Below are 112,825 nucleotides of genomic sequence, written 5' to 3'. Positions count from 1 at the left end.
CGGGCCGTGGTTTTCAACGCTCAGCGTAAAGACACCCACCTGCGACAGGCCGACATCCACCGCAATGGGCAGCGTCGGGTCGCCATAGGTCAGCGCATTGCCCAGCAGGTTGGACAACAACTGCCCCACCCGTGGCACGTCGCATGTCACCGCATCGACGCCTGTCACCTCCAGCTTGATCTCCCGCTCGGGATGGGCCGTGTGCAATTCGGCCACCACCTGCCGGATCTCGGCCTCCAGCACCTGCCCTTCCGTCATCTTCAGGCCAATCCCGCCGCCCAACCGATGCCGGGCGAAATCCAGCACATTCGTGATCAGCAGCGACATACGCTGCACGCTGCCCTGCGTCAGCGTCAGGACCTCTTGCCCCTTCTCGCTCAGCGGCTCCTTCGACAACATCCGCATCGCCACCGAGATCGAGGTCAGCGGATTGCGCAGATCATGGCCCAGGACGGCAATGAACTGCTCCCGCAAAACGCCCTCCCGTTCCGAGATCGACAACCGCGTTTCCGCCTCGGCCCGCGCCTTGGCAAGCTCTCGCTCGAAGGCGCGCCGGGCATCGGCATAAAGGAACGCGAACCGCGTCACCTGCGCGGCCTCCGCCCCCCCCTCTCGGCGCTCAGCAAGACCGGGACCTTGACACCATCGCGCGTGACAAGATCAAGGCTCGCCCCCTCCACCTGCCCCTTCAGCGTCAGAAGCGGCACGATACTGGTCTCGAACACGATCCGGCTGGCCTTGGTGAAATGCTGCGCCAGCGGCGTTCCCACCACCTCTGGCGCGCTGATGCCCAGCCATTGCGCGAACCTGTCGTTCACGGGCACGATGGTGCCCTTGTGGTCAACCGTCAGCAAACCACAGGGGGCGCGTGCCGCCTGTGCCGTCGCATCGGCGGTCGTCACTTGATGAAGTCCCGGATGGCGACGATCACTTCACCCGGCGCGGTCAGGTTGGGGCAATGGCCGGTCGCCTCCAGCTTCACCAAGGTGCTGTTGCCGATCTTCTAGTGCACGTAATCTCCTACTTGCTCTGCGGCGATGATGTCATCGCGCCATTGCAGGATCAGCGTCTTCGCCGTGATCTTCGGCAGATCGTCGCGGTTATCCGACATAAACGTTGTCCGCGCAAAGCCCTGCGCAATATTCGGGTCCAGCCTGCAAATGCTTTCGGCCAGCTCCTGCCCATGCTGCGGCCTGTCGGGGTTGCCCACAATCGCCGGCGCCATGGAGGCCGACCATGCCAGCGGGTTCTCCTCCAGCGAGGCCAGAAGATCCTCGATATCCTCGGCGCTGAAGCCCCCCTGGTAATCCGTGTCGTCGATATAGCGTGGCGAGGGGCCGACCATCACAAGGGTGGTGGACATCTCGGGTCGCGCCACATGGGCCAGGGCGCCGATCATGGCACTCACCGAGTGCCCCACAAGAATGCCGTCGCGCACGCCCAGTTCTTCCCCGATCTCCACGATATCGGCAGCATACCCGTTCAGCGTCGCGTATTTGTCGGGGTCATAGGTGCTGGCGTCCGATCCGCCCGCGCCCACATGGTCAAAGGCGATAACCTTGTGGGTGTCCTCGAAATGCGGGGCGACGTGGCGCCACATGGATTGGTCACAGCCAAACCCATGGGCAAACAGCATCGGCCGTGCGCCCGCCCCCTTGGTTGTCACGTTGTGGCGTAGGACTGCACTCATTCAGGCTCTCGTGGAACACCGCTAAAGCGGGCAAGTATCGCGCCTGACAGGGCGGGTCAGATTCCCGCCGAATCGTGTACAGCATACCGGTGAGCAGCCTCGCATCGTCAGTGCGGGGGGGGCCGGTGAAACCGGAAAAAGGCAGGCACCTGCGCGCCTGCTTTTTCGCTCAATGTGATCCGTAGGGCCTGCTTACGGTCGGTAGCAGATCCGCCCTTTGTCAGCCTCGTAACAGATCTCGCCACCGCCGCCACCGGTGTTGCCGCCACCCGCCTGCGGGCAGGTGTTGCCGTTGCGGATGCCGATGTTGCCGCCGCCGGTGCGGATCAGGCTGAACGTGCCATCCCCGTCCCGCCCGCTGAAATGCGCGCCACAGCCCAGGCGGGGCAGCACGATGCGGTAAGGGCCAAGGGACCGCGTGGCGTGCCGCGAAACACTGGGGGAAACTACCCATATGGATGCGGTACCGGGATGCAGGATCGCCCAAGGCAGGATCGCTATGGGCAGGCCCGCAAGGCAGCACTGCCCGCCTTGAGCGGGTTGACAAAAGGTAAATTTATTTCAAAATTCGTTTTATTTCAGATGGTTAGTGGTTTGCTCAAGCTTGAGCAGCCCTGCACAGCTAGTCCTGCTCGGGCACCAAAATCTCGCGCTTGCCGACGTGGTTGGCCGAGGATACGAGGCTGTTTTCCTCCATCTGCTCCACCAAACGCGCGGCCTTGTTATACCCGATCCCCAGCTTCCGCTGGATGTAGGAGGTGGAGCATTTCCGGTCCTTCACCACGATCGCCACAGCCTGATCATAAAGCGCATCCTCACCGCCCGTATTGCCGCCCGTATTCAGGCCCAGCACCGCGTCGATATCGCTTTCCCGGTCATCATCTGGCCCTTCCAGCACGCTGGAAGCGTAATCCGGCGGCCCGAAGCTTTTCAGGTGGCGGACGATTTCCTCGACCTCTTCATCGGAACAGAACGGCCCATGCACGCGGGTGATCTTCGCCCCACCCGCCATGTAAAGCATGTCGCCCATGCCCAGCAGTTGTTCGGCCCCCATCTCTCCAAGAATGGTCCGCGAGTCGACCTTGGACGTCACGTGGAAAGAGATCCGCGTCGGGAAGTTCGCCTTGATCGTGCCGGTGATCACGTCCACCGACGGCCGCTGCGTGGCCATGATGATGTGGATACCCGAAGCCCGTGCCATCTGCGCCAGCCGCTGGATGCAAGCCTCGATCTCCTTGCCCGCGACCATCATCAGGTCGGCCATCTCGTCGACGATGACGACGATGTAGGGCATCTTCTCGGGCATGTACTCTTCGGTCTCGAACACGGGATCACCGGTCTCGTCATCGAAGCCGGTCTGGAACGTGCGCGAGAACATCTCGCCCTTGTCCAGCGCATCTTTCACGCGGGAATTGTAGCCGTCGATATTGCGCACGCCCATCTTGGACATCTTGCGATACCGCTCTTCCATCTCGCCGACGGTCCATTTCAGCGCCACAACCGCCTTCTTCGGGTCCGTCACGACGGGCGACAAAAGGTGCGGGATGCCGTCATAGACGGAAAGTTCCAGCATCTTCGGATCGATCATGATCATCCGGCAGTCTTCCGGCTTTAACTTGTAGAGAAGAGACAGGATCATCGTGTTGATCGCCACGGACTTACCCGAACCGGTCGTCCCCGCGATCAGCAGGTGAGGCATCTTGGCGAGGTTCGCGATGATGGGATCACCGCCGATGTCCTTGCCAAGGGCCAAGGGCAGCTTGTGCGACCCGTCGCCGAAATCGCGGTGGCTCAACATCTCGCGCAGGACCACCATCTCGCGGTTCTGGTTGGGCAGTTCGATCCCGATGACCGTGCGCCCAGGCACGGTGGACACACGGGCGGACAGAGCGGACATGGACCGCGCGATATCGTCGGCCAGACCGATCACGCGGGAGGCTTTCAGGCCGGGCGCAGGCTCCAGCTCGTACATCGTGACAACGGGGCCGGGACGGACCGAGACGATTTCACCCTTCACGCCGTAGTCATCCAGCACGTTTTCCAGCATCCGGGCATTGGCTTCCAACGCCTCATCGGACAGGTGGTGACGCTCGATCGTCGTGGGGTTGGTCAGCAGGGTCAGGGGCGGGAATTCATAGGGTTCCGGCTCGGACAGGGGCAGCGAGGGCTGGCTGTCGGCCTTTGCCTGCCGCGATTGCGCGTGGGGCTTGCGGTTTGGCTGCTGCACGACGGTGCGTTCAACCCTCGGCTGGAGGGCTGGGGCTGCAACTGGGGCCGAAGTGGGCTCCGGCTCGGGGCGATGCAATTCAACGGGTTCGACTTCTGCCATCGGTGCCTCTGGGGGGGCTTGCACGGGCGGCGCGGTCAGGGGCGGTTCGATCCGGTTCAGGCCTGGCACGCGCGACGGCGTTCCGGGCGTCACGCGGGCGCGCGCGGCGATGTCGGCAATGGTGTTTCCTGTCGGCGTGACCTCTGCCGGGTGACGGCGCGCACGGATCGCGTCCGAGATCCGGGACCGCACACGGTCCTGGCCCACCGGCTGTTCGTGCAGGTCTTCCACCAACATCGGGTCCGCCTCGGGCAGAGGTGCTTCCAAGGGCGGCTCGGCGTCCCGGCGCAGGCCGGGCATCCGGGAAAACAGGCCCTGCTGCGCGGGGGCGACGGCGGCGGGCGCGGGGGCAAAGGGGTCCATCGGGGCGTCTTCGGGGGCCGCGGCGCGTCGCACGCGGGGCTCTGCGGTGGTGGAAAAGGAGGGATCGACAGCTAGGGTCGCGGCTTGCGCCGCAAGCGCCTGCCGACGCGCAAGCCTGCGGTCCTGCAACGCCGCAGCCGTGGCCCCGGCCCCGCGCGCCAGGCTTTGCATCGTGGTCATCACGGCAGAGCCCGTGGCGATCATGCCAACCAGAAGGAACCGAAGCGTCAGGCCCAATTCCCGCTGGGTCACGCCTAGCACGAACAGCACCATCACGGCGGTCAACACAAAGGCCAGGAACGCCGCAATCTTGATGCCGACCTGCGGCGCCATCGGCAGCGCGCTCAACACGGCCCCAAGGATCGTGTCACCGAACAGGCCACCGGCCCCGAAGGAATGCGACCATCCCGCAGGCGGCACATGGCTGGCGGCATAGATCGACGCCAAGGCGATCGCGATGGGCAGGAACAACACCCGGCCCAAGGCGCGTTCTTGCCCACTATGCAGGATAAACCGCACGCCCCACGCAATACTGGCGAGGGGCAAGACCCACGCGGCAAACCCCATGATCATCATCATCACGGCAGCAATCGAGGCGCCGCCACGGCCCAACAGGTTTTCCGGCGCGGCATCGGTCGCAGCCATCCAGTTGGGATCCTCGGGCACGTAACTCCAGAGCATCGCGGCCAATGCCACGCCCAGACCCACAAGAGCCATACCGCACATCTCTCGGCCACGCTTGGCCAGGATTGCATGCATATGTCCGTCCAACAGCGGCTCTCGCTGGCGGGTCTGATAGGCCATTATTTCGCCTCCTCAATCATACAGCGTCTTGCGGAGCAGTTTCAGCCCCCGACGCATTTCTTCTTTTTCAGCAACCATCGCGACGCGGATCTTGTCGTGGCCGGGGGTCACCCCGTCCACTTCGCGCGCAAGGTATGATCCGGGCAGCACTTTCACGCCCGTCTCTTGCCACAGCTTGACCGTGGCCTGTTCTGCATCTTGCACCGGCAACCACAGGAAGAACCCGGCTTCGGGGCCTTTGTAGCCCTGCACATCACCAAGGATGTCATCGGCGATCTTGTATTTCACGCGGTAGAGGTTGCGGTTGTCGATCACGTGATCTTCGTCGGTCCACACGGCCTCGGCCACGGCTTGCAGGGGCATGGGCAGGGGCGCGCCGGCATAGGCGCGAAGCTGTTTCATCCGCGCGATATTCTGCGGACCAGAGGCGCAGAAGCCACTGCGCAGACCGGGAAGGTTGGACCGTTTGGAGAGCGAGTGGAACACCATCACCCGCTCTGGGTCGACGCCCATCTTTTGGGCCACTTGCAAGGCACCGGGCGGGGGCGTGTCGCGGTAGATCTCGGAATAGCACTCATCGGCGAAAATCTTGAAATCATACTGTTCGGCAAGGGTGATCAGCGCTTCCCAATAGGCCTCGGACGCCACAGCGCCCTGCGGGTTCGCGGGCGAACAGATGTAGGCAATCGCCGTACGCTCCAGGATATCCGGGTCCAGGCCATGGAAATCAGGCAAGTCGCCCGTGGCCTCGGTCGCGGGCAGGTAAATGGGCTCGGCGCCGACTGAAAGCGCGGCCACGGCGTAGACCTGATAGAAGGGATTGGGCGTCAGAACGACGGGCTGTTGGCCGTTCTTACGCTCGGGGCAGAGCGCCATGCAGGCGTTGTAGAGGCCTTCACGGGTGCCATTCAGCGCAAGGATCTGCGTCGCCGGATCAACATCGGCGTTGTAACGCCGCCCAAGCCACGCGGCCTGCGCACTGCGCAGGGCGAGACTGCCGTCGTTTTCGGGATATTTGCCGAAGCCGTGAAGGTTCTGGGCCAAAACCTCTGCAATCCACGGGGGGAAGGCGTGGCGGGGCTCTCCGATGGTCATGGCGATAGGGTCGCCGCCGGGCGACAGCCCGTCCAACAACGTCCGCAAACGCGGAAACGCATATTCTGGGAGGTTCGAAAACCGCTCCGGAAAAACCATTACTGCCTCATTTTCAGGGTCATTTGCGCCCCGTTAGCAATGATGATAGCGAACGACAGGGCGCTGGTCCAGAAAAAGAGCCGCAATTCCAGAGGGGTGTGCCAACGGGTGTGTCTGTTAGGCCAAACTCGCCTCTGCCGCCTTGGCCAGACGCAGCAACCTTGCGTCATCGCCGGGCGGGCACATCAACATGATCCCCGTCGACGGCACGCCGGTGGGCAGGGTGACGGCGCAGACACCCATCAGGTTGCCGACACGGGTATTGCGCAGGGTCAGCAGATTTTCGGTCACGAAATAATCATCATCAGAGTCCAGCCGCGCCACGTTCGGTGGCAGGTTCGCCGCGGACGGAATCAGGATCGCATCATAGCCTGCGGTCGCCTTGTAGTAGTCCTGCCGCAGCACTCGCAGGCGCTGCCAGAGGGCCACGAAATCGGCGGCAAGCACATCCGCGCCTTGGCGGAACCGGTCGCGGATGCGGTGGAACATCTTGTCCGGCGCGGCCTCGATCACCTTGCCCCACGTTCCGTAAGCCTCGGCCGTATAGAGCGACAGCGTTGTTCGCATCGCCTCATCAACGGCGGGCAGGTTGATCGTCTCGACCCGCGCACCGGCATTGGCAAGCCGTTCCACCGCCGATTGGAACGCGGAACCGGGGCCGTCACGTACGTCACTGGCGTAGGGGTCGAGGATGGCGAAGCGGCTGCCCTGAAGGCTGGTTTCGCGCAGGTCGGGGGCCTTGGTGTTGCCCATGACGGCAAAGAGTTCGGCGCAGTCTTCTACCGTGCGGCACAGCGGGCCGACGGTGTCGAAGCTCTCGGCCAGCGGCACGACGCCTTGCAACGACAAGGCACCGTGTGTGGGCTTGAAGCCCACAAGGTCGTTCCACGCCGAGGGCAAGCGGATGGACCCCCCGGTATCTGACCCGATGCCCGCCGCAGCCATCCCGTAAGCCACGGACGTCGCCGCGCCAGAGGACGATCCGCCGGGGGCAAGTTCAGGGTCATTTGCGTTGGGCGGCGTGGCTGTAGACGGGTTCACGCCCAGTCCAGAGAACGCCAGTTCCGTCATGTGTGTCTTGCCCAGACAGACAAGGCCCGCGCGGGTGGCATTGGCCAGAACCACCGCGTCTTGCGTCGGCACGCGGCCCTCCAGCAGCATCGATCCTGCCTCGGTCTTCACCCCGGCGGTATCATAGAGGTCCTTCCAACTGATCGGCACGCCGTCCAGCAACCCGCGCCGAACGCCTTGCTTGGCGCGGTCGTGGGCGGCGATGGCCTCAGCCAGTGCGCGATCCCGGGTCATGCGGGCATAGATACGAGGGCCGTAGTCGCTGGCCGCGACAGCGTCCAGATAGCCCTCGGTCAGGGCGACCGGGTCCACGTCGCCTGCGCCAATCGCGCGTCCAAGCTCACTTGCACTTTTGCCTCGCCAATCCATCTTGTCGTCCCCTGTTTGCCCGACCCAGTCTATCTGAAAAAACGCTAACGACGACGCGCCACATGGACAATCCCCAAGCGCGCGCCATAGTTCAGCCCATGAAAAAGTGTGATGCAGATATTCTTATTGTTGGCGGGGGGTTAAACGGTCCCTGTCTTGCGTTGGCCTGTGCGCAGGCGGGCCTGTCCAGCGTGGTTCTGGACGCCTTGCCCGAGGCGACCCGCGAAGATGTGGACTTTGACGGCCGCGCCTATGCGCTGGCCTTGGCCTCGGTTCGGATGCTGGAGGCCTTGGGGATCTGGGACGAGGTCGCCGAGCATGCGCAACCCATGCTGGAGATCAAGGCCTCGGACGGGCGCGCGGGCGAAGGCGCGGCGCCGTTTTTCTTGCATTTCGATCATGCAGAGATCGAGGAAGGCCCGATGGGGCACATGTTGGAAGACCGCTTTCTGCGCCGTGCCCTGATGGCCGCGATGGCGGCCAATCCGCGCGTCACCCATCGTGCGGGTGCGCGGGTGATTTCTCAGGAGATCAATGGAGTGGCCTCTGTGACGCTGGAGGGCGGAGAGGTCCTGCGCGGCCGCCTGCTGGTCGGCGCTGACGGCAAGAAATCCGGCGTGGCGGAGCGCGCGGGCATCAAGCGAATGGGGTGGGACTATGGGCAGACAGCCCTGGTTTGCGCCGTCACGCACGAATTGCCCCACAACGGCATCGCACATCAGTTTTTCATGCCGGGGGGACCGCTGGCGATCTTGCCGTTACCGGGCAACAGATCGTCCATCGTCTGGTCGGAAAAGGAGCCTCGGGCCAGTGCCTTGGCAGCTGCCAGTGACACCGAGTTCCTAGAGGCGCTGCGCCCCGCGTTCGGAGACTTTCTGGGCGACATTTCCCTTTCGGGTCAGCGATATAGCTACCCCCTGACCCTTTCGCTTGCGCAGTCATTCGTGGCCGAGAAGCTGGCCCTTGTGGGCGATGCGGCCCACGGCGTTCACCCGATTGCGGGCCAGGGTCTGAACCTTGGGCTGCGCGATGTCAGCGCGCTGGCCGAAACCCTCGCCGATGCCAAACGGCGCGGAGAGGACTTTGCCCGGCGCGATGTGCTGGGCCGCTATCAGCAGTGGCGGCGGTTCGACACGGCCGGGCTGGCCGTTGCGACCGACAGCGTCAACAGGCTGTTCTCGAACGACAATCCAGCAATTCGTGCGGTCCGCGATATCGGTATGGGGGCAATCGGCGCCGTGCCCGGCCTGCGCCGGAAGTTCATCCGCGAGGCCGCTGGCCTGACCGGTGATCTGCCGCGTCTGATGCGGGGCCGCGGGCTGTAGCCCAGTCTTGGGCACGAGTGCGCCCGGTGCGGAACACGTTCCATCTGGCACCTTAAGGAATTCCTCACCTTGGTTTTCTTTGCGACCCGGGTAGATTGGTGCGACCCCAAAAACCGGAGCGGCAAGATGACTGGACCAAAACTGATCTCGATGATCCTGTTCGGAACGCTTGCTTGGATGTTCGGGTTCCTGTTCACCGTCGGCCTGAGCGGCGCGTCCGGGGGCCTTTTGGCTGGCGTTATCGTGGCGGGGCTAAGCTGCACGTTCATCTGGTTCGCCAGCTGCGGCCGCCATGCCTTTGCGCGGGGGTTTCTGAGCCTTGGCGCCGTGTTCATCATCGTCCCCGTCGCAGGCATGGTCGGGTTCGGAGAGCAAGTGGCCGAAACCTCCGTCGCCGCGTTGCAAAGTGGCGAAGGGCTGACCGACGAAGAGGCAAGCGCGCTGTTCCTGTCTTCAATCATGGCCGGTGCCGGGTTGATCTTCGGCATCATCGTGGGGCTGGTGCTGGTGCTGATCGGCGGATTGATGCACCGCCGCACGGTGCCGACGCCTGATCTCGCACCATGAAAGCGCCCAATGGGCCGCTGATCCTGATCGTTTTTTGCGGGCTCATCCTGGCCCTGTGCTGGATCGTGATAACCACCCTCACCACACCGACCCGCGCCATCGCCAGCGGCGTTGCCCTTGCGGCAACGGCGGGGGTGTTCATCTGGTTCGCCGCCAGCAACCGCTTCGCGATAGCGCGCGGGGTGATCGCATTGGGAGCGACGGCCGTTGCCGCCCCCCTGGCCACAATTCAGGCCGCCACGAATGACTTCCTGTTTTCGGCATTCGCAAACGAGAACCCAACTCCGATCTGGCTTGAGGAATTCGACGAGGTCATGGCGCTTGGATGGACCATGTCAGGCGCAGGCGCCGTCATCGGCTTGATCCTGATCATCGTGGGCGGAGTGATGCACCGCGCGCCACGTTAGTCCAGCTTGCGGGCTTCTTCTTCCAACATGATCGGAATGCCGCCCCGGATCGGATAGGCGAGGTGGGCGGCTTTGGAAATCAGCTCTTGCTTGGCCTTGTCGTAGGTCAGGGGGGCCTGCGTCATGGGGCAGACCAGCGCTTCAAGCATGCGGCGGTCGATGGGGGTCTTTGCGCCCTGCTCCTCCCCCGATCCTGGGTCTTGCTCGGGCGGTATCGTGCTCATTGCATCCGCTCTTCGTCCGAGCCTGCGGCCAGCGCGAATTCAAGCAAAGTCACCAGCGTCTCGCGCCGGGTGGAAAGCGACGGAGCCTCCAAAAGGGCCTGCTTTTCCTCGGGATCGAAAGGGCAAAGCATTGACAGGGAGTTGATCAGCAACTCATCCTCGGCATCTTTCAGGCTGTCCCAATCGGTGGACAGGTCCTGCGCCTCGAAATAGCGGTTCAGAAGGTCGAGGAACCTGTCGCGGTCAAAGGCCTTGTCCGTCTCGGTCGGGCCGAGGTCCGCGTTGAACCCCTCCCACGACACATCACAGCGGCGGTAGGGCGCGAAGCCCGAAACCTCTCCGCTGATCCGGAACCGGGACATGCCCGCCAGCGTGACCATGTAGCGCCCATCCTCGGTTTCCGAGAACTGGGTCAGACGCCCGGCACAACCGATGTGGTGCAACTTCTGCTCGCCCGAGCCGGGCGCTTCAAAGGGTTGCACCATCCCGATGAGACGATGGGACGTCTTCATCGTATCCTCGATCATCTGGAGATAGCGCGGTTCGAAGATATGCAGCGGCAAGCGTGCGCGGGGCAGCAGCAGCGCCCCGGGCAGCGGGAAGATCGGGATCGTTCCCGGAAGGTCAGAGTGTTTCATCATGGGCATGAAGTAGGCTGATCCTTGCCTCAGGCAAATATCATCGAGCTGAGTCTACGCCGACCGTTCAGGGCAATGGGATCCTGCGGCGGCAGCGCGTCGAAAATGGTGAAAAGCTGGGTCTTGGCGGCCTCATCATTCCAGTTGCGATCACGACGGAACAGTTCCAGCAAATGGTCCACGGCTTGCTCGACCTCACCGGCGGCATGGAGCGCCTGGGCCAGATCAAACCGCGCGGCTTGGTCGTCCGGGTTGGCGTCGACGGCGGCTTGCAGCTCGGCCAAAGGGCCTGCCGTCTCGGCCTGGCGGGCCAGCGCGATCTGTGCGCGGACGGCTTCCAGTTCGGGCGCGTTGAAGATCTTGTCCGGCGCGGTGGACAGCAATTGCTCGGCCTCATCGACCTGCCCCATGGCAAGATGCGCGCGCGCAAGGCCTGCGGTAGCAACCACATTCTCGGGCTCTTCGCCAAGGATCGCCGCGAAGGTCTGGGCGGCGTCATCATGCGCGCCCTCGGTCAGCATCTCCTCGGCCGCCTCAAGCGCTTCACCAAGGCCGCCGTCTTCCTTCGACATCGCGGCAAGCTTGGACACGAATTCCTTGATCTGGCTTTCCGGGACCGCGCCCTGGAAGCCATCAACGGGCTGGCCTTCATGAAAGGCATAGACCGTAGGGATCGACTGCACGCGAAGCTGCGCGGCAATCTGTTGGTTTTCGTCGACGTTGATCTTCACCATCCGCACCTTGCCCTTGGCGGCGATCACGGCCTCTTCCAACTGCGGCCCAAGGACCTTGCAGGGGCCGCACCAGGGGGCCCAGAAATCGACGATCACGGGGACCTGTTGGCTGGCCTCCACCACGTCGGCCATGAAGGTGGCGTCGGTGACGTCCTTGATCAGATCGGTGGGGGTCGCTTCAGGGGATTGGCCAAGTTCGAGCATCGTGCGGCTCCGTCAATTACAGATGTTGATCTCTATATGCGTGGCGAAGGGGCGTTCGCCAAGGGGCGATTGGTTAATTGTCGCGCGGGTTGACCCCAAAACCGGGTCCCACTTTTCGTCCCGCGCCTAGAGGTCGAATGTTGCAAAGACTGGCGCATGATCGGACGGTTTCTCCCATCCGCGGACGTGGCGGGCGATGCGAGAGGAATGCGCCGCGTTGGAAATATCCGGCGTGGCCCAGATGTGGTCGAGGCGGCGGCCCTTGTCGGCATTGTCCCAATCGGGCGAGCGATAGGACCACCAGCTGAACAATTTTCCTTCGGGGATGTCGGCGCGGGTGACATCGACCCAAGCGCCCGCGTCCTGGACCTCGGCCATGTGGTCGACCTCGATCGGCGTGTGGGAAACGACCTTGAGCAGTTTCTTGTGGTCCCAGACGTCATCCTCGCGCGGGGCGATGTTCAGATCACCCACAAGGATGGATTTCGCGGGTTTGTCAGCATGGGCCCAGTCCCGCATATCGGTGAGATAGTCGAGCTTCTGGCCGAACTTGATGTTCTTTTCGCGGTTCGGCTCGTCCCCGCCGGCGGGGACGTAGAAGTTGTGGATGGTCACGCCATTCTCCAGCCGCCCGGCGATGTGGCGAGCGTGATCGAGGCCCGCGAATTCGTGCGAGCCTGCGTCCACCATCGGGATCTTCGAATAGATCGCGACGCCGTTATAGCCCTTCTGCCCGCGCGCCACGACGTGGGTGTAGCCCAATGCGGCGAATACGTCCGAGGGCATCTTGTCGACCGGGCTTTTGCATTCCTGAAGGCAAAGAACGTCTGGCGCTTCCTCGGTCATCAGTTGCGCCACGAGGGTCTGCCGCAGGCGGACAGAGTTGATGTTCCAGGTGGCGAGGGTGAAGGGCATGGGAAGGCTCCGGCTATCAGGGAGGGGCAGGATAGGGGTGTCGCGGGCGGTGTCCAGAGCTGCCGCAGCGCTTGCGTCGAAGCGGTCCCCAAAAGATGCATTTTCAGGGAACAAAGATAGGTAGGGCGGTGCGTTGACCTTTGGCGCGCGCGGCTGCGTCAGGGGGTGAAAGCGGCCAGGGCTGCAAGCAGGGCGGCATCGAAGGCGGCGGGGTCCTCGATCATCGGGATATGACCCACGTCCGACAGCACGGCAAGCGTACTGTTCGGGATAAGGGCGTGCAGGTTTTCGCCCTGGGACAGCGGGGTCGTCGTATCCTCGGCCCCCCAGATGATCGCGGTCGGAAGATCGAGCGCGGCGTAGGCGGTACTGTCTGCGGAAGGCAGGTCGGTGGGCGGCACCAGCAGGGTAGGTAGCCAGATGGCGAGCGCCTCGGTCGCGCCGTCGAGGGTGCTGGGTTGGGCCAGGACCTCAAGCACGTCATCCGTTGCGGCTTCCTTGCGGTAGAGGAAGGCTTGCAGCAGGCGGCGAGAGGCCAACGGGTTGGTGACGGTGGCAGAAATTAGGGTCTCGCGCAGCCAGACCGGGCGCAGGAGCGCGGGAAGTTGTGTGGCCGCAGGGGCCAGCGGCAGGGCGCCGTTGATGATGGTAAGCGACGCGAACGCGGTGGGGTCTTGCATGACCGCCTCCACCGCCGCACCTGCGCCGAAGGAGTGGGCGACGATGTGGGGCGTAATCCCCGCGGCCTGCGTGAACGCCAGGATACGGGCGGCGGACGCTGCGCGGCCATAGTCGCCAACGGGGTCACGGTCCGAGTAGCCCATCGGCGGCAGGTCGATGGCGACGGCGCGGTAGCCCTGTTCGGCCAACACGTCCAATGTGTGGCGCCAACTGCCGGACCAACCGACAGAGCCATGGATCAGCAGGACCGGAGGGCCGTCCACCGGCCCGCGTTCGATCGCGAAGATGCCTTGTAGCGCCGTGGGCACCAGCCGACCGTCCGGAGGGGCGGCGTCGGCGGCCGCCTCGACTTCACGCAGGTCAGCGGCAAGGCGAAACCCGCCCAAGCACAGAGCGACAAGGAGGCAGAGACCGAGAAGTGTTCTGAGGACAAAGCCCATGGGAGCCATTGTGCCGCTGTCGCGATCCAATGCAAGCTTGCCCGTGAAGGAGCCGCCCATGCCCGCACTAATCCGCGAAAATCGCAACTTCCGCCTTCTGATGTCCGGCGCGGGCCTTTCGAACCTGTCCGATGGCATTGGCGTCTTGGCCTTTCCCTGGATGGCCACGTTGATCACCACGGATCCGCGCGCTTTGGCAGCTGTCGCCTTCGCCACGCGGCTGCCCTGGTTCTTGTGGTCGCTGCCCGTGGGTGTCTGGACCGACCGCGCAGATCGCCAGCGCATGATGGTCCGTGCGGACCTTGCGAGGATGGCATTGGCCATGGCGGTGGTGGCGTTGATCATGGCCGGTCCCCGCGACGGAGGGCATGTGGCGTGGATGATCGGCGGACTGGCGGCGCTGGCCTTCCTGATGGGCACAGCCGAGGTCTTCCGCGACAACGCCGCGCAAACCGCCCTTCCCAGCGTTGTGCCCAAGGAGCGGCTGGAAGAGGCCAACGGCCAGATCTGGTCGGTCGAGCAGGTCATGGGTCAGTTCGTCGGGCCGCCACTGGCCGGGTTCCTGATTGCCGTCGCAGTGCCTGCGCCTTTCCTGTTCGAGGCCATGGGCTTTGCGCTGGCCGCCTTTGCTGTCTGGGCCATCGCCTTTCCGGCGCGGGGCGTTCTTGCGGACCGCATGGGGTTCTGGACCGAGATGCGCGCGGGGTGGACATGGATTCGCAAACATCGCGTGATCTTGCAACTGGCGCTCATCCTGGGCGGACTTAACGCCGCGCACATGGCAGGGTTCACGGTCCTGGTACTCTATGCGCAGGAAGTGCTGGGACTGGGGGCCGTGGGCTTTGGCATGTTGCTGACGGCGGGCGCGGCCGGAGGCGTGGCGGGCGGGTTGCTTTGCCCCTGGATCGCCGCCCGCCTTGGGTCTTCACGCAGTCTGTGGGTGGCGTTGGCCTGTATGCCGCTACCGTTCCTTGGCTTCTATTTCACCAGCACTGTCTGGGTCGCGGCAAGCCTGTTGTTCCTCGAGACTTTCGTGGCGGTCCTGTGGAATGTCGTCACCGTCTCATTCCGACAGCGGGCCATCCCCGATGCGCTTCTTGGCCGGGTGAACGCCATCTATCGCTTCTTTGGCTGGGGCATGATGCCGCTTGGCGCGTTGGCAGGCGGCTGGATCATGGCTGCGGCAGAGCCATCCTTGGGCCGAGAAGACGCGTTACGGCTGGTCTTCCTGCTGTGCGCCGGCCTGTTTGTCGCATTGTTTGTTTATGGTTTGGCACGGCTGAGGCTTCCGAAGGCGGCGGCGAAATAGGGCCGAGCGGTCCCTGCACTGATCGTGTGGCATGCCGCCCGCATGGTGCCAACCGATCCCGGCCACGAACCATGAAGCGGTCTATTCGGAAAAAAGAACGCCCGGCACGAGGGCCGGGCAAAGTCACAACAGGGAGGTTGTAGGCATAGGCTTACATCGCGCCGGTGACGGTGAACTTGATCCACGTCAAGTTGTGACTGATTGGCCAAAAAAAAGCCCGGACACGAGGTCCGGGCCAGTCAACAGGGAGGATGTGCCGTTGCCCGAGGGAGGTTGGGCGCCCCGGCACGGGGGATTATTTTCAGTCAACGCCGGACTGATCGATTCGGTTCCATCGCCTAGGCCACCAATCTGTAGCCTCCGGATTCGGTCACAAGGAGGCGGGCATTTGACGGATCTGGTTCGATTTTCTGGCGCAAGCGGTAAATGTGCGTTTCCAGCGTGTGGGTCGTGACACCTGCATTGTAGCCCCAAACCTCGTGAAGCAGCACATCGCGGGCCACCACGCCATCTTGCGCGCGGTAGAGGAACTTGAGGATGTTGGTCTCTTTCTCGGTCAGGCGGATCTTCCGCTCGTCCTCGGTGATCAGCATCTTCATGGCGGGCTTGAAGGTATACGGCCCCAGTTGGAACACGGCGTCTTCACTCTGCTCATGCTGGCGCAGTTGTGCGCGGATGCGGGCCAGAAGCACCGGGAAACGGAAGGGCTTGGTGACGTAATCATTGGCGCCAGCGTCGAGGCCAAGGATCGTGTCGGCGTCGCTGTCGTGCCCCGTGAGCATCAGAACAGGGCATTTCACGCCTTGTTTGCGCATCAGGCGGCACAATTCGCGGCCGTCGGTGTCAGGCAGGCCCACGTCGAGGATCACCAGATCGTAGATGCCTTCCTTGGCGCGTTCCATCGCCTGGGCACCATTGGCGGCCTCGTACACATCGAAGTCTTCGGTCATGACCAACTGCTCGGACAGCGCTTCGCGCAGGTCGTCTTCGTCATCGACCAGAAGGATTTTCTTGAGGTTTGCCATGATGCGGGCTCCCGTCGTTTGCGTTCCGTTATGACGACATGACGCGCCAGTGCCGGGTTTGTCCATGGATGTAACCATGCCTCACAGGCCTGTGTGAGGGCGTGAGGAAATGTTTCAGTTCCGGCGGCGGGCGGGCTATGTGAGAAGCATGAGCCTTTTGCCATCCATCTCCGACCTCGTGGCCCGCGCCCGCAGTGACCTGCGGGTCGGCCTGCCTGTGGTCTTGGTTCAAGACGGTATGGGCTTGGTGGTTATGGCCAGTGAAACGGCAGGCGACGCCAGGCTGGAGGCCTTGCGCGCGTTAGGTCCCGTGGTTGCCGCCGTCACCGGATGGCGGGCCGAAACCCTGAAGATCCGCGTCTACGATGGCGACATCGCGCGGATCGCGATGCCTGCGGATGCCGGGGCGCGATGGTTGGCTGAACTGGCCGACCCGGCCAGCGATCTGGGCGCCCCGCTGCGCGGCCCGTTCAAGGAAGAGCGCGGCGGCGATGCCACGCTCTATCGCATTGGCCTTGACCTTGCGAAGTCCGCGCAACTTCTCCCCGCGATCGCTGGGGTCAAGGTGACGACCTGGCCCGAAGGGCTTACGGTGCTGCCCGCAAGGCAAGCCGCGCAGGACCTGGCGGGGTCTGCCCCCCTTTCCCCCGTGGCCGCCGCCCGCCTTCCCATGGCGCTGGCTGGCGCGGGCCGATTGCACATCTTCCGCCCCGACAATGCCGAGATCGAGCATTACGCCGTCGAAATAGGCCGTCCCGACCGCGCCAAGCCCGTGCTTGCGCGTTTGCATTCGGCGTGCTTCACCGGCGATGTGCTGGGGTCACTGAAATGCGACTGCGGCCCGCAGCTTCACACCGCCCTGTCCGAGATGGGCAAGGCGGGCGAAGGCGTGTTGCTTTACCTTAACCAGGAGGGGCGCGGGATCGGTCTGGCCAACAAGATGCGCGCCTATGCCCTGCAGGATCAGGGCTTCGACACGGTGGAGGCCAACCACCGCCTTGGGTTCGAGGATGATGAGCGCGATTTCCGCATCGGCGCCGACCTGCTCCGTCGCATGGGGTTCGGCGCGGTGCGACTGATGACCAACAATCCCCGCAAGGTCGCGATGATGGACGCCGAGGGGATCGACGTGGTCGACCGCGTGCCCCTGATTATCGACGCAAATCGGCACAATGCCGACTACCTTGACGTGAAACGTGAAAAATCGGGGCATCTGCTATAGGCTCACGGCCACGACATGGCGCAACCAACCGGGAGGACCCCATGCCCAAAGGCTATATCATCGCGACGATACGCGCCCATGACATGGACGGGATGATGCGTTTCGCAGAGGCCTCTGCCCCCGTTGTGGCCGAATTCGGCGGCCGCGTTCTGGTGCGCGATCTCTCGCCCGAGGTGCGCGAGGGCGACCGTCAGGGGATGTCGATTGTCGTTGAATTCGACGACGTAGAGACCGCGCGAAGGTTCTACGACTCCCAAGGTTACACGGATGCCAAGGCGATTCGGCAGGCCGCGGCAGATACAGATCTACGGATCGTGGAAGGTCTCTGAGCGCGCGCCATGTCCCCTGAAGATATCGTTCTGACCCCTTCCGGCCTGCGCTTCTGGGGCGCGCGGCTGCCCTTCACCGTGGGGCGCGGCGGCGTGGTCCACGACAAGCGTGAAGGCGACGGCGCGACCCCCGTGGGCGTGCATCGTATCGTCGGGTGCCTCTACCGCGCCGACCGCGGCCCGAAGCCCTGCGACTGGGCGGTGCCAATCGGCCCCCATGACCTCTGGTCTGATGACGCGCGTTTGGACGACTACAACCTGATGGTGCGCCGCCCCTACGATGGCTCTGCCGAGCGGTTGGCGAGGGGTGACCCGCTGTATGACATCGTACTGATCACCGACTGGAACTGGCCCGATGCGCAGCCCGGAAAGGGCTCTGCCATCTTTATCCATCAATGGCGCGGACCGGGCCGGTCGACCGAGGGCTGCGTCGGCGTCAGCCCAAGGCACTTGCGCTGGATTGTCCCCCGCATCGGCACCGGAACCCGCCTGATCGTGCCAAGCACCCTGGCGTAGACTGGGCCAAGGCCCGATCTACGGAGCGACCCGTTCCCCGAAGATGGCCGAGCCGACGCGGATGTGGGTGGCGCCCTGGGCGATGGCCGTCTCGAAATCGGAGGACATGCCCATCGACAGACCCTTCAGCCCATTGCGCGCGGCGATCTTGGCCAGCAGCGCGAAATGCAGCGACGGCTCGTCTTCCACTGGCGGAATGCACATGAGCCCCAGCAGCGGCAGATCCATCGCACGCGCCTGCGCGATGAAGGCGTCGGCCTCGGACGGGAGGCAGCCTGCCTTCTGCGGCTCTTCGCCGGTGTTCACCTGAATGAACAGGTCGGGGCAACTGCCCCGCTCCTGCGCCAGATCGGCAAGGCGTTTGGCAAGCTTGGGGCGATCCACGGTGTGGATCGTTGAGAACATCTCCACCGCTTGGCGGGCCTTGTTGGTTTGCAAGGGGCCGATCAGATGCAGGTCGATGCCGTCGAATTGTTCCTGAAAGGCAGGCCAGCGGCCCTGGGCCTCCTGCACGCGATTCTCGCCGAAGATGCGGTGGCCCTCGGACAGGACGGCCTCCACGCGTTCGGGCAGCTGCACTTTGGAAACAGCAATCAGGGTGATGTCGCTGGCATCGCGGCCATGGGCCTGCGCAGCAGCGGAGATACGGGAGGTGATGTCAGACAAAGCCATGGTGCAGGTTCACCAAAAGAAAAGAGCGGGCACAAGGCCCGCTCTTCCCAAATCAGACTAATCCGGTTGGATTAGAAGGACATGGACAGACCCAAGGACCAGGTCGACGAGGTCCCGAGAGTTGCTGTCGAAGCGTTCACAGCGGTGACTTCGCTGGAGCCGTAGCCCAGGTGTGCGTTCAGACCGCCACCCAGGTCGTAGGCTGCTGCCAGACCGAAACCGTTGGTGTCGGCAACTGCTGCGCCCGCATCCCAGTCAAACTGACCGTAGTTGGCGTGCAGGGTGATGGCGTCGAATGCGTAGGAAGCACCGAAAGCGGTGTGCGTGCCGTCGCCGTTCACAACAAACGTCGAGATCTGGGAGTAGTTGATGCCTGCGGAGAGACCGGAGTCCAGAGCAACCGTTGCAGACACACCCATGATGGTGAGGTCCTGGGCGCCAGCAGTTGCGGCGTCGTAGTCAGCAGTGGTCTGGTAACCAGCACCGATGGTGTAGGAACCGCCGCCGAAAGTACCGGCGTAGGATGCACCGATGCCGTAGATGGCGTCGCCGGTGAGGCCGTCAGCAGTGGTCAGAGCTGCCTGACCGAAAGGACCAGCTGCGCCGCTGTTTGCATCGTCATCCATCTCGATGGAGCCGGTGATCGTGAAGCCGGAGACGGAGTAACGGTAGGACAGGATCTGCCCATCATACACGCCGTCGAGGCCGGAGTTGCCGGAGTAACCAGCGTGCCCGGTCTCGTTGTCCGCGATGGAACCACCGGAACCGATGTTGACTTCCTGCATGCCAGCGTCGAAGCCGCCGTCGGTGTCACCCAGCGTCAGCGTACCGAAGTCGCCGGAGACGAAGACTGCAACGCCTGCGTCGTCAGTGTTGGAGCCACCAGCGTTTTCGTCCAGGTCAACGCCTGCGCCGAAGGTGATGCCGCCGTCGGTTTCACCGGAGAGGGTGAAGCGAACGTCGATGTCCTGCATGAATTGTGTGATGGTCGTGCCGGAGCCGCCACGGACACCCATTTCTGCATAGCCGCTGATCGCGACGTCTGCCGCTGCAATACCAGCGGTCGCTACGAGCGCCGTGGATGCGAAGAGAACCTTTTTCATGGTTTTTCCCTTGTGTTCACTTGAAAAGACTAACCCCAAAGCGGAACGCCCGCATTGGGTATGCATGGTGTTTCGCCTTTCACCCCTCTGATTGCAACAATGGCTCAGACGCGCCGGAAAGGTTCGCACCCGCGTGGTGCAGACTTGTCACAGTCCTGCAATTGGACAAGCGGCGACCCCGGGCAATAAATCAAAGGTTATTGGGGTTTATGCAGGTTTACAGCCTCTCAACCCGCCTTGAGCGCGGGGTAAGACCGGGTCCGGTAAAGACGCCTGGCCCCTGCGCGACTCGGCATGGATGCAAGGCGAATCGAAGCGCCCAAAGTACGGACCGCCCTGCTGGTCGGTTCACGCTGTATATAAGAAGTGTCCCGTGCGACGTGCCCACAGGGACCGCTGACGCGGGCTGCGCGGCGCGGTCAAAGCGCCCCTTGCCGCATGCAGGGCGCTTCTATAAAACTTCCGCAACGAATTGGGCGGGACCGGTGAAGATGTTGAAACGATGTGCAAACTTTCTGGGCCTTGCCTTGATGATCGGGGCGCTGGCCGCCTGTAACGGTTTTGCCAACAACCGCGAGGCTGCCAACGCGGCGCTTGAGGAGCAAGGTTTGCTTCTGGCTTCCGACCGCGAAACGATCTGGGATCTGTTCGGCAACACGGATGACCCTTCGGTCACGGTCGAGGTCAATCGCTATCTCTGGCGCGCCTCGCTGGAGATCCTCGACTTCATGCCGCTGGAAGTGGCGGACCCGTTCACCGGCATTCTGGTGTTCGGCTATGCGACGCCTCCGGGGGGCAATCGCGCCTACCGCGCGACCGTCTACGTCAGCGACCCCGCGCTGGAGGCCCGCAGCCTGCGCGTCGCCCTGCACGGGCGCGGCGGCAGTGCCGTCAGCCGCGAGACCGCGCGCCAGGTGGAAGACGCCATCCTGACCCGCGCGCGGCAGCTACGGGTTGCCGACGGCAATCTCTAGACCTACCCCACGTGACCGCTTAACAACACGCCGGGCCATTCAGCCCGGCGTTTTCATGTTCTACCCGTCCAAGGAATACCCAGATGTCCCGTTACGACCCCTCCGAGATCGAGAAGAAGTGGCAAAAGGCCTGGGCAGACGCCGGGACCTTCACGGCCACGATGGAGGGCGACCGCCCCAAGTATTACGTGTTGGAGATGTTCCCCTACCCCAGTGGGCGCATCCACATCGGCCACGTACGCAACTACACGATGGGCGACGTCATCGCGCGCTACAAGAAGGCGATGGGGCACAACGTTCTGCATCCGATGGGCTTCGACGCCTTTGGTCTGGCTGCCGAGAACGCTGCGATGGACCGCGGCATTCACCCCAAGGACTGGACCTACAAGAACATGGACGACATGCGCGACCAGATGCGCCCGCTGGGGTTCAGCATCGATTGGTCGCGTGATCTGGCGACCTGCGATCCGGAATACTACGGCCAGCAGCAGGCGCTGTTCCTCGACATGATGAAAGCCGGGTTGATCGACCGCAAGAATGCCGTCGTGAACTGGGACCCGGTCGACATGACTGTTCTGGCCAATGAGCAGGTGGAGGACGGCAAGGGCTGGCGATCCGGCGCAGAGGTCGAGCGTAAGGAGCTGACTCAGTGGTTCTTCAAGATCTCTGACTACTCCAATGAATTGCTGGAGGCGCTGGACGGCTTGGATAACTGGCCCGCCAAGGTCAAGCTGATGCAGGCCAACTGGATCGGCAAATCGCGCGGGCTTCAGTTTGCCTTTGGCCTGATAGAGCCGTTGGGCGGCCATGACCGGATCGAGGTCTATACCACACGTCCTGACACGCTGTTGGGGGCAAGCTTTGTCGGCATCTCCCCGGATCACCCGATTGCAAAGCAGTTGGAAGCGGAGCGCGAGGACATCGCCGCCTTCTGTGCCGAATGTCGCAAGGGCGGCACTACGGCCGCCGAGGTTGAGACGGCCGAGAAGATGGGCATGGATACCGGCCTGCGCGTGCGACATCCGTTCGACACGGCGGCGCAACTGCCGGTCTACATCGCCAACTTCATCCTGATGGACTACGGAACAGGTGCGATCTTCGGCTGCCCCGCCCATGACGAGCGGGATCTGGAATTCGCCCGCAAGTACGAGTTGCCCGTCGTCTCTACCTATGTGCCGGTGAATGACGAAGGCCACATTCTGCCCGAAGACGGCGGCGATGCCTATGTGCCGCCCAAGCCCGACCCGGTTCGTTACACACGTGGCTTTGCTGGTGAGGAAGTGCAATCCGGCAATGACGCCATCGACGCCGCCGTTGCCTTCTGCGAGGCCGAAGGCGTGGGCCAGGGCGTCACCAAGTTCCGCTTGCGCGATTGGGGTCTGTCACGGCAACGGTATTGGGGCTGCCCGATCCCGGTCGTTCATTGCGACGCTTGCGGCGTCGTGCCCGAGAAGAAAGAGAACCTGCCCATCGAGCTGCCCTACGATGTCACCTTCGACGTCCCCGGCAACCCGCTGGACCGCCACCCAACGTGGCGCAACACCCCCTGCCCCGCCTGTGGCAAGCCCGCCCTGCGCGAAACCGACACGATGGACACCTTCGTTGACTCCAGCTGGTACTACGCCCGCTTCACGGCCCCCCATGCCAAGACGCCGACCTCCAAGGCCGAGGCCGAATACTGGATGAACGTCGACCAATACATCGGCGGGATCGAGCACGCGATCCTGCACCTGCTCTATTCCCGCTTCTTCGCCCGCGCGATGCACATCACCGGGCACCTGCCTGCAAAAGCGATCGAGCCCTTCGACGCGCTGTTTACCCAAGGCATGGTCACCCACGCGATCTACAAGACGACCGACGACGCGGGCCGCCCCGTCTACCACTACCCCGAAACGGTGGAGCTGCGCGACGGTGGTGGGTTCCTCGAAGATGGAACGCAGGTCGAGATCATCCCCTCAGCCAAGATGTCGAAGTCCAAGAACAACGTCGTGGACCCGGTGGAGATCATCAAACAATACGGCGCGGACACCGCCCGCTGGTTCGTGCTGTCCGATTCGCCGCCTGAGCGGGACGTGGAATGGACGGCGAGCGGCGCGGAAGCCGCTTACAAGCACTTGGGCCGGGTCTGGTCCCTGTGCGACCGGATCGCCGCCATGGACAAATCCGGCGGTGAGGGTGATGATGAATTGCTGCGCGAGATGCACAAAACCATCCGCGACGTGACGCTCGGCGTCGAAAGCTTCGGCTTCAACGCGGCCATCGCCAAGCTTTACGCCTTCACCAACACGCTCAACAAATCCAAGGCGTCCCACGCCGCACAGCGCGAAGCGATCATGGTGCTGGCGCAGCTGATGTCGCCGATGACCCCGCACCTGTCCGAAGACATCTGGGCGCACCAAAGCGGCGAGGGCCTGATCGCCAACGCCCCCTGGCCGCAAGCTGATGAGGCGATGCTGGTGGAGTCCACTGTCACGCTGCCGATCCAGATCAACGGCAAACGCAAGTCCGAGATCACGGTCGCCAAAGACGCCAGCAAGGAAGAGGTTGAAAAGATCGCGCTTGCAGACGACGCTGTGGTCAAGGCGCTTGATGGGGCCGCGCCGAAGAAGCTGATCGTTGTCCCGGGACGGATCGTGAATGTCGTTATCTAGACTTGGACTATCAAGCCGACGAGCCTTTCTGCTGTCGCTCAGCGCGCTGCCCTTGGCGGCGTGCAACTTCCAGCCCGTCTATGGGCCCGGCGGCAGCGGAGAGATCATCCGGAACCAGATTCGCGTGGCAGACCCGGCCTCGCGGTTGGAATTCGAATTGGTCGCCCGTCTGGAAGACCGCCTCGGCACCGGGTCCAACTACATGCTGGACTACGTGATCGACCGAACCACGCGAAACCTCGCCATTGACGAGGACGCCGTGATCAACCGGATCAACCTTGTCGGCACCCTAACCTTCACGGTGCGCGAGGCTGGAACAGGTCGCACCGTTCAGACCGGAGAGGTGTCGACGTTCACCTCCTATGCCACGACAGAATCGCCTGTGGCCACGGAATCCGCCCGCCGCGATGCCGAAGACCGCCTTGCGATAGCGCTGGCCGATCAAGTGGTCACGCGGCTGATCGCGGGGGCCGCGTCTTGGTCCTGATCGCCCGCCGCCCATGAAACTCTCGACCCGCGATGCGAACGCCTATTTCAAGCGCCCCGACACATCGGCCGCCGGGTGCCTGATCTTCGGCGATGACGCCATGCGCGTGGCGTTGAAGCGGCAGGACCTTATGGCCGCACTTCTGGGGGCAAACGCCGAGGAAGAGATGCGCCTGACCCGCATGACCGGCGCAGACCTGCGGTCCGACAGCGCGGGGCTACTGGACGCCGTGAAGGCCGTGGGCTTCTTTCCCGGCCCCCGCGCGGTTCTGGTGGAAGGCGCGACCGATGGCCTTTCCAAGGTGTTCACCACCGCATTCGACGAATGGCAGCAAGGCGATGCCCAGATCATCGCCACCGCCGGGCGGCTGACGGCAAAATCCGCCCTCCGCAAAGTGTTCGAGGGCAACAAGCTGGCCTATGCCGCCGCGATCTACGACGACCCGCCGGGCCGCGCCGAGATCGAGGAGATGCTGAAAGCGGCCCAGATCACCGACGCCGACCGCGAAGCGATGGTGGATCTGGAGGCGCTGGCGCGCTCCATTGGCCCCGGCGATTTTCGGCAGATGATCGACAAGCTGGGGCTCTACAAGCGCGGCGATGCCACCCCGGTCATGCCCGCCGATATCGAAGCCGTAGCCCCCCTGACGCGCGAGGCCGAGCTGGATGACATTCTCCACGCCACCGCAGAAGCCGAGACCGGCGCCATCGGCCCGATCCTCATGCGCCTGAAGCAACAGGGGACAACACCCGTCTCGCTCTGCATCGCCGCGCTGCGCCACTTCCGTGCGTTGCATGCCGCCGCGATACACCCCAACGGCCCCGCCGCCGGGCTGCAAGCGATGCGCCCGCCCGTGTTCGGCCCCCGTCGCGACCGCATGGCACGACAAGCGGGTCGCTGGGGACAGGGCGCGCTGGAGACAGCGCTGTCACTGCTGGTGGAAACGGATCTGACCCTGCGCTCGGCCAGTACGGCCCCGCAGATGGCGGTGATGGAACGAACATTGATCAGGTTGGCAATGCTGCCTGGACGAGGGAAACGATAATGAGCGACTATGTGGTGATCGGCGGCGCGCGGTCGCGCGCGATGCGGGTTTTGTGGATGCTGGAAGAGCTGGGGCAACCCTATTCCGTTGTGAATGCGATGCCCGGCAGCGACGAGGTGCGCGCCTACAACCCCACCGGCAAAGTGCCCGCACTGGTGGAAGATGGCGTCGTGATCCCCGATTCGGTGGCGATCATGACGTATCTGGCCGACAAGCACGGGGCCCTCACCGCGAAGGCGGGCTCCATGGCGCGCGCGCAGCAGGATGCCTTTGTGAATGCTCTGAATGATGAGATCGACGCTGTTCTCTGGGCCGCCGCGCGGCATTCATTCATCCTGCCCGAAGAACAGCGCGTGGCCGGCGTGAAGGACTCGCTGCGGTGGGAGTTTGGGCGCAACCAGCACGCGATCGCGGAGCGGATGGATCCCGAGGAGCCCTTTGTCATGGGATCCGAGATGTCGCTGGCCGATATCCTGTTGTCCCATTGCATGGGATGGGCGGGCAGCGCAAAGTTCGAGGTCACCAATGAAAGGCTCTTGGCGCACAATGCCATGATGCGCGCGCGTCCAGCGTTCAAGCGGGCTTTGGCGGCCGGGAGTTGATTGTTTTCTGCGCTCCCGCACTTCGGGCACCTTGAGCGCGTTCCCCGGCTGAAGCCCGGTCTACGGGTGGTACATCCCCGCGTAACGCCCGGCCCAACGGCCCGTGGCGAGGCAAGCGTTGATCAGGTAGCCGCCCGTGGGCGCCTCCCAATCCAGCATCTCTCCGGCGACGAACATGCCGGGGATGGCTTCCAACATCAGACCCTGGGTGACAGAGGACTGCGGGACACCGCCTGCGGTGGAGATCGCCTCGTCGATCGGGCGGGGGCCTTGGTGTTTCACCGGAAGCGCCTTTATCAACGCGGCAAGGGCGGCGGGATCTTCTGGCAGGGGGCGGGCGAACTCCTGCAACAGCGCGCGTTTGAGCGGGTCGAGCCCAAGGCCCGTCAGCGCCTTGGTCAAGGTCTGTTTCCTGGGGCGCTTGCGAAGGCGACTGACAAGGCCTTCCACGGGGCGGTCCGGCAACAGATCGAAGGCCAGATCCCCGCCGTCACGCACGGCGGCCGACACGGCGTAGATACCACCACCCTCCAGGCCCCGGTGCGAGATGACGGCCTCGCCCCGGTGGCGCGTACCGCCTGCGATCAGGGCAATGTTCTTGAGGGGTGTGCCAAAGTGCGGGGCCATATGCTCGGACCATGCCACCGTGAACCCCATGTTGGAGGGCTTGAACGGGGCCAGCTCGACGCCCTTGTCGGCAAGGATATCAGCCCAGGCACCATCGGAACCCAACCGCGACCAGCTGGCGCCGCCAAGGGCGAGGACGGTAACGTTGGGGGCAAGGGTTTGCGGCCCGTCGGGCGTATCAAACGTCAGCGCGTCGCCGTCAAAACCGGTCCAGCGCCAGCGTAGATGCATGGTCGCGTCGAGCCGTTGCAGCCACGCGCGCAGGAGCGGCGAGGCCTTCATCGCCTTGGGGAAGACGCGGCCCGTTGTGCCCGTGAAGACAGGCTGACCGAGATCTTCTGCGAAGGCCATAACCTCCACCGGATCAAGCTGCGCGATCATCGGATAGAGCCAATCGGCGGCACTGCCGTAGGCGCGAATGAACGTCTCCAACGGCTCATCCTTGGTGAGGTTGAGGCCGGATTTTCCCGCCATCAGTAACTTGCGGCCCGCCGAGGGCTTGCCCTCGATGATCGTGACGGTGCGGCCCGCGTTGGCCAGGCTCTCGGCGGCCATGAGGCCTGCAGGGCCGGAGCCGATGACGAGGGCGTCAATGGATGTATTGGGCATGTGGTGTGCAATTGGGGGCCAGCCCCCAAACCCCCGGAGTGGTAAAGGCAAGATGAAAAGGAGGCGGAGCGCCTAGGGGATCATGGACTTTATGCCATGGAGATTTTCGGGTGTGCCCGCAAGGGACGCTTCTGTGAGAGCGCGGGCGGAGGTGAGCAGGCTTTCGGGCGCGCAGATACGGTCAACGAGGCCGAAGGAAAGCGCCTCCTCGGCGGAGAGTTTCTCGGCGGCCAGAAGGATCAGTTTCGCACGGGCCGGGCCGATAAGCGTCGAGAGGCGCGCGGGATCGGAGGGTTGCGGCAGGAAGCCCAGTTTGGCGACGGGGTAGAAGAATTTCGCGCTCGGCACGCAAAGGCGGAGATCGCAGGCCAGCGCCATGCCGAACGCGCCCCCTGCCAGCGTGCCATTAAGCGCGGCAATGGTCACGCACGGCAGGGCGGCGAGGGCACCGGAGACCTGTTCCCAAAGCGGCGACGTGGCGAGGCCTGCGTGGGCTTCCTCCAGATCCGCTCCGGCGGAAAAGACCTTGGCGCCAGCACCCGTGAGGATCAGGGCGCGCGCGGATTGGCTATCCGAGAAGACGTCGCGCAGGTCCGTCAACATGGCCGTCGTCAAGGAATTGGCCTTGTCGGGACGGTTGAGGGTGACGATCCGCAGGCCGTCTTTGTCATGGACGTCGATCATGACGGGCTGCCTCCTGTTGCGCATTGGCTCATGCGAGGCCGACCGCTGCGCGAATAGCTTCATCTCGCAACGAGATGTCTCCGCCGAGGTATGGATCGGCGGCCTCGGTACACATCCAGGCCAGCGTCTTTGCGGGCCACTCGGGCGGGATGTGATCAGACCATTCCAACTGCGCCACCGGGTTCATGCCCGTGGCCTTGATCTCCACCTGCATCTGCGTCGCCACAGTGCCGGGCGACAGGCCCAAAGCGCGGATGCCACGATCGCCCATCTCCTTGTGCAGCGACCGCGTCAACATCAAGGCCGCCGCCTTGGAGGCGCAGTAGTGTGACCAGCCTTCCAACGGGTTCGTCGCCGCGCCCGACGAAATACCGATGATCGTGCCGCCTTGGGTCATATGTGGCAAAGCCGCGCGGATGCCGTTGAACGTGCCCTTCAGGTTGATGTCGATGACCTGCCCCCAGGCACCCGGATCGGTGTCCTCGATCCGGGCCACGGGCTCGATCACGCCGGCGTTGTTGATCACCACGTCAAGCGCGCCGAAGGTCTCCACGGCGGCGCGGAACGCGGCCTCGACCTCCCAGTAGCGGGCCACGTCGCAGGGCACGGCCAAGGCATTCTCGCCGATCTCTCCGGTCAATTCCGCAATCGCATCGCGGGAGCGCGCCAGAAGCACCACCTTCGCGCCAAGACTTGCGAATTCGCGTGCCGCAGCCGCGCCGATGCCTCGGCTTGCCCCGGTAATCGCGACTACTTTTCCCTCTACCACATGCGCCATGTCGCTTTCCCCTTTCGCATCCGCTTAGTTGCGCGGAACGTAGCGCCCCCAATCGGCGGCGACCAGCCATATCCGGCGATCCTTACTTGACGCCCGGCGCGCGGCCATTGATCATTCGGGCTTTACACCCTTGTTTGCTGGAGCAACCCCTCCGATGAAACGACTTTGTTACACGCTTTCCTCCCTCGCCCTTGCCGCTGCCTCGCCCGCGATGGCCGAAACTGTGGCCACCGAATTATGGGCCGAGTGGCAGGCGCAGGCCGAGGCCGCAGGCCAGACCGTCACTGCCGAAGTGACTGAAACCGACAACGGTTTGACGTTGTCCAATTTCACCACGGTCTATGAGGACGAGGCCGTCAGCACACGCGGGACCATTGACGAAATCGTGTTGGTCGAAAATTCCGATGGCACGGTCAGCGTCACCTACTCTGACCTCTACACCATGACCTTCACCTTCGAGATCGACCCCGGCGATCCGCCCGCCAATATCGAGGTGCTCTTGCGCCATGAGAACCTGGAAATGACGATCTCGGGCGATGCGGGCGCGCGGAGCTATGCTTATACTGCTGACCGCATCACCGTCACCGAGGGAGAGCTTTGGGGCGGCGATGGACCACCGCCCACGATCGAACTGGATATGGTGATGACCGACATCGCCACCACCTACAACGTGATGGGCACCGACCCCGCGACGCAGCGCTTCACCTCGGAAGGGTCCGTGGGGGGGCTTACCATGGTGATGGAGATCCTCCCGCCGCCGCCCGAAGAGGGGGAATTCAAGGCCGGGCTGGTCATCGGGCCGATGCAAGCGACCAGCGAAGGCACCTTGCTGTCACTGACCAACATGAACCAGCTGGAAGGCACCCTTCCCGAAGGCTTCGAGCTTTCGGGGTCCACGGCCTACGCCTCCATGGGTCTTGAGATGCAGTTCGAGGCCCCCGGAGAAGGTTTCGCCGCGATCTATTCCAACGAGGGTGGCGCCATCGGTGCATCGATTTCGTCCGAGGCGATCAGCTATGACATCGCCGCGTCCGGCGCGCGCGCTACCATCACCGGGACCGAGATCCCGGTGCCCGTTGAAATCTCTGTCGGGTCCAGTGAGTTGGTGCTGTCCGTGCCCATGGCCGCGAGCGACACCCCACAAGACATGGGAATGCGCCTTGGCATTCAAGACCTTATGGTGGGAGAGTCCGTTCTGGGCATGATCGACCCGGGACAGGCCCTGCCCCGTGATCCGGCCAGCTTGTTGTTCGACGCCACGGGACAGGTGCAATTGTTCGTCGACCTGATGGGCCTTGACCCCGAAACAATGACCGGTCCGCCGGGCGAATTGCGCGCCATTACGGTCAACGAGTTGAACCTGTCGGTAGGCGGGGCAGAGCTTTCGGGCACCGCCGATTTCAGCTTCGCGCCTAACCAGTTGATCCCGATGCCCGTCGGCTCTGCCGATCTGCAACTGTCAGGCGGCAACGCGCTGATGGAGGCCTTGGTCGCAGGCGGCGTCGTGCCACCCGCCCAAAGCGGCATGGTGATGGGTATGGCGAACGTCTTCGCCCGCCCCGGCGCCACGCCCGATACGCTGGAGACGACGGTGGAATTCGGCGCCGATGGCACGATCACCGCGAACGGCGTGCCACTGCAGTAATCCCTGTATCAAACGTCACTTTGAACGGCCCGGGGCACGTGCTTCGGGCCGTTTTGCTTGCAAGCCCCCGGTTGCGGCTCTACCTCCCAAGCAACCCCGAGAGGATGCCCATGACCGACACGCCCCTGCCAAACCTTGCCCATGCCCTTCTGGAGGCCGCCACCCGCGCGGGCGCCGACGCCGCCGATGCGCTTGTGGTGGACGGAACCTCTGTCAGCATTGGCGTGCTGAACGGCGCGTTGGAGCAGGCCGAACGATCCGAGGGCATCGACATGGGCCTGCGGGTTCTGGTGGGCAAAAGGCAGGCTTGCGTGTCGGCCTCGGATACCTCCGCCGCGACAATCACCGAAATGGCCGAGCGCGCCGTCGCCATGGCGCGACTTGCCCCGGAAGACCCCTACGCGGGCCTTGCCGAGACGGACCAGCTAAGCGCCGTGCGCGATGGCGCGGCGCTGGACATGAACGATGCGGGCGCGGATCCCTCCCCGGCCACATTGGAGGCGATGGCGCTGGAGGCCGAGGCCGCAGCCCTTGCCGTCGACGGCGTGGCGCAAGTGTCGGACGCAGGCGCGGGCTTTTCCCGGCGGCAGATCTTCCTTGCGGCCAGCAACGGTTTCGCAGGCGGCTATGAGCGTACGGACCACAGCGTCCATTGCATCGCGATCACCGGAGAAGGCGCCGCGATGGAGCGGGACTATTTCGGTGACGGCCGCAACCATGCGGGCGACCTTATGTCCCCCGCCGAGGTCGGGCGCATTGCGGCCGAACGCACCGTGGCCCGCGCGGGCGCGAAGAAACCGCCCACCGGCGCGTTTCCGGTGATGTTCGATGAGCGGGTGGCAGGCGGGCTGATCGGCCACCTTCTGGCCGCCTCCAACGGCACGGCGATTGCACGCGGCGCATCCTGGGCCCGGGACCTTTTGGGCGAGCAGGTGCTGCCCAAGGGCCTTTCGCTGATCGAAGAACCCCACCGCCCGCGCACCTCTGCCAGCCGTCCGTTCGACGCCGAGGGGCTGGCCACGATGGAGCGCCTGATCGTATCGGACGGCATCTTGACCGGCTGGACGCTGGACCTTGCCACGGCCCGCAAACTGGGCCTGACCTCTACCGCTTCGGCCACCCGCAGCACGGGGGCACCTCCGTCTCCGTCGGTCGGAAACGTGCGGCTGACGCCGGGCACTTTGACCCGTGAGGCGCTGTTGCAAGACATGGGGACGGGCCTGCTGATCACTTCGCTAATCGGGTCATCGATCAACGCGACCACGGGCGATTACTCTCGTGGGGCATCGGGCTTCTGGGTCGAGAACGGCGAAATCGCCTATCCGGTCAACGAATGCACGGTCGCGGGGAACCTGCGCGACATGTTGCGGGGCCTGACCCCCGCCAATGACGGGCGCGCGCACCTCAGCCGCGTAGTGCCGTCGCTGCTGGTCGAGGGGCTGACGATTGCCGGGGCCTGAAGAAGACCTGAAGCTGCTGATCGACGCCGCCCTGCGCGCCGGCGAGATCGCGAAGCAGCACTTCGGAACTGACCTTAAGGTCTACGACAAGGGCGTGGACGACCCTGTGACCGTCGCCGACATCGCCATCGACGCGATGCTGCACGACACCCTGCGCGCGGCGCGGCCAGACTACGGCTGGCTGTCGGAAGAGACAGAAGACACCGACGTGCGCCTGTCCCATGAGCATGTGTTCATCTGCGATCCGATTGACGGCACCCGCGCGTTCATCGAAGGCGGCAAGAGTTTCTCTCATTCCCTCTCCGTGGTGCGGGACGGAGCCGTCACCGCAGCTGCCGTGTTCCTGCCGATGCACGACAAGATGTATGCCGCCCACCTGGGGGGTGGGAGCACGCTGAACAACTCTCCGGTCCGCGTCACACAGACCACGACCTTGGCCGACGCCACGGCGCTGACCACCAAGGGCAACATGCAGCCGAGCCATTGGCACGGTGACGTGCCGGTCATCGGCAGAGCCTACCGCCCGTCACTGGCTTACCGGATGTCCCTGGTGGGCGAAGGCCGGTTCGACGCGATGATGACCTTCCGCCCGACATGGGAATGGGACATCGCAGCCGGCGCGTTGATCATCGCGGAAGCAGGCGGCGTGGTGACAGACGGCTTCGGGCGTCCGTTGCAATTCAACGGTCCAAGCGCGCAGGTGGACGGGGTGTTGGCGGCATCTGGGGACGTGCATGCACAGCTGTTGGAGCGGCGCGTGCCCCCTCCGCACTAGCGGCCTGACACCCGAAAAACCACGATGTTCAGGGGGCCCGTGGCCAAGATCCGGCTGGCGGAAAAATCTTCCTCTTCAGCCGAGGCATTGGTGTGGGCAGAAGCGCCCGTAGGCGCAGTTGCAAACACAACGACAATCAAAAGCGAGGCCAGGAGAGAAGGGGATTTTGAAAAGGGCATGGCAGCTATGGGAGTCTTTGGAAAATGGGGTGGCGAAATCTTTCGATCGTCAGTTGTGCTTGCCCTTGAACACTACCGTTTGCCTGCCACCCGCGCGAGTAAGGGTCTCCTTACATCACAACGGAAACCCCGCTTGACGCCCACACCGGGCAAGCGCACTACGCGCCCACATGCCTGCGACCTTCAAAACCGGTTCCCACTTCCAAGCGGCATGCTGTAAGGGTGCCCTCGACATCCAGATTCAGGAGATCCCCATGCCCCAACGCCTGCACCTCGTCTTCGGCGGAGAGCTCAAAGACCCCTCGAAGACGGAGTTCGAGAACCCCGAGGACATCCACGTCGTCGGCATGTTCCCCGATTATCAATCCGCCTACGACGCGTGGAAATCCGAAGCGCAGCGCACGGTGGACAACGCCCACATGCGCTACTTCATCGCCCATATTCACCGCCTGCGGGACGAGGCGACAGAAGCCTCTCCGACGGAAGAACTGGGTAGCTAAGCCACCATGGCGCGATCCTTCCTCCTTGGCCTTTATCTGGCGTGGTCGGCACGGGGCGCGCGACGCTTCGCCGAGCGTAAGCTGCAAGAGCGGCTGGCCGAGGGTAAAGAAGACGGCGACCGGCTGGACGAGCGTCGCGGCATCGCAAGAGTGCCGCGCCCCGAGGGGCCGCTGATCTGGTTCCATGCAGCCTCCGTCGGGGAATCGCTGGCGGTGCTGGAACTGATCCGCCGCCTGCTGGACGAGCGCGATGACCTGCATGTGCTGGTCACGACAGGCACCGTGACCTCTGGGGCCGTCATGGCCGAGCGTCTGCCGGAACGCGCGATCCACCATTATGTGCCGCTCGACACCAAGCCCTTCGTCACCGCCTTTCTGGACCACTGGAAGCCCGATGTGGCGATCTGGACGGAAAGTGAGCTGTGGCCGACGCTGGTGGTTGAAACCCACGCCCGCGACATCCCGATGCTGCTGCTGAACGCGCGCATGTCCAAGGCCAGTCACGACAAGTGGCGCTTCGCGAAAGGCATGGCCCGCAGCCTGCTGGAGCGGTTCCAGACCGCGCTGGTGCAGGACAACCTGACGATGGTCTACTTGCGGCGTCTGGGGATGCCGATGGATCGGATGAAGGTCATGGGGACCCTGAAGGAAGGCGCCGCCGCCCTGCCGTGCGACGAAAACGACCGTACCGAGATGGCCGCCAAGCTGGCCGGAAGGCCAGTGTGGCTTGCCGCCTCCACCCATGACGGCGAAGAAAAGATGGTGCTGCAAGCCCATCGGATGGCGATGCGCTCGTCACCGCGCTTGCTGCTCATCCTCGCGCCCCGCCACCCGCAGCGCGGCGATGAGATCGCCGCCCTGTTGAAGGCCGACGGCCTGCGCCATACCCGCCGCTCTGCCGATGAGCTGCCCATGGACGAAGCGCCTGTCTACCTTGCCGACACCATGGGCGAGATGGGCCTGTGGTATCGCCTTGCGCCGATCAGTTTCGTGGGCGGCAGCCTTGTGGCCATCGGCGGGCACAACCCGTTTGAACCCGCAGCCCTCGGCTCAGCCATTCTGCACGGGCCCTATGTCACCAACTTCGTCGACATCTACGACCGTCTGCGGGACGGCGGCGCGGCGCGCATGGTGTCGTCGCCTGACAAGCTGGCGGGGCAGGTGTCGCGGCTTCTCAACCCTGACGAGGCGGCCACCATGGCGGCGGCCGCGTGGCAAGTGATCTCGGACGGGGCGGATGTGACAGATCGCGCCTTGGCGCTGATCATCGACACGCTGGAAGCGCACGAAACCTCGCCCAAAGGCCTTGGGGCGGAGACACGCTGATGCGCGCACCGGGCTTCTGGCACGAGCCTTCGGGCGTTCTGTCGGGGCTTTTGTCGCCTTTCGGTGCGCTCTATGCGGCAGGCACGGCGCGGCGGTTGCGGAGGGGCGCGCGCGCAAGCGTCGGCGTCCCGGTCATTTGCATTGGCAATATCAACGCGGGCGGGACAGGCAAGACCCCTACGGCGATCGCCGTCGCGCAAAGGCTGGCGGATCGCGGCGTCGCGGCCCATGCCGTCACGCGCGGCTACGGCGGAAAGCTTGAGGGGCCAATCCGCGTCGATGAGCGCGCGCATACCGCAAATGATGTCGGGGACGAAGCGTTGCTACTGGCCGCCTTCCTGCCAACATGGGTGTCAGCGGACAGGTTGGCCGGGGCGCAAGCCGCCGTCGCGGCCGGGGCCGAGTGCCTGATCCTTGACGATGGGTTCCAGAACCCCGCGTTGGCCTACGACCTGTCCGTCATCGTTGTCGATGCTTGGCGCGGCTTCGGCAATGGATACGTGATCCCCGCAGGCCCCCTGCGAGAGCCGATTGACGTCGGCCTGGGGCGCGCCGACATGGTCCTGAGCATCGGGCCGGATGTTGCACAACAGCGTTTCAAGAAAGCATGGGGCGCCCGCGTCACCCTGCCCCATCTGACCGGCGCGTTAGAGCCCCTGCCGACGGGGCTGCCCCTGGATGGGCTTCCTGTTCTGGCCTTTGCAGGCATCGGCCACCCGGAAAAGTTCTTTCAGACCCTCCGCAGCCTTGGCGCGGATCTGCATGCCACCCACGCCTTGGCCGATCACCAGCCGCTTAGCGATACGTTGATGACCCGCCTCCTGCGCGAAGCGTACCAGCGCGGCGCCCAAGTCGTGACGACCGAGAAAGACGCCGTGCGCCTTTCGCCCGAGTTCCGGGCCCAGGTGATGACCGTTCCCGTCCGCCTGCAGGTGGATGACTGGAGCCCGCTGGACGCGGCGCTGGATCGGATCTTGGCCACCGCCTGACACGGCCACACCGCCAAGGCACTTGGCGACGCCCCAAAGGCCGCAGCACGAAGCACCCCGCACCACAAACAGGCGCGGGGCGCAGGCGTTAGCCCGCAGCTTCGATGGCGGCGTCCAGAAGTCCGCTCAGTTCCGTGTAGTTCATGTTGCCGTGCAACTCATCGTTCAGCACAAGGGCGGGCGTGCCGGGGATCTCGTGGATCTCCATCTGCGCCTCGTAGTTGGCGATCATCGCCTGAGCCATTGCGGCATCGGTCATGCAAGCGTCCAACTCTTCATTCGAAAGGCCCGCTGTCCGCCCGATGCGCTTGAGGTTGTCGGCGATCTCTGCGGGTGATCCTTGGGTCCATTCGCTTTGCTGCGCATAGATCAGGTCCACGATACCGAAGTAGCGCAGCGGCCCGCCGCAGCGTGCAACCATGCCCGCCCAAAGACCGTAGCGGTCAAAATATACCTCACGGTAGATGAAGTTGATCAGGCCCGGCTCGATGTAGTCCCGCTCCAGCTCTGGCAGAACATTGGTGTGGAACGTGCGGCAATGGGGGCAAGTGAAGCTGGCGTATTCGATCAGGGTCACACCGCTGTCGGGGTTGCCCTTCGACATCTCGGCCACGTCGGGCAGGTCGGTCACCTCTTGCGCATTGGCCGCCGTGAACGGCGTCAACGGCGCTTCCGTCTGGAAGCGTAGACCTCCTCGGCCATTCCAGACCAGGTAGGCGCCCGCGCCCAGGACGCCCGTGGCGCCGCCTAACAACATGGCTCTGCGATCCATGAGAATTCTCCTTAACGATTTGACTGCATTACTATATTCCCGGCCAGCTTTCGCAAGGCATCGCGCAACACGGGATCATCGATCTGATCAAGACCTTGGGTGGCCTTTTCCAGGCGCGCTGGGTCTGGGGTGGCTTTGGCTTTCGGCTTGGCGGCAGTGAACGCCACTTGCCCCTCGGCAAACCCCATGGGGGCGGTCTGCGTCACCTGCACGTCCTTGATCGCCGAATAGCCGTAGCAGGCGTTGACACGAGTGATGATCGCCTCGCGGCTCATCTCCAACAACGGGGCCTTCGCCCCTGTGGTCAGCAACACCAGCGTGCCGCCGAAGCCGCGCCCGAATTTCACCTTCACCGGCACCGCCATTTCCGCGATGTCCGGCCCGACGATTTCGGGCCAGTGGGTCAACAGCTTGGTTTCGGCAAAGCCGCGCTTTTCGGCGGGCGTTTTCAACTCAGGCCCCACCAGCGTCACGGCACGCTCAAACCCCCGCCTGCGGCGCGGGTTTTGCTGGGGCGTCTTTGTCGGCCGTGATGATTGCCGTGAGGCCATGGGTTGAACCTTTCTCTTTGCGCACTCTATGCCTTCACACGGTGCTAACCAATAACAAGCGACACAGGATGGGTAACGGGTGCGTGAAGATCAGATAGGGCGCGCATTGTTGGACTGGTATGACGCGCACGCGCGGGATTTGCCATGGCGGGTTCCCCCGCAATCGGGCGAAAACGCCGATCCCTATCGGATCTGGCTTAGCGAAATCATGTTGCAGCAGACCACCGTGGTGACAGTGAAGGCCTATTTCGAGCGGTTCACCGCGCGCTGGCCCACTGTCCACGCCCTTGCGGCGGAAGAAGATGCAGAGGTGATGGGCGAATGGGCCGGCCTTGGCTACTACGCACGGGCCCGTAACCTTCTGAAATGCGCCCGCGCCGTGGTGGCCGAGCATGGTGGTCAGTTTCCGCAGACAGAGGCGCAGTTGCTGACCCTGCCCGGCGTTGGCCCTTATACCGCTGCGGCCGTCGCCTCGATTGCGTTCCAACAGCCCGCCGCCGTCATGGACGGCAATATCGAGCGTGTCATGGCCCGCCTTTTCGCCGTGGACGACCCGTTGCCCGGCAGCAAACCAGCCCTCAAAGAGCACGCCACGCGGCTGACGCCAATGGCGCGTTCCGGCGATCACGCCCAGGCGCTGATGGACCTTGGCGCCACGATCTGCACCCCGAAATCACCCGCCTGCGGGATTTGCCCGCTAATGCGGGCCTGCGCCGCGCGCAAGGCGGGCATCGCGGCGGAATTGCCCAGGAAAGCGCCGAAAAAGCCCAAGCCCACACGGCAGGGCTACGTCTATGTCGCGCGCCGCGCCGATGGCGCGATCTTGCTGGAAACGCGGGCCGAAAAAGGCCTGCTGGGGGGCATGTTGGCCTTTCCCACCAGCGACTGGTCCCAGACCCCGACAGAAGCGCCGCCCTTTGCGGCAGACTGGCACGATCCCGGCCTTGAGGTCCGCCACACCTTCACCCATTTCCATCTACGCCTTGCCCTGCGTCTGGCCGAGGCCACCTTGGACACGTCGCCGCAGCGGGGCGAATTCATGCCCCGCGCCCTATTCAAGCCGTCCTCCCTGCCTACTCTGATGCGCAAAGCCTACAACCTGAGTGAGACGAGAGATGATTCCGGCTGAAACCGTCGCCAAGCTCCACCGCGCGCTGCCATTCTGGGCAAGCCTTCTGTTGATCCCCCTAATCGTCTTCGTGGCGACTCAGGGCGGTTGGTGGCTGGTGATCGTCCCGCTGTCGACATGGTGGCTGTTTGCGATCCTCGATCAAATTGCGGGGTTGGAGTTGGAGAATGCGGACCTGACGACCTCCGAAGATCAGTTGTTCTGGTATCGTGCCATCACGCTTTTGTGGCCACCGTTGCAGTTCGCCACGCTTTTCTGGGTGATTTACTATGCGACCCGCGCCGATCACCTGAGCGGCGGAGAGTTGGCTGGCATCGCCTTCGGCCTTGGCGTCGCGGGCGGCACCATTGGTATCAACTACGCCCACGAGTTGATGCACCAGAAGTCCAGGCTTGAACGTTGGTTGGGCGATCTGTTGTTGGCCAGTGTCCTCTACAGCCACTTCCGGTCCGAGCATCTGTTGGTCCATCACCGCTATGTCGGCACCGGCCGCGACCCGGTGACGGCGCGCTATAACGAGGGCTTTCACCGCTTCTTCCCCCGCGTGTTGCGGCAATCCTACCGATCGTCCTGGGAGGCCGAGAAAGCCATGCTCGCGCGCAAGGGCCTGCCCGCTTGGGACGGTGCCAACCCGTTCTGGCGCTACATCGCCCTGCAAGCGGCCTTCGTCGCGCTGGCATTTCTGATCGGCGGCTGGGTCGGCGTGGCGCTTTTCGTGGGGCAGGCCTTTACCGCCGTCTGGCAGCTGGAGCTGACAAACTACATCGAGCACTACGGGCTGACCCGCAAACATCTGGGCGGTGGGAAATATGAACACGTCCAGCCAAGGCATTCCTGGAACGCGGCCCACAAGGCCTCGAACTGGTTGCTGATCAACCTGCAACGGCACTCGGACCATCACTACAAGCCGGACCGGCGGTTTCCGCTATTGCAGAACTATACCGAGGCCGATGCGCCGCAGTTCCCCTACGGCTATCCGGTCATGACCGCCGCTGCGATGATCCCGCCCCTATGGAAGCGGGTGATGAACCCGCGCGTGAGGCGGTGGCGGGCGATGTATTATCCGGAGATCACCGAGTGGAAGGCCTATAACAAGCTGACCCATCCGACGCCGCGCTGACCGGGTCTCCCCCAGCTTGCGCAGGGCGACCAGCCGGGGGATTTCATCCCCCGGACCCCCTGAAAGTTTTTTTGGCAAGATGAAGGAGGGTCCAGCTGCGAGGAGAGGGCTTGGCCCTCGAGGAGGGGCTTGGCAGCGAAGCGCGTCAGCGCTGGAGGGCGGGGGTCTGGTCGATGTGGCTGTTGTTCTCGGCTGCCGTCACCAAAAAATCGGCAACATCAGCGCGATTGATCAACCCATTGCGCCAGGTCTCTTTCTCCACCAGCACCTTGTAGGCATTGGATTTGCGGTTGTCCGACAGGATGCCGGGGCGCGCGATGGTCCAGTCCAGGTCGCTGTCACGGATCAGTTGCTCTTGCAGATCCTTGTCCGCATAGGCGCCGCCCAGAATGGCCTTTTGGGTCAGGCGCTCAGGAGTGGAGAGTTTGTCCTTGCTGTCGCCCGCACCGAACCCCGTCACGGTGATCAGGCGTTTGATACCTGCGTCCTCCATCGCCGCGATCAGGGTGCGGGTCGCATCGGAAAACAACGTCGTGGCTTTCAGCACGCGCATATCCTTCGGCACGCCGAGGGTAAGGATCACCGCATCCACCCCCTCAATGACATTTGCCACATCGGTGGCATTGGTGGCGTCGCCGTCCAGCGCGGTAAGGCCATCGCCGGAGATATCTTGCGCCGTGATATGGCGCGACAGGGCGCGCACCTCATGGCCGCGCTCCAACGCCTCTTCCACAACCTTCCGGCCAATGCCGCGGCTTGCGCCGATCACTGCGAATTTCATAGGCAGCACCTCCTGTCCCTTATAGATAGGCGCGCGAGCGCGGCATCCAACGGGGATATTCAACTCTGTCCCTGTCAAAGCCGACGCAGAAAAAACCCGCCGACATGATGTCGACGGGCAAAGTTGGCCCGCGCGGCCTTAAGTGGTCACATGCGCGGGCGGCAAGGTTCTGGTCCAGACGCAGCGCGCAAGACGCGCACTACGCAAGGAATCTATTGAATTGATCGGGGGTCTTACTCGGACATTTCCGCGCGGATCTGCTGGCGCAGCACGTCGATCGAGACGTTCTTGCCGTCACGTTTGAAGGCCCAATAGGTCCAGCCGTTGCACGAAGGCGCACCCTCCAGCTCGGCCCCGACCTTGTGGATCGAGCCCTTTACGTCATCGGCAATCAACGTGCCGTCCGCGCGGACCTTGGCCAGCTGACCTCTTGGGCTGGTCAGCATCTCGCCAGGGCGCAGCAGGCCACGCTCCACGAGTTGGCCGAAGGGCACGCGCGGCTCAGCACGTTTCGGGGTTGTGACGGCGATGGCGGATTTGTCGAACTTGCGCACACGGGCAAGCCTGCGTTCTGCGACCTCGCGGTAGGCGGCCTCCCGCTCGATCCCGATGTATTCGCGGCCCAAGGCCTTGGCGACGGCGCCGGTGGTTCCCGTGCCGAAGAACGGATCCAACACCACGTCGCCGGGATTGGTGGAGCCGACCAACACACGATGCAGCAATGATTCGGGCTTCTGCGTCGGATGCGCCTTGTCGCCCTTGTCGTCCTTCAGACGTTCGCCGCCATTGCAGATCGGCAGAACCCAGTCCGAGCGCATCTGGATGCCCTCGTTCAACTCTTTCAGGGCCTCGTAGTTGAAGGTGTACTTCGATCCCTCGTCCTTGGAGGCCCAGATCATCGTCTCGTGGGCGTTGGTGAAGCGCTTGCCACGGAAGTTGGGCATCGGGTTGGACTTGCGCCAGACCACGTCGTTGAGGATCCAGTAGCCCTGGGTCTGCAACTCGGCGCCGACACGGAAGATGTTGTGGTAGCTGCCAATTACCCAGATTGCGCCACCGGGCTTCAGCAGGCGTTTCGCTGCCGCAAGCCATGCGCGGGTGAAAGCGTCATAGGCCTTGAAGCTGTCGAACTGGTCCCAGTCGTTGTCGACGGCATCGACAAGGCTGTTGTTGGGGCGATGCAGATCGCCCTTCAGCTGCAAATTATAGGGGGGGTCTGCGAAGATCAGATCGACCGACGCCTCCGGCAAGCCGTTCATCACTTCGATGCAGTCACCGGCAAGAATAGTGTTCAAGGGCAGCGCTTGCGCCGCCTTCTCTTTGGTTTTTGTTGTCATTGTCCGCCTCGCAAAGGCGCCTCTTTTGGGCGCTCATTTCTTCTAGAGGACAAAATCCACGATCATGGGATTCCGGTCAATTTACTTCGAATCCAACCGATACGATTTTATCCACACAATATCTTGCGGATGGGCGCAAAACTGCGGCGATGATGTTGGGTGACCCCTAGATGATGTAGGCCAGCCGTGTGTTTTGCCGTGCCGTACCCCATGTTCGTGTCCCAACCGTAACCGGGATGCATCACGGCAAGCTCTTTCATCAAGGCATCGCGCCGTACTTTGGCCACAATTGAGGCCGCCGCGATGGAAACCGCCCGCCCGTCGCCCTTCACGACGCAACTCGCGGGGCAGGGCAGGCCCGGCGGAATCGCGTTTCCGTCGATCAGCGCATGGGTCGGAGGCGCATTCAGCCCGTTGATCGCACGGGTCATGGCAAGGAAGGTGGCTTGGCGAATGTTCAGCGCGTCGATCTCTTCGACCGAAGCCCACCCAAGCGAGACATCGGCGACGCAGAGGATCTGAACCGCCAACGCCTCACGCCGCGCCTCGGTCAGTTTCTTGGAATCGTTCAGGCCCGGCGGCACACGTTCGGGGTCCAGCACCACCGCACAGGCCGTGACCGGCCCGGCCCAAGGGCCGCGTCCTACTTCATCTACGCCAGCGACGCTGCCGCCAAGGGCGCGCTCCATCTCAAAATCCGGTCCCATAGGCTCGGTTTGCGGCAAAGAAAAAGGCGGCGCAACCGGATGGTGACGCCGCCTCGCTCTTGCTGCTCGATTATTCTCGGATGACTTAGCCGCGCACCCAGCCGTTGTTGGCAAGGCAGCGCCCACCGTAGATCGTGCGCTGGCCGCGGTCGGTCCAGACATGGCGCAGGCAGCTTTGCGGCAGCAGATGTGCGTTCTGCGCGTGTTGCTGCATGCAACGATAGCGGTAGCCACGATATTGCCCGTTGTTGTCATGGCCCTGAATTAAGCAGCGCTGCGGTGCCACGCGGTGCACGGGTTGGGGGCGGGGGCGAACAGGCGCGCCTGCTTGGGGGTGACGCCCGTCGCGGCCAACCTGGCTCAACCCATAAAGCAGCAGCAACCCGCCGAAGATGGCGGCAGCCTCCGCGCCCTGGTTGTTGCGATGACCGTTGGCAGCCGCCGGAGACGCCGTTGCAGTGATACCCGTCAGGGCCAGAGTGACGGCCAACATCCCGGCTGTCATGGATTTGGAGAGGTGGCGAAGCATCATTGTGTTCCCTTGTATGGCTTGGCTTGAGGTGTCGTGGGGTTTTGGATTGGGCGCACTCATTCGGCGCTTGTGGAATCACATTCCCCCCTCTGTCGCGCGCCATGCAATGACGCCTCGCCGCTATTGGATACCGTCAGGATCGCTATCGAATAACGCTTGCGGAATCAGGGATGGTGTGGGCGCGTCGGGGCCTCTGCGAGGGATCGCATCTCGAACACGTAGCATCCCTCATGCTGCTCGGCTTCGGTGGAATAATCGGTGTCCCAATCCAGGCACCGAAGGGTCACGACCCACCCCTCCGGGATCTGCGGAGAGATCACGCCAACATAGGACGGACCGGGCATTGCCACCCGATAGGGCAACGCATCGCCGGACCATTGGTCTGGCTGCGTCCCCAAGCGGCGCATAATGGCATCATATGAGGCATCCGCCGTCCCCGCATCGCTATGCGTGTAGGACGCGCGCGTCGGCGGCGCGACGGCGTGGAAGGGCAGATCACTGAATAATAGCGGCCCAACCGTGTTGCTGAGACCGGCGGCCGTAAAGGCGGCGGCGTCAAAGGACCGTAACGCAGTTTCGGCGGCAGCGATTGGGGCGAGGGCGACGCTCAAGGCGACACCCAAGAGGGCGGATAAGGGTTTGGTCATGAAATCAGCTCACTCGAAATGGGATGCGGGCTGAAAAGAGCCCTTGATGGTTTAATGTGTCGTACCGGCCGGAATTGCCGTTGTGTCACCCTCCCTCGGCCCAAGCTTGCAAGGCAAAAACGCCCGCGCGCTATCGGATAACAGGCCCCGTGCCGCGCCCCCGATATTGAATGACAGCGCGCCTCTGCCCCATAGACGGTCTTGAAGCTGCCCCCTTTCAGCAAACCGAAACGAGCAAAACCGATGAAACGATTCTTGAAACCCCTCCTCGGCGCTTTGGCGCTGAGCCTTCTGGCCGCGCAGGCCCATGCCGCTTGTTATGCGGACTATCGCGCAAGGATGGATAACCCTTTGCGTCTGCACTACGGTGTGATTGAAGTGCCCCAAAGTGCATGTTCGGTCAGTGCCGCATCTTCCTATGTCGCTGGCCGTCTTGCCGCCCAAGGCTGGACGTTGGTGAATGTGAGCTCGGTGTTTGACGACTCCGGCCTCGCATCAAGGAGATCGGATGCCGGACAATACTACCTCCGTTTCTGACACACGGATCGCGTCCACACGCGTCGTACAATTGGGCATTCTGGCGGTCGTCGCGGTTCTTGTGACGTCCGCCGTTTTGCTATTCGTGAACCTGCCCGACGCCGATGCCTTCAACGAGGCCGTCGTCCAGGTGTTCGAGGTCAACGACGTTCGCAACCCCGACGCCATCCGCATGCTGGAGGTCCTGGCGCAATCCGGCACCACCTTCTCCAAGGTGCTGGCCAGCTACCGCGCGGTGATCTTCGTGCTGATGATCTTTGCCACCGCCCTGTTGGTCGCCTGTCTGGTGTTCCTGATCACGATCATCACGCTCAACCGCCGCATGGGCGAGATCGAGCGTCAGGGCATTCAGGTCTCGTCCCTGATCCTGTCGCGCGAAGAGCGTGTGGTGCTGATCAACAACCTGGAATTCAAGCTGACCGATGCGGCGATGGAAACACTGTCCGTGCTGGCGGAAGCGCGGCTGGACGATGACATCCTGACCGGCGCGCAGATCGAGGCGATGGTATCCGGCAAGCTGGAATCCGATGTGGATGAGGCGGCAGGAGCCACGCGCATCAAGCGCCTGCGCGACACGCTCGGCAACCAGATGGTGTCCGAGCTGTTGGTGAAGAACATCGCCCGGCGCGGCTATATTCTGGCGATCGACAAAGACGTCATCAAGATGATGTAGGCGATGGCAAACGCGCCCTACCCAAACCTGCATCCGGACCTTTGGGCGCTTGCGCGCGACATGGCCAAGGACCCTGATCCCGTACCCGAACACCTGCGCCCGATAGCGGCGATGCGCAGCGCGGTCGCCACGATGGAGGCGACCCTGCCGCCGCTAGCGCCTGACATTTTGACCGAAGATTGGACGTTGGAGGTGAACGGTCGCGCCGTTGCCCTGCGCAGCTATGGGACAGCGCATTCGCGGCCTGAAGCGATGCTCTATATACATGGCGGCGGTTGGAGCCTTGGGTCATTGCGCGGCCACGATCATGTCTGCGCGGACATCGCCCGTGATACGGGCCTGCGGGTGGTCAGCATCGACTATGCCCTCGCGCCCGAGTTCCCCTATCCGACGGCCCTTACCGAATGCGTCGCAGCGGCGCGTTACCTCGTGTCGGGGGCATCGCCCTTGCACGACATCCCAACCCTTTGGCTTGGTGGGGACAGCGCGGGCGGCAATCTTGCCCTCGGCACGGCCCTGAAGACCGGAAGGGCGGCGGGCCTGTTCCTGATCTACCCGGCAACAGATCCGACGTGCAGCGCGGCCTCTTACGACACCCATGCCAACGCGCCCTACCTGACGCGCGCGTTGATGCATCGATGCTGGCGCGACTACCTGGGCGGCGCCGTGCCCGACGCCTACGCCGCGCCTGTCACGGCAGACCTGAGCGCCCTGCCCCAAGCGGTCATTCTGACGGCGGCGATCGATCCGCTCCTCGGGGACGGCGAAGCGCTTGCCACCAGTTTGCGCAGCGCGTCCATCCCCGTCTGGTTTGAGCAAGCCGAAGGGTTGATCCATGGCTTCATCCGCTGGCGCGACCGCTGCCCCGCTGCTGCCGAAGCCTTTTCCCGCGCGACGAGGGCCCTCGCCCGGGCCGTCGACCCGTCATAGAAAAAGCGGGATGGCCGCTTCCTCCATCCCGCTTCCAAATTTCAAACGTCCTGACCTGCGTGCAGTATCAGCAGTAGGGCGCACCGCGACCCGCACCCGGTGCGTCGGTCCCGAGAGAGCCGTTGTCCGCATCGGTGATGCCGGTGGAATAGCCACCGCTGCCACGCCCGCAACCGGCCTGGTCGGTCCACGAGCCGTTGTCGCTATCCGTGCCTTGCGCCTGCGCGCCCGTGGGGATCAGGGCCGCGCCAACGCCTGCGGCACCCATGACACCCAGAACCGTCCGGCGGCTCGTGGGGTGGTCGGTGGTGATTTCCGCGTCGGTCAGGGTCTTCTTCTTGTCATCACTGGACATTTTTCAAATTCCTAAATGGGTCTGGCTACATAAATGAATCATCTGACCGATCCACCCACACCAGTCAACGGAGGTGATCCCGTCCCTGCAAACGCGATTGAACACAGCGCGCACCCGTGGTCAGATTGCGACACCAAGAATTCAAGCACATGCCCCATCAACTGGACGCCATATGACCGAGACCTTCAGCTTCGACTGGGCCATTTCGCCCGAAACCCCCGACACCTTCTTCGCCGAGTATTTCGAGAAGAAGCCGATGCTGATCAAGCGGGGCCAGCCCGGGTATTTCTCGGATCTGCTAAGCTACGACGACATCGACCGCGTCGTCTCGACCATGGGTCTGCATGTGCCCGAGATCAACGTGACCCGTGCCGATGGCAACATCACACCCACCGATTTTGCCTACGAGACAGGGCAAGTGGACCCGGTCCGCGTGAACCAGCTGCATGCAGACGGCGCCACCGTGATACTCTCGGGCCTGCACGAACGCCTGCCGGCCTTGGCGCGCTACTGTCGCGCGATGGAGGCGGCGATGTCGGCCCGCGTGCAAACCAACATCTACATGACGCCTCCGGGCAATCAGGGCTTCAACCCCCATTATGACGGCCACGACGTGTTGGTTTTGCAGGTTGCTGGCACCAAGGAATGGCGCATCTACGGCACGCCCGTGGAACTGCCCCTGCCCGATCAGGCGTTCGAACGCGGCATGGACGTGGGCGAAGAGGTGCAGCGCTTCGTGCTGGAGCCGGGTGACGCCGTCTACATTCCGCGCGGCATGGCGCACGATGCCGTCGCAACCGACGAGACGTCGCTGCACATCACGACCGGCCTGATGTTCCGCACCTGGGCCGATGCCTTGGCCGAAGCCGTCATCGCCAAGGCTCACCGGGAACCCGCCATGCGCCGCGCCCTGCCCCCCGGCTACGCCAACTACGGCGCGGACCTGGACGCGTATGACGCGACCTTCGCCGAAGTGGTGGCTATGGTCGGCGACGCCCATGTGGGCAAGCTGCTGTCGGGGTTCCGGGAAGAGTTCCTGACCGCCCGTGTGCCCCGCGTCGAAGGGCAGATGGCGCAGCTGGCCAAGCTCGACGGCCTGACGATGGACAGTCGCGTCGGCGCCCATCCCCACATCGTCTTCGGAATCCATGATGTCCCCGATGAGGATCAAGTTTGCCTCGCGGCCCAGGGGGCCGAGATCATCCTGCCCGCCCACGCGAAAGACGCGATGGAATATTGCATCACCACGGGCGATTTCCGGCTGGGGGATATGGGCGGCGACCTCGACGACGCAGGCAAGATGGTGCTGGTCAAACGCTTCGTGCGCGAAGGGCTGATGCGGGTATTGTGACGGCGCGCCCCGGGCTTCAGCCCGGGACCACCACCACCGCCAAACTCACCACGCGCCGGGGCAAGTGCCTTGGTGGCAATTGATCACTTCTTCCAGCATACCCGGATGGGCCTGATCGAACACGAACCCGGGGCAGGCGTTTTCGGTCAGGACGTAGCCGCCGTTCACAACCCGAAAGAAGAACAACGCATCAGACACATCCCGCGCCGCGCCGCACCAGGCGGCGACGCAGGTCACGTCGACCGTCACGGGGATGTCGCGAGAAGCGTCGAAATCGCTGCCGGTGAAGAACTCTCCCTCGAACCGCGCCGGTTGCGTGTAGCCCACCATCTGGTTGATGTCCCCGCCCTGGGCCACGGCGCCCTGGGGCGGATTGCTTGGCCCGGTCAGACGCAAGGACCCCACACCAATCACGTAATCCGCAGGGCTTTGGGCGGCGGCGGTATAGGCCCCGGCCACGGTGGGCACGGCACAGGACAGGGCCGCAGCAGGCCCGGCGGCGATGATCGCAAACAGGAAAGCGAGGGGGCGCATCATAGGGCAAACTCCTTGAGAACTGCCTTGTAGATAGCGCGTTTGAACGGGACGATCACAGTCAGGATTTCCCGCTTTGTCATCCATCGCCACGCGCTGAACTCCACATCCTTGTGGTTCAGGTTGATGACACTGTCAGGCGCGTCCAACCGGAAATGCACCCACATCTGGGTTTGGCCGCGGTACTTTTCCTTCCACCGCATCGGCAATTCATCGGGGAAATCATAGGCCAGCCAATCGGCGGTCTGCTGCACGAAGGTCACGTGGTCGCGTCCTACGCCTGTCTCTTCCTCCAACTCTCGGTAAGCGGCGGCCAAAGGATCTTCGCCCTCGTCGATCCCACCCTGTGGCATCTGCCATGCGGGCGTATCCATATTTGCCCGTTGCCCGGCAAAGATACGCCCGTCCGCGTTGGTCAAGACGACCCCCACGCACGGGCGATAAGGTAAGGGGTCTGACACCTTAGTTCGGACCCAAGGCGCCAAGACCCGTCAGGATATCAATGGCATAGGCCAGTTGATAATCCTCGTTGCGAAGGGCGGCTGTGGCCTCTGCGGCCTCCCGCTCTTCCTGCAACTGCTGCAACTGGTCTTCCGTCAGGCTGGAGTTCTCGATCGCGCCGCGCAGTCCGGCCTCGGTGCGGGCGGGACGGCCGTCTTCGTCCTCCTCCACCTCGATCGGATCACGCTGTTCCACGATGATATCGGGGGCCACGCCAAGCGCCTGGATCGAGCGTCCCGACGGGGTGTAGTAAAGCGACGTGGTCAGGCGCATCGCGCCGTCCCCGGCCAGCGGCATCACCGACTGAACCGAACCTTTGCCGAACGAGTTAGTGCCCACGATCACCGCGCGGCGGTGGTCTTGCAGCGCACCAGCCACGATCTCGGATGCCGAGGCAGAGCCGCCGTTGATCAGCACCACCATCGGCAGGCCGTCGATCATATCACCCGGCGTGGCGTTGTAGCGCTCGCCATCCTGCGGCTCGCGGCCCCGGGTAGAGACGATCTCGCCTTGCTCCAGGAAGGCATCGGACACACGGATTGCCTGGGTCAGCAAGCCACCGGGGTTGTTGCGCAGGTCCAGCACGACGCCATTCAAATTCTCCAGCCCGCCGACCTCTTCGATCAGCTCCAGCAGACCGTCGCGCAGGTTGGGGTAAGTCTGGTCGCTGAAGGTCGAGACACGCAGGACGGCGGTGTTGCCTTCCAGCCGCGCACGCACGGCGGTCAACTGGATCCGGTCACGCGTGATCGTCAGATCAAAGGGCTGCTCCTCCCCTTCGCGGACGATGGTGATGACGATATCGCTGCCCACCGGCCCGCGCATCAGGTCAACGGCTTGCTCAAGGGTCAGGCCCAGAAGCGCCTCGCCGTCGACGGCGGTGATGAAGTCCCCGGCCTCGACACCTGCTTCCATGGCGGGCGTGTCGTCCATCGGCGTGATGACGCGCACGAATCCGTCTTCCTGCGTCACCTCGATGCCCAAACCGCCGAATTCGCCGCGGGTCTGCACCTGCATGTCCTCGAAATCGCTGGCAGAGATGTACGACGAATGCGGATCGAGCGAGATCAGCATGCCGTTGATCGCCGCCTCGATCAGTTCCGCCTCGTCCACTTCCTCGACGTAGTTCTGGCGAATGCGCTCGAAGATATCGCCAAACAGATCCAGCTGCTCATAGACCGAGGCGTTACGCTCGGCCTCCTGTGCCAGCAACGGGCCCGCGACCTGAGTGCTCAACAGCACCCCACCCGCAATGCCGCCCACGGCGGCCATCATCAGTTTCTTCATCGAACGTCGTCCTCTGTTTGCCATCGCGGAAGCCTATTGTGCAGCGAACCATTCCATCGGGTTCACCGGGCTCCCGCCTTGTCTGAGTTCCATATAAAGCGTTTCCGTCAGCGCGACACCACCGCCAAGCGCATCGGATACGATCAATTCCTCGTCGATTTCGCCCTCTGCGTCCGGCATGAGGCCTAACGGTGCACCTGAGGGAACCAATTCTCCGGCGGTCACGAACAGATCGCCCGCCCCTGCCAGAATAAGAAGATAGTAGCCCTGCGGCTCAAGGATAATGACATTTCCGTAATCCAGAAGCGGCCCTGCATAGCGGACCGAGGCGGGCCATGGGGCCACCAACAGGGCATTTTGCGGCACTGCCAGTAGCGCTCCGGGGCGTGAGATGCCGGCCGCGTCAAACTCGTTGAAGCCCCGCACCACCGAGCCAAGGGCGGGCAGCGGCAAACTCCCGCGGGCGCTTGCGAAGTCCCGGATCGTATCGACGGCGGGCGCGGGCGTCTCGGCCAGCATCGCGGCGAAACTGCCAAGGCTGTCGACGCTCTCCAGGATCCGCGCCATGGCGTCGGGGTCTTGCGCGAAGCGCTCGGGCAAATCCACCCGGTCGGCAATGGCCTGGCTCAACGCGGACCGTGCGTCCTGCACACCCACAAGCGCGGCCTCCAACTGCCCCATGGCGCCGTCTTGCAGGGCGCGCAACACGGCCAGTTCTTCAAGCTGCTCGCGCAAGGCGCGCGCTTCGCGTGCCACAGCAGGCGTGACATCGGCCACGATCATCCCCAGCCGCGCGGTCCCAAGCGGCCCCTCAGGATGCAACAGCGTTGCGGGCGCGGGCGCCTCCTCGATCCGCTGCAAGACCCCCAACAGCCGCGCCAACCGTTCCCGCTCCGCATCGAAGACCAACAGGATCGTGCGTTCGCGCAGGGCTGCGTCGCGAATGCCTGCGCGCAAGGCGTCCAGCCCATGTTCATAGGCGCGCACCGTCTCGGTCAACGCCTCGACCCGGTCGCGCGCGCCATCGGCGTCGCGCAATCCCGCCGCCGCGTCCTCCAGCATCCGGCTTGCTTCCCGTGCCGTCATCGCGGGATCACCCTGCGCCGCCACAGGGACCGCTGCGAGGAGGGGAAGCGCTGAAAGCGCTGCCCCGAGGAGATGCGCGCAAAGCTTTCTCACGAAATCAAACTCTTGCCCGTCATTTCTGCCGGTTGCTCCAACCCCATCAGTTGCAACAGGCTTGGCGCCAGATCCGCCAATCGCCCATCGCGCAAGTGCGCGCCTTCGGGCCCGCCCACCAGGATCACCGGCACCGGGTTCGTCGTATGGGCCGTGTGTGGCCCGCCCGTCACAGGGTCCACCATCGTCTCGCAATTCCCGTGGTCTGCACAGACGATCATCGCCCCGCCCACCTCTTGCAACGCTGCAACAGCCTGCCCAAGCCCCGCATCCACGGCCTCGCATGCTGCCATCGCCGCCGCAAGATCACCGGTGTGCCCCACCATGTCGGGGTTCGCGTAGTTCACGACGATCAGGTCATACTGCTCGCGGATGGCGGCGAACAATAACTCCGTCACTTGCCCCGCACTCATTTCGGGCTGCATGTCGTATGTCGCCACATCGGGCGATTTCGGCATCTGCCGATCTTCGCCTTTTTCCGGCACCTCGACGCCGCCGTTCAGGAAGAACGTCACATGGGGATACTTCTCTGTCTCGGCCACGCGGAACTGCCGCAGGCCCGCTTTTGCGACCCATTCCCCCAGCGTATTCACGATCTTCTGCTTCGGGAACACCGTCGTCATGTATTCATCATGGGCCGTGGAGTAATCGACCATCCCCAACTTTGCCGCAAACTCCGGCCTGCCAGCCACGTCAAACCCGTCAAAGTCGGGATCGCCCAACGCCGCGAGGATCTCTCGCGCCCGGTCCGCCCGGTAGTTCAGCATGAAGATGCCGTCCCCATCGCGCATCCCCTTGTAGTCGCCCACAACGGTCGGGGGGATGAATTCATCGGTCTTGTCCGCGTTGTAAGCCGCAGCCACGGCGGCCAGAGCATCCTCTGCCCGGTCCCCCTCACCGCGCACCATCGCGCCGTAAGCGCGCGCGACACGGTCCCAGCGGTTGTCACGATCCAACGCGAAGTAGCGCCCGCAGACGGTTGCGATCTTCGCCCCCTCCGGCAGCGCCAACCCGCGCAGGAACCCATCGGCAGATTTCGGCGCCACGTCGCGCCCATCCGTGATCGCGTGGACCGCCACGGGCACGCCGTGGTCCACCAGAACCGCCACTGCCGCCTCCAGATGGCTCAGTTGCGAGTGTACGCCACCATCGCTTACCAGACCCATCAGATGCGCCGTCCCGCCTGACGCGCGCAGGGCCTCGGCGAAGGCCACCAGCGCTGGCCGCTCAGAAAATTCCCCGGCGGCGATGGAATCGTTGATCTCCACCAGATCCATCTTCACCACGCGGCCCGCGCCAATATTGGTGTGGCCGACCTCGGAATTGCCCATCTGTCCTTCGGGCAGCCCCACGTCGCGTCCGTGGGTCAGCAGCTTCGCATGGGGGCATGTGGCCATCAATTCGTCCATCACCGGCGTCGCAGCCAGCAACGGCGCGTTATCCGCTTGCGTCTGCCCTATGCCCCAGCCATCCAGAATGCATAAGACGACGGGGCGCGGCTGATCAGTCATTGGTGAGAACTCCTTTACCACTTCCGTTCTATGGAGGGCGCATCCGCGCTGCAAGCGCCCGCTGGTTCGCTTGCCGGTGACAGGCAGACGCGCGCGCGGTATGACGGACGAGATGCAAGCCAGAAGGGCGCAGATGACCGGGGACATGGGGGCAATCGATCAGGCCGAGGCGACGGACGTGGCACAGGGCCCATCCGGCAACCTGCTGACGTCGCAAGCCGACCGCAACAATTGGCGCGCATGGCTCGCCCATGCCTGCGACGATGGGGGCGAGACACCTCAAGCCATTCTTGCCCGCCACCCCCGCGCGAACGCCCTGCAAGATGGGTTCTCCATTGGCGCGTACCTGGCGCACAACACGGACGTGGCAGGTGCCGTGGATACCCCCGCCGAGGCGGCATTCCATTACCTTGAATTCGGCATCGCCGAGGGGCGCAACGGCACCCCAACGCGGTGGAGCCCGGATTTCGTCGCGCATACCCTGGGCCACTCCCTGCCCCCCCATTTGACCGCCCCGCAGGCGGCGGCGGAACTGATCGCCCGTGGCGTTCCAGCGGCCGAAGTGATGCTGGACGAGCGTGACCTTTGGCTGCTCCTTGGCCTGCATGGTCCCGCGCTGGCCGATATCTTCCACCATGAGACGTATTTTGCCGCCCTTGATGCGGCGGGGATGGACCTTCCCGCGCCCGATCGCATTTCTTGCATCCGCCACTTTGTGGCCGTGGGGCTGGACGCGGGCATCCCGGCCCACCCCGACCATCAGCTGGATGAGGCATTCTACGCCGCCACGCTGGCCGAGCTGTCTCTCGACGGTCCCGCCACGCCCCTCCACTGGGCGCGCATCGGCCTGCGGGCCAACGCCCATGCCAATGCGCGGGCGGCGGCCCGGGCGATCTTCCACGTGGCTTTGCCACCGGACATCACCGCGACCTCCGGGGCGCATCTTGCCCGGATGCTTCTGCATCCGATGGCGTTGGTGGAAAGCCTCGACCTTACCAATTCTGTCTTGCGCAGTTTTGCCATCGATCTGGCGCGCGCGCGGCGTCAGCGCGGCGATATCGGCACCGCCGAGGCGGTTCTGGCCCATATCCTGCAAATCGTCCCTGATGATCCCCGCGCCGCCGTTGACATGGCCGAGCTGATCCACGGCACCCGGCAAGTCACCCGTGAGATCGCCCTGCGCGCAGTCGCGCCGCCGGATTTCGACAACGGCGAAAACCGCGTGATGCTGGCGAAACTCCATCTGGATCAAGGCGATTACGACGCCGCGCTGACCTGCGCCAGCACGCTGCCTGTGGCGGCCCTTGGCGATGTGGCGATCACCACCAAGGTTCGCGCCCTCGCACGGACGATCATCGAAAGCCTCTTCAGGAAGCTCAATAAGCAGCTCACCACCCGCCCTGTGGCCGAAGTGCAGGACCTGCTGACCCGTGCCCTCGCCCTTTATGCACCGACCCCGGACCTGCTTGAACGCGCCGGGCCGATCCGGCGTGTGGCAATCCTTGCCAACGACGACCTCTATCAATGCAAGCTTTACCGGGCCGATCAGAAGGCAGATCAACTTCGCGCCCAAGGGCTGGACGTTACCACCTTTCTGCAAAGCAAGGACGTCGCCGCGCTCAGGGCGCAACTGCCACAGTTTGACGCCGTGATTTTCCAGCGCACCCCTGCCCTGCCCGATATTGCCGATGTCATGATCGACGCCGCCAAACAGGGCCTGGCGACATTCTTCGACATTGATGACCTGATTTTCGACGCGGCCCTCTTTCCGCCCCAGTTGGAGACCTACGCAGGTCAGATCACCGCCCAGACCCACGCATCCCTCGCCTGTGGCGTCCCCTTTTTCGCGGCCGCCGCGCGGCTTTGCGGCGCGGGCATCGCCTCTACCGAGCCGATCCGCGAAGCCTTGGCGCCGCTGACCATCACGGGCACGGCCTTCACCCATCGCAATGCCCTTGGCCTTGCCCACCACGTCGCCATGAAAGCCGCGAAGCGTCCAAAGACAGACAAACTGGTGCTGTTCTACGGCTCAGGCACGAAAGCCCATAAGGCCGAGTTTTCTGACATCCTGGAACCGGCGCTCGCGCGCGTTCTCAAGGAGCGCCCCGGGCAGGTCGAAATCCGCCTGATGGGCGAATTTCCCGATCTTTCACACCTGTCGCCCGATGATGTGACCCTGATGCCGCCGGTCTGGGATTTCGAATGCTACATGGCCGAGCTGTCGCAAGCCGATATCGCGCTTTCGGTCCTTGCGCGGTCCCCCGCGACCGACGCCAAGTCCGAGATCAAGTGGATGGAACCCGCGATGTTTGCGATCCCCGCCGTCGTCAGCGCCTCGCCGGTGATGGACGGCGTGATCGACAACGGCGCGACGGGCATCACGGCCACCGATATCGAGTCCTTCGCCTCCGCGCTCCTGAACCTCATCGATGATGAGCCCCTGCGCCTGTCCATCGGCCATGCCGCCAAGGCGCAGGTCTTGCGGGACTATGCCCTGCCCGCCATGGGCGCAGCGCTGGTTCAAAACATGCAGGCCAGTCGCCCCGCGCCCAAGCCCAAGCTGCTGGTCGTCAACGTCTTCTATCCACCGCAAGCCCTCGGCGGGGCGACACGGGTCGTTGCCGACAATGTCTCTCATCTGCGGGAACACTATGGCGATGAGTTCGAGGTTGATATCCTCACCACACTTGACGGTGGCAAGACCGCCCATGAGGTCCAAGCCGTCAGCCATTCAGGCACGCGGATCTGGGCGATTACCAATGACGCGGCGGTGCCCGATCACACCATGCGCGACCCTGTCATGGATACGCGGTTCGAGACGTTGTTGGATCGCATCGCGCCCGATATCGTCCATGTTCATTGCATCCAACGCCTTGGCGCGGGGATCGTCGACGCCTGCCGGAAGCGCAGCATTCCCTATGTGCTGACACTCCATGACGGCTGGTGGGTCTCTTCGCGTCAATTCATCATCGACCCCTACGGCGCGCCCTGTGTCCATGATTTCAACGCCGCACCTCTGACGGAACGCGTGCACATCGCGCGCCGCTGCATCACCGACGCCGCCGCCGCCCTTGCCGTGTCCGAGCCTTTTGCCCAACTGCACCGCGATGCGGGGTTGCCCAACGTACAGGCGCTGTCGAATGGCGTTTCAGACCTGCCCAAGCGCCTTGACCAGCCCGCGCCAGACGGTCGCGTGCGCCTGGGCCTGATCGGCGGCGCGTCCCGGCACAAGGGTTATGACATCCTGCGTGCGGCCCTGACGGCGCGGGCGTTCGAGAACATCGATCTGATCGTATCAGATCACGCCCTGCCCCCGGGGGCAAAGGTCCATGAGGTCTGGAACACGACCCCCGTCCTGCGCATTCCCCGGCAACCCCAAGCCCAGATCGGCGCGCTTTACGGGCGCTTCGATGTGCTTATGGCGCCTTCGGTCTGGCCCGAAAGCTTCGGACTTGTCACGCGCGAGGCCTTGGCCTTGGGGTTGTGGGTTGTGGCTTCCGATCGCGGTGCCATTGGTGCGGATATCGTGGAGGGGGAAAACGGCCATATCGTTCCAGTCGATGACCATCGCGCCCTGACGCAGGTTCTGTCCCTGATCGATGCGGACCCGGCACGCTATACCCAAGCCCCGTCCCACCGCGCAACGCTGCACACGGCGGCCGCCCAGGGTGATGCGCTGGCCGCCCTTTACAAGGACATTCTGGGCCGTGCCTAGAAGATGAAATCGTTCGGGTCGAGGTCGGTCAGCAGAACATTCTGTAGAAGGATCGAGTTTCCGTTGCCCGTATCGATAACCACGTGGTTCCCCTGCTGGACCGCGCCTTGCATCACATCGGTGTAAGAGTTCATCGTCGACAGGTCAGTGAAGACCAGTTTCTCGGCGTTATTCGTGGCCTCGAAATCGACGATCACGTCGTTGCCGTGCCCATCTTCGAACAAGAAGCGATCCGCGTTGAAGTTTCCCTCCATCGTGTCGTCACCGGTGCCGCCGATGAGGGTGTCGAACCCGCCCCCGCCGATGATGTAATCGTCGCCGGCACCGCCGTCGGCATAGTCGGCTTGATAGCCTGCGCGGATCAGGTCGTTACCGTTGCCGCCATAGATCGTGTCGTCGTGGTTTGCGCCGAAAAGCCGGTCATTGCCATCGCCACCGCTAATGAAATCATTGGCGTTTCCACCACGCACGACGTCGTTGCCACCCTCGCCGTAGAGCGTGTCATCGCTGTTGTCGCCCAGAATGATATCGCGCTCATCGCCGCCGTAGATCAGGTCCTGGCCCTGTCCGCCGCGAATGGTATCGACCCCGGCTCCGCCATAGATCGTGTCCGGCTGATTGCCGCCCCAGATCTCATCGCGGCCATCGCCGCCAAATATCAGGTCTTCGTGATCGCCACCGTGGGCATAGTCCCAGCCAAGCCCCAGAATGATGGTGTCCTGACCAAGCCCGCCCGTCACCGCGTCGTCGCCACTTCCGGCATCGATGTAATCGTTGCCCGCGAAGGTCTCGACCGTGTCGTTGCCCTCGCCGGTGTTGTACGCGTCGTCAATCGCAGTGCCAGCGATCAGGTCGTCTCCACCATTGCCCCCGTAGGACGCGAAATCCGGCACGCGGTTCGCGGTTTTCAGGATCGCGGCCTGGATCTGTCCGAAACTCAGCGTCTGCCCATCGCGTGAGAAAAGCTCCAGCGTCTCACCGCGCCAGCTCAGGATCGCGCCTTGGGCCGTAGCCGTGTAGCCGATCTGTGCCGCGTTGTAGAGCATTGGCCAAGCCGACAGATCCAGACGGTCCAGCCCGGCCTGAAAATCGTGGATCTCGTCATGGGTGAAATCGGAGCGCAAAACGAACAGGTCCGCCCCGTCACCCCCATGCAACGTATCGACACCCAAACCGTCTTCCAACAGGTCATCGCCCGCGCCGCCAACGATGCTGTCATTGCCTGCGCCACCGATCAGGATGTCATTCTTCGTTCCGCCCGTGATCGTTCCGCCCGCGTGCGAGACCTGGATGATATCCCCGTGGTTTGAAACATCGACAGTGATCTCGGTCACGCCGCCCTCGGCCTCGGAGGCAACAAAAAGATGCAGGGTGCCGCTCTCGAAATGCGCCGCCATGGACGCGATGTTCTGCAACCCCGGATCGCCACTGACAATGCCCAGAAGCTGCAAGCGCCCGTTCGGCATCAGCACGAACAGCGTGACGCCGTCATCCCCCCCGCCCGAAATCACGTAGGTTCGGCCATCGGCCTCCACGACCTCGAGGCTTTGCACATTGCCAAAGTGCGTGTCTGCCGTGTCGATGATGTGATCGGTGTCCACAAGACTGCCGTCCTGGGCCAGTTCCATGACCGTGATCGCGCCCGATTGCCCCAGGCCGTCGCCGGGGGCCGAGGCCACCAGGATGAAGCTGCGCCCCCCCATCTCTACAAGCTTCATGTCGGTGGGGGTCATGATGCCCAAGCCCTCGTTCACGCCGGCGTTGCCGGTGTTGAGCAAGGTGTTGCCGTCCAGCCTGTAGACGGACACGCCCTTTTCGGTCTCGCTGACGCTGATGACGTAATCGTTGTTGAGAACCCTGGTCGAGTCGATCGCCATGATGCCCGAGGCGTAGGTCTTGTTTGTATCCGCCATCTGCATGGTCTGCGAAAGTGAACCGTTGGTGTCGATCTCGTAGGCGCGGATCATGCCGGTGCTGATATCGGACATGAACAGGGTCTGGGGGTCGGCTTGGCTCAACCCCTGCACCCGGGACATCTGCGCCGACAGGCCAATCAACTGCATCGCGGGCCCAAGGGTCCCGTTGGCGTTCATGTCGTAGACGTGCAAGTCGTCCTCGCCCGACCCCGCCACCGCGATCGCCATCGCGCCATTCACCTCGATAAGGGACATTTCGCGCAGCACGCCGTCGGCCCACGTGCTGTCGTAAAGCGCCGTGTCCAGAATGCTGACCGAGCCGTTGGGGTTCAGCTCATAAGCCGTCAGGCCCCCGTTCTGCCCGGTGCTGGTATAAAGGACGGATGTCCCGTTCTGAACCGTCACCATCAAATCGGTGATTCCGACATCAAGGGCCAATTGCCCGGTGTCGAACTGCCCATTGATCACCATCTGAACCATCTTACGCCCACTTTCCACATCGCTCGTTGGGACAATGCCCTCTCTTGCGGCGCGAAGTTCGTGCGTGTTTATGGCGGACCCGTGGCGAATAGATCGAAACCCGAACGTCCGGTTAACGATTGGCTGGGGCGGCGGGCCTAGGTGCCCATGTTCTCGTTATGCAGCTCGATCGCTTCATCCAGATCGTCAAAATAGCGCAGGTTGCCCTTTTCCAGGACCAGTGCGGCATCGCAATATTCGCGCAATTCACCCAGGTTGTGATTCACCATGATCGCGCCCGAACGTTCCATCCGGGCCGAAAACAGCTGTTTCGATTTCTGTCGGAAGGCGGCGTCACCGGCGGCTGTCACCTCATCCACCAGGTAGGTGTCGAACTCGATTCCCATCGACAACCCGAAGGTCAGCCGCGACCGCATGCCCGAAGAATAGGTGCGGACCGGCATGTTGAAATGGTCCCCCAATTCGGCAAATCCACGCACGAAATCCGTCAACTCTCCGGTGTCGACACCGTAGACTCGTGCGATGAACCGCGTGTTCTGCGCGCCGGTCAGCTCCGGGTGGAACGAGCCCGCAAACCCGACCGGCCAAGAGATGGAGCCGTCCGAAATCACCCGCCCATGATCGGCATCCATATTACCCGCGATGATCTGCATCAGGGTCGATTTCCCGGCCCCGTTGCGCCCCAGAAGCGCAAGGGACTTGCCCGTCGGCAAGGTCAGGTTGAGGTTGTCGATGACGATGCGCCGCTGGCCGCCGAGGCGAAAGCTTTTGGTCAGGTTCTCGAACCGGATCATCGGAAGCGCTACCGTCGGTCGCGGATCGAGTAGAAGACCAGCGCCAGGATCGACCAGCCCAACACAAGGAACAGGGTGGCGAGGCCCAGGATCACCTCGCGGCGCGGAAATTGCGCCAGTTCGGGGAAGGTGGGTTGGATGAACACCGCCAGGTAACGGCTTTGGCGCGTGGTGTTGGTGCGCGCCAGATCCAGCGCGGTCAGCGCCGCACGATAGCTTTCCTCGGCGAATTCGCGATCCACGACGAAGCCTTCGAATTCGGCGATCAGGGTCGGATAGTCTTCGCCGCCGACCTGCGCGTCGGCTTGGGTGAAGTTCTCCCGCTCCCGCGCGATCCGGTCGCGGATCACGTCAATGCGCTGCGCCGATTGGCGCAGGCGGGGGTCGTTGGGGTTGGCGGTGTTTTCGCCCAACAGATCATTCTCGATCAGCGCTTCGGCCAACTGCTGTTGCAGATTATTGAGGACCCCCATCCGACCTTGCAGGTCACTTTCAGGGTCCACGATCTGCGTCCGCGTGCGGAACGCTGTCAGTGCCTCGCGCGCCTCTCGCAGGCGGATCAGCGCGGCGGCCAGATCCTGCTCGGCGAAGCGCATCGCGTCGTCGCGCGCCGTCGCGTTGAGCGCGTTCACAAGGTTCTGGCTTTCCTCGATGATCGCCTGCGCGATGGTCCGCGCCATCTCGGGATCGAACGCCAGCACGCGCAGTTCCATCAACCCCGAGGATTGGCTATAGCTGATCCGGACGATGCGCTGCCAATGGTCTACCAACCCTTCGATCGTAGTGTCCGGGTCGAGGGAGAAGATCGGGTCAATATCATGGGGGGCCGAGTAATGGCCCACCAGATCGAGCCGTTCATTCAGGCGCAGTACCAGTTCCTGGCTGACGATGTATTCAAACAGGATGTCCGCATCCGCCTGCCCGCCGCCGCCCCCGCTCGTGAACGCCGCAAGCCCCCCCAGCACATCCGTCGCCGCCCCAGATTCGTTTTGCCGGACCGTGAACCCGGTCGTGGAGGCGTATTGATCGACGGCCACCGCGTAAAGATAGGTGGCCACCGCCCCGATGGGCGCAAGCACCAGCAACACGAAGGAGATCACGATCCCCCAGTGCCGCCACCGCATCGTCGCGCGCCCCGCCGGCACGGTGTTCACCCGGATCCGCCGCTTTGCCCCGGCAGGGGCATCCGGTGTTTTCGCCTCGTCAGTCAATGGTTTGGCAATCCTCAGGTGATCTAATCGGGCACAACGTCTGCATGCCGTTGCTGGCCCGTTGCTGGAATATCATTCGTCATACATACTTGGAGAGTTTTAAGAAAGCATGATGGACCCTGCCCCCGTGGCCAACCTCACCACCCTCTCGCCCCCGGCAGGCCGTGCCCGGACCCGCGCGACCAGCTTCGCCTCGGGCCGCGCGGTCATCGCGTTGATGCTGCGTGAGATGTCGACGCGCTATGGCCGCTCTCCCGGTGGGTACATTTGGGCGGTGGTCGAGCCTGTGGGCGCGCTACTGGTGATGTCTTTCGTCTTTTCCCTGCTGATCCGCAGCCCCAGCTTGGGCAATTCGTTCCTGCTGTTCTACACCACCGGCTATCTGCCGTTCCTTCTTTATAGCCTCACGATGGCCACGGTGATGAACGCGCTCAACTTTTCCAAGCCGCTGCTGATGTATCCTGCCGTCACCTGGATCGACGCGATCCTTGCGCGGTTCATCCTGAACACGCTGACAAGCGTGGCGGTCAGCTGCGTCGTCCTTTTCGGCATTCTGGAATTTACCGACACGTCAGCGGTGCTAGAGTTCCGCTACATGGTCTCTGCCATGGCCCTCGCGGCGCTTCTGGGCCTTGGCCATGGCACGTTGAACTGCGCACTTCTGGGGCTTTTCCCGGTCTACGGGCAAATCTGGGGCATCGCATCGCGCCCCCTGCTGATCGGCGCGGGCGTGTTTTTTCTGTATGAGGATCTTTCACCCACCATCCAATCCATCCTCGATTGGACCCCATGGATCCACTTCACCGCGATGTTCCGGCAGGGCGTCTATCCCACCTATGCGCCGGATTTCATCTCGGTGCCTCTGATGCTGCTGTGGGCCCTTGTCCCGCTGGCGTTCGGGTTGATGCTGCTGCGGCGGCATCGGCAGCGGATCCTGATGCGCTAGACCCGGTGATACGGGCTGCCCGCCAGAATACTCGCCGCGCGGTACAACTGCTCGCTCAGCATTACGCGGGCCAGCATGTGCGGCCACACCATCTTTCCGAACGAAATCGCCGATCCGGCATCCGCGCGCAGGCCGGGATCGATGCCGTCCGCCCCGCCGATGACCAGCGCCAAATCGCCGATGCCCCGGTCCCGTTGCGCCCCAAGTCGCTCCGCGAACTCGGGCGAGGTCATGATCTCGCCCCTCTCATCCATCACCCAGAACACCGCGCCGGGCAGGCGCGCGCGAATCAGTTCCGCCTCTGCGGCCATGCCACCGCCCTTGCGGTCTTCGACCTCCACAACCTGCCCAAGCGACAGGCCAAGGCCCCGGCCCGTCTTGTCGAATCTTCGGAGATAGTCGTCGAGCAGCGCCTTTTCAGGCCCCTTTTTCAAGCGGCCAACGACGCACAGATGGACCTTCAGCCTTCCGGGCCTTTTGAGGTCGCCGCCTCAGGCGCCTCTGGCTGCCACATCTTTTCCAGCTGATAGAACTCTCGCACCTCAGGCCGGAAGATGTGGACGATGACATCGGCCGTATCGATCAGCACCCAGTCGCCCGTATCCTTGCCTTCGATCTTGGAATACAGGCTGAAATCCTGTTTCAGCCGATCGACAAGCTTCTCGGCCATGGCCGAGACCTGACGGGTCGAGCGGCCGGAGGCCACGACCATATAGTCGCCAATCGAGGACTTTCCGCGCAGATCGATCTGCACGACGTCTTCGGCTTTGTCGTCATCAAGGGATGTCAGAATGCGCTCCAGAAGCTCTTCGCTGCTGTAAGCGGTTTGGGTGCGGGCCCGTGCCTTTGCGGTGGGCCCTGCGGTGGCAGAGGTCTTGGCCTCTGCTTGGTTAAGTCCGGTCAGGACTCCGTCCTCCATCATACGCGCCTGTTCATCCCCGACGCCGGGTGTAATCAAACATAACATTGCAAGGGGCCGTTCTCAACCTCGCCTTGTGCACCAAAGGCAGAGAGTCGCCGTAACGATTTGTTAACTATGTTGAGCAATTTCTTGATCATGCGTTTTCTCGTCTTCCCCCTCACGCTGCTGCTTGTCGCCTGTGACAGCCCGTCCCCCGCGATGATGGGGATCACGCCGACTTATGTGACGGTCGACGGGGCTGATTTCTCTGTCCGCCGGAACGGCAATCGCGCCGAGGCGATCCGAACCAACGCCACGCCCTTCCCCTCCATCGGTGCCATCGTCCACCGCGCTGGCAACGCAATGGAACAAGCCACGGGCTGCGCCGTGATTACCGACACTCTGCGTGGCGACCAGAACGTCATGCGCGCGGATCTGATCTGTCCTTAGGGCGGGGTTCACCGCCACTCCTCTCACGGATATGACGACGTCCGGGTCCGGGCGCGGGGCCACGTCGGCGTGGGTTGAAATGCGAATTGATATACCATTGATATACTTGTGCGTGCCGGTGTGGCGAAGCATAGGTTTTGCTTGATGTCGCATATCTTGGGGATAAACCGCCGATACCCACGATATGCGCCCCATATGCGTTGACTCGGCCCACGGCCCTCCGCGTAAACTGCACGCCACAAGAATCGCCATCGCAAAGAGGCATTGCAGGTGCAGTTTACCAAGCTCAGACTCAACGGTTTCAAATCCTTCGTCGACCCCACGGACCTCGTGATCGCCGACGGTCTGACTGGCGTGGTGGGCCCGAATGGGTGCGGAAAATCCAATCTTCTCGAAGCCTTACGCTGGGTGATGGGCGAAAATCGCCCCACCGCGATGCGGGGCGCGGGGATGGAGGACGTGATCTTCGGCGGTGCCGCCACCCGCAACGCGCGTAACTTTGCCGAGGTCTCGCTTACCATCGATAACGCGGACCGGCTCGCACCTGCTGGCTTCAACGAAGAAGACCAGATCGACATCATCCGCCGCATCACACGTGATGCGGGAAGTGCCTATAAACTCAATGGAAAAGACGTGCGCGCCCGCGACGTTTCGATGCTGTTTGCCGATGCATCCACCGGCGCGCATAGTCCCGCCCTTGTCCGTCAGGGCCAGATTTCCGAGCTGATCAACGCCAAGCCCAAAGCCCGCCGTCGCGTGCTGGAAGAGGCCGCCGGGATCTCGGGCCTCTATCAGCGCCGCCATGAGGCAGAGCTGAAATTGAAGGGTGCCGAAGCCAACCTGGCTCGGATCGACGATGTGATCGACCAACTGGCTTCGCAGCTCAATACCTTGGCAAGACAGGCAAAACAGGCCGCCCGCTACCGCGAGATCGGATCCGAGCTACGCCTTGCCGAAGGCCTGTTGCTGTTTGTGCGCTGGCGCGATGCCGACGCCGCACGCCTGCGCGCAGAGGAAGCCCTGCGCGCCGGTCTCGCCTCGGCCGCGCAGGCCGAATCCGCAGCATTGGAGGCCGTAAAGGCCCGGGAAGCCGCCGAAGAAGCGTTGCCGCCGCTGCGCGAGGAAGACACTGTGGCCGCTGCAATTCTTCAGCGTCTGTTGGTTGAGCGCGACAGTTTGCAGGCCGAAGCGGACCGCGCCGCCGCCGCCGTTGAAACGCTTACCAACCGCATCACCCAGATCGATAAGGATCGTGAGCGGGAAGAGGCGTTGAACGCTGACGCAGGCGAAACCGTCGCGCGATTGCAGGCCGAGCGCACGGATTTGCAGACCGCCCAGAAAGGTCAGGACGAACGACTTGGCGATGCCCGCGATGCGGTGACGGACGCCCGGTCCGTCCTGGCGGGGCAAGAGGCGGAGCTGTCTGATTTGACAGAACAATCCGCCGCACTGGCCGCCCGCTATCAAGCAATCGAGCGGCGCATGGGAGAGGCCGAAAAGGCCGTTACGCGAAATTCGGCCGACGCGGCTGCCGCCGAGCAAGCGGCCAGTGACGCGGCGGACCGGCTGCAAACCCTCAAGCGCGAAGCCCAAGACGCCGAAGAGGCGCTGACCAGCGCCACCACCCTCGCCGCCCGCGCCGAGGAAACCTTGCTGGAAACCGAGGCCGCCCGCGCCGAGGCGCAGGCCAGGGAAACCGAAGCGCGCTCGGCCCGATCCGAGGCCGAAGGCCGCGCCGGCACGCTGGATGCCGAGGTCACGGCCCTTGCCCGCGTGCTGGAGCGTGATCGGGGTGACGGCGACCAGGTTCTTGATGAAATCAAGGTTTCCCCGGGGTTCGAGGCCGCGATCGGCGCCGCCTTGTCCGATGACCTCAAGGCCGCCCGCGCCAATACGGCGGGCGCCACCGGCTGGACGGACCTGCCCGGTTACGACACAACCACCCCTCTGCCCGAGGGCGTGCAACCCGCCGCAGAGGTCGCGACCGCCCCCGAAGTCCTAACGCGTCGGCTTTCGCAAATCGGCATCATCGATGCCGCCGACGGCCCCCGCTTGCAGCCGTCCTTGCAGCCCGGTCAACGCCTTGTCAGCCGCGAGGGCGATCTTTGGCGCTGGGATGGTTTCGCCGTTGCCGCCGCCGACGCCGTCTCTACGGCCGCGCGGCGGTTGGAGCAGGCGAACCGCTTGTCCGAGCTGGAAGACGAGCGCCTTCGCGCGCGCGGCAAGGCCGATGACGCCAAGGCCGCCCATGAAACCCTCGCCGAGCGCCTCAACCAACTGACAGAGGCCGATAAATCCGCTCGTTCCGCGCGCCGGGATGCGGAAACTCAGTTGAGCCAGGCCAGCCGTTCTGCGGCCCGCGCCGAGGCTGACCAAAGCGTTCTCGATGGCAAGCTCGAAACGCTTCGCCTGACCGCCTCGCGTCATGCAGAGGAAGCAGACACAGCCCGCGCCGAACTGACCCGTGCCCAGGATTCCCTGGCTGAACTGGACGACCTGGAGGCCGTTCGGGGGAGGTTGGAAGACGTGAAGACCACCGTCGAGGCCGCGCGGATGAACATGCTCGCCAAGCGCGCCGCCTTCGATGAGGTAAAGCGCGACGGTGAAGATCGCGTGTCGCGGATCAGCAAGATCGGTACCGAAATTACCAATTGGCAGAACCGCTTGACCAACGCCGCCTCGCGTCTGGCAGAGTTGGAGAAGCGCAGGGGTGAAGCGGAGGTGGCCCTTGCCGATGCCGTCCAGAAACCCGCTGAAGTGGCCCGGCGCCGCGAACAGCTTGCGGCTCAGATCGCTCAAGCCGAGGCACGCAAAGCAGCCTCTGCCGATGCGCTGTCGGTGGGTGAAATGACCTTGCGTGCGGCCAGCGGCGCAGAGCGGGACACGGAACGCGCCGCCTCCGAGGCGCGCGAGACCCGCGCCGCCGCCCAGGCCCGGCGCGATGCCGCGTTGGAGGCCGTTCAGGCCGCCGCCGACCGCATCGCGGAAGAGATGGAGCTGACCCCCGAGGCGCTTTTGGAAACCCTTGGCGACCTGCCCGAACCGATGCCCTCCGCCGACCGGATCGAACAGGACGTCATGCGCCTGCGCCGCCAACGCGACGCCCTTGGTGCCGTCAACTTGCGCGCCGAGGAAGACAGCCGCGAGGTTCGGGAAGAGCATGACACGCTGGCCTCCGAGAAGACCGATCTGGAGGAGGCCATCGCCAAGCTGCGCACCGGGATCAACAGCCTCAACAAGGAAGGCCGCGAGCGGCTTTTGAAGGCGTTCGACGAGGTGAACGAGAACTTCGCCCGCCTGTTCACGCACCTCTTCGGGGGCGGGGAGGCGCGTCTGGTGCTGGTGGAATCCGACGATCCGCTGGAAGCGGGGCTGGAGATATTGTGCCAGCCGCCGGGCAAGAAACTCAGCACCCTCAGCCTGCTGTCGGGAGGCGAGCAGACGTTGACGGCGCTGGCGCTGATCTTCGGGGTGTTCCTTGCGAACCCGGCGCCGATCTGTGTGCTGGACGAGGTCGACGCGCCGCTGGACGATGCGAACGTGACGCGGTTCTGTGACATGCTGGACGAGATGACGCGGCAGACGAACACGCGGTTCCTGACGATCACCCACCACGCGGTCACGATGGCCCGGATGGACCGGCTTTTCGGAGTCACGATGGGGGAGCAGGGGGTATCTCAGCTCGTCTCGGTGGACCTGAAAAAGGCCGAGGCCCTGGTGGCCTGATCCGGGGTGCTCAAGCTTGAGCAGGGTGTTAAGGGGTTGTTTTTGTTTTGTTTTTGGATTTGTTAAGGTTCTGTTAGGGGGATTTGGGGCGGGTTATTGAGATTTGAGGGGTTTAGGCCAAAAGCCAACGTTTGCCCCAACGGCCACCAAAACCATCGCTGATAGCTTGCCCAGACCAGCAAACACAGAAGATGAATACAGCTATAGACACAACATTTGGGAGGCGGCCAAAAACATTCGGCCGCCAACCTTGTTTACATGAAAGAAAAGCCAACCGCGACGAGTGTCAGCGCGATTATGGCAACAGCACAGACAGCGATACTGCCACTGGCGTTGGCCTCGAAGTGCTTTCCAATTTTGATGAGGAGTTTGTTTTCCTGGCTGCTCATGTCGCTCCTCCTCAACCCATCGTGTCCAACTGCTGCTGCATTACATGCAAGCGCACAGTTTTGAACAAGTTGGCCCAGTGGTTGCGGTTCTTGCCGAGCGAGTCTGGAGCATTGCCAATATCCCGAATGGCCTGCTTGGTTTCCGCCACCAATTCGGGAGCAAGATCACGCCAAGAAGCAAGGACATTCTCGAAACCGCCTTGCCACTCTGCGACGCCAGTTTCAGGATTTACCGTGACAAAGTTGCGGAATGCCCCCAGAATTGGATAGGCGGCACCTTTAGTCAAACGCTGATCATGGTCATCTAGATTAGCATAACGGAATTGAAACCGTCCCTTGCTCGGTGGGGCCTTTTCCACGATCCGTAGATTTCCCGCGCGGCCGCCAACCGTTTCATTGTAGACGCGAAGGAAGTCGCGGCGAATGTGGTCGTAGAGAACCAGAATATCGAGCAGCAAAGGTTCAAAAACCGCATATTTCCGGCCGACAGGATTCTCACGATTGTCTTCATAGTCATCCCCAAATTTTTTGAGAGGGGTTGACCACTTTTCATAGGCCGCAATCGGATGCTTCGTGTCTCGCACAGGAAAGTCAGTGACGTTCATCAATTCCAGCACTGAAACCAACTCGCGGACGTCAATGTCCTTCTTGTCCGACTCCTTGAAGCCAATATCATTTGCCCAGTCTTGATCCTTCACAATCGCTTTGAGGCTCTCGAAAGCCCCATCTAGTTCAAAGATCGAACGGGGCTGCACTGAAATCCCGGTGTTTTGCCCCCTTGCAATATCCACACGCAGCGTGTGGTTTTCGCCGCCTTCTAGCCCGGTAATGATTTTGACTTCGACGTGCTGGCCTTCGGCGATCGAGTCATCCTCTTGGCAGTCGTAGATAATTTGGGTTGTGTGGCCGCCATTGGCGATCCCATAGTCATCGTCAATCATGACGTCGAAGACCCGCTTGTCGATCACCTCAATATCTTCGGCAATGATCGTAATTCCCAGGTTCAACAGATCGAAGGTACCCGGCAGTGCCTCCTTGCCTTCGAGGCTTGCTTTGACGTCCTTATAGACCTGTCGGTTCATGCCGACCGGATCACGCAAGTTTGCCCCAGTCGGAACGCCCTTCGGGAACAGATGCGCAGGCACCAAAAAAGTGTGCTTGACGATTTTAGGAAGAGTTGGGTGTTTGACGCTACGCGCCTCGGACACCTCAAACCGATATGGTTTGATAGCCATTCTCGAGTACTCCATAGGCCACGAAGGACCAATGTTGCGGGGTGCGATGACCCCGGCGGCAGGATTGCCTGTAGTGGAGATAAAGCAAGAAGCACGAAAAGGCAATGACGACCAACTTCAAGCACCACATACAGCCGACTCTCGAAGTCTGCCACAAGATGTTGGAGCGAGCTGCAAAGGTGCTTCAGCTGGCGCGGACGTTCATTGGGGTAACGGCGAACTTCGGCTTTTCGGCATTAAGAGTCATCACCCCCCTCCCATCACTTTCCCTCCAAAAAAAACCCTGCCGGGGCGTTTCTTATCCGGGCCGAGGCCCGGTCTACGGGTGGTGGGTTGCACCCACCCTACGGGAAGTCACCGTTGTCTGTTACCGAACTGGTCCTCCACTGCATCCATGATGTCCTCCATAAGCGGGCCGGTTGCCTCTGGTCCTGTGAACCGCAGCGACCAGCCGTCGGGGGTTCTCTCTCGCCTGATATTCAGTTTCGACCGCACCTGGGCCGTGCGGCGAGGACGGCCCGGGCGGTAGAGGGCGGTGTCCGGGGTGCGGGCGGCTTCTTCGGCCTCCAGCAGGATCGGCAGGATCGTTTTCCATTGGGCGTCGGGGGATTTTTGTTTCGAGGTGCGCAGGGCGGTGGTGATGAGGGGGCCTAGGTCGGCGCGCAGGGCGAAGGCGATGCGGGTGATCTGGTTCTGGCTGAGGGCCTCGGGCGCGGTCAGCAGGTGGTCACCGATCTCGGCCACGACGTCGGCCATGGCGCGGATGCGGGCGCGGCGGTGGCGGTCGAGGGTGCGGTAGAGGCTGTCGGTGGCGGCGTCGAGGGTGGGGAAGAGGCCCTCGGCCACCGATTCCGTGACAAGGCGGCCTTTTTCCCACGGGGAAATGGCGGCGCGGATCTCATTCTCGGTCACCATACGGGTCATGGCCTCGGCGATGTCGGAGGGGTCGCGGATGAAGGCGGGAATGGTGGTGTGGCCGAGCGCCCGCACGGCGGTGAGGCGGCGCAGGCCGGAGATCAGGCCATGGCGGGGCGTGTCGGGGAGGGGATCGTGCTTGGCCCAGACCTCGATGGGGTGGGTGAGGCCGAGGGACGCGATGGAGGCTTGCAGTTCCGCAAGGGCGGAGGGCGCAAGGGAGATGCGGTCGCGGGGAAGGGCATCGGCGTCGATGTCGGTGAGGGCGATGGTGTGGATGTCGTGCATGGGCGTATCCTGTCGGTGGTGGGCTGACAGGATACGCCGGGTGCGGGGGGCGTTGCGCGTTTGCGTCAGAGTGCGTTCAGAAGCGCGCGGGTGGGCCAGGCGTCGGCGGGCATGCCGAGGCGGCGCTGTTCCTCGCGCACGGCGGCACGGGTGCCGGCGCCGAGGATGCCGTCGATCCGGCCCACGTCATGGCCCCGCGCCTGGAGCCGTTCTTGCAGCGCGCGCATGGCGTTGCCGTCAAGGCCTGGCTCGGGGTTGCGCGCGTCGAACACGGGGGCGCCTTCCAGGCGGGTAGCGAAATAGGCGGCGGTCAGGACGTAGGTGAAGGACTGGTTCCATTCGAACAGGACGTTGAAGTTGGGGTAGGCGAGGAAGGCGGGGCCGTTGCGCCCCTGGGGCAGGACCACGGAGGCCTGGGCGTTGCGCATAGGCAGCGGGCCGGAGCGGCCTGCCACACCGTCGGCCTCCCAATCGGCGACGCTACGGGTGGTGTGGATGCCGGTCTGGTACCAATCCAGATCAGCGGGCACGGTGATCTCGACCAGCCACGGCTCTCCGGGGCGCCAGCCAAGGGACGAGAGGATATTGGCCCCGGACATCAGGGCATCTGGCGCGGAGGTTTGCAGGTAGACATGGCCGTCGCCATCACCGTCGATACCGTGGTTCACGATATCTTCTGGCAGCATTTGCACCATGCCGATTTCCCCGGCCCAGGCGCCTTGCGTGTTCACCGGGTCGAAGTCGCCGTTTTCATAGAGCGTCAGGGCGCCGAAAACCTCGGGGCGGAAAAGCTCGGGGCGGCGGCAATCGTGGGCCAGCGTCACAAGGCTGTCGAGGGTGTTGTAATCGCCCTGGAACGCGCCGTAGTCGGTCTCGAACGCCCAGAACGACAGAAGAATGCCGCGTGAGACGCCGAAGCGACGCTCGATCTCGGCGAAGGTGGCGGCTTGGCGCTCGGCGTTGCGGCGGCCGTTGTCCATGCGGCCCTGGCTGATCAGACGGCGGGCAAAATCGGTGAACGGCACCGCGAAGATGCCCTGCCTGCGATCCGCATCCAACGCACGCTGGTAATAGCTGGCGTGGCGGAAGAAGCCATCGATGGCCTCCTGGCTATGGCCGCGCTCTGCCGCTTCGGCGCGGAGGCCCTGGACGAACTGGCCGAAATCGCCGCCGCATTGCTGCGCGGTGGCCGCAGTGCCGAGGGTGAGAGACAAGAGTAGCGGGGCGAGGAAACGACGCATGTGAAATGATCCTGTTAGTCAAATGTTTTAGCGACGATACAGCGCGCGGGGGGCGGTGCAAGGGCTTGGGTGACGGCGGACCCCTCCATTGGCGGACCTCGGCTGCCGCCACGAGCATCCTAGGGGGTGTCCACCGGATGAACCCAAACCTCGGCCTCCGGCTCGTGGGCGGCGCGCGTGCCGTCGGTGGTGGCCCCAAGCCGCCGGGCCACGGCCTGCGAGCGGGCGTTGGTCACGTCGATATAACTGTGCAGCCGGTCCAGCCCCAGCGCGTCGTGCGCCCATGTCTTCACCGCCCGCGCGGCCTCGGTCGCGTATCCCTTCCCTTCGCCTTCCTCGAACAAGTGCCAGGCCAGTTCCACGTCCGGCCAATGGACATGCTTCAGCAGGCCCACGCGGCCCATGGGCTGTCCGGTGGCCTGTTCCTCCAGCACGAAAAATCCGAAGCCGTGCCAATGCCAATGGCCCACGCCGATCATGTAGCCGAACCAGGCATCCTCGGGCGAGCCTGCTTCATCTTGCGCGATGATCGACGGCGCGCTGGTGACGAAGCGGGTGAAGGCGGGCAGATCCGCGCGCCGGGGGCCGCGCAGGATCAACCTTTCGGTCTTCAGGGTCGGGGCAGTCGTGAGCGGATCCATCGCACGCCTTTCGTGTCGCGCATCTATAGCAAGATCGGCGACTGACCCAAAGCACCCTAGCCGCCCACGAGCCAGAGGCACACCACGGCGGCAATCATCGCCCCCCACACCCGCCAGAGCACGCCCACCGCAGCCGCGATATCGCCGGGCGTGGCGGCGCGCGTGCCTTCCGGGTTGAGCGCCGCGTCGGTGGTCATCTCGCCGCCATAGGCGCGGGGGCCGGAGAGGGAGAGGCCGAGGGCTGCGGCCATCGCGGCCTCGGGCCAGCCTGCGTTGACAGAGCGGTGCTTGGGACCGTCGCGATAAGCGCAGCGCAGAACGGCGGGGCCACGGGTCAGCGCGATCAAAAGCGCGGTGAGGCGGGCGGGGATGTAATTCAGCACATCATCGAACCGGGCGGCGGCCCATCCGAACGCCTCATGCCGGGGGGTGCGGTGGCCGATCATGCTGTCGGCGGTATTGGTGATTTTGTAGAGCAACAGGCCCGGCAGCCCGGCCACCAGAAACCAGAAGGCGGGGGCGACGACGCCATCGGACATATTCTCGGCCGCGCTTTCAATCGCGGCGCGGGCAACGGCGGCCTCATCCAGCGGGCCAGTGTCGCGTCCCACGATCATCGCGACCTCTTGCTTGCCGTCGTCCAGAGACCGGCGCAGACCGTCGCCCACCGCCGCCACATGCTGCACAAGGGATTTCTGCGCCAAAAGAACCGCCGCGATCAGGATTTGCCATAGCCATCCAAGGGGCAGCGCCACGATGATCCAGCCAAGGCCCAGCGCGCCGAGGCCAAGGGCAGCCATGACAAACACACCGTTCACCCGTCGCCCGCCGCGATTGAACGCGCGGTCACACCAGCCAATCAACCGACCCATCACGACAATCGGATGCGGCACGCGCGACCAGAGCCAGCGCGGTTCCCCCAGCAAGGCATCGAGGATCATCGCCACAAGAAGCAGCGGCGCGGTGGCGATCAAAGGGCGGCCTCAAGGCGGGCCCATTCTTCGTCCGTGCCCGGAAGGCCCAGGCGTATCCAATTGGTGGAATAGGGGAAAATCCGGGACCAGATCCGATGCGCGGCCAAGCGTTTTTGCCAGTATTCAGCACCCTCACGCAGGGTGTAGGTGCGAAACAGGGTGGTGCCGCCGACAATCTCGGCACCTGCAGTCAACATCAGATGATCCAGCCGTGCCGCATCGCGCCCAAGGCGCACGCGGGTGGTATCGGCCCAGCCCAGATCCGAAAGGGCACGTGCCCCGATCTCCAACGCCGGGCCTGACACGGACCATGGCCCCATCAGCTCGGCCAGGGTGCCCTTGCCGTTGACCGGCGCGAAGGTCTCGGGGCGCGCCATCGCAAAACCAAGGCGGACCCCGGCAAGGCCCCAGAACTTCCCGAAGCTTTTCAGCACGATCACGCCGGGTTCGGCCGCGCGGGCGATGTGGCTACGCTCGGGCACCGTGTCACAGAAGCTTTCGTCGATGATCGTCAGGGGACGCCCACCAATGGCAGAGCCCGGCCACATCCTGCCATCGGGGTTGTTGGGATGCACATAGACATGCACCGGGTTTTTCGGATTGCGCGGATCGTTCAGCCGCCCCCGCGCCGCGAAGGCGGCGGCGTGCTCATTATAGGTGGGCATCGGGATATACGCGCCGGACAAAGCCGCCAGATCCGGCATGCGCGCAATCAGTGGCGAGGCCCCGGCGGCGGCGATGATCTCGACCTCATCGGGGACGGACCAGAACGCGCGGGCGGTCTGCAAGAGACGCGCCATCGCGCCTTCGCCGGGAAGCCTGCTCCAGACCTTTTGCGGGAGGTCCCCGACGGGATAGGCGATCGGGTTGATCCCCGTCGACAGATCAAGCCATGCCTCTTGCTGCCCCCCATATTCGGCGGCGGCGGCGTCCAGACCACCTCCGTGGTCGCGTTTGGGAAACAGTGCGGTCATGGCCCCCTTTTGATACAAGAAATTACGCTGCCCGCAATCCATTACGACCATGGGGCGCGGTCCAATCGATCTGCGGATTGATCGGGATGATCCGGTGGGGGTTAATGGTCTCGTGGCTATAATGGTAGTGGCGCACGATGTGGTCGAAGTTGACCGTCCCGGCAACGCCCGGCCATTGGTAAAGCTCGCGCGTGTAGGCCCAGAGGTTGGGATAATCCACGATCCGCTTGCGATTGCACTTGAAGTGCAGGTGGTAGACCAGATCGAACCGCACCAGCGTGGTGAAAAGCCGCCAGTCCGCCTCGGTCACCCGGTCGCCCGTCAGGTAGCGGTTCTGGGTCAGGATCCCCTCCAACCAGTCGAGCGCATCGAACAGGGTGTAGACGGCGGTGTCATAGGCGTCCTGCGTGGTGGCGAAACCGGATTTGTAGACGCCGTTGTTCACGTCGGAATAGACCCGCGCATTGATCGCGTCGATCTGGGGGCGCAAGGCGTTGGGGTAGTAATCGTCAGCGTTGCCGGTGATGTCGTTGAAGGCCCCGTTGAACATGCGAATGATCTCGGCGGATTCGTTGGACACGATGGTGGCGCGTTCCTTGTCCCACAGGATCGGGACAGTCACGCGGGTCGTCACGCCGGGTTGCGCCTTGGTGTAGAGGTCACGGGCGAAGGGCAAACCATAAAGCGTATCACCCGTGGCGCCGTCGACGTCGGCGTCAAAAGTCCAGCCGTCGCCCAGCATGTCGGGATGCACGACAGAGATGCCGATGTGATCCTCCAGCCCGTTCAGGGCGCGGAAAATCAGCGTACGATTGGCCCAGGGGCAGGCGTGGGACACATAGAGGTGATAGCGCCCGCTTTCCGCCTTGAAGCCGCCCACGCCGGTGGGACCGGCCGCGCCATCGGCGGTGATCCAATTGCGAAACTGCGCTTCGGTCCGCTGGAACGCACCACCGGATTTCTTGGTATCGTACCACGTGTCTTGCCATGTTCCGTCAACAAGCAGGCCCATCGTCATCTCCTTCTTTGGTGAGTCGGAAATAGGGCGCGCACTGCCCGGCGTATACGCCAAGGGACGCAGGGGCGGCTCCGCATCCGCGCACAGGCGAGAATCTTTCCCAATCCTGTATAAGATTGCCGCAGTGCAGCAATTCAGGTAGCGCCAAGTGGGTAAGGGAATTGTTTACCAGTTCCGTCCAAGGTAGCAGCGGCGGCGCGGTTATGTTCACGCCATGTCATTGACCTGACATGAAAATCCGCCAACTTGATCTGCGTGCAACCCTCAGCCCTGTCGGAGGATCCGGTGTCTGAATACCTACCGAAAGAGATTCGTGACCAGTTGGCCGCAGCGCGTCGCCATGTGAAACGCAAGCAGGCCACCCGCGCGGTCCATGTCGGGGATGAGGCGTTCGCGATCCTGGAAATGACCAGCGACGGCTTTGCGCTGATCGCCGATGAGGCCCCGCGCCTGCGCGGGCTGGTCGACATCTACGAGGGTGCGCAACACCTCTATCAGGCGCTGATCATCGCCTCGGCGGAAGACGGCGACCTGATACGCTATGACTTCAAGCGCAACACCGCGACGGCCCGCACGGCCCCGGTGGATTTCGTCCAGTCCGACACACGCCCCGCTGGATTGCTGTCCAAAGGCTAGGCATTGCACAAGATCATTCACCAATTGCGCCCCTTGGCGCGATGATCTCCTGCTTTTGGCGATATTGCCGGCCAATTTTTCGCAGTACGTGCGCCAGGTCGCGGCTATTTTGCCGCGACACCTGCGCATCCGGGGAAGGGCCATCCGATGATCGAAACTCCATATCTTCTGTTCCTGGGCGACGCCCCTGACCAATTGGGCGCGAAAGTCGCCCAGGGCATCCGCGATTGGCGGCCCGAGAATGTCATCGGGCAATTCCGGATGGAGGGCTGCCAGGCCGACGTGAAGGTCGCCGACATGGACCTTCCCGCCGCCAAGGCGTCGGGCGCGCGGACCCTTGTTGTCGGCGTCGCGAACCGGGGCGGCTATATCACCTCATCGTGGAAGCGCGTGCTGATCGAGGCGCTGTCCGAGGGCTTCGACATCGCATCCGGCCTGCACAACCTGCTGAGCGATGAGCCTGATCTTGTCGCCGTCGCCAAGGAATACGGCCGCACGCTGCACGACGTGCGCATCCCCTCGGTCGAATACCCCATCGCCAACGGCATCAAGCGGTCCGGCAAGCGCTGCCTGGCCGTGGGCACCGATTGCTCGGCTGGCAAGATGTACACCGCCCTGGCGATGGACAAGGAGATGAAGGCGCGCGGCCTGAAATCCAGCTTCCGCGCCACCGGGCAGACCGGCATCCTGATCACCGGCGCGGGCGTGCCGCTGGATGCCGTCATCGCCGACTTCATGGCGGGCGCGGTCGAGCACCTGACCCCCGATAACGACGACGATCACTGGGACATGATCGAAGGTCAGGGCAGCTTGTTCCACGTGTCTTATTCCGGCGTCACCATGGCGCTGGTCCATGGCGGCCAGCCCGATGCGCTGATCCTCTCGCACGAGCCGACGCGCAAACACATGCGCGGTCTGCCCGGCTATTCCCTGCCGACACTGGAGGCCCTGCGCGACACCGCCCTGCCGTTGGCCCGGGTGGCGAACCCTGCCTGCGAAGTCGTTGGGATCTCGGTCAACACGGCGGCGCTTGGCGAAGACGAGGCCCTGCAATGCCTGGCCGATATCGAAAAGCGCATGGGTCTGCCCACCGCCGACCCGTTCCGCCAGGGCGCGGGGCGCCTGTGCGATGCCCTGGAGGCGATCTAGATGTTCACCATCACGCGCGAGCGCTTCAAGCTGGCAGAGGTGTTCACGATCTCCCGCGGGTCGCGCACCCACGCCGAAGTTCTGACGTTCGAAATCGATCAGGGCAACGGCGTCCGGGGGCGCGGCGAATGCGTGCCCTACGCCCGCTACGGCGAAACGATGGACAGCGTGGAAGCCCAGATCCAAACCTATATCGACCATGGCGATAGCGCAGCCTTGCCCGCAGGGGCCGCCCGCAACGCCGTGGATTGCGCGATCTGGGACGCCAAGGCGAAATCCGCCGGCGCACGCGTGTGGGAGATCTTGAACCTTCCCGCCCCCGGGCCCGCCCCCGGCCCCGTCACCAGCGCTTTCACCCTGTCGCTGGATACGCCTGAGAACATGGCGAAGGCCGCCGCCAAACACGCCCATCGCCCGCTGCTGAAAATCAAGCTCGGCACCCCCGACGACATGCCCCGGCTTGAGGCCGTCCGCAAAGGCGCGCCCCACGCGGCGATCATCGTGGATGCCAACGAGGGCTGGACCGCCGAGGTCTACACGGATCTTGCACCGCACCTTCTGCGGCTTGGCGTGCAAATGGTGGAACAGCCCCTGCCCGCAGGCGAAGACGACATGCTGGCCGAAATTGCCCGCCCCCTTCCCGTCTGCGCGGACGAATCCTGCCACGACCGCGCCTCTCTGCCCGCCCTCAAGGGCAAATACGACATGGTCAACATCAAGCTCGACAAGACCGGCGGGTTGACCGAAGCGCTGGCGCTGCGCGATGCGGCGCGAGCGGAAGGCTACACGGTGATGGTCGGCTGCATGGTGGGAAGCTCGCTGGCCATGGCACCCGCGATGATCGTCGCCCAGGGGGCCGAGATCGTGGACCTCGACGGGCCGCTTCTGCTGGCCGAGGACCGCACCCCGCCCCTGCGCTTCGACGGGTCTACCGTTTTCCCGCCGGACGCCGCCCTATGGGGCTAAACCGCTTCCCCTGCTTGCCCGTTCTTTAAATATCCCCCAAAGGCTCGCGCACCAAGAGGTGCGCTTTGGGAGAGTGTGGGGGCTGGCCCCCTCACGCCCGCACCCGGCCACGTTGCGCTCACGTGGATGTGGGGTGCATCCCCGCCCAAAAGACCGCAAGCTGCGTCGAAAGACCTTTCGGAGTCCCCATGCGCCTTGCCTTGACCGCCGCCCTTGCCCTTTTGACGACACCCGCCATGGCCTGCGGGCCAGACACGGATTGCAGCGTTCTAGGCGACCGCACCTACCGCTATTACATGCCCGACGGTACCGACGGCCCGGTGGGCGCTTTCTTCCACGCCCATGGCTATCGCGGCAGCGCCGGGGGCGCGATGCGCAACCAAAGCCTGCGCGCCATGGCAGACCGGTTGGGCATGGCCTTCGTTGCGCTGAACGCGGACGCCGATGATTGGAACCTCGCGTATCGGCCCCGCAACCCGACCCAAACCGAGGCGGCGGAAGACGACTACGCCCGGGCCGTCATCGCCGATCTGGCCACCCGGATCGATTTGGACCCCTCGCGCCTGATCTCCACCGGGTTCAGCGCGGGCGGGATGATGACCTGGACGCTTGCCTGCGAGATGGGCGATACCTTCGCAGGCTTCGTTCCCTATGCGGGCACCTTCTGGCGGACGATCCCCGACGCCTGCCCGACGCCCGCATCGCACCTGATCCACATCCACGGCGATGCCGATCGCACGGTGCCGCTGGAAGGCCGGGCCATTGGGCCAACGCGGCAGGGCGATGTGTTCGAGGCCTTGGCGATGTACGGCGACCACGGCGGTTTCAGCATTCCGGTGCCGCTTGCGGCCCCCGATGGCATGCTCTGCGTCGGTGGTGAGGCGGCTTTGGGCCGAGAGTTGATCTTCTGCACCTTCGAGGGCGGGCATTCCTATTCCACGGCCCGCGTCGAATGGGCCATTGAACGGATCCTGTCGCAGCTTTAATCGTTGCGAAACGCCCCAAAGGAGAGACCCCGATGACCCGTACCGTTTACGTGAATGGCAGCTACCTGCCCGAGCACGAGGCCACTGTCTCGATCTTCGATCGCGGGTTCCTGTTTGCGGACGGCGTCTATGAGGTCACCAGCGTTCTGGGCGGCAAGCTGATCGACTTTGCGGGCCACGCCGCGCGCCTGCAACGATCCCTCGATGAATTGGAGATGGCCAACCCCACGACCGAGGAAGACCTTCTGGAGATCCACCGCGAATTGGTGCGCCTCAACGAGATCGACGAAGGCCTGATCTACCTGCAAGTCACCCGTGGCGCCGCCGACCGCGACTTCGCCTACCCCGAAGACGCGACGCCGACGCTGGTGCTGTTCACCCAGGCCAAGTCCGGGCTTGCCGACAACCCGATGGCGAAGACGGGGATGAAAATCATCTCGATCGAGGATCAACGCTGGGGCCGGCGCGACATCAAGACAGTGCAGTTGCTTTACCCGTCGATGGGCAAGATGGCCGCCAAGGCCGCAGGCGCCCATGACGCCTGGATGGTCGAGGACGGCGTCGTGACCGAGGGGACGTCGAACAACGCCTATATCGTGAAGGGCAACACCATCATCACCCGCCATTTGGGCCATGAGATCCTTAGCGGGATCACCCGCACCGCCGTGCTGCGCATGGCGCAAGAGGCGCAGATGAAGGTGGAAGAACGCCCCTTCACGATGGAAGAGGCCAAGCAGGCGGATGAGGCTTTCGTGACCTCGGCCACGACCTTCGTGATGCCAGTGGTGGAGATCGACGGCGCGGCCATTGGCACCGGTCAGCCCGGCGATGTTGTCGCCCGCCTGCGAGAGATCTACATCGACGAGATGCGCAAGGCGGCGGTCTAGAACGTCGAGACGTTCAACGCGACAACCGGAACCGTGATGACACTGATGTTGTTCAACACGGCGACCACGACGCTTGCGCCATCGGGTGTATTCAAAACTGCGTTCAATGAGGTCCCGTCCGCGTTTTGCTCGAAGGAGATGCTTGATGGGCCAAGGTCATTCAATGCAGACGGGATAATGGCGTTGATCTCAAGAATTTCATTGGAGATTTCAAAGTCCGTAATCACCACAGGATCAACGATGCCATCGCTGTAAACCTTGAAGGTATCTATCCCCGCATCGCCCGTCAGAACGTCGCCGTCATCGCCAAGAAGGGTGTCATCCCCGTCGCCGCCAAATAGCGTGCTGGCTTGATCAGGCCGCGAGAACAAGGGTTCAGCCACCGCATCGATCAGGTCGTCATCGCCCCTTCCGCCGTTCAGCGTGTCGTTGCCGCTATTGCCGAACAATTCGTCGTTGCCCGCGTCGCCGTTCAGATCATCGCGGCCGTCGCCGCCTTCGACCCGGTCATCGCCGCCCTGCGCGTTCAGAAGGTCATCACCGCCACGCCCCAGAAGAACATCCGCCTCTTCAGATCCATTGAGGGTATCGTTGCCGCCAAGACCATCCAGCAGGCTGCCGACATCAGCCCTGATCTGGTCGTCGCCGTCTGTGCCGATCAACGTGGTGGAGGTGTCATCGCTGCCATCCCCCACAAGGAAGAACGACAGGCCAAGGCCCAATAGCAACAAAGGAATTACGGTCAGCTTGGCAGTGCCCCCCGGGTATTTGGTTCAAGTCTTCAAACTGGGGTCGAAAGCCACCAATTCGACCGTGTTGCCTTCGGGGTCTTCCGTGAAGATGCCGCGCCAGCCAACCCAGCCGAAATGCTCCACCCGGTAAGCTATCCCCAGCGAATCGTACCAGGCCATGGCTGCATCCTGCTCTGCGTAGGAGAGGGTCAGCGCCAGATGATGCAAAGAGGATTTCTGTCCCGTTTCAGGGGCTTGCACCGCTGTGGGGGATGATTGGGGGTGTGCCGACAGTGCCTTGTCGAACAGGGCGAGGACCTGCGTGTGCCCACCGAACCCTTCGGCGATGCGGAAGAAGATGATGCCGGGGGCTGCGTTGCCCTCCAACCGCTCCAACCCGATGACGTCGCCATAGAAGGCGGCCATTCGCGCAAGGTCATTGCAGCGGATGGCGATCTCGCCCAGGGCGCGAACCCGGAAGGGGGGCTTAAGCGGCGGCACTGTTCACACTCATCGTGGGTGCATCGGCGGCCAGCACGCCATTCAGGACGACGTAGATCTCTCCTCCGATAAACACGCCCGCACCCGATCCGTCGGGCAAATCTTCCAGGGTGAAGGGTACGGGCACCGCCGAGGCATCGCCGTTGACCAAGCTGATGTTCACCTCTTCCGTTGCGACATCGAGGTCCGTGACCTCGGTCACGCGCAGGCCGAAGGGATCCACGGTAACACCGATGGGCAACGCCGTCCGAGTGATCTCGAACACGTCGGTGCCCTCACCGCCGGTCAGTGCGACGAAGCCATCACCGCTGCGCAGGGTGTCATCCCCCTCACCACCATTCAGTTGCTCTTGCACAACCATCGTGACGGGCGTCTCCTCATTGCCGCCGCCGATCAGAAGATCGTTGCCGGTGCCCCCCGATAGGTCATCGCGACCCGCGCCGCAGTTCACCGTGTCATCGAACAGATCGCCCATGGCCGTGTCGTCGCCATCCCCCAGATTGGTGAAGGTGCCCGGATTGGCGGTGCCGGCATTCTCGGCCACAAGGGAAATGGTGATGCCATCTGCCTCGGACACACCCGCGAGCGTCGCCACGACGACGCCTTGAACCAGGACTTCCATGCCACTGTCATCGGACAGGTCACGGGTTTCGACGTCGAAGGCAAAGCCATCCCGCGTCGGATTGCCGACGTCAAAGCCATCCACGTTCAGGGTCAAGACTTCTTGCAGCGGATCGAAGTCGGTGATCAGGACCGATCCCTGCGTTGGGTCAGAGGCAAGGTCCACCACGAAGCTGTCGGTTCCGTCGCCACCGGTCAGGGTATCGGCATTGTCACCGATCAGGACGTCATCCCCGGCACCACCATCGAGTAGCTGATCCCCGGTGACAGGGGCAGGAGGCTCCACCACCGGGCCGTCGGGCACCGGCAAACGCGCATCGTCGCTTGGCTTTCCGGCATCCGTTGGATCATTCGGAGACGCGGGCAGGAACAGCCCCTGTGACGTACCATCCAGCACGTCGTTGCCCGCGCCGCCAAGCAGCGTATCTGCCCCATCGGGGCTGGACAGGGTATCATCCCCAAGGCCGCCCAGGATTTCATCGTCGCCGCCCGCGCCTTCCAGCACGTCATCATGCGTGCCGCCGGTGATCGTATCGTCGCCTTCCCCCCCGATGAGTGTTGCACTGCCCAGCTCGCCACCGGCGGGCGCTCCGGCCTCACCGGTCACGGCAAGGTCCTCGCCTGTCACTTCGGCCCCTGCAAGCCCGTCTTCCGGGGGCGCGGACACCGCGTCGCCATCGTCGTCATTGTCGAGGAAGGACGAAAGGCCGAGACCGACGAGCAGAAAAGGTAAAATGGATGACACAGGTACGATACTCCAGGGGACGACAGCCCGGCGGTGGCATGCCAATGTCTGGTTGCGGTTCGGTCGAATAATCGCGCCCAAGGTGCGGGGGACACGCCATGGGCAGGGCTTGAGGTGTTGACGATTTTCGTCATTTTTCAGGCACTTGGAAAGTGTTTTAATCCCCTGTTTTCAGGAGTTTTCAGGTACAATCTTGTCAAGATTCGCGCCGTTGTTTCCAAGCCGACTTCAATCGTCAGAAACTGGCCGCGTTTCTGCAACGGGATGGTCTAGCCAAAATCCCCTTGGGCGAACCATCCGCCGGATTGGGCCCCGCCATGGGCATAATACAGCCAAAGACGCGCACCGTCTGCTGTGGTAACCCGCCAATAATCACGCACGCCGGTGCGCCATTGCCTCTCGTCCAGCCACCATTCCGGCGCGATCCGTTCCGGGCCCTGGGCACTTTGGACCTGGAACCTGCGCCCGCGCCAGCGGAAATCGGACGGCACATGCGGAGAGTGCGGCGCCGTGACCGGCTCGGGCGAGAACAGCGTCAGCGGGCGGGGTCGCGTGGGGGCGGGCCAGGTGCCGGGGGCTTCGGCCTCGGACCAGGCAGCGGCCAGCGGAACAGAGGTCTTTTCCGGGATATGACTATCGGCGGGGCGCGCACGGCGGATCGCCTCCAGCCCCACCCGCGCACCAAGCCGCGCGATCAGGTCCGCCATGTCCTGGCCACTGCTGCGAGGGCCCGCCGCTTCCTGGGCCACGGCCCATCCGCCCTTATGCTCGGTCGCGTGCAAGGGCTCGGTCACATCGGCAATGACACGCAGACGATCGATGCCGAAACCTGCGTCCACCTCCCCCAGTTTCATCTCGAACAGCGGATACAACTTGTCCGGTTGATCCGCAGGCAGCGCGAGGCCGATCTCGATCGCCTGGGTATCCCCCTCCACCCGGCTCAACTCCAGCCGCACACGCCGCGCGCCGCGGCCCCGGGCGCGGAGTTTCTCGCAGAGTACGGGCAGAAGCCGCTCCAGCCCCACCATGATATCCGCCTCCAGGCCAATCGGCTCCGGCAGGCTCAACCGAACGGCGAAGTGCAGCGGAGCACCGGCCGGCGAGATCGGCTCTGGCAGGGTCCCCAGCGCCTGGTCGATCCGGCGCATGAGCCCTTGACCAAAGCGCCGCGCAAGGCTTGCGCGGGGCAACGTCAGCACATCTCCGATCTGGCGCAAGCCAAGGCGCGCAAGGCCCGTCGCGATGTCCGCCTCCACCCTCAGCGCCGCGATGGGCAGGGGGGCCAAAGCCTGTCGCGTGCCACCGGGTTGCGCGATACGCGGCGCAGTGCCCGCCACCTGCGGTGCAGGGGCAGGGCCGCCCTTCACCCAATGCCGTTTGCGCGCCCGCGACCGTGTGGCCCGCGCTTCCTGGTCGATCGCATCGCCACTGCGCCCCGGGGCAATCCCGTGACCGCCCGCATACCGCGCCAGGGCCCAGGCCGCGCCCGCCGTATCGGCAAGGCCCGCACAGACGCTTAGGCCAAGGTCGGCGCAATCCTCATGGACCTGTGCAAACAGCGCCTCCTCTCCGCCGAACAGATGCGCGCATCCGGTGAGGTCGATGATCAGGCTTTCCGCGCCTTCCTCGGCCACCCAGGGGCTGAACTTGCCCGCCCACCGCCGGAGTGCGGCCAACAGTGTCGCCTCGCGGCCCCTGTCTTCGGGGCGGGTGATCAGGTCAGGGCACAGCACCATCGCCTCGCTCAGGGATTGCCCCCGCGACAGGCCAAGGCCCTCGGCAACCTGGGTCGTCGCGGCCACCTGCCTCAGGTTGCCGATCTCCGCCACTGTCACCAAAGGCATTTCTGCCAGCGCGGGTTCGCCCCGCAGCACCCGCTCTGCCCCAAGGCGCGGGAACCACAGGGAGAGGATCCGCCGATGGGAGGACTCCGCAGTATGGCGTGCAGTCTGGCGTGGCGGGTTGTGGGGCATGGAGGGCAGCACATGTTCCTGATTTGTTCTCAAATTAAAGCGACACCTTCTAGGAGTCGAGTCCCCGCCTGTGCTAAGGGCAGGACCATGGAAACCCTCGCCACCCTCACCGCGCGCCATGCACAGACCGGGCGCCTCGATTGGATCGGGCTGCGCCCCAAGCGGCTGGCCGGGCTACAGCCCGTCCCGGAGGCATCTCTGCAAGCGGACGGACTGCAAGGCGACCACGCCCGCCCTGGCAAACGCGCGCTGACCTTGATCCAGGCCGAACATCTGCCGGTGATTGCCGCCCTTGCGGGGCTGCCGGACCTCGCGCCCGAGGTGCTGCGCCGCAACCTCGTTATCTCCAGGCTGAACCTTCAGGCCCTGCGCGGCAAACAGATCCGCATCGGCGAGGCATTGATCGAGATCACGATCCCCTGCGCCCCCTGTTCCCGGATGGAGGCCGCCCTCGGCCCCGGCGGCTACACTGCCATGCGCGGTCACGGCGGTTGGTGCGCGCAAGTTCTGGAACCGGGCCAACTATCCATCGGCTGCCCCGTAACGCCTGCCTAGACGATATGCCCCCGCCGAGCGCACCGCAGGTGCGCGAGGCCCCCGGCGACTTGGGGAAGGCGCCCGAAGGGCGTCTGAGCCAAGGCGCAACCCTAAAAAAACCTGGGCCCAAAAGTTTGGGCCCAAAATGAGGCTACCCGCCCCGCAACCGCTGCAAGATCGCCAGCGACGCGTAGCCGTCCGGGGTCACACCCACCGCGTCCTGATAGCTGCGCACCGCCGCAATGGTGATCGGCCCGATGATCCCGTCGATCCGCTCGCTGTAATGGCCCGCCGCCAGCAGCAGACGCTGCAGCTCTTCCCGCTCTGCAAAACTCAACGCGCGGTCCCCGCGGGGCCAGCTTGCCTGAAACGCCGGGCCTCCATCGATCCGGTCGCTCAAGTGCCCGATCGCGATCACATAGGCATCGGCCGGGTTATACCGCTCGATCACCCGGAAGTTGCTGAACACCACCAGCGCGACCCCCTCGGCCCCCGCCGGCAGCAGGATCGACGCAGGCCCGTGGTCCGGAATCGGGTCGCCGTTAATCAGGCGCACCCCCTGTTGGTTCCAGAACGCCGCGCCGATACGCTCCTGCTCTCCGGCCAGGCGATAGTCGAATCCCTCGGGCAAGCGCACTTCCATGCCCCAGGGCTGGCCATAGACCCAACCGTGTTCCGCCAGATAATGGGCGGTGGAGGCCAGCGCATCGACGGGGTTGTCGCTCCAGATATTGCGGCGACCGTCGCCGTCGAAATCCTGCGCGAACTGTAGGTAGCTTGTCGGCATGAACTGCGTGTGCCCCATCGCCCCGGCCCAGGAGCCCGTCATGTTGCGCGGCCTTGTATCGCCCGCCTCAAGGATCTGCAGCGCGGCAATCAACTGTTCCTCGAAGAATTCCTGCCGCCGCCCGTCGAACGCAAGCGAGGCCATGGCCTCCACAATGCCTTCGCTGCCGCGCATGGCCCCATAGGCGCTTTCAAGGCCCCAGACGGCCAGGACCACTTCGGCTTCCACTTGATATTGCTCTTCAATCCGGCCCAGCGTCGTACGCCATTCGGCCCGTGCTTCCTGGCCATTGCGGATGCGCGTGGCCGAGACCGCCGTGTCCAGGTACTCCCACAACGCCCGAGAGAACTCGGCCTGGTTCCGGTCGCGTTCCAGCACGCGGGTATTCAACTGCAACCCGTCAAAAGCGCGCGCGAAGGTCCGGGCGCTGATCCCCGCGGCCCGTGCCCGTTCTTCGAACGCGGCAATCCAGGCGCGGAATTCCGGGTCACTGGTGCGGATCGGGCCGACAGCGGCTTCTTCAGCCTCTGCCTCTGCCCTCAGCCGCGCGGCGCGGATCGCAAAGTCGGACGGCACATCGCCGCGCCATGTGGGGCGGGGAGAGGCCAGGATCGCCAGATCGCTTGGCGCTGTCACTTCGGCCTCGGGCGGGTCCTCCACCGCGACAACTTCGGCAATCGCCTCTTCCGCGATCACTTCGATCAGCACATTGCGCCGGGACGGGGCCGAAACCTCGACAGCCACCACCGCGCCCTGGACAGGGCGGGGCAACGGCAGCGGCGAAATCGCCGGCGGAGACGCCACGACAGGCAGCCCGAAGACCAGGGAAGCCACAAGAAAGAGGGGTCTAAGACCGGACATGAACAAAGGCTCGATTATGTTCGACAGCGCAACAATATAGCAAAGTTACGCAAGACTAACAGATTTTCCACAAACAATACGCGGGCTTTCGCCAATCACCTTTGCTTTGAAACGGTTAATGTCGCGTTACGGATGAGGCAGACAACGCGTCAGGACGGGCTCCGCGCCGACTTCTTGCGCAGCTTCGTCTTCCGGCCCTTCGTTGCGCCCACCTTGCGGCGCGCGGGCGGCTTCCCGCGTCCCCGGCGCCGCCCCTGTGCGGGTGCCTTGCCGTCATGTTCCAGCAATTCCAGGATCAACCCACCCGTTACCGGCACCGCTTCGGCCAGCTTCACCAGCACCCGGTCGCCGATGCTGATCAACGTGCCCGTGTCGGACCCCATCAGGGTCTGCGCCTCGGCATCGTAGTGAAAATACTCCTGCCCCAGCGCGCGCATCGGCAGCAGCCCGTCGGCACCCGTCTCGTCCAGTTTCACGAACACGCCGAACCGCGCAATCCCCGAGATCCGGCCGGCAAACTCCGCGCCCACCCGATCCGCTAGGAATGCCGCAAGGTAGCGATCCGACGTATCACGCTCTGCCACCATCGATCGCCGCTCGGTCATCGAGATCATCTTGGCCGTTTCTTCCAGCCGCTCGATCTCGGCGGCAGACAAGCCATCTTTGCCCCAGCCATGGGCGCTGATCAGGGCCCGGTGCACGATCAAGTCCGCATAGCGGCGAATGGGCGAGGTGAAGTGCGCATAGCTTTTCAGGGCAAGGCCGAAGTGGCCGAAGTTATCGGGGTTGTAATAGGCCTGCTGCATCGACCGCAGGGTCGAGATGGAGATCAATTCAGAGACGTCCTCCCCCGCCACGCGCAGCAGGTCGTTCAGATGCCGCGTTTGCAACACCTGCCCCTTGGCCAGCGTCAGGCCCGCGCTTTCGGCCACGTCGCGCAGCGCCTCCAGCTTCTCGGGCGAGGGTTCTTCGTGCACCCGGAACAGCAATGCCGTGCGCTTGGCGATCAGGGTCTCGGCGGCGGCGACATTGGCCAGAACCATGAATTCCTCGATCAACCGATGTGCGTCGAGCCGGTCCTTGAAGGCCACCGAGATGACCTTGCCACTATCGTCCAGCTCGATCCGCCGTTCCGGCAGGTCCAACTCCAACGGCTGCCGCTTGGCCCGTGCAATCTTCAGCGCGTCATAAGCTGCGAAGAGAGGGCGAATAACGCTCTCGATGAGGGGTTCGGTCCGCTCGGTCACCTCCCCATCCTGCGCCGCCTGCGCTTCCTCGTAGCTTAGCGACGCGTGCGATTTCATCAGGCCCCGGTGGAAGCTGTGCCCGATCTTCGTGCCCGTCGCGTCGATGACCATCCGCACGGCGATCACCGCCCGTGGCACCCCTTCATGGAGCGAGCACAAATCGCCCGACAGGCGATCCGGCAACATCGGCACCACGCGGTCGGGGAAATACGTCGAGTTCCCGCGCTTGCGCGCCTCGCGGTCCAGCGCCGAATCCGGTGTGACGTAGTGGGCCACATCGGCAATCGCGACCCAGATGACGTGACCGCCCTCGTTCTTCGGGTCATCATCGGCGTGGGCATAGCAGGCGTCGTCATGGTCGCGTGCATCGGCCGGGTCGATGGTGATCAATGGCAAGTCCCGCAGGTCTTCGCGCCCCTTTAGCCCTGCTGGCTTTGCGGCATCGGCCCGGGCGATCACCGCGTCGGGGAAGCTGTCGGGAATGCCATGTTCGTGGATCGCGATCAGTGACACAGCCCGCGCCGCGCCGGGGTCGCCCACACGCGCCGTGATCCTTGCCCGGGGCGCGCCCATGCGCGCCTTTGGCCCGGCCAGCTCGCCCTCCACCAACTCGCCGTCCCTGGCCCCGTGGGTATCGCCGGGACGCACCTGCCATTCCTTGTCCATCCCCTTGGAGATCGGCGTGATCGTCCCGCCCTCGTCCCCCTTGCGGAAAATCCCGAGGATCTTGCGCGGATTGGTCCCGATCTTGCGGATCAGGCGGGCGGTGTAGTGGTGATCCTCGCCCTTCGCTTCGAACACCTTGGCCAGGATACGGTCCCCCGCGCCCACGGCCGGGTCTGCCGTGCGGGGCGCGTAGAGCACGCGCGGCTCTACCCCCTCGCCATGCCATTCCAGCGGACGGGCGAAGAGATCCCCGTTTTCGTCGGGTGCCTGCACGGACAGGATCGTCACGGGCGGCAGCTTCTGGGGATCGTGGTAGATGCGCCCCTTCTTTTCGAGGTGCCCCTCGCCCTCAAGCTCTTTGAGGATGCGCTTCAGGTCAATCCGAGCCGCCCCCTTGATGCCGAACGCCTTGGCGATGTCGCGCTTGGACCGCCGGGCGGGGTTGTCGGTGATCCATTGCAGGATCTGCTCTTTGGAGGGGATGTTGCTCATGGGGGTGAGGTAGCACGGAGGCTGCGGGCCGTCATGGGGGAAATGGGGGACTATTGGGCAACTGCAATTGGACGCGGACAGTTTTGGACTGACTGGCCCCGCGCCCGCAACTAATCTCGATCAGCCGCCGTGCGTGAATGACGCTTCTACGCTTATCAAGGAAGGGCCAGGGGTCAACCTATTCCCGATGGCGTGTGGAATGTTCCTAAACCTGTTCAGTTTTTCGGAAACTCCCCCTTTCGATGTCACTCGGTCTTGCAGGGGTACAGATCGAACTGGCGATGAAGCTTTGCGGCCTTGAGCGATTGGACAAGCCGGTCCGAGAAAAACATCGTCTGCACAATGCGCGGATCGACCCACAGATCAGGTCCTTCAAGCGTTGACCGGGGGGCGGTGAAATTGCCGTGACGTGCCGGAAGATCACGGGGCAGCACATACCAGTCCTGCCCCGGAACAAAGCGCCGCAGCCCGAAACTTTCGGGATCAATCGTCGGCTTGGAATTGGCTACATTCAGGGTGAACACGTCCCCCTCAACCGGGGTCACCTTGTCGTTCTGGAACAAATTCACCGCAAAAAGCGCGGCCTGTCCCATGTCATGTGCCCTCAGGATCTCTGCCACATCAGCACGCAGGTAAGTGAACCCGTTGACGAACACGGGCGGAACCGGCTTTCGGAAACGGCCAGGCTGCCGATAGTACAGCTTGTCTGGTACGTCGCCCTCGCTCACCTTTTCCCCACGCCAATTCGCCGTGAAGATCGGCTTGAGGCGCTTGCTGACCTCCAGCCGATCGGGATCATCGCTTGCGGCCGCCGCAAACCCGATCAAGGCCGAAGTGCTGCGTGGAACATCACAAAACCAGATACGCTCAGTCATGCGTTGATCCTTTCTTTCGCTCAGTCGATCTTCGTGAGATGCAGCCTACGGCTTCAGTGGAGGCAGTTCGCAGTATGCAAACCGCTTCATCGGCAGGGTCAATTTCTATCCGTCAAGAAGGCTTTGGCGGTTGGATCATGACCTTCGGCTGAGGACCCAAAGCCAATCATCGGCCTACCCCGCAAAATAATCCGTCAACACACGGGTATAGACGCGCTTGAGGTCGTGGATATCGCTGATGCGCACCCGTTCGTCGACCTGGTGCATGCGGTGGCCGACAAGGCCGAATTCCACCACGGCGCAGTGGTTCTTCACAAACCGCGCGTCAGAGGTGCCGCCGGTGGTGGAGAGGGTGGGTTTGCGGCCCGTTTCGGCCTCCACGGCGCGGGCTACCAGATCCGACAATTCGCCGGGCGGGGTCAGGAACGACTCGCCGCTGAGTTTGGTGGTCATGTGGATCGTCGTGCCGGTTTCCTCGGCCACGCGGTCGGCCTCGGCGCGAAGCCATTCTGTCAGGCTCTGGCCCGTATGCAAATCATTGAACCGCAGGTTCACGGTCATGCGGGTCTTGGCGGGGATCACGTTGTTGGCCGGATTGCCGGTGTCGATGGTAGTGATCGCACAGGTCGACGGATCGAAATGGTCGGTGCCTTCATCCAGAACGTGGGAGGACAGGCGATGACCCAAAAGCGCCACGGCGGGCATCGGGTTGATGACCTTGTGCAGGTAGGCGGAATGGCCTTGCTTGCCGATCACCTCGAAGAACGCCGTCAGGGCGCCCCGGCGACCGATCTTCATCATGTCGCCCATCTGTTCGGGGCAGGTCGGCTCTCCGACGATACAGACATCGATACGCTCGCCGGTCTCCTCCATCCAATCCAGAAGGGCGATGGTGCCGTCGGTGCTTTCACCCTCTTCGTCACCGGTGATCGCCAGAACCACGGCCCCGTCCGGGGGGGTGTCGCGCACAAAATCGATGGCCGCGGCCGCAAAGGCCGCTACACCAGATTTCATGTCCGTCGCCCCGCGTCCGTACATCCACTCTCCATCGATCTCGGCGCCGAACGGCGGGTGGGTCCAGGCGGCCTCATCCCCGACGGGCACCACATCGGTATGGCCGTTGAAGCCAAAGGCGCGGCCGTTGCCCCGCGTCCCCCAGCGGGCATAGAGGTTGGCGATGCCACCGCGATCGACCCGCGTGCAGTCGAACCCGGCCTCTGACAACAGGTCCTCCAACAGGACCAAAGCGCCCCCTTCCAGCGGCGTGACAGAGTTGCAGCGGATCAAACGTGCCGTAAGGGCAACTGGATCGACAGGACTTTGTGACATGAAAACCTCGGGATACAGGATGTAGTGGCCGCATTCTATCGGCGTGGCCCAGAGACCACAATGCGGCGACAAGATGGTCCAAAAATGCAGAAAAGTGGCCAGATCAACGGGTTGCGTGTTAACGATCACGAAAGATAAAAACGCCGAGGCAGGCAGCGGACGCAAAAAAACAGCGCCGCATTGAGCAATGTAACGAGTATCGTCATGCGAACCGCTGGGGCTTTGCCCGAGGCGTAAAACGCATGCGCAAGTAGCAGGCCAGCCAAACCTCGGCCCGAAAGGGTGACGGCAGACGATGGCGACGGGCGACGAGCTACCAATCAATGAAAACGCAACTCCGTTGCAGATGGCCAACACGATCTTTGGCCCCGGTGTCACGGTCAATTCGGCATCCTACACGGGGTGGAGCCAATCTTCTGGCATCTACTCCGATGGCGATAATGTGGCCCCCGGCCTGACCCCATCGGACACCGGCGTGATCCTGTCCACGGGCCGCGCCAGCCATGTCACCCAGTCAAGCGGCGATCCCAACCGGTCGGGAAGCACCTCGACCAACTCCCCCGGGACGGGCAGCGATGGCGATTTCAATGACGCCGCCAACCGTACCACCTACGACGCCAGCTTCCTGGAGGTGAACTTCACCCCCACGACCGACTTCATCACGATGCAGTTCACCTTCTCGTCCGAGGAATACCCGGAATACACCGGGTCCATCTACAACGACATCTTCGGGGTCTGGGTCAACGATACGCTTGTCAGCTCTCCGGTTGTGAACGTGACGCAAATCAACTCGGTCAACCAATCGGCCAATGCGACGCTGTTCAACAACAACACGAACGACGACTACAACACCGAGATGGACGGCTTCACCGTCACCCTGACGCTGGTCATGCCGGTGAACATCGGTGTGCCGAACGACATCAAGATCGGCATCGCCGACGTGGGCGACAGCAGCTACGACTCCAATGTGCTGATCGCAGCAGACTCGATCCAAGGCGAGTTCATCGCCGAGTCCGACAGCATCACGCACTATGAGGGCGTGACGTCGGTTCTGGATGTTCTGGCCAACGATCCCACCTCGGGCGGGATCGCCTTCATCACCCACATCAACGGTGTTGCCGTGAACCCCGGGGACAGCGTGACACTTGCCGATGGCACGGTGGTGACGCTTCTGGTGACAGGCGAGTTGCAGATCGATCCACCCGCGTCGCAGGTCGGGCTGACGGCGAACGAGACGATCAACTTCACCTATACCGCCGATGACGGCAACGGGATCACAGATACCGCGTTTGTCACCGTCACGGCGATCCCTTGCTTTGCGCGGGGCACAATGATCCTGACGGAAGACGGCGAGAAGGCTGTCGAGGATCTGGTCGAGGGCGACATGATCGAAACCCGCGACAATGGCCTGCAACCGATCCGCTGGATCGGGTCGCGCAAGGTCGCCGCAGAGGGGCGCTTTGCCCCCATCGCCATCGAGGCCGGCACCTTGGGAATGCACCGCCGCCTTGTGGTGTCGCCCCAGCACCGTGTGATGCTGACCCATTGGATGGCCGAGTTGATGTTCGGCGAAGATGAAGTGCTGGTCGCCGCCAAGGATTTGGTCAACGACTGCTCGATCCACGTGCTTGGCCCGGACCAATTGGAGAACGGCGAAGTGGAATACTTCCACCTTCTGTTCGACCGGCACCAGATCATATTCTCGGAAGGCCTCGCCACTGAAAGCTTCCTGCCCGGCCCCACGGTGATGAACAATCTGGATGCCGATGTTCAGGAAGAGGTTCTGGCCCTGTTCCCCGGCATCGACCGCCGCACCATGGATGGATACGGCCCCGCCGCCCGCCTGCCCCTGCGCGCCTTTGAAGCGCGTGCGATGCTGGCATAGGGCGGACGCGCAGATGACATGGCAAGCGATATGGAGCGACAGACGGGTTTTTCGATCCCCGCCCACGGCTTGCGACACGCCCCTGCGCGCAATGACCCTGTGGCTTGAGCTGATCGGCCCGCGCCGCCCCAAACCGCGTCGGGGCCGAGGGGTCGCGCGCGACATTCCCCTGCGCCTCTGGCAAGGCGCGACCGACGGCGATGGGGCGATCTGCATCTATCTGATGCCCGATGGCGCGGTCCGCCTGCTGCACGGTGAGATCGACCTGTGCACCGCCCCGGGCACCCTGCGCGCCGGAGAGACGCTTGGCGTGCGCTACATCGCCTGCGCCGAGGGTCGGGCCGATCTGTTCGAAGTGACCAATCACGATCAGGACCAGGTGCAAAGCCTTCGGTCTGGCCTTGCCACGCAGGCACGGTTGCGCGACGCGCTGCCCCGGGCCGAGGGCTTTCTGTCCGTCGCCCACGTGGCCGCCGTTGCCTCCAGCGTCATTTCGGCGACCGATTTGCCGGGTGTCGAAAGCGGCGCCTTGGTGTCGACTGTCCAAGGCCCCCGCCCGATCGAGGCCCTGCGTCCCGGGGATGAGCTATTGGACGACGAAGGTGTCCCGCACCCCTTGCGGTGGATCGAGGCGCGGCCCCGGCTGTGTCTTGGACGTACCGCACCGATTTCCCTGCGCGCGCCCTACTTCGGACTGACCCGCGATCTTGTGGTCACGCCACAAACCCGCCTGCTTCAGACCGGCCCCGTTGTGGATTACCTCTGCGGCACCGATGCGGTGCTGGCGCAGGCGGCCGATCTGGCCATGGGCCGCGCGGTGATGCGGGACCGCTCCAAGCCGATGCGGATGTTCTATCACATGATGCTGGATGACGCGGCCTGTATCCGGGTAGAAAACTCGCCGATCGAAACCGCGCATCTGGGCGACGTCATGGCCCTTGGCAATCAGCACATCAGCCAATCGGCCAGCCCGATTGCATCAGACACAATGCCAAGCTTGCCGCTACTGGATCGCGCAGCGGCACGCGCATTGGTGACAGCCCACGCGCGGGCCGCCTGAGTGCACGCCGATAAGTGGGATGCGGTTTTCCGATAACCTGCGCGCAGATCGTGTCTACGCGTCCGCCGGATCCAGGCCCCCGGCCGTTTTCCCGTCATCGTAGAACGGCGTCATCTGCACCACGACCACCGAGTTTTCGGCCCGCGCGCGCTCCATCAGCTCCCGCTCTTCGTCGCTGATCTCATCGCCCTGCGCTTCCCGTTCGGCAAGGCTGCCGTAGCCCGTCACATCCAGCGGCGCGAGGTCGGCCTGCTTGAGCACCGCCACGGTTTCGCGCACGGCCTCGGCCTCATCGACGCCGGAGGCAAAGCACAGCAAGCCCGCCCCAGTGGCCTTCTTGGGCAATCCGTCGTTTTCCTTGCGGCCGACTTCCACAAGGAGGGTGAACACCTCGTGGACGGCTTTGGGCTTTTTGGGTTTCTTTTGATCATTCTCTGCCATCCCGCGCGGATGGCGCAGGAACGGCGCTTGTGTCAAGTCACTCTACGGTCACTTGACGCAATGATGGCCTGTGCCGCCCTGCCGGTTGTCCGCGCGGAAGCCTAACGCCCCCGCACCATCCGCAGGACCGCGATCAGGACGCACGCGCCGACGAAACCCACAAATCCCTGCATGATCCACCCGCCCGAGGGCGCGAGGCCGATCAGGCGGAACAGGAAATTCGCAACGACCGCGCCCACGATCCCGAGGATCACATTGACGATGATCCCGGTGTTCGCGCCCATGAAGCGGCTGGCGATCCATCCGGCGAGGCCGCCCACGAAAATCGCTGCCAAAAAACCCAGACCTTGCATGGCGCACCTCCCGTCCCATGACCCACGTCGGCACTCTACCATAAAGGCAAGCCCTCGACTAACGGCGACGACGTCGCCTACCGGGCAATGGGGCGGAGTTTTTTTGGCAAGATGAAAGGGATCAGTCGCGCAGCAACTCGTTGATGGAGGTCTTGGAGCGTGTCTGGGCATCGACGCGCTTCACGATCACGGCGCAATATAGATTCACACCGTTCTTTGACGGCATGGAGCCTGCGACGACGACAGAGCCGGACGGCACTTCGCCATAGCTGACGGTGCCGGTTTCGCGATCCACGATCTTGGTGGATTGGCCAATGAAAACGCCCATGCCAAGCACCGAGCCTTCGCGCACGATGCAGCCTTCCACAACCTCGGAGCGCGCGCCGATGAAGCAGTTGTCTTCAATGATCGTGGGGCCAGCCTGCATCGGCTCCAGCACGCCGCCGATGCCAACGCCACCCGACAGGTGCACGTTCTTGCCGATCTGCGCACATGATCCGACGGTGGCCCAGGTATCGACCATGGTGCCGCTATCGACATAGGCGCCGAGGTTCACGAAGGACGGCATCAGCACGACGCCGGGCGCGATATAGGCGGACTTGCGTACGACGCAGTTGGGCACGGCGCGGAAACCTGCGTCCGTCCAATCGCCGGCGTCCCAATCGTGCCACTTGCTGTCGACCTTGTCCCACCAGCTACCTCCCTGGGCAGAGCCGGACTGCATCTCCATGTCCTTCAGGCGGAAGCCCAGAAGCACAGCCTTCTTGGCCCATTGGTTCACGTGCCAATCGCCGTTCTCCTGACGCTCGGCCACGCGCAGCTTGCCGCTGTCCAAAGCGGCCAATGTGCTTTCAATCGCCTCACGGGTTTCACCGGTGGTGGCGGGCGTGATCGCATCGCGCGCCTCCCATGCGGCTTCGATGGCGGTCTCTAGTTGGGCGTTGGACATTTTCGGCTTCCTTCAAACTGGTGCTTGTCGTCGCTATAGTCTGCACGCTTCGGGCTGGCAACGGACGCGCGTGCTGCAAACACCGACTTGAACTGCACCAATTCGACCGTCACCAATGGGCGCAGTATCGGAGGGTCGCTATGCAATTCATGGATCAGTTGAACCGGGCATTCGGTGATGGGGTGCGCGTTGAAGCCCTTCGTGATGTGCAATCGGGGCGTTTGTCCGGCGGCGGAACGGCAGGGTTCGCCGCACGGGCCCTTTCCATTCTCATCGTTTTGACCCCCTTCTCTTTATTGGCGCTGTCAGCTTTGCTCTTCTGGCTTGCACTCTGGAGTGCTTGGTTTTTGCTCTGGGGTGGATTGATCTTGAGCGCCGCACTGTACCTGTGGCCGCGTCGGACAAGAAACACCCTTCCTACCCTGACGCGCGAAGATGCGCCCGGATTGTTCAATCTGCTGGACCAGATGTGCGATATCCTTGGCGCACCTGGCATTGATGGAGTCCACGTCACGCCCGACTTCAACGCCTATTTGGCGGTGTACGGAAAAAACGAGCGGATCGTCGGCATTGGCGGCGCGTTGTGGATCTGCCTGACTCCTCCACAGCGGCTGGCGCTTCTGGCCCATGAAGTCGCTCACCTCGCCAACAATGATCCGGCGCGCATGCACGTGACTGGACGGGCCATGCAAACGCTCGCAGCTTGGCATGATCTGTTTTCGCCTCCCGCAATGATCGATAGCAGCACCAATACGGCCTACGTCAGTGATGGCCGCAGCCTGTTTGGCCAAGTCGTGGGGGCTGTCTTCTGCGCCGGGGTGGAGACGCTGGGCTGGACCCTCGAGCGGCTGATTTTTGCACAAAGCCAACGGGCCGAATATTTCGCCGATGCGCAGGCGAGTACTGTCGCGGGCGTGCCTGCAGTTCGGTCGCTTCTCCATACCCTGATCTTGGCACCCTTGGCCTTCAACGCACTACGCGACCATCACTTTGATGGCGCGTCCAAAGTGCAGGTGTTTGAGCTCATGGCAGAGGCACTGCGCGCAGCCTCCCCGGATCAGATCGCCCACCATCGCGCCATGGCAATGGGCGAACTGATCTCGATCGACTCGACCCATCCGCCGTTCCGGTTTCGGATCGATTTGCTTGACGTACTTAGCGAGAGACCCTCGAGCTTGAGCGTCAAAACTATCCCTTGGCGACAGATCGAGAACGAACTTGCCAACCCGATTGCTGCGGCCGACCGCAAGCTTCTCGATCGCCTTGTTGTTCAATAGAGGCGTGACGTGTTTGGCTGGCTCCCCTTACACCGAACGGCTATGCAGTACGGACCCTCAAGCGCGACTGGACCCCCCATGAGAGACGACCGCAAACCCTTCCGCGATGCCCATCAGGACATCGACTATGCCAAGCACTTGCCGAACACACCGCAGGCGCAATCGCCCGCGTATCGGCTGGCCTTTGCGGATCAGGACTTTCTGACCCGCGATGAGCTTCGCCCCGTGCGCTTGCAGTTGGAACTGCTCAAGCCCGAGATGGGCCTCGACGAGCACGGCATCAAATCCACCGTGGTCCTGTTTGGCGGTGCCCGCATTCCCCGGCCCGAGGACCGCGACGGCGCGCGCAGTGATGCGCTGCGCGATATGTCGAAGTACTACGAGGAAGCGCGCGCGTTTGCCCGTGTCATCACCGAGCGCAGTGTTGCCACCGATTGCTCCGAGAATGTCATCGTCACCGGCGGCGGTCCCGGCGTGATGGAGGCGGGCAACCGGGGCGCAGCCGATGCCGGGGGCTGTTCCATCGGGCTGAACATCGTGCTGCCCCACGAGCAGGAGCCGAACCACTACGTCACGCCAGAGTTGTGCTTCAACTTCCACTACTTCGGCATCCGCAAGATGCATTTCCTGATGCGCGCCAAGGCCATCGCGGTCTTCCCCGGCGGCTTCGGCACCATGGACGAGACGTTCGAGGCGCTGACCCTGATCCAGACTGGCCGGATGGAGCAGGTCCCGGTGCTGCTGTTCGGAGAGGCCTTCTGGCGCGAGATCATCAACTGGGACGCCTTGGTCCGTGCGGGCACGATCAGCGCCGATGACCTGAACCTGTTCCGCTTCGTGGAGACGGCGCAGGAGGCGCTGGATGTGATCGACGGCTGGACGCTGTCTGGCAAACGCGGAGAGATACCGGGGCGGTGATGCGGGGAGTGCTCAAGCTTGAGCACTACCTTAATCATTTGATGCACAAGGAAAAAAGTGTTAACGCACCCTTTGAACACCCATTGCGCGGGCTTTGCGCGCCCCGCACGCGGGCTTAATCGGGCAGGGCGTATTCCACCAAGTTGGTTGCACGCAACGGCATGAAATCATCGTCACTGACCATCGTGGCGATCAGCCTGCCGGTGGCATCGCGCCAGAGACTGAGGCCTTCGAGATTGCCGTGACGCCCGAGGCCTGTCTGCAAGACACGCTCTGCCACAAGCCCTCCATCCCGCGCGAATGTATAGCGGGTCAGGCGGGCGGCGAAGCCCAGGGGCAGGACCGTGCGGCGTTGCAGTAGGTAAAGCCGCCCCTGATCGTCGAAATCCAGCGCGACGGGGGACCAACCGGGGGCGCGGGGCACCTGAGCGAAGACCTGCCACGCGCCTCTGTCCAGCCGTAGCAGGGGGATCGGGCCATCGCCGGGCATATCCTCGGGCAGGGTGTAGAGGCGGCCCGACGTGTCGATGGCCAATCCCTCGAACCCGCCGTTTCGCGGCAGATCCTCGGCCCCTGCAATGGGCGGCGTGACGCTGATCTGGACACCATCGGCCCGGTGATAGGCCACGCGTCCCAAGGGCCCGCCCTCGAACGAGATGGCGAGCGTGCCATCGGGCCGGCGGGCCAAGCCTTCGCTATCGCGTTGACGGCCGGGCAGGTGCACACCTTCGTACCATGTGATTGCTGCCGCACAGCACACGCTGGCTGCCGTGACCCCCGCGGGCCCACGGGTCAGCGATAGGGTGAACAGCGTGCCACGATCCGACAGGACAAGGGCTGTTGCGCCGCTGTTCATGACCTCCACCGCGGAGATGCCGCCGAAGCGCGCCAGACCGGGGGCGGTCAGGCGCACCTCCTGCACGAAGGTCGCCTGCGCGATCGCAGCCGGAGCAAGGATCAGCGCAACAAGCGCGGCGATCAGAACCCGCTGAGCAATGCGGGACATTGGTTGGGCATGTTGCCAAGCGCCACGCGCATGCCACTTGGCGGGCTGGCGGGGGGCGGGTCGTTGTTGGGCGGACCCGGCGGCGGCGGGTTCAGGATCCGCGCGGCACGGTCATAGGCCTCTTGGCAGCCGTCCCCTTGGGGCAGGGGCTGGTTCTGGCAACTGCCGTCGCCACGCGGGCAATTCAGGCGGACGTGAAAATGATAGTGGTGGCCGTTGGCCGGGCGGATATGCGACAGCCAGCTGCGGTCGCCCGTCACGTTCTCGCACAGCCAGACCTTCACGCCGGTGGTGACAAAAATCCGTGCCACGCGCGGATCACTGGCGGCAAGGCGCAGCACCTCGGCGTGATCCGCCGTCCAGTTGCCGTTCACCGATGCGCCGCGCTGTGCCCGGACTGAGATCGACGACAGATTCTCACGCTCTTCCACCGTCAGATCGAGCCGATCGGGCGCCAGCATCCAGATATCGACGTCGATGCCCGACTGGTGGCTGGCATGGCCTGTCAGCATCGGGCCGCCGCGCGGCTGCGCCATATCGCCCACATAAAGCCCGGCCCATGACGTATTGCGCGCGACATCCTGGCTGAGCGTCTGGATATAATCGATCAGCTCTGAATGGCCCCAGTTGCGGTTGCGCGACAGGCGCATGGATTGCCACGTCGGCCCCGTCTCGGCCAATTGCTCGCCCCCGGCGAGGCAGCCGTTGGAGTAGAAGCCGATCGACTCGCTGGCGCCACCGCTGGCGCTGGTCTCGGCCCCGAAATACTGCCGCGCCTCGCTGCTTGAAAGGGTCGTGTCCAGCTGCACCGTGGGACCACCTGCCCCGCAGGCCGCCAGGAACATGAGCGCAAAAGGGAACAATCGTTTCATGATGAAATCTCCTGCGGGTCCGGGACACCTTCAGCGTCCACCCAAAATAGCAAAATCAATCCAACCGTAAAAAGCAACACCAGCGGTAGCATACCCAGCCGTGCATCACCAAACGTCGTCGTGGCCAGAAAGATCAACGCAGGCCCCAGAAACGATGTCGCCTTGCCCGACAGCGCGTAAAGGCCGAACGCCTCCGTCGGCTTGTCGGGGTCCGCGTGGCGGACCATCATGGTGCGGGACGCGGCCTGCAACACGCCGCCTGCGCCGCCGATCACCGCGCCGCATATGAAGAACGCGATGTCCGGCAGGGAAGAGCCTTCGGCCAAGCCGATGCCCCAGATGCTGTCGCGCGTCATGCCAAGGATGAACAGGCACACGCCCATCAGCACGAGGATCATGGCGATGATTACGGGCTTTGGCCCGGTCCGCTCATCCACGATGCCGCCGACCCAGGTGGACACGGCCGAGGTCATCGCCGCGATGACCCCGAAGATGCCGACCTGCGTGATGTCCCAGTTCAGCACCAGCACGGCATAGGTGCCGCCGAAGGTATAAAGTGCGTTCAAGGCGTCGCGGTAGAACATCGAGCCGGCCAGATACGCCGTCAGGCTGATCCGCCTTGGCAAGCTGCGCACCATTACGACCAGATCGCCAAGGGCCCGGCGTGCGCCGCCCGGTTTGGGCGTGCGCGGGGCTTCACGGACCCACAACGCGAAGGGGATCATGAAAATCACGTACCAAGCCGCCATGAACGGCCCGACAAACCGCGTGCCTTCGCGGGTCTCGGCGTCAAATCCCAATAGCGGATCCAGCCCGATCAGGGTCTTGCCGCCATCCTGTTCCACGAACAGCAGGAGCATGATGAACAGGGCCGTCACCCCCCCCGCGTACCCCCAGGCAAAGCCCGAGCCGGATATCCGCCCGATTTCCTCTTTCGATCCCAACTCGGGCAGAAGGGAATTGGTGAAGACCGTGGTGAATTCGGCCCCGATCAGACCGACCCCGAAGGCGATCAGGGCGCCCACAAGGAACCCGCCGTCGGGCATCAGGAACCACAGGCTTGCCGCGCCCAAAACGTAGAAAAGCGAGAACACCACGACCCAGGGCATCCGCTTGCCCGCATTGTCGGCCAAGGCGCCCAACACGGGCGCGCACAGGGCGATGATCACCCCGGTGATCGTCTGCCCCAGCGACCACAGGCTTTGCGCCTGTGCGTCGGCGGCCTGCTCGTCCAGGCCGGTGCCCAGGTAGTAATCCGCCGCGACCGAGGCGAAGTAGGGCCCGAACACGAACGTCAGGCCAAGGGTGAAATACGGCTGGCTGGCCCAGTCAAACGCCCACCAGCCGCGAATGCAGCGCTTCCCCTCGGGCGAGGCGGAATCGTACGGCGGCAGGGACTTGCGGGCAGCGAGTGTTTTCATGGCGCAGACGTTGCCCGCCCACGCGCGCGCTGTCCATGGTCAAGCGGTCCCTCAGAACGCAGGCGGCCAGACCCGTGTCTTGTCCGCCTCAGCCCAGGCCTGCACCCAATCGGGCAAGGCGGGGCTTTCGCCTTCAACCCCGAGCGCTTTTGCGACATCCGCCACCGGGGCCAGCCGCCCCTTGGCCGTTACGCCGGTGCGCAGCAGGGCATGGTTGCAGCAGGTCTCACCACGCCACATGGCCTGTTCGAGGTAGAAAAACTTGTCGTCCCAGCCCAGAAACCGCGTCCGCATCTCAAACTTCTGGAATGTGGTGATCCGCGCCCGGTAGCGCACCGTCGACCCCGCGACGACAAGGCCCCACCGCTGCTGCCGCAGCACGTCCATCAGGCCGATACGGATCGACAGGGCAAAGCGCCCCAGATCCATCAGCGTCAGGATGCGGCCGTTGTTCATCTCCAGAAACCCATCAATATCAACGGGCAGGCAGGTCATCTGCATCTTGTGTGTGTCATAGATGCCCATCGGCGGCAGGCGACGTTCACGCAGCACAAGGCTGCCAAATCTGAGGTAAGGATACATGACCGCTGCATCGCCCGACGCCGGGGCAGGTGCAAGAGCGTCGTGACGTCAAAACACGCCGCGTCGTAAACCATTTCGCAGGCCTTTGCGGCTTCCCTGCTTGCAGCCCCGGGGCCATGCCCCTATTTGCCACGCAACACTCAATGATCAGGACAAAACGCCCATGACCTCTCTCTTCCAGATCCTGATGCTTTTGATCGGCGTCGTGAAGTTCATCGTGATCGCGCACATCATCATGTCGTGGTTGATCAATTTCGGCGTCTTGAACATGCGCCAGCCCCTCGTGGCCCAGATCTGGGACGGGCTGAACCGCCTGTTGCAACCGATCTACGACCCGATCCGCCGCTTTCTGCCCAACATGGGCGGGCTTGATCTGGCCCCTCTGGTGGTGATCCTTGGCGTCTATGCGCTGGAGATCATCCTGCGCAACAACGTGGCGATGTTCCTGTAGACCGGGCCTTTGCCCGGGGTCTGCCCTATATCAATGGTAAATCAATTCAGATGGTCGGCCGCGAAGGCCGCCTCTGATCCCCAGATATCCAGAACGCGCTGATCGCGCCCGCAGGCCTGTCGGTACAGATCATAGGCCACGGACTTTCGGCGCGGGCCGAAGCGGGTGATTACCAGATCGTTCGACCGGTAGTAATCCTGATGATACGCCTCTGCCGCATAGAACGGCGCGGCGTCGCGGATTGGGGTCACGATGGATTGGTCAAGGCTCGCCTCGGCTTCCATGATGGCGCCGCGGGCGATATCCCTTTCCCGATCATCGGCTACGAAAATCGCCGTCGTGTAGCTTTCGCCCCGGTCACAGAACTGCCCGCCCGCATCCAGCGGATCGATGGACCGCAAAAACAGGCGCAACAGCCCTGCATAGGGCAGAACATCAGCGTCATAGGTGATTTCCGCGACCTCCAGGTGCCCGGTCCCGCCGCGTACCACATCGCGGTAATCAGGGTTCGGCACCGAGCCACCCGCAAAGCCCGACACGACCTCGATCACGCCATCGACACGCTCAAAATCGCTTTCGACGCACCAGAAGCAGCCCCCTGCCAAAACAGCGGTGCGGATGTCTTCGGCGTGGGCGCGCGTACCGGACAGGGCAAGGCCGGCAAGGATCGCCATGGACAGGGTAAAGACCTTGATCGACTCGCGGATTGGGCTTCTGGGCATAGGGACCTCCGGATGTTGGCACAACGCTCGCCCATCGCGGGCTTGCATTGCAACCACCACGGGTGTGATCTCACGAGGAAATGAACGGCCCAAGAGGACCCAAAATGATGCGCATTGCCATGTGGTCCGGACCACGCAACCTGTCGACCGCCATGATGTACGCCTTCGGCAACCGCGCCGATTGCGAGGCCTGGGATGAGCCGTTCTACGCCGCCTACCTGGCGGAAACGGGACTGGACCACCCGATGCGCCGCGAGATCCTCGCGTCTCAACCGCCCCAATTCGGCGCCGTGGTAGAACGCATTCTGGCAAAGCCATCGCGGCCGGTTCAATACCTGAAGCTGATGACCCATCACATGCTGCCTGGCTGCGATTTGGGGTGGGCCGAGGGTTTTGCGAACGTCCATCTGCTGCGCCACCCTGCCCGCGTGATCGCAAGCTACACCGCCAAGCGCGCGGTGCCCGAGGTGACGCTGGACGACATCGGGTTCGCGCAAGCCCAACGGATTTACGCCGCCCTTCCCGGCCCCGTCATCGACAGCGCCGACATCCGCGCCGACCCCGAGGCGATGCTGCGCGCCCTGTGTGAGGTCATTGACCTGCCCTTCGATCCTGCCATGCTGTCTTGGCCCGCAGGCTCCAAACCCTTTGACGGCGTATGGGCGCAGCATTGGTACGATGCTGTCCACCGCTCTTCCGGGTTCGCGGCGGCAGAGGGGCCATTGCCCACGGTCGCCCCAGAGCATCGCGCGTTGCTGGACGAGGCCCTGCCCATCTACGAGGGCCTTTTCGCGGCACGCCTGCGCCCGTGACAGTTCTGGAAATCCTGATCGGCATCGCGTTCGTCGCGGGCGCGCTTGCCACCGGATGGGTCTATACGCTGACCGACCGTGGCCGCACGTTGGGACGCGACACCCAGAAGGCCAACCGCCGCGCGCGCTGGTGGCTGCGCAGGGAATTCCTTGGACGTCACTGGCCGTTCATCCTGCTGATCCTTGCCTACACGCTTGGTTTTGGCGTCATCGCCGCGATGGTGTCATAGAAACGTCTCTTGCGGCGTCCCTTGGCCTCTGCCAAATTGGGACATGTCAGCAAACACCGTTACATTCCCAACTTGGCAAGACGTCGCCAGCGACCTCGTTGCCGTAGCCGCAGGCCGTGCCCCCGCTGATCTGGTGATCCGGGGGGCAAACGTCGTGCTCGTGCAGACCCGTGAAGTGATGGAGGGCTGGGACGTTGCCATCAAGCATGGCCGCTTTGCCTATGTCGGCCCCGACGCCAGCCACTGTGTCGGCGAGGGCACCTTGGTGGAGGAGTTGGCGGGCCGCTACCTGATCCCCGGCCTGTGCGACGCGCATATGCATATTGAATCGGGAATGCTGACGCCTGCCGAATTTACCCGCGCCGTGATCCCCCATGGGACGACGTCGATGTTCACCGACCCCCACGAGATCGCCAACGTCTTCGGCCTGCGCGGGGTGCGCCTGATGCATGACGAGGCGTTGATGCAGCCGATCAACGTGTTCACCCAGATGCCCTCCTGCGCGCCGTCTGCGCCGGGGTTGGAGACGACAGGCTTCGAGATCGGCCCCGATGACGTGTCCGAAGCGATGGAATGGCCCGGCATCGTGGGCCTGGGAGAGATGATGAATTTCCCCGGCGTCGTGAACGGGTCGCAACAGATGCTGGCCGAGATCGGCGCAACGCAGGCGGCGGGCAAGACCGTGGGCGGGCATTATGCCTCACCGGATCTGGGGCCTGCCTTCCACGCCTATGCCGCCGGTGGCCCTGCCGATGACCATGAAGGCACCAGTGAAACCGATGCCATGGCCCGGATGCGGCAGGGGATGCGGGCGATGATCCGGCTCGGCTCCGCCTGGTACGATATTGAATCGCAGATCACCACGATCACCGAACGCGGCCTTGATCCGCGCAACATGATCATCTGCACCGACGATTGCTTCGCCAAGACGCTGGTGGAAGACGGCCACATGAACCGCGCCGTGCGCCATGCGATTGACTGTGGATGTGATCCGCTGATTGCCCTGCAAATGGCCACGATCAACACCGCCACCCACTTCGGGCTGGAGCGGGAACTTGGCCAGATCGCGCCGGGCAGGCGCGCGGACATGATCGTGACGTCTGATCTGAAGACCCTGCCGATCGAGGTCGTCTACGGGCGCGGTGTGAAGGTGGCCGAGGGCGGCATCTGCCTTGCTCAGTGCCCCCATCTGGATTGGCCCGAGGATACGCGCCAATCCGTCAACCTTGGCAAGGCGCTGACAGCAGCGGATTTCGAGATCCGATCCGATGCCGCGCAAGTCACGGCCAATGTCATCGGCGTGGTGGAAAATCAGGCGCCCACCAAGGCGCTGGTGATGGACCTGCCCGTCCGCGCCGGCATCGTGGAGCCGGATGGCATTGCCCAGATCGCCCTTGTGGAACGGCACCGCGCAACCGGCGGCGTCACCAATGCTTTTGTCTCCGGCTTCGGCTACGGCCCCGGCATGGCCATGGCCTCCACCGTCGCCCATGACAGCCACCACATGATCGTCGTGGGGACCTGTCGCGAGATGATGGCCAAAGCGGCCATGCGCTTGGGTGACGTTGGCGGCGGGGTCACGTTGTGGCAGGACGGCACAGAGAAAGCCTTGGTGGAACTGCCCATCGCCGGTCTGATGTCCGACAGTCCCGCAGCGGAAGTCGCCGCAAACGTCACGCAACTGGTCGACGCGATGCAGGCCGCTGGCTGCACGCTGAACAACGCCTACATGCAGCATTCGCTGCTGGCGCTTGTGGTGATCCCGGAACTCCGCATCTCGGACCTTGGCCTTGTCGACGTGCGCACGTTCCAGCTCACGCCCGTTCTGGAAGGCGTGAGCCCATGAGCTTCTCGGGCGATGTCCGCGCGGCCCTGCCCCCCGCCCTCCATCTGCCTGACCCCATCGCCCGGACGTTGGACTGGCTGGAGGCCCAGGGCCATGGCGGCACCTTCACCCATGGCGGCGAGCCGTTCCTTGGCATCTACCCGCCCGACCTGCGCGATGCGCCCGGTGCCAGCTTCGTCCTGTTCCATCATGAGGCGGGCCCCCCCTTCCATGACCCTCCCGCCGAGGTCACATCCCGCATCGCCTCTATCGCCAAGATCGCAGGCGATGGCGGCACCTTGGCGCTGTGGGCCGATGCTTCCGATACCCAACACTGCGTGGTCTTCAACCACGGCATTCCCCATGTGCTGACCGATGATCCCCTTGTCGCGCTGCAATTCCTGGCCATCGGCTACGCCGAACCCGGCGCGCTTCTTGATCCGACAATGACCGCCAGGGACCAGGCCCACCACGATATGGCCGACCCGCCGCTGCTGCCCGCCGCCTTCCGCGCGTTCCTTGAGGCAACGTTCCACGTCACCATCCCCCAGCGCGCGTCTGAACTGGGCATCACCATCCCGCCCAACACCGCCCCCGATCCGATCCGCGACTGGCTGGACGAGATGATCCCGCCGCCGGACCCCGCAACAATTCCCGGCATGACCGCCGAGAACCCCTATATGATAACCAAAGAGCTCCGCGAGATTTTGGGCGATGAGGGCGTCGCCATCCTGCGCGAAAGCTACCCCCATGTAATCGAGCCCCATGTAATCGAGCCGCATTTGAACGAGCCCCATTTGAACGAGGACGAATGAACACCCACACCCCCCTCCATATCGAGACCCCAAACCATGGGGAGCCCACCGCCTTCACCGATGCAGGCCAAGCCGTGGCCGAGTTGCAGAAGCTTTACACCGAGGCGACGCAGTTCCTTTGTGATCGCTTTGCGGAAACGTTGACCAGTGCCGCGCCCGAGGGCACGCGCTACCGCGCCTATTACCCCGAGATCCGCCTGCGCACGACGTCTTTCGCCACCATCGACAGCCGCCTCAGCTTCGGCCATGTGTCCGAGCCCGGCACCTACGCCACCACGATCACCCGGCCCGACCTGTTTGAAAATTACCTGCAACAGCAGATCGATCTGCTTTTGCAGAACCACGGCGTCAGCATTTTTGTCGGCCCGTCCATGACACCGATGCCGGTACACTTCGCCGTCGCCAATGACACCACGATCACCGTGCCGCAGGAAGGTGCCGGGAATTTCATCCTGCGCGATGTCTTCGATGTTCCTGATCTGGCAACGACAAATGACGACATCGCCAATGGCCTGGGGTTCACCTACGAGGACGGCGCCCGCCCGCTGGCGCCCTTCACCGCGCAGCGCATCGATTATTCGCTGGCGCGTCTGTCCCACTACACGGCCACCGATCCCGGCCATTTCCAGAACCACGTGTTGTTCACCAACTACCAGTTCTACGTCGATGAGTTCGAGGCCTACGCCCGCGCGCAACTGGCTGATCCTGCCAGCGGCTACACCAGCTTTGTCGCCACCGGGAACACGGTCATCACCGATGCCACAACACCGATCGCGCAACCGGCAAAGATGCCCCAGATGCCAACCTACCACCTGACCCGCGAAGACGGGAACGGGATCACCCTGGTGAACATCGGCGTCGGCCCGTCGAACGCGAAAACGGCGACCGATCACATCGCCGTCCTGCGCCCCCACGCGTGGCTGATGGTGGGACATTGCGCCGGGTTGCGCAATTCGCAGCGCTTGGGCGACTTCGTGCTCGCCCATGCCTACCTGCGCGAAGACAAGGTGCTGGACGATGACCTGCCCGTCTGGGTGCCCGTCCCCGCCCTCGCCGAAATTCAGGTCGCGCTGGAACAAGCCGTTGCCGACACCACCCAGTTGGAAGGGTTCGAGCTGAAACGCATCATGCGCACCGGCACCGTCGCCAGTTTCGACAACCGCAACTGGGAATTGCGCGATCAATCCGGTCCCGTGCAGCGCCTGTCGCAGTCTCGTGCCGTGGCGCTGGACATGGAATCGGCCACCATTGCCGCCAACGGCTTCCGCTTCCGGGTGCCCTACGGCACGCTTTTGTGCGTCTCTGACAAGCCGCTCCATGGCGAATTGAAGCTGCCCGGCATGGCGTCGGACTTCTACAAGGATCAGGTTTCGCGGCATCTACAGATCGGAATTCGCGCCATGGAACAGCTTCGCGAGATGCCTTTGGCGCGCCTGCACAGCCGAAAATTGCGCTCTTTTGAGGAAACCGCCTTCCTTTGAGGGCAGAAAAACGCTCTTAGCCCATATTTTTCAAGGAAAACGCGTTTTGATCCGTTGTGTGGGGCTACTAAACACGGTTAGTTTCGCGCCAACCGGCCCAAGGGCTCGGGGGATAGACAGCAGGAGAATAAGCACATGGCAACCAAACCCATGACCAAGACACAACTCGTCGCCGCTTTGGCCGACGAGATGGGCGGCGACAAGAAAGCCGCGGGCGCAGCACTGGATGCAGTGACGGCCGTGATCACCAAAGAAGTCGCAAACGGCGGCGCCGTGACCATCCCAGGCATCGGCAAAGTCTACTGCCGCGAGCGGCCCGAGCGTATGGTCCGCAACCCCGCCACGGGCGAGCAGATCAAGAAAGAGGCCGACAAGCAGGTGAAAGTCACCATCGCCAAGGCCCTGAAAGATTCCGTGAACGGCTAATTGTCGTCCACCTGAAGACATGAAAGGGTCGCGCCAACAGGGCGCGGCCCTTTTTTCATGCGAAGGGTCAAGATGATGGACGTGCGCGCGGTGGTGATGGGGCTGACGTTTGCCCTGATTTGGTCATCTGCCTTCACATCGGCCCGCATCATCGTAGAAGCCGCGCCGCCGCTTTATTCCCTTTCTGCCCGGTTCCTGATTTCCGGTCTTATCGGCATCTCCATCGCGCTGGCCCTGGGCCAACGCTTCAACCTGACGCGCAACCAATGGCGCGCGGTTCTGATCTTCGGCCTGTGCCAGAACGCGATCTACCTGGGCCTGAATTTCGTGGCGATGCAAACGATCGAGGCGTCTGTGGCGGCGATCATCGCGTCCACCATGCCGTTGCTGGTCGCCCTGGCGAACTGGACGATTTTCAAGGAGCGTCTGCCCCTGATGGGGATCGCGGGCATGGTCGCCGGTTTCGCCGGTGTGGCCCTGATCATGGCCCAGCGCTTTGGTGGCGGCGCGGACCCCTATGGCATCGTCCTGTGTCTGATCGCCGCCGTGGCGCTGACCGCTGCGACACTGACGGTCAAAAGCGCGTCCAGCGACGGCGGCAACCTTTTGATGATCGTCGGGCTCCAGATGATCGTGGGGGCCATTGCCCTGCTGTTCCCTGCGCTGGCGTTCGAGACCCTTACCGTTGAGTGGACCACCCCCTTCATCCTTGCGTTCATCTACACCACGCTGATGCCCGGTCTGGCCGCCACGCTGATCTGGTTCCTGCTGGTGGGCCGCATCGGGGCCACGCGCGCGGCGACCTACCACTTCCTCAACCCCGTGTTCGGCGTCGCCATCGCCTATCTTCTGTTATCCGAGGCGCTCAGCTGGATCGACGCCCTGGGCGTGGCAATCATCGCGGCGGGCATCCTTGCGGTGCAGCGGGCGCGGATAAAGGGCTGACCGCTCACGAACGGTTTAAGTGACAGGTGACACCGGGTGCGGCATCACGTCCCCCATGGAATTCATTCTCGCCTATGCCGCCGGGCTTCTGACCCTGATCAACCCCTGCGTGCTGCCGGTTCTGCCAATCGTCTTGGCGGGGTCGCTGCAATCCAGCCGCTATGGCCCCCTTGCGCTTGCAGGGGGCATGGGCTTGGCCTTCGTCACCCTCGGGTTCGGCGTGATCGCGGCGGGCCACCTTGTGGGCCTGCGCGAGGAAACCGTCAGCCAGGCCGGTGCGATCCTGATGATGGTCTTCGGCGCGGTTCTGATGATCCCGCAACTCTCGGCCCGGTTTGCCACTGCCACCGCAGGTGTCGCATCCCGCGCCGACGACGGCATGCGCGACATGCAGACCGACGGCTGGCAGGGTCAGTTCCTGGGCGGCCTTCTTCTGGGCGCCGTCTGGAGCCCCTGCGTCGGTCCCGTCCTGGGCTCTGCCATATCGCTCGCGTCCCAGGGTGAAGAGCTTTTGCGCGCCTTCTTCATCATGCTCGCCTTCGCCTTTGGCATCGGCACCATCATCGTCACCCTCGGCTATGGCGCGCGCGCTGCCTTGCAAAAACGCATGGGCACGCTGCGCGCCTTCGCGCAGGCCTCTCGCCCGTTCCTTGGGGCCGTGTTCTTCCTCGTCGGTCTCGCCATCTATATGCGTTGGCATCTGATGGCCGAGATCTGGCTGCTCGACCGTATGCCGATCTGGCTACAAGATCTTTCCGTCACCCTTTAACGCCCGGAGTTTCCCATGAACCGCCGTACTCTTATCCTGTCCGCCGCCGCACTCGCGCTGGCACCCGTCACCGCCATGGCCGAGATGATCGCCTATTCCCCCGGCACCGCCGAAGCAGCAATCAACGCGGGCGATACGGTGTTCGTCGATTTCGCCGCCGATTGGTGCTCCACCTGCCGCAGTCAGGAACGCACGATCAACGCCCTGCGCGACGCAAACCCGGCCTATGACGCGAATATCACCTTCTACCGGGTCGATTGGGATCAATACGGCAGCGGCGACCTGGCAACATCCCTTAACGTGCCGCGCCGGTCGACCTTGGTGATGTTCCGCGATGGCGTGGAAGTCGGCCGCGTCGTGGCCGGCACGCGAGAGGCCGATATTCGCGCGCTGCTCGATACCGGACTTTGAGCCAAACGGTCAGCGCCGCATGACCCCGTCGCCGCTGTTGGCGACAACCGTCAGGTTGTCGAGGGTCCAGCGTGCCTCCCCTTCCGCATCCCCCTGCAGGCGGAGCGTCAGCGTTTCGTCGGGCTGCTCCACGCCCAAGTGAACGCGAAGAGTCACGAAATCATCACTAGCGCCGGGCAGGGTTGCCTCAGCCCGGCGCGGACTGACGAAGGTGCTTTGCACGGCAACGCTCAGCCCATCCATCTCTGCGGCGTGAAGATCCACATCGCGAAGGTCGGCAGAATCCGACAGGCTGACGGTCAGCACCTCGGTCCGGCCCAACGCGATATGAAACGCCCCTTGCTCGGCCCAGTCGCCCACCAGATGCAGATCGAACGTCACCTGCGCTGCCGTGGCATCTGCGGGCATCGGGAATGAGCGCTGCACAGGCTCGACCCCGAAAGGACCAAGGACAGGGCCAAGGCCCGGCAGGCGGTCACTTACCGACGCGGGCGTCCATCCGTCGGCGTCAAAACTGAAGTCCTGGAATGCAAGCAGCGTGTCATCGCCGCGCAACTCCCGATAGCCCGTCGCGGTGACCGAATCTGCGTCAACGGCGGTGCGCCACATGGTTCCTACAAGGAACAGGATGGCAATACACGCCACGGCGAGCACCATCCAATCAATCGTTATATGGCCGCGCGGCGACCGATCTGTTTGAGCCTTCTGCCCCATCAGACATCCAATGCTAATTTCCCCAGCACAGCCTTATTTTTGGCGAAATGTGGCTGAAAAAAGGCGAGGATTGGACAGTTTTGCCACATTGTTTGGCACTTTGCACCAAACCGCCGATATCGCATGGATTAGGCGGAAAACCACTTAAGGGTTAACAAAACCTTACCCGATTTTGCCCCGTGTTTCGCCGACCGTGCCACCGATTTGCCCCCTTTGGAGCAGGATGTGGTCCAAAAGCACGCAGGCCATCATCGCTTCACCCACCGGCACCGCCCTGATTCCCACACAGGGATCGTGGCGGCCTTTGGTGATGATCTCGGCCGGTGTGCCCGCCTTGGTGATCGTCGCGCGCGGCGTCAGGATCGAGGACGTCGGCTTCACGGCGAAACGCACGATAACGTCTTGCCCGGTGGAAATCCCCCCAAGGATACCGCCCGCATGGTTGGAGGAATATTCAGGCCCATCCGCGCCCATGAAAATCTCATCGGCATTGGCCGACCCGGTCAGCGCGGCAGCGGCCATGCCGTCGCCGATCTCAACCCCTTTCACGGCGTTTATGCTCATCATCGCGGCGGCCAGATCGGTGTCCAGCTTGCCATAGATCGGCGCGCCAAGACCTGCAGGAAGCCCGCTGGCACGCACTTCGATCACCGCGCCGACGCTGTCGCCGGATTTGCGCAAACCATCGAGGTAATCGGCCCAATCGGACGCCGCCTGTGCGTCGGGCACCCAGAACGGGTTCTCTTCGATCTGCGCCAGATCGAACCGATTCCGGTCAATCCCGTGCGGCCCCATCTGCACCATGTAGCCGCTGATTTTCACCTGCGGGGCCAGCGCCCCCAGCGCCAGCCGCGCCACGCCAGCCGCAGCGACCCGCGCCGCCGTTTCGCGCGCCGATGACCGCCCGCCGCCGCGTGGATCGCGGATCCCGTACTTCTGCCAATAGGTGATGTCGGCATGGCCAGGGCGGAATTTCTCGGCGATATCGCCATAGTCCTTGGACCGTTGATCGGTGTTGCGGATCATCAGCTGGATCGGCGTGCCGGTGCTGCGCCCGTCGTAGACGCCTGACAGGATCTCTACCTCATCGGCTTCACGCCGCTGGGTCGTATACTTGTTCTGGCCGGGCTTGCGCCGGTCCAGCCAATGCTGGATCGACGCCGCGTCGACCTCAACCCCGGGGGGGCAGCCGTCAACCGTCGCCCCCAAGGCAGGCCCGTGGCTTTCGCCCCAGGTGGTGACGCGGAACAGGTGACCGAAAGAATTCATGCTCATGCCTCCCCGATTATCTGGGCCGCGCCCTTTTGCCAAGCCGCCCGTTCTTCCATCGCGCCCACTCTTCCATGAAGCTTGCCGCGCCCTGCGCATTGCCCTACGTCTTGGCGCACCTCGGGGGGCCTCGCGTATCCAAGGATACGCATGGCTGAGATAGCGAAAGCTGACCCGTTGAACCTGAACCGGTTAACACCGGCGGAGGGAAGGTATCGCGGGTAGAAAACCTTCGAACTTCACTTCGCCCCTAGCTTTGGAGGAGTGAGCCATGAACCTCACCAATACCACCATCATCGCTGCGGGTCTGACCCTTTTGACCGGGGCTGCCTCTGCGCAGACCCCCGTCTTGACGGTCTACACCTATGACAGCTTCAATTCCGAATGGGGCCCCGGCCCCGGCGTCGAATTCGCCTTTGAAGAACTCTGCGCCTGCGATCTGCAATTCACCAGCACCGGTGACGGCGCGGCGCTACTGGCCCGCTTGCGGCTGGAAGGCGCACGTTCCGACGCGGACATCGTCCTGGGCCTGGACACCAACCTGATGACAGCCGCCGTGGAAGCGGGCCTGATGGCCGAACATGGTGTGACGCCCGAGGGCCTTACCCTGCCCATCGCGTGGAACAACCCGCACTTCCTGCCGTTCGACTGGGGCTATTTCGCCTTTGTGCACCGCGCCGATATGGACGACGTGCCCGGCAGCTTCGAGGAATTGGCCGCGTCTGACGCGTCCATCGTGATCCAGGATCCGCGGTCCTCTACGCCCGGTCTGGGCCTGCTGATGTGGGTGCAGAACGCCTACGGCGACGAGGCCGCCGCGATCTGGGAAGGCCTGGCCGACAACATCGTCACCGTGACGCCGGGCTGGTCCGAGGCCTATGGCCTGTTCCTGGAGGGTGAGGCCGACATGGTGCTGTCCTACACCACCTCACCGGCCTACCACCTGATCGCCGAGGAAGACGACAGCTACGACGCCGCCTTGTTCAGCGAAGGGCACTACATGCAGATCGAAGTGGGCGGCATCTTGCAGACCGCCGACACGCCTGCATTGGCGCAGCAGTTCATGGAGTTCATGGTCTCGCCCGCGTTCCAGAATGTCATCCCTGAAACCAATTGGATGTACCCCGCCGCCTTGCCCGCCGAAGATCTGCCCGAAGGGTTCGAGACCCTGATGCAGCCCTCGGCCGCGCTGATCTTCACACCGGAAGACGCCGCAAGCGCCCGTGACGAGGCATTGGCCATATGGCAAAACGCGCTCAGCCAATAACGCTGACGCAGATGATCGGCGGGGCGTTTGTCGTGCTGGTCATTCTGACGATCCTGGGGCCCCTTGGCGCGGTGATTTACCGGGCCGAGGGGTTTTCCGGCCTGCGCGCCGCCGACTGGGCCGCCGTGCGCTTCACGCTGCTGCAAGCGGTGCTGTCGGCGCTGGTGTCCTGTCTTGCCGCGATACCCGTGGCCCGCGCGCTGGCGCGGCGGCGGTTTCGCGGGC

General features: G+C 63.5%; 112 protein-coding genes and 1 riboswitch (2 of these 113 running past the window's edge). Of the genes, 50 read left to right on the top strand and 62 right to left on the bottom strand.

Annotated features, from left to right (window positions below):
* The 7 genes from KUL25_RS17300 to KUL25_RS17270 form a co-directional block, all read right to left on the bottom strand.
* Positions 1–588 carry the 5' portion of a sensor histidine kinase gene (locus KUL25_RS17300; RefSeq protein WP_257894058.1) on the bottom strand. 216 nt of this gene lie to the left of the window's left edge, so 588 of the gene's 804 nt are visible here — the first part of the coding sequence; the start codon lies at positions 586–588; the stop codon falls past the left edge of the window.
* Positions 585–902, bottom strand: coding sequence for a PAS domain-containing protein (locus KUL25_RS17295; RefSeq protein ID WP_257894057.1), 318 nt, complete (start codon positions 900–902; stop codon positions 585–587). The genes KUL25_RS17300 and KUL25_RS17295 overlap by 4 nt, the downstream gene beginning before the upstream one ends.
* A 101-nt stretch (positions 903–1,003) precedes the next feature.
* Positions 1,004–1,690 (bottom strand): alpha/beta fold hydrolase, encoded by a 687-nt coding sequence (locus KUL25_RS17290; protein WP_257894056.1) that lies wholly within the window; start codon positions 1,688–1,690, stop codon positions 1,004–1,006.
* A gap of 192 nt (positions 1,691–1,882) precedes the next feature.
* Positions 1,883–2,083, bottom strand: a complete 201-nt coding sequence (locus tag KUL25_RS17285) for a hypothetical protein (protein ID WP_257894055.1) — start codon at positions 2,081–2,083, stop codon at positions 1,883–1,885.
* 229 nt (positions 2,084–2,312) lie between these two features.
* Positions 2,313–5,186 carry a DNA translocase FtsK gene (locus KUL25_RS17280; RefSeq protein WP_257894054.1) on the bottom strand — a complete coding sequence of 958 codons (2,874 nt, stop codon included), beginning with the start codon at positions 5,184–5,186 and terminating at the stop codon, positions 2,313–2,315.
* Between the two features lie 12 nt (positions 5,187–5,198).
* Positions 5,199–6,380, bottom strand: a complete 1,182-nt coding sequence (locus KUL25_RS17275) for an aminotransferase class I/II-fold pyridoxal phosphate-dependent enzyme (protein WP_257894053.1) — start codon at positions 6,378–6,380, stop codon at positions 5,199–5,201.
* A 117-nt stretch (positions 6,381–6,497) separates the two neighbouring features.
* The gene (locus KUL25_RS17270) at positions 6,498–7,820 is read right to left on the bottom strand and encodes an amidase (RefSeq protein ID WP_257894052.1); all 1,323 of its coding nucleotides are present in this window, start codon (positions 7,818–7,820) and stop codon (positions 6,498–6,500) included.
* Between the two features lie 62 nt (positions 7,821–7,882).
* On the opposite strand from KUL25_RS17270, the gene KUL25_RS17265 reads away from it, so the two are divergent.
* The 3 genes from KUL25_RS17265 to KUL25_RS17255 all read left to right on the top strand — a co-directional run bounded on the left by KUL25_RS17265 (position 7,883) and on the right by KUL25_RS17255 (position 10,119).
* Positions 7,883–9,145: an FAD-dependent monooxygenase gene (locus KUL25_RS17265; protein ID WP_257894051.1), complete on the top strand. Its 1,263-nt coding sequence runs from the start codon at positions 7,883–7,885 to the stop codon at positions 9,143–9,145.
* Between the two features lie 126 nt (positions 9,146–9,271).
* Positions 9,272–9,712 carry a hypothetical protein gene (locus KUL25_RS17260; protein WP_257894050.1) on the top strand — a complete coding sequence of 147 codons (441 nt, stop codon included), beginning with the start codon at positions 9,272–9,274 and terminating at the stop codon, positions 9,710–9,712.
* Positions 9,709–10,119 carry a hypothetical protein gene (locus KUL25_RS17255; RefSeq protein WP_257894049.1) on the top strand — a complete coding sequence of 137 codons (411 nt, stop codon included), beginning with the start codon at positions 9,709–9,711 and terminating at the stop codon, positions 10,117–10,119. Before KUL25_RS17260 ends, KUL25_RS17255 begins: the two co-directional genes overlap by 4 nt.
* Here the strand turns inward: KUL25_RS17255 and KUL25_RS17250 are convergent.
* The 5 genes from KUL25_RS17250 to KUL25_RS17230 all read right to left on the bottom strand — a co-directional run bounded on the left by KUL25_RS17250 (position 10,116) and on the right by KUL25_RS17230 (position 13,955).
* Entirely contained in the window at positions 10,116–10,343 is a 228-nt protein-coding gene (locus tag KUL25_RS17250) for a Trm112 family protein (protein WP_427854451.1), read from the bottom strand. The genes KUL25_RS17255 and KUL25_RS17250 overlap by 4 nt on opposite strands.
* A complete protein-coding gene (locus KUL25_RS17245) occupies positions 10,340–10,984 on the bottom strand; it encodes an LON peptidase substrate-binding domain-containing protein (protein ID WP_257894048.1) in 645 nt (214 codons plus the stop codon). Before KUL25_RS17245 ends, KUL25_RS17250 begins: the two co-directional genes overlap by 4 nt.
* A gap of 26 nt (positions 10,985–11,010) precedes the next feature.
* Positions 11,011–11,919, bottom strand: coding sequence for a thioredoxin (gene trxA / locus KUL25_RS17240; RefSeq protein WP_257894047.1), 909 nt, complete (start codon positions 11,917–11,919; stop codon positions 11,011–11,013).
* Positions 11,920–12,045: 126 nt separating this feature from the next.
* On the bottom strand, positions 12,046–12,834 hold the full coding sequence (locus tag KUL25_RS17235; protein ID WP_257894046.1) for an exodeoxyribonuclease III: 789 nt from the start codon (positions 12,832–12,834) through the stop codon (positions 12,046–12,048).
* Between the two features lie 158 nt (positions 12,835–12,992).
* Positions 12,993–13,955 (bottom strand): alpha/beta fold hydrolase, encoded by a 963-nt coding sequence (locus KUL25_RS17230; protein ID WP_257894045.1) that lies wholly within the window; start codon positions 13,953–13,955, stop codon positions 12,993–12,995.
* Between the two features lie 58 nt (positions 13,956–14,013).
* Between KUL25_RS17230 and KUL25_RS17225 the strand changes: the two genes are divergently transcribed.
* Positions 14,014–15,264: an MFS transporter gene (locus KUL25_RS17225; protein WP_257894044.1), complete on the top strand. Its 1,251-nt coding sequence runs from the start codon at positions 14,014–14,016 to the stop codon at positions 15,262–15,264.
* Between the two features lie 338 nt (positions 15,265–15,602).
* Here KUL25_RS17225 and KUL25_RS17220 read toward each other — a convergent pair whose 3' ends face one another.
* Entirely contained in the window at positions 15,603–16,289 is a 687-nt protein-coding gene (locus tag KUL25_RS17220; RefSeq protein WP_257894043.1) for a response regulator transcription factor, read from the bottom strand.
* Between the two features lie 148 nt (positions 16,290–16,437).
* On the opposite strand from KUL25_RS17220, the gene ribA reads away from it, so the two are divergent.
* Genes ribA through KUL25_RS17205 form a run of 3 tightly spaced genes read left to right on the top strand, consistent with a single transcriptional unit; the run spans position 16,438 to position 18,356 of the window.
* On the top strand, positions 16,438–17,511 hold the full coding sequence (gene ribA / locus KUL25_RS17215; protein ID WP_257894042.1) for a GTP cyclohydrolase II: 1,074 nt from the start codon (positions 16,438–16,440) through the stop codon (positions 17,509–17,511).
* 41 nt (positions 17,512–17,552) lie between these two features.
* Positions 17,553–17,840, top strand: coding sequence for a DUF1330 domain-containing protein (locus KUL25_RS17210; RefSeq protein WP_257894041.1), 288 nt, complete (start codon positions 17,553–17,555; stop codon positions 17,838–17,840).
* Positions 17,841–17,849: 9 nt separating this feature from the next.
* On the top strand, positions 17,850–18,356 hold the full coding sequence (locus KUL25_RS17205; RefSeq protein WP_257894040.1) for a L,D-transpeptidase family protein: 507 nt from the start codon (positions 17,850–17,852) through the stop codon (positions 18,354–18,356).
* An 18-nt stretch (positions 18,357–18,374) separates the two neighbouring features.
* Here KUL25_RS17205 and KUL25_RS17200 read toward each other — a convergent pair whose 3' ends face one another.
* Positions 18,375–19,028, bottom strand: coding sequence for a YggS family pyridoxal phosphate-dependent enzyme (locus KUL25_RS17200; RefSeq protein WP_257894039.1), 654 nt, complete (start codon positions 19,026–19,028; stop codon positions 18,375–18,377).
* Between the two features lie 71 nt (positions 19,029–19,099).
* Positions 19,100–20,131 carry a porin gene (locus KUL25_RS17195; protein ID WP_257894038.1) on the bottom strand — a complete coding sequence of 344 codons (1,032 nt, stop codon included), beginning with the start codon at positions 20,129–20,131 and terminating at the stop codon, positions 19,100–19,102.
* Between the two features lie 491 nt (positions 20,132–20,622).
* On the opposite strand from KUL25_RS17195, the gene KUL25_RS17190 reads away from it, so the two are divergent.
* From KUL25_RS17190 to KUL25_RS17170, 5 genes are all read left to right on the top strand, one after another.
* On the top strand, positions 20,623–21,105 hold the full coding sequence (locus KUL25_RS17190) for a DUF3576 domain-containing protein (protein ID WP_257894037.1): 483 nt from the start codon (positions 20,623–20,625) through the stop codon (positions 21,103–21,105).
* Between the two features lie 83 nt (positions 21,106–21,188).
* On the top strand, positions 21,189–23,756 hold the full coding sequence (gene leuS, locus KUL25_RS17185) for a leucine--tRNA ligase (RefSeq protein WP_257894036.1): 2,568 nt from the start codon (positions 21,189–21,191) through the stop codon (positions 23,754–23,756).
* Positions 23,743–24,243 (top strand): LPS assembly lipoprotein LptE, encoded by a 501-nt coding sequence (gene lptE, locus KUL25_RS17180; protein WP_257894035.1) that lies wholly within the window; start codon positions 23,743–23,745, stop codon positions 24,241–24,243. Before leuS ends, lptE begins: the two co-directional genes overlap by 14 nt.
* Before the next feature lie 13 nt (positions 24,244–24,256).
* Positions 24,257–25,288 carry a DNA polymerase III subunit delta gene (holA, locus tag KUL25_RS17175; protein WP_257894034.1) on the top strand — a complete coding sequence of 344 codons (1,032 nt, stop codon included), beginning with the start codon at positions 24,257–24,259 and terminating at the stop codon, positions 25,286–25,288.
* The gene (locus KUL25_RS17170; protein ID WP_257894033.1) at positions 25,288–25,890 is read left to right on the top strand and encodes a glutathione S-transferase family protein; all 603 of its coding nucleotides are present in this window, start codon (positions 25,288–25,290) and stop codon (positions 25,888–25,890) included. The genes holA and KUL25_RS17170 overlap by 1 nt, the downstream gene beginning before the upstream one ends.
* Positions 25,891–25,950: 60 nt before the next feature.
* Here KUL25_RS17170 and KUL25_RS17165 read toward each other — a convergent pair whose 3' ends face one another.
* From KUL25_RS17165 to KUL25_RS17155, 3 genes are all read right to left on the bottom strand, one after another.
* Entirely contained in the window at positions 25,951–27,126 is a 1,176-nt protein-coding gene (locus tag KUL25_RS17165) for a TIGR03862 family flavoprotein (RefSeq protein WP_257894032.1), read from the bottom strand.
* Positions 27,127–27,198: 72 nt separating this feature from the next.
* The gene (locus KUL25_RS17160; RefSeq protein ID WP_257894031.1) at positions 27,199–27,810 is read right to left on the bottom strand and encodes an enoyl-CoA hydratase/isomerase family protein; all 612 of its coding nucleotides are present in this window, start codon (positions 27,808–27,810) and stop codon (positions 27,199–27,201) included.
* 28 nt (positions 27,811–27,838) lie between these two features.
* Complete coding sequence (locus tag KUL25_RS17155) at positions 27,839–28,588, bottom strand: SDR family oxidoreductase (protein ID WP_068357387.1); 750 nt, start codon at positions 28,586–28,588, stop codon at positions 27,839–27,841.
* Between the two features lie 154 nt (positions 28,589–28,742).
* Here KUL25_RS17155 and KUL25_RS17150 point away from each other — a divergent pair, with 154 nt between their 5' ends.
* The 6 genes from KUL25_RS17150 (at position 28,743) to lpxK (ending at position 35,462) form a co-directional block, all read left to right on the top strand.
* Positions 28,743–30,233, top strand: a complete 1,491-nt coding sequence (locus KUL25_RS17150) for a DUF2125 domain-containing protein (RefSeq protein ID WP_257894030.1) — start codon at positions 28,743–28,745, stop codon at positions 30,231–30,233.
* 110 nt (positions 30,234–30,343) lie between these two features.
* Positions 30,344–31,693, top strand: a complete 1,350-nt coding sequence (locus tag KUL25_RS17145) for a TldD/PmbA family protein (protein ID WP_257894029.1) — start codon at positions 30,344–30,346, stop codon at positions 31,691–31,693.
* The gene (locus tag KUL25_RS17140; protein WP_257894028.1) at positions 31,680–32,468 is read left to right on the top strand and encodes an inositol monophosphatase family protein; all 789 of its coding nucleotides are present in this window, start codon (positions 31,680–31,682) and stop codon (positions 32,466–32,468) included. The genes KUL25_RS17145 and KUL25_RS17140 overlap by 14 nt, the downstream gene beginning before the upstream one ends.
* A gap of 433 nt (positions 32,469–32,901) precedes the next feature.
* Positions 32,902–33,147 (top strand): DUF4170 domain-containing protein, encoded by a 246-nt coding sequence (locus KUL25_RS17135; protein WP_257894027.1) that lies wholly within the window; start codon positions 32,902–32,904, stop codon positions 33,145–33,147.
* A 6-nt stretch (positions 33,148–33,153) separates the two neighbouring features.
* Positions 33,154–34,473 (top strand): 3-deoxy-D-manno-octulosonic acid transferase, encoded by a 1,320-nt coding sequence (locus KUL25_RS17130; protein WP_257894026.1) that lies wholly within the window; start codon positions 33,154–33,156, stop codon positions 34,471–34,473.
* Positions 34,473–35,462 (top strand): tetraacyldisaccharide 4'-kinase, encoded by a 990-nt coding sequence (gene lpxK, locus KUL25_RS17125; protein ID WP_257894025.1) that lies wholly within the window; start codon positions 34,473–34,475, stop codon positions 35,460–35,462. Before KUL25_RS17130 ends, lpxK begins: the two co-directional genes overlap by 1 nt.
* A gap of 88 nt (positions 35,463–35,550) precedes the next feature.
* Here the strand turns inward: lpxK and KUL25_RS17120 are convergent, their stop codons facing one another.
* Together KUL25_RS17120 and KUL25_RS17115 are read right to left on the bottom strand one after the other, a co-directional pair.
* Positions 35,551–36,234, bottom strand: a complete 684-nt coding sequence (locus KUL25_RS17120) for a DsbA family protein (protein ID WP_257894024.1) — start codon at positions 36,232–36,234, stop codon at positions 35,551–35,553.
* A gap of 11 nt (positions 36,235–36,245) precedes the next feature.
* Positions 36,246–36,707 carry a DUF721 domain-containing protein gene (locus KUL25_RS17115; protein WP_345791004.1) on the bottom strand — a complete coding sequence of 154 codons (462 nt, stop codon included), beginning with the start codon at positions 36,705–36,707 and terminating at the stop codon, positions 36,246–36,248.
* A gap of 157 nt (positions 36,708–36,864) precedes the next feature.
* Here KUL25_RS17115 and mutY point away from each other — a divergent pair, with 157 nt between their 5' ends.
* Together mutY and KUL25_RS17105 are read left to right on the top strand one after the other, a co-directional pair.
* Positions 36,865–37,914, top strand: coding sequence for an A/G-specific adenine glycosylase (gene mutY / locus KUL25_RS17110; RefSeq protein ID WP_257894022.1), 1,050 nt, complete (start codon positions 36,865–36,867; stop codon positions 37,912–37,914).
* Entirely contained in the window at positions 37,901–39,034 is a 1,134-nt protein-coding gene (locus KUL25_RS17105) for an alkane 1-monooxygenase (RefSeq protein ID WP_257894021.1), read from the top strand. Before mutY ends, KUL25_RS17105 begins: the two co-directional genes overlap by 14 nt.
* 145 nt (positions 39,035–39,179) lie before the next feature.
* Here the strand turns inward: KUL25_RS17105 and KUL25_RS17100 are convergent, their stop codons facing one another.
* The 5 genes from KUL25_RS17100 to KUL25_RS17080 form a co-directional block, all read right to left on the bottom strand.
* On the bottom strand, positions 39,180–39,815 hold the full coding sequence (locus KUL25_RS17100; protein WP_257894020.1) for an NAD(P)-dependent oxidoreductase: 636 nt from the start codon (positions 39,813–39,815) through the stop codon (positions 39,180–39,182).
* Positions 39,816–40,048: 233 nt separating this feature from the next.
* Positions 40,049–41,152: a site-specific DNA-methyltransferase gene (locus KUL25_RS17095; RefSeq protein ID WP_257894019.1), complete on the bottom strand. Its 1,104-nt coding sequence runs from the start codon at positions 41,150–41,152 to the stop codon at positions 40,049–40,051.
* A gap of 107 nt (positions 41,153–41,259) precedes the next feature.
* Entirely contained in the window at positions 41,260–41,859 is a 600-nt protein-coding gene (locus tag KUL25_RS17090; protein ID WP_257894018.1) for a ribonuclease HII, read from the bottom strand.
* Positions 41,860–41,944: 85 nt separating this feature from the next.
* Entirely contained in the window at positions 41,945–42,391 is a 447-nt protein-coding gene (locus tag KUL25_RS17085) for a hypothetical protein (protein ID WP_257894017.1), read from the bottom strand.
* A gap of 164 nt (positions 42,392–42,555) precedes the next feature.
* Entirely contained in the window at positions 42,556–43,038 is a 483-nt protein-coding gene (locus KUL25_RS17080; RefSeq protein WP_257894016.1) for a hypothetical protein, read from the bottom strand.
* A 243-nt stretch (positions 43,039–43,281) separates the two neighbouring features.
* Between KUL25_RS17080 and KUL25_RS17075 the strand changes: the two genes are divergently transcribed.
* From KUL25_RS17075 to KUL25_RS17065, 3 genes are read left to right on the top strand one after another with little or no spacing between them, the layout of a single operon-like run.
* Positions 43,282–43,575: a hypothetical protein gene (locus tag KUL25_RS17075; RefSeq protein ID WP_082916552.1), complete on the top strand. Its 294-nt coding sequence runs from the start codon at positions 43,282–43,284 to the stop codon at positions 43,573–43,575.
* The gene (locus KUL25_RS17070) at positions 43,547–44,248 is read left to right on the top strand and encodes a winged helix-turn-helix domain-containing protein (protein ID WP_068357438.1); all 702 of its coding nucleotides are present in this window, start codon (positions 43,547–43,549) and stop codon (positions 44,246–44,248) included. Before KUL25_RS17075 ends, KUL25_RS17070 begins: the two co-directional genes overlap by 29 nt.
* A gap of 3 nt (positions 44,249–44,251) precedes the next feature.
* The gene (locus tag KUL25_RS17065) at positions 44,252–45,178 is read left to right on the top strand and encodes an alpha/beta hydrolase (protein WP_257894015.1); all 927 of its coding nucleotides are present in this window, start codon (positions 44,252–44,254) and stop codon (positions 45,176–45,178) included.
* Positions 45,179–45,245: 67 nt separating this feature from the next.
* On the opposite strand, the gene KUL25_RS17060 is transcribed toward KUL25_RS17065, so the two are convergent.
* Positions 45,246–45,533 (bottom strand): hypothetical protein, encoded by a 288-nt coding sequence (locus KUL25_RS17060; RefSeq protein WP_068357444.1) that lies wholly within the window; start codon positions 45,531–45,533, stop codon positions 45,246–45,248.
* 172 nt (positions 45,534–45,705) lie between these two features.
* Between KUL25_RS17060 and KUL25_RS17055 the strand changes: the two genes are divergently transcribed.
* On the top strand, positions 45,706–46,884 hold the full coding sequence (locus KUL25_RS17055) for a cupin domain-containing protein (protein WP_257894014.1): 1,179 nt from the start codon (positions 45,706–45,708) through the stop codon (positions 46,882–46,884).
* Positions 46,885–46,929: 45 nt separating this feature from the next.
* On the opposite strand, the gene KUL25_RS17050 is transcribed toward KUL25_RS17055, so the two are convergent.
* The 5 genes from KUL25_RS17050 to gpmI all read right to left on the bottom strand — a co-directional run bounded on the left by KUL25_RS17050 (position 46,930) and on the right by gpmI (position 51,896).
* Positions 46,930–47,421, bottom strand: a complete 492-nt coding sequence (locus KUL25_RS17050) for a hypothetical protein (RefSeq protein WP_257894013.1) — start codon at positions 47,419–47,421, stop codon at positions 46,930–46,932.
* On the bottom strand, positions 47,418–47,903 hold the full coding sequence (locus tag KUL25_RS17045) for an RNA pyrophosphohydrolase (RefSeq protein ID WP_282563176.1): 486 nt from the start codon (positions 47,901–47,903) through the stop codon (positions 47,418–47,420). Before KUL25_RS17045 ends, KUL25_RS17050 begins: the two co-directional genes overlap by 4 nt.
* A complete protein-coding gene (locus KUL25_RS17040) occupies positions 47,881–49,206 on the bottom strand; it encodes a S41 family peptidase (protein ID WP_068357456.1) in 1,326 nt (441 codons plus the stop codon). The genes KUL25_RS17045 and KUL25_RS17040 overlap by 23 nt, the downstream gene beginning before the upstream one ends.
* Before the next feature lie 33 nt (positions 49,207–49,239).
* Positions 49,240–50,292 (bottom strand): murein hydrolase activator EnvC family protein, encoded by a 1,053-nt coding sequence (locus KUL25_RS17035; protein WP_257894011.1) that lies wholly within the window; start codon positions 50,290–50,292, stop codon positions 49,240–49,242.
* Between the two features lie 89 nt (positions 50,293–50,381).
* Positions 50,382–51,896, bottom strand: coding sequence for a 2,3-bisphosphoglycerate-independent phosphoglycerate mutase (gene gpmI / locus KUL25_RS17030; protein WP_257894010.1), 1,515 nt, complete (start codon positions 51,894–51,896; stop codon positions 50,382–50,384).
* 133 nt (positions 51,897–52,029) lie between these two features.
* Here gpmI and KUL25_RS17025 point away from each other — a divergent pair, with 133 nt between their 5' ends.
* Positions 52,030–55,611: a glycosyltransferase gene (locus KUL25_RS17025; protein WP_257894009.1), complete on the top strand. Its 3,582-nt coding sequence runs from the start codon at positions 52,030–52,032 to the stop codon at positions 55,609–55,611.
* Here the strand turns inward: KUL25_RS17025 and KUL25_RS17020 are convergent.
* From KUL25_RS17020 to KUL25_RS17010, 3 genes are all read right to left on the bottom strand, one after another.
* Positions 55,608–58,007 (bottom strand): calcium-binding protein, encoded by a 2,400-nt coding sequence (locus KUL25_RS17020; RefSeq protein WP_257894008.1) that lies wholly within the window; start codon positions 58,005–58,007, stop codon positions 55,608–55,610. The genes KUL25_RS17025 and KUL25_RS17020 overlap by 4 nt on opposite strands.
* Positions 58,008–58,144: 137 nt before the next feature.
* Complete coding sequence (locus tag KUL25_RS17015) at positions 58,145–58,801, bottom strand: ABC transporter ATP-binding protein (protein WP_257894007.1); 657 nt, start codon at positions 58,799–58,801, stop codon at positions 58,145–58,147.
* An 8-nt stretch (positions 58,802–58,809) separates the two neighbouring features.
* Positions 58,810–60,012: a KpsE/RkpR family capsule polysaccharide export protein gene (locus KUL25_RS17010; protein ID WP_257894006.1), complete on the bottom strand. Its 1,203-nt coding sequence runs from the start codon at positions 60,010–60,012 to the stop codon at positions 58,810–58,812.
* A gap of 109 nt (positions 60,013–60,121) precedes the next feature.
* Here KUL25_RS17010 and KUL25_RS17005 point away from each other — a divergent pair, with 109 nt between their 5' ends.
* The gene (locus KUL25_RS17005; protein ID WP_257894005.1) at positions 60,122–60,958 is read left to right on the top strand and encodes an ABC transporter permease; all 837 of its coding nucleotides are present in this window, start codon (positions 60,122–60,124) and stop codon (positions 60,956–60,958) included.
* On the opposite strand, the gene rlmH is transcribed toward KUL25_RS17005, so the two are convergent.
* Both rlmH and rsfS read right to left on the bottom strand, forming a co-directional pair.
* Positions 60,955–61,422: a 23S rRNA (pseudouridine(1915)-N(3))-methyltransferase RlmH gene (gene rlmH, locus KUL25_RS17000; protein WP_257894889.1), complete on the bottom strand. Its 468-nt coding sequence runs from the start codon at positions 61,420–61,422 to the stop codon at positions 60,955–60,957. The two genes, KUL25_RS17005 and rlmH, sit on opposite strands and share 4 nt — an antisense overlap.
* Positions 61,419–61,877: a ribosome silencing factor gene (rsfS, locus tag KUL25_RS16995; protein WP_082916570.1), complete on the bottom strand. Its 459-nt coding sequence runs from the start codon at positions 61,875–61,877 to the stop codon at positions 61,419–61,421. The genes rlmH and rsfS overlap by 4 nt, the downstream gene beginning before the upstream one ends.
* Before the next feature lie 138 nt (positions 61,878–62,015).
* On the opposite strand from rsfS, the gene KUL25_RS16990 reads away from it, so the two are divergent.
* Both KUL25_RS16990 and smc read left to right on the top strand, forming a co-directional pair.
* A complete protein-coding gene (locus KUL25_RS16990; RefSeq protein WP_257894004.1) occupies positions 62,016–62,309 on the top strand; it encodes a hypothetical protein in 294 nt (97 codons plus the stop codon).
* Between the two features lie 270 nt (positions 62,310–62,579).
* Entirely contained in the window at positions 62,580–66,035 is a 3,456-nt protein-coding gene (smc, locus tag KUL25_RS16985) for a chromosome segregation protein SMC (protein ID WP_257894003.1), read from the top strand.
* A gap of 254 nt (positions 66,036–66,289) precedes the next feature.
* Here the strand turns inward: smc and KUL25_RS16980 are convergent, their stop codons facing one another.
* The 8 genes from KUL25_RS16980 to KUL25_RS16945 all read right to left on the bottom strand — a co-directional run bounded on the left by KUL25_RS16980 (position 66,290) and on the right by KUL25_RS16945 (position 73,704).
* A complete protein-coding gene (locus tag KUL25_RS16980; RefSeq protein WP_257894002.1) occupies positions 66,290–66,424 on the bottom strand; it encodes a hypothetical protein in 135 nt (44 codons plus the stop codon).
* Positions 66,425–66,435: 11 nt separating this feature from the next.
* Positions 66,436–67,659, bottom strand: coding sequence for an AIPR family protein (locus KUL25_RS16975; RefSeq protein ID WP_257894001.1), 1,224 nt, complete (start codon positions 67,657–67,659; stop codon positions 66,436–66,438).
* Between the two features lie 354 nt (positions 67,660–68,013).
* Positions 68,014–68,862, bottom strand: coding sequence for a ParB/RepB/Spo0J family partition protein (locus KUL25_RS16970; protein ID WP_257894000.1), 849 nt, complete (start codon positions 68,860–68,862; stop codon positions 68,014–68,016).
* Between the two features lie 65 nt (positions 68,863–68,927).
* Complete coding sequence (locus KUL25_RS16965) at positions 68,928–70,103, bottom strand: lytic murein transglycosylase (RefSeq protein ID WP_257893999.1); 1,176 nt, start codon at positions 70,101–70,103, stop codon at positions 68,928–68,930.
* 119 nt (positions 70,104–70,222) lie between these two features.
* Positions 70,223–70,744 carry a GNAT family N-acetyltransferase gene (locus tag KUL25_RS16960; RefSeq protein ID WP_257893998.1) on the bottom strand — a complete coding sequence of 174 codons (522 nt, stop codon included), beginning with the start codon at positions 70,742–70,744 and terminating at the stop codon, positions 70,223–70,225.
* 56 nt (positions 70,745–70,800) lie between these two features.
* On the bottom strand, positions 70,801–71,718 hold the full coding sequence (cbiB, locus tag KUL25_RS16955; RefSeq protein WP_257893997.1) for an adenosylcobinamide-phosphate synthase CbiB: 918 nt from the start codon (positions 71,716–71,718) through the stop codon (positions 70,801–70,803).
* A complete protein-coding gene (locus KUL25_RS16950; protein WP_257893996.1) occupies positions 71,715–72,692 on the bottom strand; it encodes a threonine-phosphate decarboxylase in 978 nt (325 codons plus the stop codon). Before KUL25_RS16950 ends, cbiB begins: the two co-directional genes overlap by 4 nt.
* A gap of 22 nt (positions 72,693–72,714) precedes the next feature.
* Positions 72,715–73,704 (bottom strand): glutathione S-transferase family protein, encoded by a 990-nt coding sequence (locus tag KUL25_RS16945; RefSeq protein ID WP_257893995.1) that lies wholly within the window; start codon positions 73,702–73,704, stop codon positions 72,715–72,717.
* Between the two features lie 261 nt (positions 73,705–73,965).
* Between KUL25_RS16945 and KUL25_RS16940 the strand changes: the two genes are divergently transcribed.
* From KUL25_RS16940 to KUL25_RS16920, 5 genes are all read left to right on the top strand, one after another.
* Entirely contained in the window at positions 73,966–74,346 is a 381-nt protein-coding gene (locus KUL25_RS16940; RefSeq protein WP_257893994.1) for a hypothetical protein, read from the top strand.
* 147 nt (positions 74,347–74,493) lie between these two features.
* Positions 74,494–75,495 carry an N-acetyltransferase DgcN gene (gene dgcN, locus KUL25_RS16935; protein WP_068357509.1) on the top strand — a complete coding sequence of 334 codons (1,002 nt, stop codon included), beginning with the start codon at positions 74,494–74,496 and terminating at the stop codon, positions 75,493–75,495.
* Positions 75,496–76,461: an N-acetyl-D-Glu racemase DgcA gene (gene dgcA / locus KUL25_RS16930; RefSeq protein ID WP_257893993.1), complete on the top strand. Its 966-nt coding sequence runs from the start codon at positions 75,496–75,498 to the stop codon at positions 76,459–76,461.
* A gap of 188 nt (positions 76,462–76,649) precedes the next feature.
* Positions 76,650–77,447 carry a CE1 family esterase gene (locus KUL25_RS16925; RefSeq protein WP_257893992.1) on the top strand — a complete coding sequence of 266 codons (798 nt, stop codon included), beginning with the start codon at positions 76,650–76,652 and terminating at the stop codon, positions 77,445–77,447.
* Positions 77,448–77,479: 32 nt separating this feature from the next.
* Positions 77,480–78,334: a D-amino-acid transaminase gene (locus KUL25_RS16920; RefSeq protein ID WP_257893991.1), complete on the top strand. Its 855-nt coding sequence runs from the start codon at positions 77,480–77,482 to the stop codon at positions 78,332–78,334.
* On the opposite strand, the gene KUL25_RS16915 is transcribed toward KUL25_RS16920, so the two are convergent.
* From KUL25_RS16915 to KUL25_RS16900, 4 genes are all read right to left on the bottom strand, one after another.
* Positions 78,331–79,065: a calcium-binding protein gene (locus KUL25_RS16915; protein ID WP_257893990.1), complete on the bottom strand. Its 735-nt coding sequence runs from the start codon at positions 79,063–79,065 to the stop codon at positions 78,331–78,333. The genes KUL25_RS16920 and KUL25_RS16915 overlap by 4 nt on opposite strands.
* A 42-nt stretch (positions 79,066–79,107) precedes the next feature.
* Positions 79,108–79,566, bottom strand: a complete 459-nt coding sequence (locus KUL25_RS16910; RefSeq protein ID WP_257893989.1) for a VOC family protein — start codon at positions 79,564–79,566, stop codon at positions 79,108–79,110.
* Positions 79,553–80,932, bottom strand: coding sequence for a calcium-binding protein (locus KUL25_RS16905; protein WP_257893988.1), 1,380 nt, complete (start codon positions 80,930–80,932; stop codon positions 79,553–79,555). Before KUL25_RS16905 ends, KUL25_RS16910 begins: the two co-directional genes overlap by 14 nt.
* A 269-nt stretch (positions 80,933–81,201) precedes the next feature.
* On the bottom strand, positions 81,202–82,905 hold the full coding sequence (locus tag KUL25_RS16900) for a DUF6504 family protein (RefSeq protein ID WP_257893987.1): 1,704 nt from the start codon (positions 82,903–82,905) through the stop codon (positions 81,202–81,204).
* Positions 82,906–82,992: 87 nt separating this feature from the next.
* On the opposite strand from KUL25_RS16900, the gene KUL25_RS16895 reads away from it, so the two are divergent.
* Positions 82,993–83,460, top strand: a complete 468-nt coding sequence (locus KUL25_RS16895; protein WP_257893986.1) for an MOSC domain-containing protein — start codon at positions 82,993–82,995, stop codon at positions 83,458–83,460.
* A 133-nt stretch (positions 83,461–83,593) separates the two neighbouring features.
* On the opposite strand, the gene KUL25_RS16890 is transcribed toward KUL25_RS16895, so the two are convergent.
* The 4 genes from KUL25_RS16890 to dapE all read right to left on the bottom strand — a co-directional run bounded on the left by KUL25_RS16890 (position 83,594) and on the right by dapE (position 89,699).
* Entirely contained in the window at positions 83,594–85,090 is a 1,497-nt protein-coding gene (locus tag KUL25_RS16890; RefSeq protein ID WP_257893985.1) for a lytic murein transglycosylase, read from the bottom strand.
* 149 nt (positions 85,091–85,239) lie between these two features.
* Positions 85,240–87,495, bottom strand: a complete 2,256-nt coding sequence (gene rnr / locus KUL25_RS16885) for a ribonuclease R (protein ID WP_257893984.1) — start codon at positions 87,493–87,495, stop codon at positions 85,240–85,242.
* Positions 87,496–87,740: 245 nt separating this feature from the next.
* Positions 87,741–88,370 carry a hypothetical protein gene (locus KUL25_RS16880; protein WP_257893983.1) on the bottom strand — a complete coding sequence of 210 codons (630 nt, stop codon included), beginning with the start codon at positions 88,368–88,370 and terminating at the stop codon, positions 87,741–87,743.
* 174 nt (positions 88,371–88,544) lie between these two features.
* Positions 88,545–89,699 carry a succinyl-diaminopimelate desuccinylase gene (gene dapE / locus KUL25_RS16875; RefSeq protein WP_257893982.1) on the bottom strand — a complete coding sequence of 385 codons (1,155 nt, stop codon included), beginning with the start codon at positions 89,697–89,699 and terminating at the stop codon, positions 88,545–88,547.
* Between the two features lie 346 nt (positions 89,700–90,045).
* Here dapE and KUL25_RS16870 point away from each other — a divergent pair, with 346 nt between their 5' ends.
* Both KUL25_RS16870 and KUL25_RS16865 read left to right on the top strand, forming a co-directional pair.
* Positions 90,046–91,584, top strand: coding sequence for a Hint domain-containing protein (locus KUL25_RS16870; RefSeq protein WP_345791003.1), 1,539 nt, complete (start codon positions 90,046–90,048; stop codon positions 91,582–91,584).
* A 91-nt stretch (positions 91,585–91,675) separates the two neighbouring features.
* A complete protein-coding gene (locus KUL25_RS16865; protein WP_257893980.1) occupies positions 91,676–92,644 on the top strand; it encodes a Hint domain-containing protein in 969 nt (322 codons plus the stop codon).
* Between the two features lie 54 nt (positions 92,645–92,698).
* Here KUL25_RS16865 and KUL25_RS16860 read toward each other — a convergent pair whose 3' ends face one another.
* From KUL25_RS16860 to dapD, 3 genes are all read right to left on the bottom strand, one after another.
* Positions 92,699–93,085: a hypothetical protein gene (locus tag KUL25_RS16860; RefSeq protein ID WP_257893979.1), complete on the bottom strand. Its 387-nt coding sequence runs from the start codon at positions 93,083–93,085 to the stop codon at positions 92,699–92,701.
* 101 nt (positions 93,086–93,186) lie between these two features.
* Positions 93,187–93,438 (bottom strand): GlsB/YeaQ/YmgE family stress response membrane protein, encoded by a 252-nt coding sequence (locus KUL25_RS16855; RefSeq protein ID WP_257893978.1) that lies wholly within the window; start codon positions 93,436–93,438, stop codon positions 93,187–93,189.
* Between the two features lie 121 nt (positions 93,439–93,559).
* The gene (gene dapD, locus KUL25_RS16850) at positions 93,560–94,387 is read right to left on the bottom strand and encodes a 2,3,4,5-tetrahydropyridine-2,6-dicarboxylate N-succinyltransferase (RefSeq protein ID WP_257893977.1); all 828 of its coding nucleotides are present in this window, start codon (positions 94,385–94,387) and stop codon (positions 93,560–93,562) included.
* A gap of 140 nt (positions 94,388–94,527) precedes the next feature.
* On the opposite strand from dapD, the gene KUL25_RS16845 reads away from it, so the two are divergent.
* Positions 94,528–95,664 (top strand): M48 family metallopeptidase, encoded by a 1,137-nt coding sequence (locus KUL25_RS16845; RefSeq protein ID WP_257893976.1) that lies wholly within the window; start codon positions 94,528–94,530, stop codon positions 95,662–95,664.
* 78 nt (positions 95,665–95,742) lie between these two features.
* On the top strand, positions 95,743–96,582 hold the full coding sequence (locus KUL25_RS16840) for an LOG family protein (protein ID WP_257893975.1): 840 nt from the start codon (positions 95,743–95,745) through the stop codon (positions 96,580–96,582).
* A 115-nt stretch (positions 96,583–96,697) separates the two neighbouring features.
* Here KUL25_RS16840 and KUL25_RS16835 read toward each other — a convergent pair whose 3' ends face one another.
* Genes KUL25_RS16835 through KUL25_RS16820 form a run of 4 tightly spaced genes read right to left on the bottom strand, consistent with a single transcriptional unit; the run spans position 96,698 to position 100,463 of the window.
* Positions 96,698–97,588 (bottom strand): esterase-like activity of phytase family protein, encoded by an 891-nt coding sequence (locus KUL25_RS16835; protein ID WP_257893974.1) that lies wholly within the window; start codon positions 97,586–97,588, stop codon positions 96,698–96,700.
* Positions 97,561–98,460: a penicillin-insensitive murein endopeptidase gene (mepA, locus tag KUL25_RS16830; protein WP_257893973.1), complete on the bottom strand. Its 900-nt coding sequence runs from the start codon at positions 98,458–98,460 to the stop codon at positions 97,561–97,563. Before mepA ends, KUL25_RS16835 begins: the two co-directional genes overlap by 28 nt.
* Positions 98,457–99,881: an MFS transporter gene (locus tag KUL25_RS16825; protein ID WP_257893972.1), complete on the bottom strand. Its 1,425-nt coding sequence runs from the start codon at positions 99,879–99,881 to the stop codon at positions 98,457–98,459. Before KUL25_RS16825 ends, mepA begins: the two co-directional genes overlap by 4 nt.
* A gap of 51 nt (positions 99,882–99,932) precedes the next feature.
* A complete protein-coding gene (locus KUL25_RS16820) occupies positions 99,933–100,463 on the bottom strand; it encodes an acyl-CoA thioesterase (protein WP_257893971.1) in 531 nt (176 codons plus the stop codon).
* A gap of 163 nt (positions 100,464–100,626) precedes the next feature.
* On the opposite strand from KUL25_RS16820, the gene KUL25_RS16815 reads away from it, so the two are divergent.
* A complete protein-coding gene (locus tag KUL25_RS16815) occupies positions 100,627–100,914 on the top strand; it encodes a YggT family protein (protein WP_068357581.1) in 288 nt (95 codons plus the stop codon).
* A 41-nt stretch (positions 100,915–100,955) separates the two neighbouring features.
* Here the strand turns inward: KUL25_RS16815 and msrA are convergent, their stop codons facing one another.
* Entirely contained in the window at positions 100,956–101,636 is a 681-nt protein-coding gene (msrA, locus tag KUL25_RS16810; protein WP_257893970.1) for a peptide-methionine (S)-S-oxide reductase MsrA, read from the bottom strand.
* 107 nt (positions 101,637–101,743) lie between these two features.
* On the opposite strand from msrA, the gene KUL25_RS16805 reads away from it, so the two are divergent.
* The 9 genes from KUL25_RS16805 to KUL25_RS16765 all read left to right on the top strand — a co-directional run bounded on the left by KUL25_RS16805 (position 101,744) and on the right by KUL25_RS16765 (position 109,350).
* Positions 101,744–102,448: a sulfotransferase-like domain-containing protein gene (locus tag KUL25_RS16805; protein WP_257894888.1), complete on the top strand. Its 705-nt coding sequence runs from the start codon at positions 101,744–101,746 to the stop codon at positions 102,446–102,448.
* Positions 102,445–102,678: a hypothetical protein gene (locus tag KUL25_RS16800; protein ID WP_257893969.1), complete on the top strand. Its 234-nt coding sequence runs from the start codon at positions 102,445–102,447 to the stop codon at positions 102,676–102,678. The genes KUL25_RS16805 and KUL25_RS16800 overlap by 4 nt, the downstream gene beginning before the upstream one ends.
* A gap of 43 nt (positions 102,679–102,721) precedes the next feature.
* Complete coding sequence (locus KUL25_RS16795) at positions 102,722–104,524, top strand: adenine deaminase (RefSeq protein ID WP_257893968.1); 1,803 nt, start codon at positions 102,722–102,724, stop codon at positions 104,522–104,524.
* Positions 104,521–105,318, top strand: a complete 798-nt coding sequence (locus KUL25_RS16790) for a hypothetical protein (RefSeq protein WP_257893967.1) — start codon at positions 104,521–104,523, stop codon at positions 105,316–105,318. The genes KUL25_RS16795 and KUL25_RS16790 overlap by 4 nt, the downstream gene beginning before the upstream one ends.
* Positions 105,315–106,799, top strand: coding sequence for an AMP nucleosidase (locus KUL25_RS16785; RefSeq protein ID WP_257893966.1), 1,485 nt, complete (start codon positions 105,315–105,317; stop codon positions 106,797–106,799). Before KUL25_RS16790 ends, KUL25_RS16785 begins: the two co-directional genes overlap by 4 nt.
* A 135-nt stretch (positions 106,800–106,934) precedes the next feature.
* The gene (locus KUL25_RS16780; protein ID WP_082916558.1) at positions 106,935–107,225 is read left to right on the top strand and encodes an HU family DNA-binding protein; all 291 of its coding nucleotides are present in this window, start codon (positions 106,935–106,937) and stop codon (positions 107,223–107,225) included.
* A 75-nt stretch (positions 107,226–107,300) separates the two neighbouring features.
* Positions 107,301–108,170, top strand: coding sequence for a DMT family transporter (locus KUL25_RS16775; RefSeq protein ID WP_257894887.1), 870 nt, complete (start codon positions 107,301–107,303; stop codon positions 108,168–108,170).
* A 55-nt stretch (positions 108,171–108,225) separates the two neighbouring features.
* A complete protein-coding gene (locus tag KUL25_RS16770; protein ID WP_257893965.1) occupies positions 108,226–108,939 on the top strand; it encodes a cytochrome c biogenesis CcdA family protein in 714 nt (237 codons plus the stop codon).
* A 15-nt stretch (positions 108,940–108,954) separates the two neighbouring features.
* Complete coding sequence (locus KUL25_RS16765; RefSeq protein ID WP_068357606.1) at positions 108,955–109,350, top strand: thioredoxin family protein; 396 nt, start codon at positions 108,955–108,957, stop codon at positions 109,348–109,350.
* A 9-nt stretch (positions 109,351–109,359) separates the two neighbouring features.
* On the opposite strand, the gene KUL25_RS16760 is transcribed toward KUL25_RS16765, so the two are convergent.
* Both KUL25_RS16760 and aroC read right to left on the bottom strand, forming a co-directional pair.
* Positions 109,360–109,995: a hypothetical protein gene (locus KUL25_RS16760; protein WP_257893964.1), complete on the bottom strand. Its 636-nt coding sequence runs from the start codon at positions 109,993–109,995 to the stop codon at positions 109,360–109,362.
* Between the two features lie 231 nt (positions 109,996–110,226).
* The gene (gene aroC / locus KUL25_RS16755) at positions 110,227–111,339 is read right to left on the bottom strand and encodes a chorismate synthase (RefSeq protein WP_257893963.1); all 1,113 of its coding nucleotides are present in this window, start codon (positions 111,337–111,339) and stop codon (positions 110,227–110,229) included.
* 105 nt (positions 111,340–111,444) lie between these two features.
* A riboswitch (TPP riboswitch) is annotated at positions 111,445–111,560 on the top strand.
* Between the two features lie 44 nt (positions 111,561–111,604).
* Here aroC and thiB point away from each other — a divergent pair.
* A complete protein-coding gene (thiB, locus tag KUL25_RS16750) occupies positions 111,605–112,600 on the top strand; it encodes a thiamine ABC transporter substrate binding subunit (RefSeq protein WP_257893962.1) in 996 nt (331 codons plus the stop codon).
* Positions 112,576–112,825 carry the 5' portion of a thiamine/thiamine pyrophosphate ABC transporter permease ThiP gene (locus KUL25_RS16745; RefSeq protein WP_257893961.1) on the top strand. Its footprint extends 1,316 nt past the window's final position, so 250 of the gene's 1,566 nt are visible here — the first part of the coding sequence; its start codon is at positions 112,576–112,578; its stop codon lies off the right edge, out of view. Before thiB ends, KUL25_RS16745 begins: the two co-directional genes overlap by 25 nt.

The sequence above is a fragment of the Gymnodinialimonas phycosphaerae genome (assembly GCF_019195455.1).
Lineage (GTDB): Bacteria > Pseudomonadota > Alphaproteobacteria > Rhodobacterales > Rhodobacteraceae > Gymnodinialimonas > Gymnodinialimonas phycosphaerae.
Note: the sequence above shows the minus strand (reverse complement) of the source record. Positions and strands in the feature narration are given on the sequence as shown.

Coding starts and splice junctions, on each gene's coding strand:
- KUL25_RS17075 (WP_082916552.1), top strand. CDS start 43,282: ATGAAACGATTCTTGAAACCCCTCCTCGGCGCTTTGGCGCTGAGCCTT.
- KUL25_RS17035 (WP_257894011.1), bottom strand. CDS start 50,292: ATGACGGCACGGGAAGCAAGCCGGATGCTGGAGGACGCGGCGGCGGGA.
- ribA (WP_257894042.1), top strand. CDS start 16,438: ATGAGCCTTTTGCCATCCATCTCCGACCTCGTGGCCCGCGCCCGCAGT.
- rnr (WP_257893984.1), bottom strand. CDS start 87,495: ATGAGCAACATCCCCTCCAAAGAGCAGATCCTGCAATGGATCACCGAC.
- KUL25_RS16970 (WP_257894000.1), bottom strand. CDS start 68,862: ATGCACGACATCCACACCATCGCCCTCACCGACATCGACGCCGATGCC.
- KUL25_RS16865 (WP_257893980.1), top strand. CDS start 91,676: ATGACCCTGTGGCTTGAGCTGATCGGCCCGCGCCGCCCCAAACCGCGT.
- KUL25_RS16960 (WP_257893998.1), bottom strand. CDS start 70,744: ATGGATCCGCTCACGACTGCCCCGACCCTGAAGACCGAAAGGTTGATC.
- KUL25_RS16950 (WP_257893996.1), bottom strand. CDS start 72,692: ATGACCGCACTGTTTCCCAAACGCGACCACGGAGGTGGTCTGGACGCC.
- KUL25_RS17195 (WP_257894038.1), bottom strand. CDS start 20,131: ATGAAAAAGGTTCTCTTCGCATCCACGGCGCTCGTAGCGACCGCTGGT.
- KUL25_RS17165 (WP_257894032.1), bottom strand. CDS start 27,126: ATGCCCAATACATCCATTGACGCCCTCGTCATCGGCTCCGGCCCTGCA.
- KUL25_RS16920 (WP_257893991.1), top strand. CDS start 77,480: ATGACCCGTACCGTTTACGTGAATGGCAGCTACCTGCCCGAGCACGAG.
- mepA (WP_257893973.1), bottom strand. CDS start 98,460: ATGAAACGATTGTTCCCTTTTGCGCTCATGTTCCTGGCGGCCTGCGGG.
- KUL25_RS17135 (WP_257894027.1), top strand. CDS start 32,902: ATGCCCCAACGCCTGCACCTCGTCTTCGGCGGAGAGCTCAAAGACCCC.
- KUL25_RS17055 (WP_257894014.1), top strand. CDS start 45,706: ATGACCGAGACCTTCAGCTTCGACTGGGCCATTTCGCCCGAAACCCCC.
- KUL25_RS17070 (WP_068357438.1), top strand. CDS start 43,547: ATGCCGGACAATACTACCTCCGTTTCTGACACACGGATCGCGTCCACA.
- rsfS (WP_082916570.1), bottom strand. CDS start 61,877: ATGGAGGACGGAGTCCTGACCGGACTTAACCAAGCAGAGGCCAAGACC.
- KUL25_RS17275 (WP_257894053.1), bottom strand. CDS start 6,380: ATGGTTTTTCCGGAGCGGTTTTCGAACCTCCCAGAATATGCGTTTCCG.
- KUL25_RS17190 (WP_257894037.1), top strand. CDS start 20,623: ATGTTGAAACGATGTGCAAACTTTCTGGGCCTTGCCTTGATGATCGGG.
- KUL25_RS17015 (WP_257894007.1), bottom strand. CDS start 58,801: ATGATCCGGTTCGAGAACCTGACCAAAAGCTTTCGCCTCGGCGGCCAG.
- KUL25_RS17050 (WP_257894013.1), bottom strand. CDS start 47,421: ATGATGCGCCCCCTCGCTTTCCTGTTTGCGATCATCGCCGCCGGGCCT.
- KUL25_RS17160 (WP_257894031.1), bottom strand. CDS start 27,810: ATGATCGACGTCCATGACAAAGACGGCCTGCGGATCGTCACCCTCAAC.
- dapD (WP_257893977.1), bottom strand. CDS start 94,387: ATGTCCAACGCCCAACTAGAGACCGCCATCGAAGCCGCATGGGAGGCG.
- KUL25_RS16855 (WP_257893978.1), bottom strand. CDS start 93,438: ATGCAAGGTCTGGGTTTTTTGGCAGCGATTTTCGTGGGCGGCCTCGCC.
- KUL25_RS16845 (WP_257893976.1), top strand. CDS start 94,528: ATGCAATTCATGGATCAGTTGAACCGGGCATTCGGTGATGGGGTGCGC.
- KUL25_RS17290 (WP_257894056.1), bottom strand. CDS start 1,690: ATGAGTGCAGTCCTACGCCACAACGTGACAACCAAGGGGGCGGGCGCA.
- KUL25_RS17065 (WP_257894015.1), top strand. CDS start 44,252: ATGGCAAACGCGCCCTACCCAAACCTGCATCCGGACCTTTGGGCGCTT.
- KUL25_RS16820 (WP_257893971.1), bottom strand. CDS start 100,463: ATGTATCCTTACCTCAGATTTGGCAGCCTTGTGCTGCGTGAACGTCGC.
- KUL25_RS17245 (WP_257894048.1), bottom strand. CDS start 10,984: ATGATGAAACACTCTGACCTTCCGGGAACGATCCCGATCTTCCCGCTG.
- KUL25_RS17005 (WP_257894005.1), top strand. CDS start 60,122: ATGATGGACCCTGCCCCCGTGGCCAACCTCACCACCCTCTCGCCCCCG.
- gpmI (WP_257894010.1), bottom strand. CDS start 51,896: ATGACTGATCAGCCGCGCCCCGTCGTCTTATGCATTCTGGATGGCTGG.
- KUL25_RS16790 (WP_257893967.1), top strand. CDS start 104,521: ATGAGCTTCTCGGGCGATGTCCGCGCGGCCCTGCCCCCCGCCCTCCAT.
- KUL25_RS17020 (WP_257894008.1), bottom strand. CDS start 58,007: ATGGTTCAGATGGTGATCAATGGGCAGTTCGACACCGGGCAATTGGCC.
- KUL25_RS17250 (WP_427854451.1), bottom strand. CDS start 10,343: ATGAGCACGATACCGCCCGAGCAAGACCCAGGATCGGGGGAGGAGCAG.
- KUL25_RS16835 (WP_257893974.1), bottom strand. CDS start 97,588: ATGTCCCGCATTGCTCAGCGGGTTCTGATCGCCGCGCTTGTTGCGCTG.
- KUL25_RS17100 (WP_257894020.1), bottom strand. CDS start 39,815: ATGAAATTCGCAGTGATCGGCGCAAGCCGCGGCATTGGCCGGAAGGTT.
- KUL25_RS16805 (WP_257894888.1), top strand. CDS start 101,744: ATGCGCATTGCCATGTGGTCCGGACCACGCAACCTGTCGACCGCCATG.
- dapE (WP_257893982.1), bottom strand. CDS start 89,699: ATGTCACAAAGTCCTGTCGATCCAGTTGCCCTTACGGCACGTTTGATC.
- KUL25_RS17255 (WP_257894049.1), top strand. CDS start 9,709: ATGAAAGCGCCCAATGGGCCGCTGATCCTGATCGTTTTTTGCGGGCTC.
- KUL25_RS17210 (WP_257894041.1), top strand. CDS start 17,553: ATGCCCAAAGGCTATATCATCGCGACGATACGCGCCCATGACATGGAC.
- KUL25_RS17040 (WP_068357456.1), bottom strand. CDS start 49,206: ATGAAGAAACTGATGATGGCCGCCGTGGGCGGCATTGCGGGTGGGGTG.
- KUL25_RS17145 (WP_257894029.1), top strand. CDS start 30,344: ATGACCGACACGCCCCTGCCAAACCTTGCCCATGCCCTTCTGGAGGCC.
- KUL25_RS16975 (WP_257894001.1), bottom strand. CDS start 67,659: ATGGCTATCAAACCATATCGGTTTGAGGTGTCCGAGGCGCGTAGCGTC.
- KUL25_RS17230 (WP_257894045.1), bottom strand. CDS start 13,955: ATGGGCTTTGTCCTCAGAACACTTCTCGGTCTCTGCCTCCTTGTCGCT.
- KUL25_RS16900 (WP_257893987.1), bottom strand. CDS start 82,905: ATGCCCCACAACCCGCCACGCCAGACTGCACGCCATACTGCGGAGTCC.
- KUL25_RS17120 (WP_257894024.1), bottom strand. CDS start 36,234: ATGGATCGCAGAGCCATGTTGTTAGGCGGCGCCACGGGCGTCCTGGGC.
- KUL25_RS16870 (WP_345791003.1), top strand. CDS start 90,046: ATGGCCAACACGATCTTTGGCCCCGGTGTCACGGTCAATTCGGCATCC.
- KUL25_RS17025 (WP_257894009.1), top strand. CDS start 52,030: ATGACCGGGGACATGGGGGCAATCGATCAGGCCGAGGCGACGGACGTG.
- KUL25_RS17090 (WP_257894018.1), bottom strand. CDS start 41,859: ATGGGACCGGATTTTGAGATGGAGCGCGCCCTTGGCGGCAGCGTCGCT.
- dgcA (WP_257893993.1), top strand. CDS start 75,496: ATGTTCACCATCACGCGCGAGCGCTTCAAGCTGGCAGAGGTGTTCACG.
- trxA (WP_257894047.1), bottom strand. CDS start 11,919: ATGCTCGAACTTGGCCAATCCCCTGAAGCGACCCCCACCGATCTGATC.
- KUL25_RS17130 (WP_257894026.1), top strand. CDS start 33,154: ATGGCGCGATCCTTCCTCCTTGGCCTTTATCTGGCGTGGTCGGCACGG.
- dgcN (WP_068357509.1), top strand. CDS start 74,494: ATGATCGAAACTCCATATCTTCTGTTCCTGGGCGACGCCCCTGACCAA.
- holA (WP_257894034.1), top strand. CDS start 24,257: ATGAAACTCTCGACCCGCGATGCGAACGCCTATTTCAAGCGCCCCGAC.
- KUL25_RS16860 (WP_257893979.1), bottom strand. CDS start 93,085: ATGGCAGAGAATGATCAAAAGAAACCCAAAAAGCCCAAAGCCGTCCAC.
- lptE (WP_257894035.1), top strand. CDS start 23,743: ATGTCGTTATCTAGACTTGGACTATCAAGCCGACGAGCCTTTCTGCTG.
- KUL25_RS17270 (WP_257894052.1), bottom strand. CDS start 7,820: ATGGATTGGCGAGGCAAAAGTGCAAGTGAGCTTGGACGCGCGATTGGC.
- KUL25_RS16780 (WP_082916558.1), top strand. CDS start 106,935: ATGGCAACCAAACCCATGACCAAGACACAACTCGTCGCCGCTTTGGCC.
- KUL25_RS16880 (WP_257893983.1), bottom strand. CDS start 88,370: ATGACTGAGCGTATCTGGTTTTGTGATGTTCCACGCAGCACTTCGGCC.
- KUL25_RS17260 (WP_257894050.1), top strand. CDS start 9,272: ATGACTGGACCAAAACTGATCTCGATGATCCTGTTCGGAACGCTTGCT.
- KUL25_RS16825 (WP_257893972.1), bottom strand. CDS start 99,881: ATGAAAACACTCGCTGCCCGCAAGTCCCTGCCGCCGTACGATTCCGCC.
- KUL25_RS17155 (WP_068357387.1), bottom strand. CDS start 28,588: ATGGCGCATGTGGTAGAGGGAAAAGTAGTCGCGATTACCGGGGCAAGC.
- KUL25_RS16840 (WP_257893975.1), top strand. CDS start 95,743: ATGAGAGACGACCGCAAACCCTTCCGCGATGCCCATCAGGACATCGAC.
- KUL25_RS17150 (WP_257894030.1), top strand. CDS start 28,743: ATGAAACGACTTTGTTACACGCTTTCCTCCCTCGCCCTTGCCGCTGCC.
- KUL25_RS17105 (WP_257894021.1), top strand. CDS start 37,901: ATGATTCCGGCTGAAACCGTCGCCAAGCTCCACCGCGCGCTGCCATTC.
- KUL25_RS17080 (WP_257894016.1), bottom strand. CDS start 43,038: ATGACCAAACCCTTATCCGCCCTCTTGGGTGTCGCCTTGAGCGTCGCC.
- KUL25_RS17085 (WP_257894017.1), bottom strand. CDS start 42,391: ATGATGCTTCGCCACCTCTCCAAATCCATGACAGCCGGGATGTTGGCC.
- thiB (WP_257893962.1), top strand. CDS start 111,605: ATGAACCTCACCAATACCACCATCATCGCTGCGGGTCTGACCCTTTTG.
- KUL25_RS17095 (WP_257894019.1), bottom strand. CDS start 41,152: ATGACAACAAAAACCAAAGAGAAGGCGGCGCAAGCGCTGCCCTTGAAC.
- msrA (WP_257893970.1), bottom strand. CDS start 101,636: ATGCCCAGAAGCCCAATCCGCGAGTCGATCAAGGTCTTTACCCTGTCC.
- KUL25_RS16815 (WP_068357581.1), top strand. CDS start 100,627: ATGACCTCTCTCTTCCAGATCCTGATGCTTTTGATCGGCGTCGTGAAG.
- KUL25_RS16770 (WP_257893965.1), top strand. CDS start 108,226: ATGGAATTCATTCTCGCCTATGCCGCCGGGCTTCTGACCCTGATCAAC.
- leuS (WP_257894036.1), top strand. CDS start 21,189: ATGTCCCGTTACGACCCCTCCGAGATCGAGAAGAAGTGGCAAAAGGCC.
- KUL25_RS16990 (WP_257894004.1), top strand. CDS start 62,016: ATGCGTTTTCTCGTCTTCCCCCTCACGCTGCTGCTTGTCGCCTGTGAC.
- KUL25_RS16795 (WP_257893968.1), top strand. CDS start 102,722: ATGTCAGCAAACACCGTTACATTCCCAACTTGGCAAGACGTCGCCAGC.
- KUL25_RS17280 (WP_257894054.1), bottom strand. CDS start 5,186: ATGGCCTATCAGACCCGCCAGCGAGAGCCGCTGTTGGACGGACATATG.
- KUL25_RS16785 (WP_257893966.1), top strand. CDS start 105,315: ATGAACACCCACACCCCCCTCCATATCGAGACCCCAAACCATGGGGAG.
- KUL25_RS16895 (WP_257893986.1), top strand. CDS start 82,993: ATGGAAACCCTCGCCACCCTCACCGCGCGCCATGCACAGACCGGGCGC.
- KUL25_RS16945 (WP_257893995.1), bottom strand. CDS start 73,704: ATGGGCCTGCTTGTTGACGGAACATGGCAAGACACGTGGTACGATACC.
- KUL25_RS17170 (WP_257894033.1), top strand. CDS start 25,288: ATGAGCGACTATGTGGTGATCGGCGGCGCGCGGTCGCGCGCGATGCGG.
- KUL25_RS17205 (WP_257894040.1), top strand. CDS start 17,850: ATGTCCCCTGAAGATATCGTTCTGACCCCTTCCGGCCTGCGCTTCTGG.
- KUL25_RS16765 (WP_068357606.1), top strand. CDS start 108,955: ATGAACCGCCGTACTCTTATCCTGTCCGCCGCCGCACTCGCGCTGGCA.
- KUL25_RS17225 (WP_257894044.1), top strand. CDS start 14,014: ATGCCCGCACTAATCCGCGAAAATCGCAACTTCCGCCTTCTGATGTCC.
- KUL25_RS17265 (WP_257894051.1), top strand. CDS start 7,883: ATGGACAATCCCCAAGCGCGCGCCATAGTTCAGCCCATGAAAAAGTGT.
- KUL25_RS16925 (WP_257893992.1), top strand. CDS start 76,650: ATGCGCCTTGCCTTGACCGCCGCCCTTGCCCTTTTGACGACACCCGCC.
- KUL25_RS17060 (WP_068357444.1), bottom strand. CDS start 45,533: ATGTCCAGTGATGACAAGAAGAAGACCCTGACCGACGCGGAAATCACC.
- lpxK (WP_257894025.1), top strand. CDS start 34,473: ATGCGCGCACCGGGCTTCTGGCACGAGCCTTCGGGCGTTCTGTCGGGG.
- KUL25_RS17235 (WP_257894046.1), bottom strand. CDS start 12,834: ATGCCCTTCACCCTCGCCACCTGGAACATCAACTCTGTCCGCCTGCGG.
- aroC (WP_257893963.1), bottom strand. CDS start 111,339: ATGAGCATGAATTCTTTCGGTCACCTGTTCCGCGTCACCACCTGGGGC.
- KUL25_RS17220 (WP_257894043.1), bottom strand. CDS start 16,289: ATGGCAAACCTCAAGAAAATCCTTCTGGTCGATGACGAAGACGACCTG.
- KUL25_RS16775 (WP_257894887.1), top strand. CDS start 107,301: ATGGACGTGCGCGCGGTGGTGATGGGGCTGACGTTTGCCCTGATTTGG.
- KUL25_RS16980 (WP_257894002.1), bottom strand. CDS start 66,424: ATGAGCAGCCAGGAAAACAAACTCCTCATCAAAATTGGAAAGCACTTC.
- KUL25_RS16890 (WP_257893985.1), bottom strand. CDS start 85,090: ATGTCCGGTCTTAGACCCCTCTTTCTTGTGGCTTCCCTGGTCTTCGGG.
- KUL25_RS16965 (WP_257893999.1), bottom strand. CDS start 70,103: ATGCGTCGTTTCCTCGCCCCGCTACTCTTGTCTCTCACCCTCGGCACT.
- KUL25_RS17200 (WP_257894039.1), bottom strand. CDS start 19,028: ATGGCTTTGTCTGACATCACCTCCCGTATCTCCGCTGCTGCGCAGGCC.